95 protein-coding genes, 1 other RNA gene and 6 pseudogenes (2 of these 102 only partly in view) are annotated in these 115,343 nt (G+C 58.7%); 48 read left to right on the forward strand and 54 right to left on the reverse strand.

Going from position 1 to position 115,343, the window contains the following annotated elements; translation table 11 throughout:
* The 9 genes and pseudogenes from ccoS to ccoN all read right to left on the reverse strand — a co-directional run.
* On the reverse strand, positions 1 to 81 hold the 5' portion of the coding sequence (ccoS, locus tag N4R57_19385; protein UYV37100.1) for a cbb3-type cytochrome oxidase assembly protein CcoS. 78 nt of this gene lie to the left of the window's left edge; the window shows 81 of its 159 coding nt (coding positions 1–81); the start codon lies at positions 79 to 81; its stop codon lies beyond the left edge, outside the window.
* 5 nt (positions 82 to 86) lie between these two features.
* Positions 87 to 2,270, reverse strand: a pseudogene (locus N4R57_19390) (heavy metal translocating P-type ATPase).
* A gap of 3 nt (positions 2,271 to 2,273) precedes the next feature.
* The gene (locus tag N4R57_19395) at positions 2,274 to 2,744 is read right to left on the reverse strand and encodes a FixH family protein (protein UYV37101.1); all 471 of its coding nucleotides are present in this window, start codon (positions 2,742 to 2,744) and stop codon (positions 2,274 to 2,276) included.
* The gene (gene ccoG / locus N4R57_19400; protein ID UYV37102.1) at positions 2,744 to 4,249 is read right to left on the reverse strand and encodes a cytochrome c oxidase accessory protein CcoG; all 1,506 of its coding nucleotides are present in this window, start codon (positions 4,247 to 4,249) and stop codon (positions 2,744 to 2,746) included. Before ccoG ends, N4R57_19395 begins: the two co-directional genes overlap by 1 nt.
* Before the next feature lie 53 nt (positions 4,250 to 4,302).
* Positions 4,303 to 5,187, reverse strand: coding sequence for a LysR family transcriptional regulator (locus N4R57_19405; protein UYV39623.1), 885 nt, complete (start codon positions 5,185 to 5,187; stop codon positions 4,303 to 4,305).
* Positions 5,188 to 5,625: 438 nt separating this feature from the next.
* A complete protein-coding gene (gene ccoP, locus N4R57_19410) occupies positions 5,626 to 6,495 on the reverse strand; it encodes a cytochrome-c oxidase, cbb3-type subunit III (protein UYV37103.1) in 870 nt (289 codons plus the stop codon).
* A gap of 3 nt (positions 6,496 to 6,498) precedes the next feature.
* Positions 6,499 to 6,690, reverse strand: coding sequence for a cbb3-type cytochrome c oxidase subunit 3 (locus N4R57_19415; protein UYV37104.1), 192 nt, complete (start codon positions 6,688 to 6,690; stop codon positions 6,499 to 6,501).
* Positions 6,691 to 6,702: 12 nt separating this feature from the next.
* Positions 6,703 to 7,431: a cytochrome-c oxidase, cbb3-type subunit II gene (gene ccoO, locus N4R57_19420; protein UYV37105.1), complete on the reverse strand. Its 729-nt coding sequence runs from the start codon at positions 7,429 to 7,431 to the stop codon at positions 6,703 to 6,705.
* Positions 7,432 to 7,445: 14 nt separating this feature from the next.
* Complete coding sequence (gene ccoN, locus N4R57_19425) at positions 7,446 to 9,050, reverse strand: cytochrome-c oxidase, cbb3-type subunit I (GenBank protein ID UYV37106.1); 1,605 nt, start codon at positions 9,048 to 9,050, stop codon at positions 7,446 to 7,448.
* A gap of 203 nt (positions 9,051 to 9,253) precedes the next feature.
* Between ccoN and N4R57_19430 the strand changes: the two genes are divergently transcribed.
* Complete coding sequence (locus N4R57_19430; protein UYV37107.1) at positions 9,254 to 10,093, forward strand: universal stress protein; 840 nt, start codon at positions 9,254 to 9,256, stop codon at positions 10,091 to 10,093.
* 77 nt (positions 10,094 to 10,170) lie between these two features.
* On the opposite strand, the gene N4R57_19435 is transcribed toward N4R57_19430, so the two are convergent.
* On the reverse strand, positions 10,171 to 10,917 hold the full coding sequence (locus N4R57_19435; GenBank protein ID UYV37108.1) for a Crp/Fnr family transcriptional regulator: 747 nt from the start codon (positions 10,915 to 10,917) through the stop codon (positions 10,171 to 10,173).
* Between the two features lie 68 nt (positions 10,918 to 10,985).
* Between N4R57_19435 and hemN the strand changes: the two genes are divergently transcribed.
* Complete coding sequence (hemN, locus tag N4R57_19440) at positions 10,986 to 12,341, forward strand: oxygen-independent coproporphyrinogen III oxidase (protein UYV37109.1); 1,356 nt, start codon at positions 10,986 to 10,988, stop codon at positions 12,339 to 12,341.
* A gap of 100 nt (positions 12,342 to 12,441) precedes the next feature.
* Here the strand turns inward: hemN and N4R57_19445 are convergent, their stop codons facing one another.
* The 5 genes from N4R57_19445 to N4R57_19465 all read right to left on the reverse strand — a co-directional run bounded on the left by N4R57_19445 (position 12,442) and on the right by N4R57_19465 (position 18,889).
* The gene (locus tag N4R57_19445) at positions 12,442 to 14,034 is read right to left on the reverse strand and encodes an ABC transporter ATP-binding protein (protein ID UYV37110.1); all 1,593 of its coding nucleotides are present in this window, start codon (positions 14,032 to 14,034) and stop codon (positions 12,442 to 12,444) included.
* On the reverse strand, positions 14,031 to 15,137 hold the full coding sequence (locus N4R57_19450) for an ABC transporter permease (GenBank protein UYV37111.1): 1,107 nt from the start codon (positions 15,135 to 15,137) through the stop codon (positions 14,031 to 14,033). The genes N4R57_19445 and N4R57_19450 overlap by 4 nt, the downstream gene beginning before the upstream one ends.
* On the reverse strand, positions 15,137 to 16,249 hold the full coding sequence (locus tag N4R57_19455; protein ID UYV37112.1) for a microcin C ABC transporter permease YejB: 1,113 nt from the start codon (positions 16,247 to 16,249) through the stop codon (positions 15,137 to 15,139). The genes N4R57_19450 and N4R57_19455 overlap by 1 nt, the downstream gene beginning before the upstream one ends.
* 7 nt (positions 16,250 to 16,256) lie before the next feature.
* Positions 16,257 to 18,173 carry an extracellular solute-binding protein gene (locus N4R57_19460; protein ID UYV37113.1) on the reverse strand — a complete coding sequence of 639 codons (1,917 nt, stop codon included), beginning with the start codon at positions 18,171 to 18,173 and terminating at the stop codon, positions 16,257 to 16,259.
* A 197-nt stretch (positions 18,174 to 18,370) separates the two neighbouring features.
* Positions 18,371 to 18,889 carry a c-type cytochrome gene (locus N4R57_19465; protein UYV37114.1) on the reverse strand — a complete coding sequence of 173 codons (519 nt, stop codon included), beginning with the start codon at positions 18,887 to 18,889 and terminating at the stop codon, positions 18,371 to 18,373.
* A gap of 122 nt (positions 18,890 to 19,011) precedes the next feature.
* Between N4R57_19465 and N4R57_19470 the strand changes: the two genes are divergently transcribed.
* Entirely contained in the window at positions 19,012 to 19,842 is an 831-nt protein-coding gene (locus N4R57_19470) for a prephenate dehydratase (protein UYV37115.1), read from the forward strand.
* Between the two features lie 78 nt (positions 19,843 to 19,920).
* Here N4R57_19470 and N4R57_19475 read toward each other — a convergent pair whose 3' ends face one another.
* Together N4R57_19475 and nudC are read right to left on the reverse strand one after the other, a co-directional pair.
* Positions 19,921 to 20,388, reverse strand: a complete 468-nt coding sequence (locus N4R57_19475) for an SRPBCC family protein (protein UYV37116.1) — start codon at positions 20,386 to 20,388, stop codon at positions 19,921 to 19,923.
* A gap of 46 nt (positions 20,389 to 20,434) precedes the next feature.
* Positions 20,435 to 21,427 carry an NAD(+) diphosphatase gene (nudC, locus tag N4R57_19480; protein UYV37117.1) on the reverse strand — a complete coding sequence of 331 codons (993 nt, stop codon included), beginning with the start codon at positions 21,425 to 21,427 and terminating at the stop codon, positions 20,435 to 20,437.
* Between the two features lie 242 nt (positions 21,428 to 21,669).
* On the opposite strand from nudC, the gene N4R57_19485 reads away from it, so the two are divergent.
* Positions 21,670 to 23,550, forward strand: coding sequence for a bifunctional 2',3'-cyclic-nucleotide 2'-phosphodiesterase/3'-nucleotidase (locus tag N4R57_19485; GenBank protein UYV37118.1), 1,881 nt, complete (start codon positions 21,670 to 21,672; stop codon positions 23,548 to 23,550).
* 47 nt (positions 23,551 to 23,597) lie between these two features.
* Positions 23,598 to 23,696: signal recognition particle sRNA small type (gene ffs / locus N4R57_19490), an RNA gene on the forward strand.
* Between the two features lie 338 nt (positions 23,697 to 24,034).
* Here the strand turns inward: ffs and N4R57_19495 are convergent.
* The 4 genes and pseudogenes from N4R57_19495 to nth all read right to left on the reverse strand — a co-directional run bounded on the left by N4R57_19495 (position 24,035) and on the right by nth (position 27,806).
* A complete protein-coding gene (locus N4R57_19495) occupies positions 24,035 to 24,766 on the reverse strand; it encodes a hypothetical protein (GenBank protein UYV37119.1) in 732 nt (243 codons plus the stop codon).
* Positions 24,767 to 24,777: 11 nt separating this feature from the next.
* Positions 24,778 to 25,854, reverse strand: a complete 1,077-nt coding sequence (locus tag N4R57_19500; protein ID UYV37120.1) for a hypothetical protein — start codon at positions 25,852 to 25,854, stop codon at positions 24,778 to 24,780.
* Positions 25,855 to 26,180: 326 nt separating this feature from the next.
* Positions 26,181 to 27,165 (reverse strand): annotated as a pseudogene (locus N4R57_19505) (adenosine kinase).
* Positions 27,162 to 27,806, reverse strand: coding sequence for an endonuclease III (nth, locus tag N4R57_19510; protein ID UYV37121.1), 645 nt, complete (start codon positions 27,804 to 27,806; stop codon positions 27,162 to 27,164). The pseudogene N4R57_19505 and the gene nth overlap by 4 nt, the downstream one beginning before the upstream one ends.
* A gap of 143 nt (positions 27,807 to 27,949) precedes the next feature.
* Here nth and N4R57_19515 point away from each other — a divergent pair, with 143 nt between their 5' ends.
* Positions 27,950 to 28,786 (forward strand): bifunctional helix-turn-helix domain-containing protein/methylated-DNA--[protein]-cysteine S-methyltransferase, encoded by an 837-nt coding sequence (locus N4R57_19515; protein ID UYV37122.1) that lies wholly within the window; start codon positions 27,950 to 27,952, stop codon positions 28,784 to 28,786.
* Positions 28,787 to 28,918: 132 nt separating this feature from the next.
* A complete protein-coding gene (locus N4R57_19520; GenBank protein ID UYV37123.1) occupies positions 28,919 to 29,587 on the forward strand; it encodes an OmpA family protein in 669 nt (222 codons plus the stop codon).
* Positions 29,588 to 29,653: 66 nt separating this feature from the next.
* On the opposite strand, the gene N4R57_19525 is transcribed toward N4R57_19520, so the two are convergent.
* Positions 29,654 to 30,352, reverse strand: a complete 699-nt coding sequence (locus N4R57_19525; GenBank protein UYV37124.1) for a hypothetical protein — start codon at positions 30,350 to 30,352, stop codon at positions 29,654 to 29,656.
* Positions 30,324 to 30,614: a hypothetical protein gene (locus tag N4R57_19530; protein ID UYV39624.1), complete on the reverse strand. Its 291-nt coding sequence runs from the start codon at positions 30,612 to 30,614 to the stop codon at positions 30,324 to 30,326. The genes N4R57_19525 and N4R57_19530 overlap by 29 nt, the downstream gene beginning before the upstream one ends.
* Before the next feature lie 189 nt (positions 30,615 to 30,803).
* On the opposite strand from N4R57_19530, the gene N4R57_19535 reads away from it, so the two are divergent.
* The 3 genes from N4R57_19535 to N4R57_19545 all read left to right on the forward strand — a co-directional run bounded on the left by N4R57_19535 (position 30,804) and on the right by N4R57_19545 (position 33,343).
* Positions 30,804 to 31,382, forward strand: a complete 579-nt coding sequence (locus N4R57_19535; GenBank protein ID UYV37125.1) for a hypothetical protein — start codon at positions 30,804 to 30,806, stop codon at positions 31,380 to 31,382.
* A 132-nt stretch (positions 31,383 to 31,514) separates the two neighbouring features.
* Positions 31,515 to 32,147: a ribonuclease HII gene (locus N4R57_19540; GenBank protein ID UYV39625.1), complete on the forward strand. Its 633-nt coding sequence runs from the start codon at positions 31,515 to 31,517 to the stop codon at positions 32,145 to 32,147.
* 89 nt (positions 32,148 to 32,236) lie between these two features.
* Positions 32,237 to 33,343, forward strand: a complete 1,107-nt coding sequence (locus N4R57_19545; protein UYV37126.1) for a site-specific DNA-methyltransferase — start codon at positions 32,237 to 32,239, stop codon at positions 33,341 to 33,343.
* Between the two features lie 81 nt (positions 33,344 to 33,424).
* On the opposite strand, the gene lpxK is transcribed toward N4R57_19545, so the two are convergent.
* Both lpxK and N4R57_19555 read right to left on the reverse strand, forming a co-directional pair.
* Positions 33,425 to 34,423, reverse strand: coding sequence for a tetraacyldisaccharide 4'-kinase (gene lpxK, locus N4R57_19550; protein ID UYV37127.1), 999 nt, complete (start codon positions 34,421 to 34,423; stop codon positions 33,425 to 33,427).
* Positions 34,423 to 35,646 carry a 3-deoxy-D-manno-octulosonic acid transferase gene (locus tag N4R57_19555; protein ID UYV37128.1) on the reverse strand — a complete coding sequence of 408 codons (1,224 nt, stop codon included), beginning with the start codon at positions 35,644 to 35,646 and terminating at the stop codon, positions 34,423 to 34,425. Before N4R57_19555 ends, lpxK begins: the two co-directional genes overlap by 1 nt.
* 243 nt (positions 35,647 to 35,889) lie before the next feature.
* On the opposite strand from N4R57_19555, the gene N4R57_19560 reads away from it, so the two are divergent.
* Both N4R57_19560 and N4R57_19565 read left to right on the forward strand, forming a co-directional pair.
* A complete protein-coding gene (locus N4R57_19560; GenBank protein UYV37129.1) occupies positions 35,890 to 36,630 on the forward strand; it encodes a glutamine amidotransferase in 741 nt (246 codons plus the stop codon).
* Between the two features lie 89 nt (positions 36,631 to 36,719).
* A complete protein-coding gene (locus N4R57_19565) occupies positions 36,720 to 38,072 on the forward strand; it encodes an aminotransferase class III-fold pyridoxal phosphate-dependent enzyme (GenBank protein UYV37130.1) in 1,353 nt (450 codons plus the stop codon).
* Here N4R57_19565 and N4R57_19570 read toward each other — a convergent pair.
* From N4R57_19570 to N4R57_19590, 5 genes and pseudogenes are all read right to left on the reverse strand, one after another.
* The gene (locus N4R57_19570) at positions 38,069 to 39,400 is read right to left on the reverse strand and encodes an FAD-dependent oxidoreductase (GenBank protein UYV37131.1); all 1,332 of its coding nucleotides are present in this window, start codon (positions 39,398 to 39,400) and stop codon (positions 38,069 to 38,071) included. The genes N4R57_19565 and N4R57_19570 overlap by 4 nt on opposite strands.
* Positions 39,397 to 40,217 (reverse strand): annotated as a pseudogene (locus tag N4R57_19575) (ABC transporter permease subunit). Before N4R57_19575 ends, N4R57_19570 begins: the two are co-directional and overlap by 4 nt.
* Positions 40,214 to 41,104 (reverse strand): ABC transporter permease subunit, encoded by an 891-nt coding sequence (locus N4R57_19580; protein ID UYV37132.1) that lies wholly within the window; start codon positions 41,102 to 41,104, stop codon positions 40,214 to 40,216. Before N4R57_19580 ends, N4R57_19575 begins: the two are co-directional and overlap by 4 nt.
* A 2-nt stretch (positions 41,105 to 41,106) precedes the next feature.
* Positions 41,107 to 42,231 (reverse strand): ABC transporter ATP-binding protein, encoded by a 1,125-nt coding sequence (locus N4R57_19585; GenBank protein UYV39626.1) that lies wholly within the window; start codon positions 42,229 to 42,231, stop codon positions 41,107 to 41,109.
* A 59-nt stretch (positions 42,232 to 42,290) separates the two neighbouring features.
* Positions 42,291 to 43,376 (reverse strand): polyamine ABC transporter substrate-binding protein, encoded by a 1,086-nt coding sequence (locus N4R57_19590; GenBank protein UYV37133.1) that lies wholly within the window; start codon positions 43,374 to 43,376, stop codon positions 42,291 to 42,293.
* 143 nt (positions 43,377 to 43,519) lie between these two features.
* Here N4R57_19590 and N4R57_19595 point away from each other — a divergent pair, with 143 nt between their 5' ends.
* The 8 genes and pseudogenes from N4R57_19595 (at position 43,520) to N4R57_19630 (ending at position 51,758) form a co-directional block, all read left to right on the forward strand.
* Positions 43,520 to 44,203 carry a GntR family transcriptional regulator gene (locus N4R57_19595; protein UYV37134.1) on the forward strand — a complete coding sequence of 228 codons (684 nt, stop codon included), beginning with the start codon at positions 43,520 to 43,522 and terminating at the stop codon, positions 44,201 to 44,203.
* Positions 44,204 to 44,298: 95 nt separating this feature from the next.
* The gene (locus N4R57_19600; GenBank protein ID UYV37135.1) at positions 44,299 to 45,696 is read left to right on the forward strand and encodes an aspartate aminotransferase family protein; all 1,398 of its coding nucleotides are present in this window, start codon (positions 44,299 to 44,301) and stop codon (positions 45,694 to 45,696) included.
* 171 nt (positions 45,697 to 45,867) lie between these two features.
* Entirely contained in the window at positions 45,868 to 46,968 is a 1,101-nt protein-coding gene (locus tag N4R57_19605; protein UYV37136.1) for an ABC transporter ATP-binding protein, read from the forward strand.
* A gap of 106 nt (positions 46,969 to 47,074) precedes the next feature.
* Positions 47,075 to 48,149, forward strand: a pseudogene (locus N4R57_19610) (ABC transporter substrate-binding protein).
* A 77-nt stretch (positions 48,150 to 48,226) separates the two neighbouring features.
* On the forward strand, positions 48,227 to 48,784 hold the full coding sequence (locus N4R57_19615) for a hypothetical protein (protein ID UYV37137.1): 558 nt from the start codon (positions 48,227 to 48,229) through the stop codon (positions 48,782 to 48,784).
* 11 nt (positions 48,785 to 48,795) lie between these two features.
* Positions 48,796 to 49,626, forward strand: a pseudogene (locus N4R57_19620) (ABC transporter permease).
* Between the two features lie 4 nt (positions 49,627 to 49,630).
* Complete coding sequence (locus tag N4R57_19625; protein ID UYV37138.1) at positions 49,631 to 50,875, forward strand: ABC transporter permease; 1,245 nt, start codon at positions 49,631 to 49,633, stop codon at positions 50,873 to 50,875.
* Between the two features lie 91 nt (positions 50,876 to 50,966).
* Positions 50,967 to 51,758, forward strand: a complete 792-nt coding sequence (locus N4R57_19630; protein UYV37139.1) for an SDR family oxidoreductase — start codon at positions 50,967 to 50,969, stop codon at positions 51,756 to 51,758.
* A gap of 198 nt (positions 51,759 to 51,956) precedes the next feature.
* Here N4R57_19630 and N4R57_19635 read toward each other — a convergent pair whose 3' ends face one another.
* From N4R57_19635 to N4R57_19645, 3 genes are all read right to left on the reverse strand, one after another.
* A complete protein-coding gene (locus N4R57_19635; protein ID UYV37140.1) occupies positions 51,957 to 53,525 on the reverse strand; it encodes an alkaline phosphatase in 1,569 nt (522 codons plus the stop codon).
* A 116-nt stretch (positions 53,526 to 53,641) separates the two neighbouring features.
* Positions 53,642 to 53,848, reverse strand: coding sequence for a hypothetical protein (locus tag N4R57_19640; protein UYV37141.1), 207 nt, complete (start codon positions 53,846 to 53,848; stop codon positions 53,642 to 53,644).
* A gap of 73 nt (positions 53,849 to 53,921) precedes the next feature.
* Positions 53,922 to 54,788: a branched-chain amino acid aminotransferase gene (locus tag N4R57_19645; GenBank protein ID UYV37142.1), complete on the reverse strand. Its 867-nt coding sequence runs from the start codon at positions 54,786 to 54,788 to the stop codon at positions 53,922 to 53,924.
* A 170-nt stretch (positions 54,789 to 54,958) separates the two neighbouring features.
* Between N4R57_19645 and N4R57_19650 the strand changes: the two genes are divergently transcribed.
* The 7 genes from N4R57_19650 to N4R57_19680 all read left to right on the forward strand — a co-directional run bounded on the left by N4R57_19650 (position 54,959) and on the right by N4R57_19680 (position 61,925).
* Positions 54,959 to 55,456: a MarR family transcriptional regulator gene (locus tag N4R57_19650; GenBank protein UYV37143.1), complete on the forward strand. Its 498-nt coding sequence runs from the start codon at positions 54,959 to 54,961 to the stop codon at positions 55,454 to 55,456.
* The gene (locus tag N4R57_19655) at positions 55,453 to 56,154 is read left to right on the forward strand and encodes a response regulator (GenBank protein ID UYV37144.1); all 702 of its coding nucleotides are present in this window, start codon (positions 55,453 to 55,455) and stop codon (positions 56,152 to 56,154) included. Before N4R57_19650 ends, N4R57_19655 begins: the two co-directional genes overlap by 4 nt.
* A 235-nt stretch (positions 56,155 to 56,389) precedes the next feature.
* Positions 56,390 to 57,979 (forward strand): bifunctional phosphoribosylaminoimidazolecarboxamide formyltransferase/IMP cyclohydrolase, encoded by a 1,590-nt coding sequence (gene purH / locus N4R57_19660; protein ID UYV37145.1) that lies wholly within the window; start codon positions 56,390 to 56,392, stop codon positions 57,977 to 57,979.
* 63 nt (positions 57,980 to 58,042) lie between these two features.
* Positions 58,043 to 58,513 (forward strand): signal peptidase II, encoded by a 471-nt coding sequence (lspA, locus tag N4R57_19665; protein ID UYV37146.1) that lies wholly within the window; start codon positions 58,043 to 58,045, stop codon positions 58,511 to 58,513.
* A gap of 52 nt (positions 58,514 to 58,565) precedes the next feature.
* The gene (locus tag N4R57_19670; protein UYV37147.1) at positions 58,566 to 59,090 is read left to right on the forward strand and encodes a DUF3035 domain-containing protein; all 525 of its coding nucleotides are present in this window, start codon (positions 58,566 to 58,568) and stop codon (positions 59,088 to 59,090) included.
* 151 nt (positions 59,091 to 59,241) lie between these two features.
* A complete protein-coding gene (locus tag N4R57_19675; protein ID UYV37148.1) occupies positions 59,242 to 60,582 on the forward strand; it encodes an insulinase family protein in 1,341 nt (446 codons plus the stop codon).
* Complete coding sequence (locus N4R57_19680; GenBank protein ID UYV37149.1) at positions 60,579 to 61,925, forward strand: insulinase family protein; 1,347 nt, start codon at positions 60,579 to 60,581, stop codon at positions 61,923 to 61,925. The genes N4R57_19675 and N4R57_19680 overlap by 4 nt, the downstream gene beginning before the upstream one ends.
* A gap of 80 nt (positions 61,926 to 62,005) precedes the next feature.
* Here N4R57_19680 and N4R57_19685 read toward each other — a convergent pair whose 3' ends face one another.
* Complete coding sequence (locus N4R57_19685) at positions 62,006 to 64,351, reverse strand: aldehyde dehydrogenase family protein (protein ID UYV37150.1); 2,346 nt, start codon at positions 64,349 to 64,351, stop codon at positions 62,006 to 62,008.
* A gap of 5 nt (positions 64,352 to 64,356) precedes the next feature.
* Positions 64,357 to 65,346: a deoxyribose-phosphate aldolase gene (gene deoC / locus N4R57_19690; GenBank protein ID UYV37151.1), complete on the reverse strand. Its 990-nt coding sequence runs from the start codon at positions 65,344 to 65,346 to the stop codon at positions 64,357 to 64,359.
* Positions 65,347 to 65,512: 166 nt separating this feature from the next.
* Between deoC and N4R57_19695 the strand changes: the two genes are divergently transcribed.
* The 7 genes from N4R57_19695 to N4R57_19725 all read left to right on the forward strand — a co-directional run bounded on the left by N4R57_19695 (position 65,513) and on the right by N4R57_19725 (position 72,627).
* A complete protein-coding gene (locus N4R57_19695) occupies positions 65,513 to 67,000 on the forward strand; it encodes a DUF4173 domain-containing protein (protein ID UYV37152.1) in 1,488 nt (495 codons plus the stop codon).
* Entirely contained in the window at positions 66,985 to 67,671 is a 687-nt protein-coding gene (locus N4R57_19700) for a response regulator transcription factor (protein UYV37153.1), read from the forward strand. The genes N4R57_19695 and N4R57_19700 overlap by 16 nt, the downstream gene beginning before the upstream one ends.
* Positions 67,656 to 68,639, forward strand: a complete 984-nt coding sequence (locus N4R57_19705; protein ID UYV37154.1) for a HAMP domain-containing histidine kinase — start codon at positions 67,656 to 67,658, stop codon at positions 68,637 to 68,639. The genes N4R57_19700 and N4R57_19705 overlap by 16 nt, the downstream gene beginning before the upstream one ends.
* 98 nt (positions 68,640 to 68,737) lie before the next feature.
* Positions 68,738 to 69,703 (forward strand): zinc ABC transporter substrate-binding protein, encoded by a 966-nt coding sequence (locus tag N4R57_19710; GenBank protein UYV37155.1) that lies wholly within the window; start codon positions 68,738 to 68,740, stop codon positions 69,701 to 69,703.
* 12 nt (positions 69,704 to 69,715) lie between these two features.
* Complete coding sequence (locus N4R57_19715; protein UYV37156.1) at positions 69,716 to 70,513, forward strand: metal ABC transporter ATP-binding protein; 798 nt, start codon at positions 69,716 to 69,718, stop codon at positions 70,511 to 70,513.
* Positions 70,514 to 70,519: 6 nt separating this feature from the next.
* Complete coding sequence (locus N4R57_19720; protein UYV37157.1) at positions 70,520 to 71,701, forward strand: metal ABC transporter permease; 1,182 nt, start codon at positions 70,520 to 70,522, stop codon at positions 71,699 to 71,701.
* The gene (locus tag N4R57_19725) at positions 71,698 to 72,627 is read left to right on the forward strand and encodes a metal ABC transporter permease (protein ID UYV37158.1); all 930 of its coding nucleotides are present in this window, start codon (positions 71,698 to 71,700) and stop codon (positions 72,625 to 72,627) included. Before N4R57_19720 ends, N4R57_19725 begins: the two co-directional genes overlap by 4 nt.
* A gap of 1 nt (position 72,628) precedes the next feature.
* Here the strand turns inward: N4R57_19725 and N4R57_19730 are convergent, their stop codons facing one another.
* The gene (locus N4R57_19730) at positions 72,629 to 73,156 is read right to left on the reverse strand and encodes a 2-dehydro-3-deoxygalactonokinase (protein UYV37159.1); all 528 of its coding nucleotides are present in this window, start codon (positions 73,154 to 73,156) and stop codon (positions 72,629 to 72,631) included.
* Positions 73,157 to 73,173: 17 nt separating this feature from the next.
* Positions 73,174 to 74,097 (reverse strand): DMT family transporter, encoded by a 924-nt coding sequence (locus N4R57_19735; protein ID UYV37160.1) that lies wholly within the window; start codon positions 74,095 to 74,097, stop codon positions 73,174 to 73,176.
* Between the two features lie 119 nt (positions 74,098 to 74,216).
* On the opposite strand from N4R57_19735, the gene N4R57_19740 reads away from it, so the two are divergent.
* On the forward strand, positions 74,217 to 75,719 hold the full coding sequence (locus N4R57_19740) for a malonyl-CoA synthase (protein ID UYV37161.1): 1,503 nt from the start codon (positions 74,217 to 74,219) through the stop codon (positions 75,717 to 75,719).
* Positions 75,720 to 75,734: 15 nt separating this feature from the next.
* Here the strand turns inward: N4R57_19740 and N4R57_19745 are convergent, their stop codons facing one another.
* Positions 75,735 to 77,468, reverse strand: coding sequence for a heparinase II/III family protein (locus tag N4R57_19745; GenBank protein ID UYV37162.1), 1,734 nt, complete (start codon positions 77,466 to 77,468; stop codon positions 75,735 to 75,737).
* A 102-nt stretch (positions 77,469 to 77,570) separates the two neighbouring features.
* Positions 77,571 to 78,839 carry a methyltransferase domain-containing protein gene (locus N4R57_19750; GenBank protein ID UYV37163.1) on the reverse strand — a complete coding sequence of 423 codons (1,269 nt, stop codon included), beginning with the start codon at positions 78,837 to 78,839 and terminating at the stop codon, positions 77,571 to 77,573.
* 44 nt (positions 78,840 to 78,883) lie between these two features.
* Here N4R57_19750 and N4R57_19755 point away from each other — a divergent pair, with 44 nt between their 5' ends.
* Positions 78,884 to 79,063, forward strand: a complete 180-nt coding sequence (locus tag N4R57_19755) for a DUF1674 domain-containing protein (GenBank protein ID UYV37164.1) — start codon at positions 78,884 to 78,886, stop codon at positions 79,061 to 79,063.
* 32 nt (positions 79,064 to 79,095) lie between these two features.
* Here the strand turns inward: N4R57_19755 and dapB are convergent, their stop codons facing one another.
* The gene (gene dapB, locus N4R57_19760) at positions 79,096 to 79,905 is read right to left on the reverse strand and encodes a 4-hydroxy-tetrahydrodipicolinate reductase (GenBank protein ID UYV37165.1); all 810 of its coding nucleotides are present in this window, start codon (positions 79,903 to 79,905) and stop codon (positions 79,096 to 79,098) included.
* A gap of 88 nt (positions 79,906 to 79,993) precedes the next feature.
* Between dapB and rbfA the strand changes: the two genes are divergently transcribed.
* From rbfA to glmM, 4 genes and pseudogenes are all read left to right on the forward strand, one after another.
* Positions 79,994 to 80,389 carry a 30S ribosome-binding factor RbfA gene (gene rbfA, locus N4R57_19765; GenBank protein UYV37166.1) on the forward strand — a complete coding sequence of 132 codons (396 nt, stop codon included), beginning with the start codon at positions 79,994 to 79,996 and terminating at the stop codon, positions 80,387 to 80,389.
* Complete coding sequence (locus tag N4R57_19770; GenBank protein ID UYV37167.1) at positions 80,376 to 81,116, forward strand: phosphodiester glycosidase family protein; 741 nt, start codon at positions 80,376 to 80,378, stop codon at positions 81,114 to 81,116. The genes rbfA and N4R57_19770 overlap by 14 nt, the downstream gene beginning before the upstream one ends.
* Positions 81,117 to 81,227: 111 nt before the next feature.
* On the forward strand, positions 81,228 to 82,160 hold the full coding sequence (truB, locus tag N4R57_19775) for a tRNA pseudouridine(55) synthase TruB (GenBank protein ID UYV37168.1): 933 nt from the start codon (positions 81,228 to 81,230) through the stop codon (positions 82,158 to 82,160).
* Positions 82,161 to 82,342: 182 nt separating this feature from the next.
* Positions 82,343 to 83,679, forward strand: a pseudogene (gene glmM, locus N4R57_19780) (phosphoglucosamine mutase).
* Between the two features lie 108 nt (positions 83,680 to 83,787).
* On the opposite strand, the gene N4R57_19785 reads toward glmM, so the two are convergent.
* The 6 genes from N4R57_19785 to N4R57_19810 all read right to left on the reverse strand — a co-directional run bounded on the left by N4R57_19785 (position 83,788) and on the right by N4R57_19810 (position 91,660).
* Positions 83,788 to 85,251 carry a hypothetical protein gene (locus tag N4R57_19785; GenBank protein UYV37169.1) on the reverse strand — a complete coding sequence of 488 codons (1,464 nt, stop codon included), beginning with the start codon at positions 85,249 to 85,251 and terminating at the stop codon, positions 83,788 to 83,790.
* A 23-nt stretch (positions 85,252 to 85,274) separates the two neighbouring features.
* Positions 85,275 to 86,255, reverse strand: coding sequence for a hypothetical protein (locus N4R57_19790; protein UYV37170.1), 981 nt, complete (start codon positions 86,253 to 86,255; stop codon positions 85,275 to 85,277).
* Positions 86,256 to 86,629: 374 nt separating this feature from the next.
* On the reverse strand, positions 86,630 to 87,280 hold the full coding sequence (locus N4R57_19795) for a class I SAM-dependent methyltransferase (protein UYV37171.1): 651 nt from the start codon (positions 87,278 to 87,280) through the stop codon (positions 86,630 to 86,632).
* A 27-nt stretch (positions 87,281 to 87,307) separates the two neighbouring features.
* The gene (locus N4R57_19800; GenBank protein UYV37172.1) at positions 87,308 to 89,446 is read right to left on the reverse strand and encodes a hypothetical protein; all 2,139 of its coding nucleotides are present in this window, start codon (positions 89,444 to 89,446) and stop codon (positions 87,308 to 87,310) included.
* Complete coding sequence (locus N4R57_19805; protein UYV37173.1) at positions 89,443 to 91,149, reverse strand: glycosyltransferase; 1,707 nt, start codon at positions 91,147 to 91,149, stop codon at positions 89,443 to 89,445. Before N4R57_19805 ends, N4R57_19800 begins: the two co-directional genes overlap by 4 nt.
* Positions 91,150 to 91,210: 61 nt before the next feature.
* Positions 91,211 to 91,660: a hypothetical protein gene (locus N4R57_19810; GenBank protein UYV37174.1), complete on the reverse strand. Its 450-nt coding sequence runs from the start codon at positions 91,658 to 91,660 to the stop codon at positions 91,211 to 91,213.
* A 330-nt stretch (positions 91,661 to 91,990) separates the two neighbouring features.
* On the opposite strand from N4R57_19810, the gene N4R57_19815 reads away from it, so the two are divergent.
* From N4R57_19815 to N4R57_19835, 5 genes are all read left to right on the forward strand, one after another.
* Positions 91,991 to 94,696 (forward strand): glycosyltransferase, encoded by a 2,706-nt coding sequence (locus N4R57_19815; protein UYV37175.1) that lies wholly within the window; start codon positions 91,991 to 91,993, stop codon positions 94,694 to 94,696.
* A 115-nt stretch (positions 94,697 to 94,811) separates the two neighbouring features.
* Positions 94,812 to 95,930, forward strand: a complete 1,119-nt coding sequence (gene wecB, locus N4R57_19820; protein UYV37176.1) for a UDP-N-acetylglucosamine 2-epimerase (non-hydrolyzing) — start codon at positions 94,812 to 94,814, stop codon at positions 95,928 to 95,930.
* Positions 95,931 to 95,986: 56 nt separating this feature from the next.
* Positions 95,987 to 97,243: a UDP-N-acetyl-D-mannosamine dehydrogenase gene (wecC, locus tag N4R57_19825; protein ID UYV37177.1), complete on the forward strand. Its 1,257-nt coding sequence runs from the start codon at positions 95,987 to 95,989 to the stop codon at positions 97,241 to 97,243.
* Between the two features lie 31 nt (positions 97,244 to 97,274).
* Positions 97,275 to 98,027: a polysaccharide lyase gene (locus N4R57_19830; protein UYV37178.1), complete on the forward strand. Its 753-nt coding sequence runs from the start codon at positions 97,275 to 97,277 to the stop codon at positions 98,025 to 98,027.
* A gap of 743 nt (positions 98,028 to 98,770) precedes the next feature.
* Positions 98,771 to 100,882 (forward strand): hypothetical protein, encoded by a 2,112-nt coding sequence (locus N4R57_19835; protein UYV37179.1) that lies wholly within the window; start codon positions 98,771 to 98,773, stop codon positions 100,880 to 100,882.
* A 4-nt stretch (positions 100,883 to 100,886) separates the two neighbouring features.
* Here N4R57_19835 and N4R57_19840 read toward each other — a convergent pair whose 3' ends face one another.
* The 7 genes from N4R57_19840 to N4R57_19870 all read right to left on the reverse strand — a co-directional run bounded on the left by N4R57_19840 (position 100,887) and on the right by N4R57_19870 (position 109,535).
* The gene (locus N4R57_19840) at positions 100,887 to 102,401 is read right to left on the reverse strand and encodes a hypothetical protein (protein ID UYV37180.1); all 1,515 of its coding nucleotides are present in this window, start codon (positions 102,399 to 102,401) and stop codon (positions 100,887 to 100,889) included.
* Positions 102,402 to 102,484: 83 nt separating this feature from the next.
* On the reverse strand, positions 102,485 to 103,525 hold the full coding sequence (locus N4R57_19845; protein UYV37181.1) for a GSCFA domain-containing protein: 1,041 nt from the start codon (positions 103,523 to 103,525) through the stop codon (positions 102,485 to 102,487).
* 14 nt (positions 103,526 to 103,539) lie between these two features.
* The gene (locus tag N4R57_19850; protein UYV37182.1) at positions 103,540 to 104,478 is read right to left on the reverse strand and encodes a hypothetical protein; all 939 of its coding nucleotides are present in this window, start codon (positions 104,476 to 104,478) and stop codon (positions 103,540 to 103,542) included.
* Complete coding sequence (locus N4R57_19855) at positions 104,471 to 104,698, reverse strand: hypothetical protein (protein UYV37183.1); 228 nt, start codon at positions 104,696 to 104,698, stop codon at positions 104,471 to 104,473. Before N4R57_19855 ends, N4R57_19850 begins: the two co-directional genes overlap by 8 nt.
* Positions 104,699 to 104,823: 125 nt before the next feature.
* Positions 104,824 to 106,644: a glycosyltransferase gene (locus N4R57_19860; GenBank protein ID UYV37184.1), complete on the reverse strand. Its 1,821-nt coding sequence runs from the start codon at positions 106,642 to 106,644 to the stop codon at positions 104,824 to 104,826.
* A 534-nt stretch (positions 106,645 to 107,178) separates the two neighbouring features.
* Positions 107,179 to 108,237: a glycosyltransferase family 2 protein gene (locus N4R57_19865; GenBank protein UYV37185.1), complete on the reverse strand. Its 1,059-nt coding sequence runs from the start codon at positions 108,235 to 108,237 to the stop codon at positions 107,179 to 107,181.
* Positions 108,234 to 109,535, reverse strand: coding sequence for a nucleotide sugar dehydrogenase (locus N4R57_19870; protein UYV37186.1), 1,302 nt, complete (start codon positions 109,533 to 109,535; stop codon positions 108,234 to 108,236). The genes N4R57_19865 and N4R57_19870 overlap by 4 nt, the downstream gene beginning before the upstream one ends.
* A gap of 876 nt (positions 109,536 to 110,411) precedes the next feature.
* Between N4R57_19870 and N4R57_19875 the strand changes: the two genes are divergently transcribed.
* The 3 genes from N4R57_19875 (at position 110,412) to N4R57_19885 (ending at position 115,229) form a co-directional block, all read left to right on the forward strand.
* Complete coding sequence (locus N4R57_19875; protein UYV37187.1) at positions 110,412 to 111,680, forward strand: class I SAM-dependent methyltransferase; 1,269 nt, start codon at positions 110,412 to 110,414, stop codon at positions 111,678 to 111,680.
* A gap of 8 nt (positions 111,681 to 111,688) precedes the next feature.
* Entirely contained in the window at positions 111,689 to 114,481 is a 2,793-nt protein-coding gene (locus tag N4R57_19880) for a glycosyltransferase (GenBank protein UYV37188.1), read from the forward strand.
* Positions 114,482 to 114,575: 94 nt separating this feature from the next.
* A complete protein-coding gene (locus N4R57_19885) occupies positions 114,576 to 115,229 on the forward strand; it encodes a hypothetical protein (protein ID UYV37189.1) in 654 nt (217 codons plus the stop codon).
* A gap of 6 nt (positions 115,230 to 115,235) precedes the next feature.
* Here the strand turns inward: N4R57_19885 and N4R57_19890 are convergent, their stop codons facing one another.
* Positions 115,236 to 115,343, reverse strand: partial view of a hypothetical protein gene (locus N4R57_19890; GenBank protein UYV37190.1) — the 3' portion only. It continues 207 nt past the right edge of the window; only the last 108 of its 315 coding nucleotides appear in the window; its start codon lies off the right edge, out of view; its stop codon occupies positions 115,236 to 115,238.

Raw genomic sequence — 115,343 nt, forward strand, 5'->3', positions numbered from 1 at the left:
CCGCACCGTAAAGACGAAAAACGCAAGGCCAAGGCCACCTAGGATCAGGGAAATCGGGATCAGATAGGTCAGGATGTTCATGGGCGTTACCTCAGCCGCAGGGCGTTGAGCGACACTGTAATCGAACTGGCCGACATGGCCAACGCCGCGATCAAAGGCGTGGCCAAACCGGCGACGGCCAAAGGCACGGCAATCACGTTATAAAGCGTCGCAATGCGGAAATTCTCGCGAATGCGGCGGATCGCCGATCCGGCTGTGGTCAGCGCATCGGTGATCGGGCTCAGGTCTCCACCCAGCAGCACGATGTCGCTGGCGACCCTAGCGGCGTCAAGCGCGCTTGCCGGGGAAATCGACACATGCGCCGCCGCCAGCGCCGCGGTATCATTCAGCCCGTCTCCGACCATCAGCACCCGCTTGCCCTCGTCGGAGAGCGCTTGCACCCGTGAGGATTTGTCAGCGGGCAGCGCCTCGGCCAGCCAATGGGGAATGCCAAGCCGCTTGGCCATATCCTCGACCGCGGCTGTGCTATCGCCCGACATGAGGTAGACCTCCTTGCCCGCCGCGATCAAACCTGCCACCGCCGCTTCGGCGCCATCGCGCAGCCTGTCGGTGAACTCAAACGCCTGCGCCGGGGCATCCCCCACGCGCAGCCAGGCCGCCGTGCGCGCCAACGGCTGCGCCTCAAGCCAGCTTGCCCGGCCCAACCGGACCTCCTGCCCCTGCCACAGCCCCTTGGCGCCATAGCCCGGCACTTCGGTGATCTCGCTCACCTCGGCCGGGGTAAAGCCCGCGGCACGCGCCGCCGCCAAAAGCGAGACCGACAAAGGATGCGAGGAGCCCGCAGCCAGCGCCATTGCGATCCCGATATCGCGCGATGACATCTGGTCAAGGTTGATAACCTCCGGCGTGCCAGCGGTCAGCGTGCCCGTCTTGTCAAACACCACCGTATCGACCTGTGCCAAGCGCTCAAGCGCGGTGGAATGCTTGATCAACATCCCGCGCCGAAACAACCGCCCAGAGGCCGCCGTGGTGACCGCAGGCACCGCCAACCCCAACGCACAGGGGCAGGTGATGATCAGAACCGCCGCCGCGATGTTCAACGCGGTGCGCATATCCCATGAGTAAAGATACCACCCGACAAACGCCAAAGCCGACAGGATATGAACCCCCGGCGCATAAAGCTTGGCCGCGCTGTCAGCCAGCGAGGTATAGCGCGAGCGGCCGCTTTCGGCGACAGCAACCAGATCGGCCATCCGATGCAGCGAGGTTTCGCGCCCCACCGCCGTGGCGCGGATCACCAGCGGCCCGGTCAAATTGACCTCTCCCGCCGAGACAACGCCACCCGGCCCGCCAAACGCCGGCACGGTCTCTCCGGTCAGCAGCGAGCGGTCGATCTCCGACTGCCCCTCGACGATCTCACCATCCACCGGCATCCGCCCACCGGGCCGCACCAGCACCAGATCGCCGACCGCGACCTCGGCCACCGGCACCTGTTTTTCTTCGCCATCCACCATCAGCACCGCGCGCGGCACCTCCAGCGCGGCCAGCTCTTCGGCGGCTGAACGGGCAATCGCCCGCGTGCGATGATCCAGATAGCGCCCGGCCAAAAGGAAAAAGGTCAGCGCCAACGCTGCATCAAAATAGGCATGTTCACCCGATAGCGTCGTCTCCCAAAGGGACGTCGCCACCGCCAGCAGGATCGCCAAGGTGATCGGCACATCCATATTCAGCCGCCCTACCCGCAACGCAGCCCATGCATTGCGGAAAAACGGCTGCCCGGAAAAAGCAATCGTCGGCAGGGTGATCGCAGCAGAAATCCAATGGAACATGTCGCGCGTCGCATCCGCCGCACCGGACCAAACCGCCACGCTCAACAACATCACGTTCATCGAGGCGAAGCCAGCCACCGCCAGCCGCATCAACAATTCGCGCCCGGCCTTGTCGGTCTCGGTTGCGCTCAACGTGCCCGCGTCCAGCTCATGCGCCTCATAGCCGATCTCGTCCAACACTTTGACCAAATCGGCGGGCATTACCTCGGGGTCGGCTTCGACTGTGGCGCGCTTCAGAGTCAGGTTCACCCGCGCGCTCTCAACCCCGGCGCCGCGGCCGTGGCCTTCTCGACCGCAACGATGCACGCCGAGCAATGAATGCCCGGCACGCTCAACGCGATGCGCACGTCTTTCTGTACTGCTTGCGCCGCAGCCCTCTGCCGCCGGAGCAACAGAACAGGCCGGACAGGCCGCAAGACCCGGACGCACCGTCACCGTCATGGCTTACCTCTGCACATGCATTTTGACCCGCTGGCGAAACTCCGTGCCGTCCTGCGCGATCGCCACCATGCGGATATCCCAATTGCCATCGCCAAGCGTCATCGGCGCGACATAGGCGGTGCCGTTGAACTTGAACTCCGGCGTGCGGTCGTCCTTGACCTGCGTCGGGCGGCCCAGAATGGCATCCAGCTCTTTGACCTCAACCGGCCCGTCGCTATCGGTGATCGACAACACAAGCTCCTGCCCCTGCAACTCGGCACTCACGGTCCAGCCAAGAGCAACCTGCGCCGCCTTGCGCTTGTTGAAATTCTGGCTGGCCACATAAGAGTTCTTGGCCTCCAACCCCGGAAAGGTCTTTACCGCGCTTACGGCAAGAACGAGGTTCACACCGATAATCACACCAAAGGCGGCGATAAACCCGATCAGCACATGCTTGCCGGTGATTTCGCGTGGTGTCTTGGTGGTCTCACCCATCAATTCGCTCTCCCGTTAAAGATGGTGTCCTTATAGGCGCGCTCGCCACTGATAACATCTTCCACCCAAAAGCGGAAATCGACGCGCTCGCTTTCTGCCGGGGCCGACCCTTTCGGAGCCACCACATACACCCGCACCGGAAGCGCCGAATCCGGCGGCACCGTCACGCTGTCATAGATCTGTCCCTCAATCGACAGCTTCAGCGAAAGATCACCGGTGACGGACATGCGGAATGGCCGCTCTTCGCCATGCTTGTTGCGCAGCTTGACCTCATAGACGTTGCGGATCGATCCGTCCGACAGCGCGACAAACGTCGGGTTGCGTACCGGCGCGACGGTCATGTCAATTTCGGCACGGATGAACAACGCCACCACAAGACCGATCCCCACCAGCGACCACAAAGCCGTGTAAAGCATGGTGCGCGGGCGGAACACATGCTTCCAGATGTTCTTGGCTTTGCCGCCCTCGCGCTCGGCTTTTTCATCGGTGAAGGCCATGTAATCAATCAAGCCGCGCGGCTTGCCGATCTTGGCCATCGTGTCATCACAGGCGTCGATGCACAGCGCACAGGTGATACATTCCAACTGCTGCCCGTCGCGGATGTCGATCCCCACGGGGCAGACATTGACGCAGGCCATACAGTCGATGCAATCGCCCTGCTCGGGATCCAGCTGACCTTTCTTAAGCTTGCCGCGTGGCTCTCCGCGCCACTCGCGATAGGCCACCACAAGGGTGTCCTCATCCATCATCGCGGCCTGAATCCGCGGCCATGGGCAGGCATAAATGCAAATCTGCTCGCGCGCGATCCCACCAAAGAAGAACGTCGTCGCCGTCAGGATCGCAATGGTCGTATAGGCAACCGGATGCGCATTCAGCGTCACAAGATCCCGCGCCAGCGTCGGTGCATCGGCAAAGTAAAACACCCACGCCCCACCCGTGGCCAGCGCGATCAAAACCCACGCGCCCCATTTGGTCATCCGCAATCGGGCCTTGCGAAAATCCCATTTCTTTTGTCGGTGCAGGCGCAGCCGCGCGTTGCGGTCGCCTTCGATCCAACGCTCGACAAGGATGAACAGATCGGTCCACACCGTCTGCGGACAGGCATAGCCACACCACACCCGGCCTAGCGCCGATGTGAACAGGAAAAGCCCCAGCCCCGCCATCACCAACAACCCGGCGATGAAGTAAAACTCATGCGGCCAGATTTCGATCCAGAAGAAGTAAAACCTCCGGTTCGCAAGGTCGATCAACACCGCCTGATCCGGCAGGCTCGGCCCCCGGTCCCAACGGATGAATGGCGTCAGGTAATAAATCCCCAACGTCACGGCCATAATGACCCATTTCAGGTTTCGGAACTTGCCATAGACCTTCTTGGGAAAGACTGGCTCGTGCGCAGCGTAAAGCTGCTCTGGTTCGGCTTGGGACAAGGAATCACCCCGGCTATTTGCATTCGGTTTGTGTGCTTCGTTCTCACAGGTTGGCAGGCTGACGACATTGACCTGCATCAAATTCTATATCTTTGGCACATCAATTAATCTGGGTCGCCCGCCGGCAAATGTCACGCCCCGTGCGGCGCGGTCTTTTGTCGCCTCAGCCAGCGGATCACCGTCTTGACCGTCGCGCGCTGCACGCCGGGGCGCGTCACGATGAAGTAATGCTTGTCCAGAGGGTCTTGGAACAGCACCCGCAACCGCCCCGCGATGATCTCGTCCTCGACAAATGGCCGCGCGAGGATGGCCACCCCCTGCCCCGCCCGCGCCGCCTCCAGCATCAAATGACCGGGCAGCGCGGTCACCCCGCGCTCCAACGCCTTTTCCACCCCGTTCTGCGCCAGCCACCGGGTGGATTCGTTAAACCCCGTCTCATGCAGCCACGGAAACCGGGTCAGCTCCTCGGGCCCCGAAATCTCGCCATCCCCGACAAGCGAACGCGCCGCCGCCACCACGATCGGTGCCGCCATCAACGGCTCCACCTCCAGCCCGGCCCAATCGCCCAGCCCGTGACGAATGGCAATGTCCAGCGCGCCCGCTTGCAGCGACCTGACCTCGGGGCTTGCGTCAATCATCAGGTTGACCTCCGGGTGACGCGCCCGCAAATCCGCCAGCCGCGGCATCAGCCACGCCGACGCGAATGTAGGCGAGGCCGAAATCTGCACCGGCCGCGCCGCGTCTTCGCCGGTCAGCTCGCTGATCGCCTGCGCGATGGTGCCAAACCCCTGCTCCAGCGCCTGCGCCAGCCTGTGCCCCTCAGGCGTCAGCACATTGCGCCGCCCCGCACGATCGACCAGCGGTATGCCCAGCCGCTCCTCCAGCGCGCGCAACTGCTGGCTGACGGCCGCATGGGTCACATTCAACCGCCCGCCCGCCGTGGTCAGATTGCCCGCCTCGGCAAAGGCGGCAAAGGCGCGCAGCGCGGCCAGAGGGGGCAATCGGCTCCAATCAATCATTGTAAGTTAAGCTTACATATGGACATGCGGTTTGACTCACGGGTTTGGGCGTCTTGGCGCATGATAACAGGCATACCCTCAACCCGAAAGGTAAAGCCATGCTTTCAATTTTCGCCGACGCATTTCTGACCGCCACCCGCCAGTCTCCGCATGTCAAACCGCGTTGGGATGCACCCGCACACTGGCGTCGCCCCGAACCCGAACCCCGCACTGAAAGGAACCCCCGCCATGATTGATCCCGTCGTCTTCCACCCGAAACTCTGGCACCAATTGCAACGCCCCTTCCCCCTGACACGACAAAGCCCGCCAAAACGGCGGGCTTGACGGAACCTCTCGGTTCTAGGAGAAAGTTGGCACCGGCCTTCCAGGAAACGCGCGAACAGGACGGAAGAACCGGTGCCGTATCCGGGGGGCTCGCGCCCCCCGGAATTCGTTTTATTCACCACCTCCAAGCTGGTGAACATAAGTGGCCACGGCGCGGATCTCCGCTTCGGACAGGCGCGTGTTCCAGTTCGGCATCACGCCGTAACGGGAGTTCACAACCGTCTCTTTGATGGCGCCGTAATCACCACCATAAAGCCAGATCGCATCGGCAAGGTTGGGTGCACCCTGCTCGCGGTCGCCGGTGCCGTCTTCCATGTGGCACGACGCACAGTTCTCCTCGAACACCACCGCGCCTTCGGTCACCATGCCCGCATCCTGCGGCGTACCGCTCAGCGACATGACATAGTTAACGACCTGCTCGATCTGCTGCGGCTCCAAAAGCTCATCCCGCCCAAATGCAGGCATCTCAGAGTAGCGCGTATCGTCGTGATCCGGGCTGCGGATACCATAGGTCAGCGTCGTGTGGATCGCTTCCATGTCACCCCCCCAAAGCCAATCATCGTCTTGCAGGTTGGGATAGCCAACGGCCCCCGCCGCACCCGATCCGTGGCACTGTGCGCACCACGTCTTGAACACAGCAGCCCCCGCCGACACGGCATAGCCCTTAAGCTCGGCGTTGCCATTGATCGAGGCAAGCTCAACCGAGGCGAGCTTGTCGTTCATCGGAGCGTTCTTCTCTTCCGCAGTCTTGATCTCTGCGGCCACATCGGCCCGCGTGGACCAGCCCAGAACACCCGCCGTTGCGCCTTTGATCCCCGGCCATGCCGGATAGGCAACGGTATAGGCGATCGCCCAAATGATCGTGGCGTAAAAGGTCCACAACCACCACCGCGGCAGCGGGTTGTTGAACTCTTCGATCCCGTCCCAGCTGTGGCCCGTGGTATCCGGGTCTTGGGGAGTTTGTTTAGGTTTCTTTGCCATGTCTTAGGCCTCCTTCTCGCCCTTGGCGGGCGCGGGCTTGTCTTCGTTCCGAAACGGAATGTTTGCCACGTCGCGATAGGTCTTCGTGCTTCCCGGTCGGAACAGAACCCAAAGGACCATCACGACAAAAAAGGTGAAGAGAGCAAGCAACATCCAGCTGTCGGCGAACTCACGCAAAAGGGAATAGGTTTCCATCTCTATGCCCCCCTACCGGCTCGCGTCGGGGGTGAAGGTCGTGAAATCAACCAACGTGCCCAACATCTGAAGATAAGCGACCAGCGCATCCATTTCCGAGATCCCGGGCCGCCCGTCAAAGTTGCGCACCTGAACCTTTTCGCCATACCGCTCCAACAGCCCGTCATAGTCACTGTCCGGGTCGCTCTGAGCGCGGAAATCCGCCTTGGCATTCGCAATCATTTCCTCGCTGTAAGGCACACCAACAAACTTGTGGGTCGCCAAAAGCTCATCGACATAATTGCCTTCGATCAGCTTGTTTTCGAGGAACGCATACTTCGGCATCACCGATTCCGGCACCACCGATTGCGGATCGCGAAGGTGGTCCACATGCCACTCATCCGAATAGCGGCCACCAACGCGGGCCAAATCCGGCCCGGTCCGCTTGGATCCCCACTGGAACGGATGGTCATACTGTGACTCCGCCGCCAGCGAATAGTGGCCATAGCGCTCGACCTCGTCCCGCATGGGGCGGATCATCTGGCTGTGACAGACATAGCACCCTTCGCGGATATAGATGTCACGCCCGGTCAACTCGAGCGGGGTGTAGGGGCGCATGCCGTCCACATCCTCGATCGTGTTTTCCAACCAGAACAGCGGTGCGATCTGCACCATCCCACCAATCGTCACCACCAAAAGGGCAAAGACCGCGAGCAAGGTTACGTTTCTTTCAAGGACTGCGTGTTTGTCGAGAATAGACATGTCTCCGGCCCTCCTTATTCAGCCGGGACTGCGCTGTTGTCGGCCGCAACGGCCGGCGAACGCTTCACAGTCATCCAGAGGTTATAACACATGATGATCGCTCCACCGAGGAACAGAACACCGCCCAGGCCGCGCACGACATACATCGGGAACTTCGCAGCAACCGTGTCCGCGAACGAGTTCACAAGGAAACCGTTTGCATCCACTTCACGCCACATCAGGCCTTCCATGATCCCCGTGACCCACATCGAGGCCGCATAGAGAATGATGCCAATCGTGGCGAGCCAGAAGTGCCAGCTCACAAGCGAGAGACTATAGAGCCGCTCCTTGTTCCACAGTTTCGGCACAAGGAAGTAGAGCGCCCCAAAGGTGATCATACCGTTCCAGCCCAAAGCGCCGGAATGCACGTGACCAATGGTCCAGTCGGTATAGTGGCTCAGGCTGTTGACCGCGCGGATCGACATCATCGGCCCTTCAAAGGTGGACATGCCGTAAAAGCCGATCGAGATCACCATCATCCGAATGATCGGATCGGTGCGCAGCTTGTCCCATGCCCCACTCAGGGTCATCAGACCGTTGATCATCCCACCCCAGCTCGGCATCCACAGCACGATCGAGAACACCATGCCAAGGGTCGATGCCCAATCCGGCAGAGCGGTGTAATGCAAGTGGTGCGGACCGGCCCAGATATAAAGGAAGATCAGCGCCCAGAAGTGGATGATCGACAGTTTATAGCTGAACACAGGGCGCTCGGCCTGCTTGGGCACAAAGTAGTACATCATCCCAAGGAAACCAGCCGTCAGGAAGAAGCCCACGGCGTTGTGGCCATACCACCACTGCGTCATGGCATCCTGCACACCGCTGAACACCTGCACCGACTTGGATCCCCAAATCGACACGGGAATGCTCAGGTTGTTCACAATATGAAGCATCGCAACGGTCAGGATAAAGGACAGATAGAACCAGTTCGCGACATAGATATGCGGCTCCTTACGCTTCATCAGCGTCCCGGCAAAAACCAGCAGGTAAGCAACCCAGACGATGGTCAGCCACCAGTCAACATACCATTCCGGCTCCGCGTATTCTTTTGATTGGGTGGCCCCGAACAGGTAACCGGTCGCCGCCAGCAAAATGAAAAGCTGATAACCCCAGAACACGAACCAAACCAGGTCCCCGCCCCAAAGCCGTGCCGCGCTTGTCCGCTGCACCACATAAAGCGATGTGGTAATAAGCGCGGTGCCGCCGAACGCGAAAATCACGGCGCTGGTGTGCAGCGGCCGCAAACGCCCGAAGTTGGCAAATCCTTGCGCCCACTCAAAGTTGAGCCCCGGAAACGCCAGCTGAAACGCGATTGTCACGCCGACCAAAAAGCCGACAACGCCCCAGAACGCCGTAAGCGCCACGCCAAGACGGATTGGACCGTCCATATATTCGCCCGACACATCGACCACTTTCACCGGATCTCCGGTGCGGCGCAGCGTCCAGATGAAAAACACAAAGGCGACAAGCGCCACTTCCAGTGCATTCACCATGTAAGCCACGTCACGCGCATAAGAGGCCGCGATCAACGCCAAAAGCGTGATCAGGCCAAACACGATCAGCTTGATGTAGTTACCCATTTTTTGTCCCTTCGTCCTGACCCACGCGATTCGGTTTCCCGCGCAGGGTAATTTGACTGGCATTGTAATGGTCGCACTGACCGCGTGACCGCTTTGATCTGCATCAAGAAAAACGCACTGATTTTCTGATACGCATCAAAGTAACAGTTTGAATGCCCAGATTATCATCTGTTTGAAATAATCCAACGCCAGAGGGAAAAACAATGGCCTACAAGTCTCTGTTCACGGTCCTCACAGACCCCGCATTCGCCGAGAACGTGCTGACGCATGGCATTGCCATCGCCAACGCCGCCGATGCCCACCTCGAAGTCCTCTGCCTTGGCGTCGACCGAAGCCAGACCGGCTATTACTACGCCGGTGCCAACGCGATGGTGCTTCAGGAAACCATCAACCGTGCCCAGGAAGAAGCCGAAGCCGTTGAAGAGGCCTGCAAGAAAATCCTCACCGGCTCCAATATCCGCTGGAGCACCGACAGCGGTGTCGCACAGCTTGCCGATCTTGGGCGTCACGTTGCCGGACACGCACGGTTCTCCGATCTGGCCATTCTGCCTAAACCCTATGGCAAAAATCACGGCGCCGAACTCGAACCCGTGGTCGAATCGGCCATGTTCGAAGGTCAGACCCCCGTGCTCGTCGTCCCTGACGACGGCCCGCCCCGCCCGGCCCCTAAAACAGTCATGGTCGGCTGGAACGAAAGCTCCGAGGCGCTAAATGCCGTGCGTGCCGCGCTTCCGGTTCTGAAATCTGCGGAAAAGGTGCACGTCGTGGTCATTGATCCGCCGGTGCATGGCCCCAACCGCTCTGATCCGGGCGGGCTGTTGTCACAATATCTCTCGCGTCACGGCGTCCGGGCCGAGGTCGATGTGCTGTCCAAAACCCTGCCGCGTGTGTCCGATGTTCTCAAACGTCACGCCGCCGACATCGAAGCCGACCTGATCGTCATGGGCGCCTACGGCCATTCCCGCTTCCGCGAGGCGATCTTGGGCGGCGCCACCCGCTACATGCTCGAACAGGCCGAATTGCCGGTGTTCATGGCGCATTAAAACGACCAGACAGCGAAGCAATCATCGAAACAGGCGCCCCCTTCCGGGCGCCTGTTTTTTTGGCGTTTATTTCAGGCTCAGGCGAACATCCCGCCGTCGCTGTCGTCGCCCGCTTCTTCCATCAAACGGCTGAAATCCGGCACCGTCACGTGGCGTTTGCCTTCCAGCACAATCACCCCGTCCCGCTTTAACGCGCTGATCTGGCGGCTCACGGTTTCCAGCGTCAGCCCAAGGTAGTCCGCCATCGCTTCACGGGTCAGCGGCAATTCAAACGCCATTGGCCCGCGCATGGCGCTGCCCTTCAACGTCACCCCGCGCCGCGCGACGATACTCAACAGACTGGCGATCTTCTCGCGCGCCGTCTTGCGCCCCAGAACCAGCATCCATTCCCGCGCCGCGTCCAGCTCATCCAGCGTCATTTCCAACAGCCGATGCGCAATATGCGGCGTGCGCTCCATCATCTGCTCGAACGGTTTCTTGCGGAAACAGCACATCACCAGATCGGTCGTCGCCACCACGTCATAGGCCGCACCATCGCGCCCCGGACGCCCGACAAAATCGCTCGGCAACAACAGGCCCACCATCTGCGTGCGTCCGTCCTCCATAGTCTGCGTCAACGTGCCGATCCCGGTCACGACCGAGCCGACAAAATCCATCCGGTCGCCGGACCATACAACGGTCTGCCCGGCCTCAAAGGTCCGGTAATACTTGAACGATTCCAGCTCGGACAACTCATCCGTCTCACAGCGCGCGCAAACCGCCCGATGCCGGATCGGACAATCAGAGCAATCAGGCTCGATCGACTTGATTTTTTCTTTCAGCATAAAGTTTCGTTTCGCGCGGTTGATCTGGGTCAAAGATTAGCAAGGAATTCACCTATAACGGTAGCCGCATGATAAGCGAAACACAACTCTCCGAGATGGGTCTATTTGACGCGAAAGTCCCGCGTTACACGTCCTATCCAACGGCCCCGCACTTCAATACCGGCGTTGGCGCTGGTGAGTTCACCTCATGGATCGGTGCAATCGCACCGGGGAGCGAAATCTCGCTCTATATCCACGTGCCCTTCTGTCGTCGCCTGTGCTGGTTCTGCGCCTGTCGCACCCAAGGCACCCAAAGCGACGCGCCGGTGCAGGCCTATCTCGAAACCCTGCTGGCCGAGCTGAAAATGCTCAAGACGACCCTGCCCGCAGGCGTCAAACTCTCTCGCCTGCATTGGGGCGGCGGCACGCCCACGCTTCTGACCGCGCCGATGATGCGCGATCTCGCCGGAGCCATCGCCGATGTCGCGCCCTTTACCGACACCTATGAATTTTCCGTCGAAATCGACCCGAACGAAATCGACGGGGCCCGCCTTGATGCGCTCGCCGCTGCTGGCATGAACCGCGCCTCCATCGGGGTGCAGGACTTTGACGAGGCGATCCAGAAAACCATCGGTCGGCTGCAAAGCTTTGAAATCACCCGCGACGCGGTGCTCGAAATCCGCGCCCGTGGGGTGCATTCGCTCAACGCTGACATCCTGTTCGGCCTGCCCGACCAAACCACGGGCCGCATCACCGACAGCGTGCAAAAACTCCTCGCTCTCGGCCCTGATCGCGTGGCGCTCTATGGCTATGCCCACGTCCCGTGGATGGCCAAACGGCAACAGCTTATTCCCTCTGACAAGCTGCCAACCCCGCAAGAGCGGCTCGCGCTATTTGAAACCGCACGCCGGTTGTTCCTCTGGGACAATTACGCCGAAATCGGGATCGACCATTTCGCCGTGCATGGCGACGGGCTGGAAACCGCCCAGACGAACGGCACGCTCCGGCGCAATTTTCAGGGCTACACCGACGATCCCGCCGATGTTCTGATTGGCCTCGGTGCTTCGTCAATCTCGCGCTTCCCGCAAGGCTATGCGCAAAACGCACCGGCCACATCGGCCCACACGATGAAAATCCGCGAAGGGCGTTTTTCCACGTCACGCGGCCATGTCTTTACCGCCGATGACAAGCTGCGCTCGCGGTTGATCGAAATGCTGATGTGCGATTTTTCCATCGACAGCGCCGAAATCCTGCGCGACCACGCGATCACAAAGTCCGAGCTTTCGGCGATGTTCGAGCGGGTTCAAACCGAATTCCGCGGTGTGCTCAGCATCACTGACTCCGGCCTCGCTATCCCCGATGGCGCCCGCCCCCTGACCCGGATGATCGCCCGCGCGTTTGATGCCTTTGATCTGTCCAAAGCGGGCCACAGCTCGGCGATCTAACGCTGCTTTGGGGAAGGTGGGGTGAAACCCCACCCTACACCCCCGGCTCGGGGTGTTTTCTGCATCCGCGTAGGGTGGGGTTTCACCCCACCACCCCGCATCACCTGGCTTTCAGATCCAGCGCCGCCGCCAACAACGTGCGCGTATATTCGCCGCGGGGCCGCTCGAAAATATCCTCCGCGCTGCCCGCCTCGACGATGTCGCCCTGCTTCATCACGATCATCTTGTGGCTCATTGCGCGCACCACGTTCAAATCGTGGCTGATGAACAAATAGGCCAAGCCATATTTGCGCTGCAACTCGCGCAACAGGTCCACGATCTGCACCTGCACCGTCATGTCCAACGCGCTCGTCGGCTCGTCCAACACCACCAGCTTGGGGCGCAAGATCATTGCCCGTGCAATCGCGATCCGCTGGCGCTGGCCGCCGCTGAACTCATGCGGATACCGGTCCATCGTTGCCGGGTCCAACCCGGTCTCGACCATCACCTCGGCCACCAACTCACGCGCGTCGCGCCCGTCGGGGTTGCCATGCACGCCAAGACCCTCGGCAATGATCTGCTCGCAACTCATCCGCGGGCTCAGCGACCCGAACGGGTCCTGAAACACGATCTGCATTTCGCGGCGCAAATCACGCAGCTTTTTGGTCGACCAGTCCCGCACGTTCTCGCCATTGAAACTGATCCCCCCTTCCGAGGAAATCAGCCGCATGATCGCCAGCGCCAGCGTCGTTTTGCCCGACCCGCTTTCGCCCACAATCCCAAGCGTTTCACCGGCGCGCACGTCGATGCTCGCCTCGTTCACCGCCTTCACATGGCCAACCGTCTTGCGAAAGAACCCGGCCTGAATCGGGAACCAAACCCTAAGCTTGTCGGTCTGAACCAGACCCTTTGCACCCTCCGGCACCGGCCCCGGCGCGCCGGTCGCCCGCGCGCCCAAAAGCTTCTGGGTATAGGGGTGCTTGGGATCGGCGAACAACGCCGCCGTCTCGCCGGATTCGACGATCTCGCCATCCTTCATCACGCACACCCGGTCGGCAAACCGCTGCACAATCCCAAGGTCATGGGTGATGAACAAAAGCCCCATATTTTCCGAGCGTTTCAACTCGGCCAAAAGCTCAAGTATCTGCGCCTGAATGGTCACATCCAACGCCGTCGTCGGCTCGTCCGCGACCAGAATATCGGGCGTATTGGCCAGCGCCATCGCGATCATTACGCGTTGCCGCTGTCCACCGCTCAACTGATGCGGATAGGCCCCCAAACGGCTCTCGGCATCGCGAATCCCGACGCGCTCCAACAGGTCCAGAATGCGCGTGCGCACCGCGCTCCCGCTCAACCCCTGATGAAGCTCAAGCGATTCCGACAGTTGCTTCTCAATCGTGTGCAGCGGGTTCAGGCTGGTCATCGGCTCTTGGAAAATAAAGCTGATGTCGTTGCCCCGCACCTTGCGCAGCATCGCCTCATCCGCCCCGACCATCTCTTGCCCGTCATAAGTGACCGAGCCTTCGACCTCCGCACTCGTCGGCAGCAATGACACCGTCGACAAAGCCGTCACCGATTTTCCCGATCCGCTCTCGCCGACCAAGGCAACCGTCTCGCCGCGATCCACGGTGAACGACACGCCTTTCACGGCCTCATTCACCTTGCCGTCCTGCCGGAACGACACCTTCAACCCCTTAACTTCAAGCAAACTCATTGAAAGGTCTTCCTTGGGTCAAACGCGTCGCGCACGCCTTCAAATATGAACACCAGCAGCGACAGCATGATCACAAAGGTAAAGAACGCCGCAAAGCCCAGCCACGGCGCCTGAAGGTTCTCCTTGGCCTGCAACGTCAACTCGCCCAGCGACGGCGCCGAAGCCGGCAAACCAAAGCCGAGGAAATCAAGGCTCGCCAGCAAGGCAATCGTGCCCGTCACGATAAACGGCAGCATCGTCACCGTCGCCACCATCGCATTGGGCAACATGTGGCGGAACATAATCGTGGTGTTGCTCACGCCCAGCGCCTTGGCCGCGCGCACATACTCAAGGTTGCGCGCCCGCAAAAACTCGGCCCTGACGACCCCCACCAACGCGGTCCACCCGAACAGCACGGTGATAAACACCAACAGCCAGAAATTTCGCCCAAACACCGCGAACATGATGATGATCACATAGAGCTGCGGCGTCGCACCCCAAATCTCGATCAATCGCTGAAAGATAAGGTCGACCCAGCCGCCAAAATACCCCTGCACCGCCCCCGCGATAATGCCCAGCACACTGGCCATCGCGGTCACGATCAAGGTGAAAAACACCGACATTCGGAAGCCATAGATCACCTTGGCCAAAACGTCGCGCTTGGTGTCATCCGTGCCCAACAAGTTGCCCTCGCCCGGCGGCAAGGGGGCCGCGCCCAACCGATCCACCGGCGTATCGAACGAATAGGGGATAATCGGCCAGATCGCCCACCCCTTCTCGATCTTCTCGCCCTCGATCACACCGTCCTGCGCATCCGCAAAAATGGCGTCCGGCTCGTCAAAGCACAAATCCGACCCGCCACTTTCAATCAGACACTTCACCTCCGGGTCGGTATAGGTCGCCTCGGTCGGGAAATCCCCGCCAAACGCGGTCTCGGGGTAAAACTGGAAGATCGGCGCATAGAACTCACCGCGATACTTGATCAGGATCGGCTTGTCGTTGGCCACGAACTCCGCAAACAGCGTGATCGTAAACAACACGCTGAATATAATCAGCGACCAATACGCCCGCCCGTTGCGGCGGAAATTGCGCCACCGGCGCTGGTTGATCGGCGAAAGAGCCATCAGCCTTCCCTCCGCTCGAAATCAATCCGCGGATCGACAAACACATACATCGCGTCCGAAATGATCCCCACGACCAAACCGATCAGCCCGAAAATGAACAACGTGCCAAACATCACCGGATAATCCCGTTGCAACGCCGCCTCAAACCCAAGACGCCCCAAACCGTCCAAGGTGAAAATCGTCTCGATAATCAGGGACGATCCGAAAAACACGCCGATAAACACCGACGGGAAACCGGCAATCACGATCAACATCGCGTTGCGAAACACGTGCCCATAAAGCACCCGGTTCTCGCTCAACCCCTTGGCCCGCGCTGTCATCACGTAATGCTTCTTGATCTCGTCCAAGAAGCTGTTCTTGGTCAAAAGGGTCAGCGTCGCAAACCCCGAAATCGTCGAGGCCGTCACCGGCAACGCGATGTGCCACAGGTAATCAACCACCTTGCCGAACACGCTATAGCTTTCCCAATCATCACTGGTCAGCCCCCGCGACGGGAACCACTGCCAATATGAGCCGCCCGCGAACAGAACCAACAACATGATCGCAAACAGGAAGCCGGGAATGGCATAGCCCATGATGATCGCCGCGCTGGTCCATGTGTCAAACGACGATCCATCCCGCACCGCTTTGCGAATGCCCAGCGGGATCGAAATCAGATACGCCAAAAGCGTGCTCCACAAACCCAAGGTGATCGACACCGGCATCTTTTCCAGCACCAGATCAATCACGCTGATCGACCGGAAATAGCTCTCGCCAAAATCCAGCCGCATATAGTTCCACATCATCTGCCCAAAGCGTTCCAGCGGCGGCTTGTCAAAGCCGAACTCCTTTTCCAACTGGTCGATGAACTCCTTGGGCAATCCGCGCGCGCCGACATAGCGCTCATCGCCGGTCGAGCCTTGGAAAAACTCCTCGCGATCCAAGCCGGTATTGCCGGTATCACCGCCGCCCCCGGCAAAGCCCTCAAACACGTCGCCGCCGCCCTGAAGCTGTGCCAGAACCTGCTCAACCGGGCCGCCCGGCACGAATTGAACCAGAACAAAGTTAACCACCATAATCCCGATCAGCGTCGGAATAATAAGCAGCAATCGCCGTGCGAAATAGGCTCCCATGCGCGGCTTACCTCAACGCGCCCGACGCCTTAAGCGCCGCTTCCTTTTCAGGGTTCACCCACCAGAAATCGAGTATCCCAAGGTCAAGCGGAGGGATCTCTTCGGGGTGCTCATACATGTTCCAATATGCGACCCAATATTTGTCTTTGTACCACATCGGGATCATGAACCGCTCGTGGCGCAAAACCCGGTCCAAAGCCATCAACGCGGTCATCTCGTCCTCGCGGTTGGTGGTTTCCAGCGACCGTTTGATGATCTCGTCCACCAGAGGGCTGGCAAGCCCGGCAGGGTTGAACAGGCTGATCGCCGCCTCGTCCGACCCATACATCTGCATCAACCCCGTCCCCGAAGCGAGGAACGAGCGGTAGCCGTCATAGATCATGTCATAGTCGAAATCGCGCGTGCGCAGCGTGTATTGGGCGCTGTCGATCTGGTCAAAACTGGCGTTCACACCCATCCGCGTCAGGCTCTGGGCATAGGTCTCGACCGCCGCGCTCAACGTCGATGATACGCTCGCCGGCAACAGGATCGTCACGTCCAGCGTCTTGCCCTCGGCGTTGCGCAACCGGCCCTTGTCGTCCACGGTCCAGCCGGCGTCGCTCAGCATTTTCAACGCTTTGCGCAGGTTGCGCCGGTCCTGCGGGCGGGCCGGCTTTGACGTATGCGCCATCACCGCCGGTTCCGTCAGTATCTCCTGCGGCACCTCGGCCTTGAGCGATTTGAAAAACTCAAGCTCCGCCCCCTCGGGGGTGCCTTTGGCCATATGCGGCGCATTCTCGACAAACGAATGGCGCTGCGCAAACAACCCGTATTGAAGCGACGCATTGGTCCACTCAAAGTTAAAGGCAAGGCTCAACGCTTCGCGCACCCGCTTGTCCTTCATGTTGTCGCGCCGCATGTTGAACACCAACCCGCTCGGCGTGGGCGGCGTCCCGTCGGGAAGCTCAACAACCTTCACGTTGCCCTTCTGCACCGCCGGAAAATCATAGCTCGTCGCCCATTTCTTGGGGTCGCTTTCCGACCGCAAAAGGAATGTGCCGGTTTTGAAATTCTCGAACGCGGTGGAATCGTCGGCGAAATACTCAATACGGATTTTATCGAAATTGTGCCGCCCCACGTTGCGCGGCAAATCCTTGCCCCAATAGTCCGGGTTGCGCTTATAGGTCACGCGCCGCCCGACAACGACCTCATCCGCCACATAGGGCCCCGACCCCGGCGAATGCGTCAGCCGCGATTCATCCAGCCGCGCGCCGGTCTCCTCATACCACTTCTTCGAGAAAACAGGCGTGCCACCGACCTGATCAATCAGGCTGCGGCGTGAAATCCCCTCGGCAAAGGTGAACTTGACCGTGTGATCGTCCAACGCCTCGGCGCTCAGAATGCGTTTCTTCACCGCCAACGCATATGACGGCAGGCCTTGCTCGATGAACAGATTGTGCGAAAACACAACGTCATGCGCCGTCACCGGCGTCCCGTCCGAAAATTTCGCCTCGGGCCGCATGTGGAAAATCACCCATGTCTTGCCCTCGTCATACTCAAGGCTCTCGGCCAGCAACCCATAGGATTCGCCATAGGCATCCGCAGGCCCGTCGCCCAACAGGCTCTCATAGATCGTCCAGATCTGCGTGCCCGTCGCCTTGCCCTTGCGGGTATAGGGGTTCAACGAATTGAACGTGCCGCTCACGCTAATGGCCAACTCTCCGCCCTTGGGCGCATCCGGGTTCACATAGTTGAAATGCTTGAAATCGGCGGGGTATTTCAGCTCCCCGAAATAGCTATAGCCGTGGCTCTTGATGATCTTGTCGTCGCCGCGCACCGGCCCGGCAATCAACGCCAGCACCAGACCGGCCATCATCACCCCCTGAAGGATCACGCCCCACGGCGCGCTGTCCACACTCTGGGCTTTGCTCATCGCTCTGTGCATATCGCTCATCCTCCTGCCACTCCCGCCATTCAGCGGCGCGTTCTGGTTGGCCTCAAGCTAATGGTCCCGGCCCTCCATGTTCAAGTTGAGAATACGTGATATCCCCGTGATTGCGCCCCCTTAAGGCGATAAAAAAGCCGCCCCGCGATGCGCCGGGCGGCTTTTGTCGTCAATTTCCTGTGAGTGCCGCCTAAGGATCAGCCGCCCAGCGACTGAAGATAGGCAATCACATTGGCGCGGTCCTTGGCTTTCTTCAGCCCGGCAAAGCTCATCGACGTGCCCGGAGCCGCCGCTTTCGGGCTGGCCAGGAATGCGTCAAGCACTTCGGGTGTCCATGCCTCGCCCGCCTGTCCAAGGCTGCCGGAATAGCCACCGAAATCGGTGCTGCCAATCGCGCGCCCTACAACAGCATGAAGCGAAGGTCCGGTCGCATGCGCGCCCTCTTCCAGCTTGTGACATGCCTTGCACTTCGAAAAGACTTTCGAGCCTTTCTTTACATCGGCTGCGGCCAACAATTCTTCAAACGTCGGGCCCTCTTCCTTGGGTCCGTCATTGCTGTCGCCACCTTCCACTTCGATGACATAGGCCGCTGCATGATCGTCGCCATGGCCCCCGCCCATCGAATACAGGCCGTCCGCAGCCCATTTGCCCAGCATGAATACCAGCAACGCACCGCAAAATGCGCCGATGATCTTGGTGGAGGTCATAGTGTCCATTGGCTCGTTTCCAAATTGATCCCTTGCTGGCGCGTATCTATCCGCTTCCCCTTGCCCAAGGCAAGGTGTAGTTTCCGCGACCAATCGCCCCTTTTGGGGTTTTTCGACAGGATTATCAGGAAATGAGCAATCGAATCGCGTTTCAGGGGGAACCCGGCGCCTATTCGCACGAGGCCTGCCGCAAGGCCCGCCCCGATATGGAAGCCCTGCCCTGCAACACGTTTGAAGACGTGATCGCCGCTGTGCGCGATGGCGCGGCCGACCTCGCCATGCTGCCGGTCGAAAACACCACCTATGGCCGTGTTGCCGACATCCACCGCCTGTTGCCCGAAAGCGGCCTGCACATCGTCGATGAAGCCTTCGTGCGGGTGCAGATCTCCCTGCTTGGCATACCCGGCACGCCGCTCGACCAAATCCATACGGTGCGGGCGCATATGGTGCTGCTGCCGCAATCCGCCAGCTTCCTGCGCAGCCACGGAATCACCGCCCACGCCGCCGCCGACAGCGCCGGTGCCGCGGCCGATCTTGCCCGCCTGAAAACCGCAGGCGAAGGGGTGCTGGCCTCTGATCTTGCTGGCGAAATCTATGGTCTCGACGTGCTTGCCCGCGACATCGAAGACCACGGCCACAACACCACCCGCTTTGTCATCATGTCGCGCGAACCCGACACAACGCGCCGTGGCGATCTTGGCATGATGACCACCTTCGTTTTCGAAGTCCGCAACATTCCCGCCGCGCTTTACAAGGCGATGGGCGGTTTCGCCACCAATGGCGTCAACATGACCAAGCTGGAAAGCTACATGGTCGATGGCTCCTTCACCGCCACGCGATTCTATGCCGATATCGACGGCCACCCCGACGATGCCGATGTGAAGCGCGCCCTCGAAGAGCTCGAGTATTTCACGTCATATCTCGACATTCTCGGCGTCTATCCGGCAAACCGCGAACGCTAAACAACCTGCGCGCGCCCCGATGCTTCTGCACCGGGTGTGCCCGGATGCCTTTGCCCCGCGCATCACTGTCGCGCTGGCTCAAACCGTTTGCTGATACTTGTCTTCGGTGGTCTTGGCGAACTCGGCCACGCGCACCTTGAACCGCTTGTTCAGGCTCCCCTTGGCCAGCTTCATCGACTGCACCAAAAGCTTCGCAGACAAGCTCTGCGGTGCCAACTCAATGCTCAGATCAAGCCGTGTGCGCCCGCGTGACAGCGCCAACAGATCCACGGTCAACAGCCCGTTCAACCCGGTCAAACGGCTGTCGAACACCATATGGTGGCTCGGCGCATAGTCGACCATTTTCACAGCCATCTCGCGCCGTTTGCCGCGAAACGGAAAGGCGATGTCCCACGCCATGCCCTCGCCCGGCGCCTCAAGGCTATCGGTCCGCGCCACGTCCGCGCCGCGCCGCATGGCTTGCCGCTGGAATCCGTCGAAATCCGAAACAACGCCGAACACATACTCAATCGGCGCTTCGATATCTTCGCGTGTCGTGAATTTCATCGCATTATTTCCCCGTCAGGCCCGCACACCGGGGCAGAGTCTCGCCTCAATCCAATGTATCCGCAAGCCAGTTCCACAGAAGAAAATGCGCAATTGCACCTTTCCGCGCCGGTTTCAAAACCGGATGCCTGCCGGCGAACGCGTCGGTCATCTCTTCGCGCGTAAACCACGCGGCGTGCTCTATCTCAACTGGATCAATCTCGATCTCTTCGCTTATTGCCTCGCCCCAACAGCCGAACATCAACGAACTGGGATAGGGCCACGGTTGACTGGCAAGGTATCCGACCTCGCCAACCTTGACGTTGGTTTCCTCCAACACCTCGCGGCGCACGGCGGCCTCCATCGTCTCGCCCGGCTCCACAAATCCGGCCAATAGCGAATACATTCCTTCGGGCCAACCCGGCGAGCGGCCCATCAAAACCCTGTTGCCATGGGTGATCAACATGATGACCACCGGATCGGTGCGCGGAAAATGCGGCGTATTACAGGCCGGGCAAACCCGTTGCCACCCGGCTTGGCGCATCTCGCTCTGCTGGCCGCATTTGGCGCAAAAACGGTGGCTCCGGTGCCAGCTGAACATGGCCTTGGCGGTGACGATCAATTCGGCGTCGCGCGCGTTCACCCGCGTCATCACGGTGCGCAGCTCGACAAACGCCGACTCCTCCGGCGCATCGGGGTGTTGCTGCTCGCTCATGTCGATGAAATTGCCCAATTCCTCGCGGTCGAGCGCCTCTGGCGACCAGCCGGAAATGTCAAAGGCAAAGATCGGCCCACCGCCATTCTTCTCACCCTCCGGCGCCTCTTCCAGGCCCAGGAAAATCGGCGGCACCCGGCTTGATTTGATCACCGGATGATCCAGCTCAAGACGCACCAAAACGTCGCGCCCCTCGCCCGCCAAAAGCGGCTTGCCCCGCCAGATCACCAGCCCCCGCGCCCGCGTGTCGCTCATCGCTTCGGCAAGCTTGGCCTCGTCGCTTCTGATATGGCCCGCCCGGTCAAGGCCCGATCCACCGAATGTCACTGTCTCTGCAAATTTCATGCCCGTCTCCCTCGCCCTCCGTGTCGCATTTTTAGCGAAGCCTCACAATCCACCGCAACTCGGTTGCCTATTATTTAGCATCGCTGCGCAACTTAAAATTGATACCTGTGGATTTTTGCTCGCTTATATTGTTCTGCCTCTGCGCTTCCGCTACCGTCACCCCATGGCAGGCTCGGCTTTTATCCTGCCCCAAGGCGTTTTGTATAACGCAACATTGATAGTTTGTTTAACGAGTGACTCTGGTGGAAAAAGCGCAACCGCAACTTACGCTCAGGATACTACAAACCAGCGACCTCCACGGCGCTTTGCGCGGCCATGATTATCTCTCTGACAGCCCGAGCGAGGTGATCGGCCTCACCCGCACCGCAACCCTCATCCGCGAGGCGCGCGCCGGGGCCAGAAACACGCTTCTGTTTGATACCGGTGATTTCCTCCAAGGCAGCCCGATTTGCGATTTCGCCGCTGAAAACGATGCCGCCCCCGATGCGCTGCACCCGATGGTCACCGCCATGAACACGCTCAATTATGACGCGGTGACGCTGGGCAACCATGACTTCAACCATGGCGCCGATTTCCTCTTTGATGCGCTTGAACACGCCCGCTTTCCCGTCACCTCGGCCAATTTCGACATCGCCGGCCCGGCGACCAGACCGGGCTTTATCCCGCACCTCCTGCTAAAACGCCGGTTCTACGACGATACCGGCACGCCGGTGCGCTTCTGGATCGGAGTGACCGGCGCCTTGCCGCCGCAAACGCTCGACTGGGACCATCACCTCGCCGATGATTTCCGCACCGCCGATATGGTCACATCCATCCGCACCCAAGCGGCCAAACTGCGCGCCGCCGGGGCCAATCTCATCGTTGCGCTGGCACATACCGGGATCGACCCCGATGCCCCCGCCCAGAATGCAGAAAACGCGCTCATCGACATTGCCGCGATCGACGATGTTGACTTCGTGTTTGGCGGTCACACCCACACGGTGTTCCCCTCTGCCGATGCCCCATCTCACCCCGCCATCGACGCCACGCGCGGAACGATCCATGGCACCCCGGTCGTCATGCCCGGCTTTTGGGGCAATCACCTCGGTCAGCTGGACCTGACCCTCACCGGCACGGCCAACCACAATTGGACCATCACCTCGGCCACGCCCAACGTGCTGCCCCTGACCCGGCGTGACTGCCAAGGCAAGATCACCGCAACCACCCCCGAAGACCCCGCCCTTCTCGCCATAACCGAGCCGGATCACACTGCGGTGCTTGACTATATTCGCACCCCCATCGGCGAAACCACCACCCCGCTCCACAGCTTCTTTTCCCTGCTGGGCCATGACAGCGGACTCGACCTCGTCGCCACCGCCCAAACCAACGCGCTTGCCGCCGCCGTCGCCGGAACCGACCTCGCTGACCTGGCCATCCTGTCCTCCGCCGCCCCCCTCAAAACCGGGCGCCGCTCCGGCCCGGACCACTACACCCATATCCCGCCCGGCCCCCTCACCCGGCGCAGCCTCGCCGACCTGTATTACTACCCCAACACGCTCGTCGCCCTGCGTATCACCGGCGCCGGCCTGCGCGACTGGCTCGAACATAGCGCCAGCCTGTTCTCCACCCTGACCCCCGGCACGGCCCACGACACCCCCCTGCTCGATGACCACTTCCCCGGCTACAAATTCGAGGTCATCCACGGGCTGCGCTACCAGATCGACCCCTCCCAACCGCCCCGCTTTGACGCCCGCAACACCCGGATCAACCCGACCTCCCGCCGGATCACCCAACTGCTCGGGAACGATGCGCCGGTGAAGGATGACCAAACCTTCCTGCTCGCCACCAACACCTACCGCGCCCACGGCATCGGCCTCGACATGTTCCTGCCTGAGGCCCGCCCTGTGATCGCCTTCGACACCCGCCAACCCAACCGCGACATCCTGCGCCAGCATATCCAGAACCACAGCCCCCTCAGCCATACGCCTCAACCGACCTGGAGCTTCGCCCCCCTGTCCGGCACCACCGCTCTGTTCGAGACCTCACCAAACGCGCGCGCCCACCTCTCCGACCCCGCCCTCCCCCGGCTCAGCGACCTCGGAGACACCCCCCAAGGCTTCGCCCGCCTCCGCATCACCCTCTGACAATCCCAAGCTTGCAGAATCCGCGCCGCGCCCCCTATATCACCCCTCGAGAGGTTGGCGCGGGCGAGCGCCTCGCCAACCCGGCCAGATCCGGAAGGAAGCAACCGTAACGAGCCCCGCTTGGGTCGTTGTCCAGCCTCTCACCCAAGCGCTTTTGCAAAGCAAAAGCGCTTAGCCCCGAAAGCGTCTCCGAAGGAGGCGCGCAGAGGCACCCCCCAATCGCAACACCCCCCCGAACAAACCACCCCACATAAAGCAACACCCGACCGCCGGCGGTCATCGCACCTTAGTTGCGTACGCGAAGGTAGAATGTAGGCAATCAAGAAGCAGACATTCGGTAGCAGCGAGACTTAAAGCCGCAGCGACCGGCAACACCGAACGTAAGAGAGGTGTCGAACATGTAATTCATTGTGGATAGCTATTATACATTGACCGATTTTCAGGGGATATGCTTTATCAGAAGATAATTATGGGCCCATGGCGCTTACAGAACTACGTTCTCACGTATATATTTGTGCACTCGCGCGGGCACCAGTTGGTAAACTCTCTCCCAATTTTTTGACCTAATAAGGGAGCGCACTTTGGATGCACTGATCGCCTCGCCCTCTTCATCTGTTTTTCGCGGGATTATTGTCAGATCGATTTCATACTGTGGCATCGCAGCCTGCATATGAGCATTGTAAGCGGCTGTAACTTGGCAGATCGGCTCCTCTCCCAAGAATATTTTCTTTATTTTCAAAGAAGGACCAATATAGTTACCGAAGTAAAAGGATTCCAATCCGAAATTGATCGGCATTTCATTTGATTCATCCTTTACGAAGTATTCTGGTGCGATATATTCTGTGCAAACAAATTGACCGCCTCTAACAACATGAACATTGTCAAAATCGGCACAAGCAAGTCTTACCATCTCAAACCGGTCTTTGAACTTAACAGCACTTTTGTCCTCTTCGATGACGATGACATATAAGAAATCTACATTGCTGCGAGCATATTCGATCAAAGCGAGATGGCCGTTTGTTATTGGGTTACAATTCACAGCCACGCTGCCGATCACATCGCTCGCATCAAAATTATGCGCATCGTGCAACTCTTTCAGGTAATCGCAATAGGTTTGGATTGGTTGCGAGTGATATTCAGTCGCCTCAACACGGTGTAAGACGTTTTTGTATATCTCAAAAAAGGTCATTGCTTGATCGTAGCTGCGCTGGTCCATCAATGGCAGATCTAGCGAGGCTTCACTATCGTAGAGCGACGACGCGATTTTTTTGCGCCAGAGGGCTTCACGTGGGATTGGTCAAAGAAATCATATTCATCCAACACAATTTTTTCGTCAGAGAAGTCCGCCGCGCAAAAGGGAAGCGCAAGGAAAATGGTGTCGCCTGAAGCTACGTTTGCACTTAGCGCGCGCACAATAACGTCAATAAAATTAACCCCACCCATTCCATAGTTCAAAACTCTCGCATTGGCGCCAACAGCCAAAGTTGCGAAATTGGCCGGAATTGTCTCGGCATCAGAAAGATGCGTTCCAAATATCTCTGATGCACCAAAGAAATGGTAGGTGGTTTCATAGCCGTCGGTGACGTTGGGCGTTGTCTGCCGAATACCGTCTATCACATTCTGGCTTTCGGAAGACTGGTCACTGTTTTTAAGAACGCCCCGATATATAACCTTACCAGGTAACTTCGCGCGAGTTCGATCACAAGCAGCTCCTGCAGGAATGAACGATTTTTCATTGGTTCTGTTGACAACGTCTTTCATTTCTTCACGAAACCAACCACAATGTTCGGATGGAGTTTTATGAAAAAAAGTGAAAGTCGTGATTTTTATATTGCGCTGTTTGCAATAGAATTTTAGAAAATTCACCCAACCAATAAGTGGTAGCACATTTTGAATGCCTGCTCCAAGAACACGCAGGCTGCGATAATCCATTATTTGGCTTGATATCCCCAAATCGCTCATGTCGTTGGAAATTTTTTGCGTGACGCTTTCGGCATCATGCCAAGTATAGAGCCGCGACGTTCGGTTGGCCAAATCTATCCCATCACGATGCCCATTTCTTGCACCGTCTTCCCTATCTGACTGAAAGTCTCGGATGTGTTGACGTATCAGGTTTTCTATACCCGGCGAAAAATCATCCCTTTCCGCGTAGGGCATTGGTTCCGCAAAGTAGATGAAGTCCTGCATCAAACATAATTCTTCCCAAGACCCATATAGAAACACACGTTCCAAAATACTGGCTTCTGCTGTTTGCCCAAGAGGCCGCAATGCAGGTTGGATTGGGGTGAAAATTGTTGCTGCCATACCGTTCTGTCGCTTTATGCGTAAAGTATTTTGCTGAAGTATTACTGAATCTGTGCCACAGTCCAGTGATCATATCAGTTGACCACCGACTGCAGAAAATAAGCATGGCAAACGATGGGCAAGGGCCTCTTTAAGGAAGGCGCACTGCGGCAAATGATTGGTCTTTGAAATCCGCTCTGGCCCGTTTCCCACCAACCCCCTATTCCACCGAACACCCCGTTAATCTTAACGCAAATTAACCACCCGCGGGCGGGGGGCAGCCGGGAGTCAGCCGAATGTCAGCCGGGAGTCACCCCCTTTTCGGGGGTGAGTCGGGCGTTAACACATCACAAGAGTCCGGCGTCTTTGAACAGCACGAGCACATCTTTTTCCGGCCGCGCGCCGTAATGCCCGATCACTTCCGCCGCCGCGATACAGCCCATTTTCCCTGAAATTTCAAGAGTTTGCCCCGTCGCATAGCCATACAAGAACCCGGCGGCAAACTGATCGCCCGCGCCCGTCGCGTCAACAGGTGTGATTTCATCCACGTTTACAACGACTTGTTCGTCTCCACGGATCAAAACCACGTCCTCGCCCGAGCGGGTGCACACCACCATCCCCGCGTCCGCCGCCGCCTGTTCCAGCGCCGTGCTCAGGTCGGTCTGATAGAGCGATTCCCATTCGTGACTATTGCCGATGACATAGTCCAACTCTTTGACAAGCTTGCGAAAATCTTCCCGGTGACGGTCCACGCAGAACGGGTCCGAAAGGGCAATCCCCGCCCGTCCCCCGCCCGCCCGACACGCCCGCGCGGCCTTCAAAAACGCTTCCTTGCCCTTGTCCTTGTCAAATAAATATCCCTCAAGGAACAATATTTCCGCCTGCCCCGCCACAGCGTCATCAACGTCCTCAGCGACCCAATTCCGCCGAAATCCCCAGATAAGTATTCATCGACCGCTCCCCATCGGGGCTGACAAAAATCATCGAACGCGATGTCGGAAGCTCACCTAAAGCAACGGGATCATTGACGAAATTCGTGCCGTCCTCGGCCATCTCCGCGGCGTAAAACCGGCCCAACTCATCATCATGAACCCGCCCGATAAACGCCGTCGACAAGCCCAGAGAGCCAACCCCGGCAACCGAATTCGCCACCGATCCCCCCGCCGCCTGCGTTCTGTTTTCCATCCCCGCATAGAGCATTTCACCGCGCTCTTTTTCGACCAGTTGCATGACGCCTTTTTCAATCCCCATAAGGTCAAGAAATCCGTCGTCCGCTTGGGTAATCACGTCCACAACGGCATTACCAATGCCTACAACCTGGTATTTATTCATAGGTTTTTGTCCTCGAATTGACAGAGATCGCGGATCAAACACGCCGCGCATTTGGGTTTACGGGCCACGCAAGTGTAGCGCCCGTGCAGGATAAGCCAATGATGGGCATGGCGTTGAAAATCAACTGGAATATTGTCCTCAATGGCGCGCTCCACCGCCACAACATCCTTGCCGGGGCAGATACCGCTACGGTTTCCAACCCGGAAAATATGCGTGTCCACGGCCTGTGCCGGGTGGCCCCACCACATGTTTAACACAACATTCGCGGTCTTGCGCCCGACACCGGGAAGGCTCTCAAGCGCGGCGCGTGAATTGGGCACTTCACCGCCATATTCTTCGACCAGAATACGCGCCATCTTGATCACGTTTTTGGCCTTGTTCCGATACAGGCCAATGGTCTTGATATGCTCGGTCACACCCGCTTCGCCGAGCGCCAGCATTTTTGCAGGCGTGTCAGCAATCTTGAACAACTCGCGGGTGGCCTTGTTCACCCCCGCATCCGTCGCCTGAGCGCTCAGCGCCACCGCAACAACAAGCGTATACACATTCACATGGTCAAGCTCGCCTTTGGGCTCGGCTTCCGCCGCCTCAAAACGGGTAAAAATCTCGCGGATCGTATGATAATCAAGCTGTTTTGCCATATACTCCCTATGCCGCACCTCTCCCAAGCTGGCAACCGCCTGTTGGACCCTTGTCGCGCCATGGCACGCATTGCGCAAAATTCGGGTCGCAAGATTAAGAAGCCGTTCATATTCTTGGCTTAGAAACATAAGGAACACGAGAAATGAACGCCGAGCCGCAACAAAGTTACCATTTCCAAGTGATGCGTCGGGCACTCGACCTGATCGATGCCGCCGAAGCACCGCTTTCACTGGAAGACTTGTCTGCCTCGATGGGAATGAGCCCCGCCCATTTTCAGCGTGTATTTTCAGCTTGGGTTGGCGTTAGTCCCAAACGCTATCAACAGTATCTGCAACTGGGGCAGGCCAAGAAGATGCTGGCCGAAAACATGACGACACTTCAGGTGTCGCATTCGCTGGGCCTATCCGGGTCTGGCCGTTTGCACGACCTTTTCGTGCGATGGGAGGCGATGAGCCCCGGAGAGTTCGCCCGCAAGGGTAACGATTTGGAAATCTTTTGGGGCTGGTTTGATAGCCCCTTCGATCTCGCCCTCGTCATGGGAACGTCCAAGGGCATTTGCGGCCTCGCCTTCGCCTCGGAAACGGGGACCGAGGCCGCGATGGAAGACATGCTCTCGCGCTGGCCCAATGCCCGCTTTACCGAAGATCCCACTTTGCTCAAGCCGCTCGTGGATGCCGCCTTCGCGCAAAAGGGGGAAACCGCGCTTCACATGATCGGCGCTCCCTTTCAGATCAAGGTGTGGGAGGCTCTGCTCGAAATCCCGAGCGGCCACGTCACCACCTATTCCGAGATCGCAGGCGCTATTGGCCATCCAAAGGCCGTTCGCGCAGTAGGCACCGCCGTTGGGCGCAACCCCGTAAGCTGGCTTATTCCCTGCCACCGGGCCTTGCGAAAATCCGGTGCGCTTGGCGGATATCACTGGGGTTTGCCCGTCAAACGCGCGCTTCTGGCTTGGGAAAGCGCACGCGCCGAAGCCTGATATCGCGCGGTTTTGCGCGATTTGCCGCCTATTTCCCCCATTTCTTTGCTTGGGGCCATGCCGGCTCTGGCCTATATTGCGGCGTATAACCGCAACAAAGCGGCATCTTGAAAGAGGCTAACGGGTAGCAAAATGGCAATCACCACGAAATTCACACTGGCGCTGGCCGCCGGTTCTTTGGCCCTTACTACGGCTTGTACTGATCCCGGCATGATCGGCGATCCGAATGATCCAGACAAAAACACCAAGCAGGGCGCCCTTCTTGGAGCGGGTCTGGGCGCAGCTTTGGGTGCCATCACAGCTGGCAGCGGAAACAGGGCCAAAGGGGCAGCCCTAGGTGCCGTGGTCGGCGCGGCAGGCGGCGTTGTCGCCGGCTCCATCCTTGACCGTCAAGCAGCAGATCTGCGCAATTCGGTCGGTAACGATGTGCAGGTCACCAACACAGGTGACCGTTTGATCGTGACCCTGCCACAAGACATTCTTTTCGCCACAGACAGCGCGTCGCTGCGCCCCGATCTGGTGCGCGATATCCGCGCAGTTGCGGGAAATCTCAACAGTTATCCCAACAGCACGGTTCAGGTTCTCGGCCACACCGACAACGTCGGCGACGCCGCCTATAATCAGGACCTCAGCTTCCGTCGGGCCAATGCTGTCTCGACACTCTTGATCAACGAAGGCGTCGCATCTTCGCGCGTTCAGCCGATGGGCCGGGGTGAGAACCAACCCGTCTCATCCAACTTGACCCCAGAGGGGCGCCAGCAAAACCGCAGGGTCGAAATTGTAATTCTGCCTAACGCCTAATTACCTTGAAACATGAAAAGCCCCTGTCATCACGCCGGGGCTTTTTCTTTGTGTATCATGGCCTTGTTACAGAACCTCGATCACATCTTTGTCGATGGACAATATGTAACCACGGCGCGCGACATTCTTAACCAAAAGCTCGCTGACCAACTGGTTTCCCAAAGTATCGCGCAAGCGCTTGACCCGCGTTGCCCCGGCGGCTTCATCACAATCGGCTGCCGTGCGGCCCGAGATTACGGCCTCAATTTCGGCCCCTGACAAAATGTCATCATCCATCCGCGCTTCTGCCAGAACGCTTAGGGTTTCCATGGCCGCCCCGGTCAGCTTGAACCCGAGGCTGTTAAGATAAACAGTGTTTTCTTCCCGGCTGATAAGGAGCGAACTCACTTGAATGCCCGCGCGTTCAATCTGTGCCATTCGGCGGTTGATAACCAGCAGCATGACAAGGAACACCAACGCCGCGACCAACATCGCGGTGGCAAAGATCAACAGGACGAAAATCACCATTCGATAGCTCTGAAACGTCTCGGCAAAGGTGGTCCCCGATTGCGCCAATATTTCCAAAAGCTTGATTTCCGCAGCACTCGTCAGATCGTCATTTTCGACGAAAATCTGCTCGACCTTGGCGTTAAAGCTGTTGGCATCGGGCAGTGTAAAAAACAGAACCAACGCCGCCGCCAAAAGCAAAGCGACAATGGCAACGATTCCGATTTGAACAATCCGCCCCGGCCGCAGCTCAGTAGCGGAGGAAGTAGTTTCCCGCACTGTTTTTCCTCTGATTCAGCCCGCCTTCTTCAAACACCGAAAGCACGTTGAGCAATATCCATCCATTCGCATTCAGTCGCTGGCTTACTTCGCCACGCGCGGCTTGCTTAGAACATTGTCCGCGAAGCTGCATAACTCCGTAGTGCAGCTTCAGCGGGTTGTCGCGCTTGGCCTTGTAGTCGGCAAAACAGGCCGCATCAGCAGCGCTGGCAGCAAACCCGATTCCAAGGCAGGCGACAATTAAAAGGCATATGCGTTTCATACCAACCACGATGAGCGACATTTGAACGTTATTCAATATCCATAGGCCCTTAACCGCGATGATATTCGATAACAGGGCGGTGTTATTGCCTGTCTGGCGCGCTTGGCCCGATCTTGGTGCCACAGCACAAACGCGGAATTCTCGCAGCTGCCACACAAATGAAATTGGACCCGGAAAAGGACAATACATATGTCACGCAAGTTCATAACCCTCGTCGTTGCCGCATCTATCGCCGTTAGCGGCGTCACTGCATCGCAAGTAGAAGCAGGCAACAAGCGCACCCGTAATATCATCGCCGGGGCGGCGGCTCTCGCGATCATCGGCGCCGCGATTGCCGACAGCAATAGCCGCAAGAACCGCGCACATGTTAGCACGCAAAACCTCCGCCCGCGCGGGCACCACCAAGGGCACAAGAACAACCGCCACGCCCCAAAACACGGGCACCAAGGCCGCAACCACAAAAAACCGATTGCACAAGCGCCGCGCCACCAGAGCCCACGTACCAATGTTCGGCCTCGCCCGTTGCCGCCCCGCGTTCACATGGGCGCGCTTCCCAACCGCTGCTTGAATAATGTGCAAACCCGTCGCGGGCCGGTTCGTCTCTATGGTGCCAATTGCCTGAACCGTCACTATAGCTCGGCAAACAAGCTGCCGAACAATTGCCGCCAAGTCGTGCGTACACGTAACGGCAACATCATTGGCTATAACCCCACCTGCGTTCAGCAGTTCCGCCATCAGGCCTACGTCAACGGACTTAACCGTCGCTAAAGGTTGAGGAGGCGGCACTTGTCGGACTATGTCGCTCAGTCCGTCACAGGTAAACCGCCCCGAGCAGAGGCACCCTCTTTGGTAGCAAAGGGGGTGCTTTCTTTTGTGCGAGTGTTTATGTATCCCTGCCGCATGAACATGCCTGATTTTACCTTTGAACAATCCGCACTGGCGCGTGGCTTCGCCTGCGTTGCCGGCGTCGATGAAGTAGGGCGCGGCCCCCTTGCCGGTCCTGTAACGGCGGCGGCTGTGATTCTCGATCCCAATCGAATTCCCGATGGGCTAAATGACTCAAAGAAATTAAGCGCGAAACGACGCGAAGTTCTCTATGACGAAATTCTCAGTTCTGCCGCCGTGTCCATCGGCGAGGCAAGCGTTGAGGAAATTGACGAGATCAATATTCTGCGGGCCTCACACCTTGCAATGGAGCGAGCTGTGGCGGGTCTTGAAACTGCGCCAGATCATCTGCTCATTGATGGGAATATGATCCCCTCCGGTTTCTCGCAATCCGCCGAAGCAATTGTTAAAGGTGACGCACGTTCTGTGTCGATTTCAGCGGCCTCAATTGTGGCCAAAACATGGCGAGATCGAGGCATGTGGGCTTTGGCGCAACAGTTCCCCGGTTACGGTTGGGAGACCAACGCCGGATATGGATCAAAAAGCCACATGGACGCGCTTCGAAATCTTGGTCCGACCCCACATCATAGACGGTCTTTCAAACCGGTCCACAATATCTTGTATCAACAGAAAAATCTAAGTGGCTGATTCAAAAAGAATTTGACCGCGAATCGGCAATGACTCATCTTTGTCTCAACAACTGAGCGCACAAAACAGCGCCGGGACAGAGGCAGAAAATGACCAAGACCAAAACCCCCACGAGCGCTGCTGCGCTCCCCCTAAACACGATTCTGGAAGGCGATTGCATCGAAGCGATGAATGCGTTGCCCGCAAATTCCATCGATCTGATTTTTGCCGACCCGCCCTATAACTTACAACTCAAGGGCGATTTGCACCGCCCCGACAATTCCAAGGTTGATGCGGTTGATGACCATTGGGACCAATTCGACAGCTTCAAGGTTTATGACAAGTTTACCCATGAATGGCTCAAAGCTGCCCGTAGATTGCTGAAACCAAATGGCGCGCTATGGGTCATTGGGTCGTATCACAACGTTTTCCGCATGGGTTCGGAACTGCAAAACCAAGGGTTCTGGATTCTGAACGATGTGGTTTGGCGCAAGTCTAATCCGATGCCGAATTTTCGGGGCAAGCGTTTCACCAACGCCCATGAAACACTGATCTGGGCCAGCAAGTCAGAAGGTGCCAAATACACTTTCAACTACGAAGCGCTCAAATCCTTGAACGAGGGCATCCAGATGCGCTCGGATTGGGTTATCCCTATCTGCAACGGTGGTGAACGTCTCAAAGATGAAAACGGAGACAAGGCGCACCCGACACAAAAACCGGAAGCTTTGCTACACCGCGTTCTTGTTGGCACGACGAACCCGGGCGATGTCATCCTCGACCCTTTCTTTGGCACCGGCACCACCGGCGCTGTGGCCAAAATGCTTGGGCGTGATTTTATCGGGATCGAACGCGAGGAAGCGTACCGGAAAGTCGCCCTGAAGCGTCTGTCGAGAATCCGCAAATTTGACCGCGAAGCTTTGGAAGTGACGACATCCAAACGCGCCGAACCTCGTGTTCCCTTTGGTCAACTTGTCGAGCGCGGCATGTTGCGGCCGGGAGAAGAGCTTTATTCCCTCAATGGTCGCCACAAGGCCAAGGTCCGCGCAGACGGCACGCTTATCGGTGACGATATCAAGGGCTCGATCCATCAGGTCGGTGCTCACTGTGAAGGCGCGCCCTCCTGCAACGGCTGGACCTACTGGGGGATCAAACGCGACGGGAAAACCGTTCCAATCGACCTTTTCCGCCAACAAATCCGCTCAGAAATGCGCAACTAAATTTAGCGAACACCGCCGGTGCCTGTGGCCTGACGCCAGGCACTTTAACTGCCCCGTATCTTTCCGATACGGGGCGTTTTTTCATTCGTGCTTGGGAAGTGTGTTTTCCAACGCCATTTCCAACGGCGACCAGTCCTCGATCTCAAGTCTCACAGGCAAGCTCAGCACCTTGCTCCTGTGCTGCATCGGTAAGCGCACCGCATCTTTCTCGGTCGTAACCAACTGCGCGCCCAATGACTTGGCGCGCGCCTCAAGCCTGGCAAAGAGCGCAGGCGTCAACTCCTGATGATCTTCAAGTGACTGGGTCTCAACGAGATCTGCACCCAGATCGCGAAGTGTGAGGAAAAATTTTTCTGGGTGTCCAATTCCCGCAAACGCAAGGAACTTTTGCCCTGCCCAGTCCATTCCAGTTTGCAGCGGCACGAGCGCCCCTCGCATATGCGGAACACATATGCTTGCCCCCCATCGTCTGAAGAACTCTTGTTGCGCATCCGACGGGCCGATCGAGAGCAATAGGTCAGCGCGCTTGAGCCCTTCGGCAACGGGTTCGCGAAGCGGTCCGGCAGGAATGCACCGGCCATTGCCAAAGCCTTTCACGGCGTCCACGACAATGATCGAGATATCCTTGCGGACAGACGGATTTTGAAACCCGTCGTCCAGTAGAATGATATCAGCGCCCACAGCCGCGGCTTTTCTACATCCTTCCAACCGGTCCTTTGAAACCCACGTTGGCACGAACGCTGCCAGCAGCAGAGGCTCGTCGCCAGTCTGACCCGCGTTGTGGCTGCGTTCGTGCACCTCTTCTGGCCCGTCGAGTGTTCCACCGTAACCGCGCGAAACCGCATGTGGAGACAGTCCTTTACCTAAGAGATACTGCGCCACGGCAATGACTGTTGGAGTTTTGCCGGTGCCGCCAGCGTTCAAATTACCGACACAGATCACAGGGCAATCAATCGCTTTGCCCCTGCTTGCGACACGCCGCGCCGTGGCCCTTGCATAAAGGCCACCCAACGGCGAAAGCAGCCGCGCCAAAAGCGTGGGCTCGGACGGGGACGTAAACCAAAAGTCAGGTGCGCGCATTAAGACAGCTCCAACGCATCAAGGGTATCAAGCAAAAGGTCAACGACACGGTCCGTCACTTCAGCACCTTCAGACGCCAATTCCCATCCCGCCGACGCCATCTGTGCAGCTTGGTCTGGGGCCAGCAGGTTTTGCAACGCTGACGACAGACTATCCGCATCCTTTACGATCCGCGCCGCTCCTGCCTTGGCGAACCTAGAGTAGGTGGTCAAATAGCGGCTCACATGCGGCCCGTAAAGAACTGCTGAACCAAGAGCGGCGGGCTCATAAGGATCACCGCCCCCATGCCCCGGAGTTAACGAACTTGCCATAAACGTTACCGGGGAGAGGCGATACCAGAGCCCTAAATCGCCCCATGTGTCGCCAAGTAAGACCTGACAAGCCTCGTCAGGCACTTCTCCTTCTGACCAAACAGCGGTATTGAACCCTCTTTGCTTCAACACGTCTAAGAACTCTTCACCATCCGTTTCGTCGTCGGGCACAAGGATCAACAAAAGGCGCAGAGCGTATCGGCTGACTTTGCGATGGCAATCCAAGATCGCCTCAAGCTCACTCCGCTGAACCATCGCAGCAAGCCACACCGGACGCCCTGCCAATATCTGCCCCATTTCCTCACGCTCGTTCTCAGCGCATGACAAGGCGAGGCCGCCTTCCTGCATAGGTCCAGTCACCTCGACAATCTCTTGAGAAACGCCGAGCCTTTTCAACATTTGGCCGGCAGTGCCGGTGCGCGCCAAGACAGTGTCAAATGCGCGCAAATTCGCTCGCGTAAGCTCTGGCAGCCAACGTTGTCGCACCTCCTTTAATCCCTCTGCGTCAACATCGACGAGGAATAGCGGAATCCCGTTCTCTTCGGCCTTGTGGATCAATGCAGGCATAAAATGACCACCAGTCCAAACGCAGACATCAGGCTTCCAATGAGCCAAAAACGCTTCGCTGCTTTGGATGCTGTCTTCTGGGAAATCTTGCCAATAGACCCACTCATCTAACTTTTCAGGTTTCGAGATGCCTTTTGGAACGCTCAGGACTAGGCTCAATGCAGGCACCTGCATACGTAACCTCGCCGCGACCTGCATTATCGCGGACAGCCGCGTTGAAGACGTAACATGCACCCAGAGAACCGGCCCGTCAGGCCGGCTCACCCCAAGCTCTAATGGCAATTTAGGCTTGCGGCGCGCAAAAGCCAAATAGGCCGAAAGAGAGACAGATCGTCTTGCAGTCATAGTGTTCAGCCAGACGTCCGAAGTGACATGGTCGGCAACGTCACGATGACAGACAGCTCCGCTGTCTTCTCTTCAAGGACACCACGAAACCGGTTTGGCAAAATCAATGTCCCCCAAATGTTGCACAACATTCCCCAACCTAAGCGAATGCTACGGTCGGTCAAGGCGAGACAAAGCTGCCCTACTGCGACTTGACCTTCTTCGTCATGCGTCAGAAAAGCTTGTACAGCCGGAGGACACCCGATGAAACCTTTCCTCGTCTTGCAATTGCGCCCGGAAACAGAGGCGTCAGATGACGAATTCGAAGCGATCCTTCGCAAAGGACAGCTTTCAGAGCAAAATGCACATCGCATCAGGTTAGACCAAGACCGCCTCCCTCGGGATTTGTCGCTGGAGGATTATTCAGGCGTGATTGTCGGTGGCGGCCCCGGCTGTGTTAGCGACCGAGAAGACGATAAATCAGAGATCGAAGCTCGAATAGAACGTGCTGTCTTATCGTTAATGCCAGAAGTCACTACACGTGATTTTCCATATTTGGGCTGCTGCTACGGGATTGGGATTCTCGGACATCACCTTGAAGGCAATGTAAGCAAGACACGTTATGGCGAAGCCGTTGGCACAACGGACTGTGCCTTGACTGATGACGGTCGAAACGACCCGATTTGCAATGGGATGCCCGAACGGTTTCAAGCCTTTGTCGGACACAAAGAAGCACTACAATCTTTGCCCAACGGTTGTGTGCATCTGATTGCCTCCCCAACCTGCCCTTTCCAGATGATACGTTTTGGCAAAAACGTTTATGCCACTCAGTTCCATCCCGAAGCCGATCCTGACGGCTTTGAAACCCGGATTAAAATCTACAAGGATCGTGGTTACTTTCCGCCCGAGGCGGCTTCCGACTTGATCGAAACCTGTCGCGCCGCAGATGTCTTTGCACCTGAACTCATTCTAAAGAATTTCGTGACCCGATACGCGCAACACTAACTCCATGGCCTTTAGGCTCTTGGCATTTGCCAAAATTGGGCGCATTCTGGATTTGATCAAATTTTTGCCCAACCGGAGGTATGCTCGAAATGAAAGACGACAACTTTCTGAAAGAGAACAACGCAAAGCACATGTGGCACCCGATGGGTCACCCCAGCGACAGCCTTGAAAACCCGCCAACCATTATCAAGACAGCTCATGGCGTGAACATCACCGACCTTGACGGGCATCAGGTGGTCGATGCTGTTGGCGGGCTTTGGTGTGTCAATCTTGGCTACTCAAACGATGTCGTGAAAGACGCGATTGCCAAGCAACTCTATGACTTGCCATATTACTCTGCGTTTGCCGGGTCGACCAATCCAGCCGCGATCGAAGCCTCATATGCCGTGCGGGAGTTCTTTGCAGACGACGGCATGTCGCGCGTGTTCTTTACATCCGGCGGTTCGGATTCGGTCGAAACCGCGCTGCGCCTCGCAAGACAGTATCACCGGCTTAGAGGAGAGCCTACACGCACCAAATTCCTTTCGTTGAAAAAGGGCTATCACGGCACGCATTTCGGCGGCGCCTCGGTGAACGGAAACAACCGCTTTCGCATCAACTATGAACCGCTCTTGCCCGGCTGCTTTCACTTGCCGAGCCCCTATACCTATCATAACCCATTCAACGAAACCGACCCGGCAAGGCTCGCACAACTCATCGCGCAGGCAATGGAAGACGAAATCGCATTCCAAGGCGCCAACACCATTGCCGCTTTCATTATGGAACCGATCCAGGGTGCCGGCGGGGTCATCGTTCCAGACGCCAGCTTTATGAGGCTGATGCGCGAGATCTGTGACCGCCATGGCATTTTGCTTATCTCTGATGAAGTTATCACCGGGTTCGGTCGCACGGGCGATTGGTCCGGTGCGCGCCATTGGGGGGTAAAACCCGATATGATGACCACGGCCAAAGGTATCACTAGCGGCTATTTCCCCGTGGGTGCCGCCTTGATGAGCGACAAGGTGGCTGAAGTGTTTGAAAACGACAAGACAGGTGAAGGCGCAATCTTTCACGGTTATACCTACTCGGCCCATCCCGTGGGTGCGGCTGCAGTCACGGCATGTCTCTCTGAGACGCTGCGCCTAGATACCAAAACAAACGCTGCCGCACGCGGCACACAGCTTTTCGAAGGCGTAAAAAAGCTTGCCGAAAAGCATGATATCATCGGCGACATTCGTGGTGGCCATGGGCTGATGACTGGCGTTGAAATCGTTTCAGACAAATCAATGAAAACGCCCATGGATATGCCAACGATGAAACGTATCCACAAAACGGCATACAAGGCCGGCGCGATGGTGCGGCTTGGGGCGCATAACATCTTGATGTCTCCCCCGCTCACTATCTCCGAGACAGAAGTGCAAACGATCCTCAACGCGCTCGATGCGGGGTTCAGCGCCGTTTAACGATCGGCAATTCCAGCCATGGCATAAGCCGGCCAGAGCAACGCCTTCCGAAACCGCCCAAGTGGAAAACGCTTGGGCGGTTTTTTCAAAAATGCGGGCATCTGATGTTCAGAGTTACGCCCCAGAAGAATTTGCGCCACTTGCACGCCGCAATAGCTGCCCATCGCTACGCCATTGCCATGGTAACCGAACGCCGCAAAAACCCCTGGCATGTCCTCAACTGGCGCGCAAAACGGAGTCAGGGCCGGAGCCAGACAAACCATGCCGGACCAATAGTACGGCGTTTCCACATCCCGCCACGCTGGAAACATCTTTTCAAAGTCTCGTCGGATCGCGCGTTGGATCCCTTGGTCCGAGCGCGGGGTCGATCTCAGTCCCCCTCGCATACCAAACAAAAACCGATTGTCCGGCATCAAACGAAAATAGTGCAACAAATTTCGCGTGTCATAGGCCATTTGACGACTTGTCCAACCTGCGGCCTCACGCTCGTGTTTTTCCAAGGGGCGGGTCACGATCACACTCGATTGCGCCGGAAGGTATCGCCCGGCCATCCAATCAGGCAGATCGTCACTTGAGTATCCGTTCGTCGCAAGTATCACACGGTCGCATTCCACAGGGATCGTGCCACACTCAAGTTGATATCCACCTGCGATTTTTTGAAACCCTGTCACAGGTGCATCGCCCACGACCAACGCACCTTCGGATTCGGCGGCGCGCAGAAGCCCGAGAAGGTATTTTCGCGGGTGAAGCCCAAAGCCGCTTGGGATCGTCATCGCGCCGTGGAATGGGCCATCGAGGCCTTGGTGCCTCAACTCATCCTTGGCCATCACACGCGCTGCCAGGCCATAGTTTTCTTGCACTGACGCGGCTACATTCTTGAACCCAGCACGCGATGCTGTATGCGCCAGTATCGTTTCGCCAATTGAGTGCGTGTCTGCTTCTATCTCCTGACATTTTAGAAACTTGGCGACATGTTCAATCGCGCGTTTTTCAGTTTGACGCCACAACAACCGCTCGGGTTTTCCAAAGGCGCGATCCATCTGGGCATCATCCAATTTCGAGCCACCCAGACAACAAAAGCCACCGTTGCGTCCGGACGCGCCCCATCCCGGAAACTTGGAATCCAAAACTGTGACGCTGACACCATTTCGGGCTAATTCAAATGCCGCCGAAAGGCCGGTAAAGCCTGAGCCGATAATGGCAACTTCTGTTTTATGGGGGCCCGACAAAGGCGGGCGCCTAAGGAGCTTGTTAGGAACCTCCTCAGCCCAAAAACACCGCTCGATCCGGTCATCTGAATAAGCGTGTTCAGCGAACAGTCGCTTCATCCGTCCGCACGAATTGCTGCTTGCTCATCGGCTTGCTGTCTAACCGATGCGCGCTTGGAAATGAGCGACGCGGAGATCACGCCAACAGTAACGATGCAGATCATAATCGTAGAGAGCGCATTGATTTCTGGGCTGACCCCAAGGCGAACAGCCGAGAATATCTTGATCGGCAGGGTTGTCGCGGACGGACCAGAAGTAAAGGAAGCGATTACCAAGTCATCAAGCGACAATGTAAACGCCAAAAGCCAACCCGAAATCACCGCGGGAGCGATAATGGGGAGTGTAACCAAACGAAACGCTTCGAATGGAGAGCAACCCAGATCAAGTGCTGCTTCCTCAAGGGAACGATCAAAGCTAACCAGCCTGGAGGACACGACAACGGAAACGTAGCACATAGAGAAGGTCGTATGCGCAAGGATGATCGTAACAATCCCGCGGTCGAGCCCGATACCAATGAACAGAAGCAAAAGCGACAGCCCGGTAATCACCTCTGGCATAACCAACGGCGCATAGATCATGCCGGAGAAAAAGTGCGGCCCAAAAAGCGTCCCGATCGGACCAGAACATAAGCCGCCATAGTGCCAAGCACGGTCGCGAAGGTCGACGAAACCACAGCAACTTTAACCGTCACCCAGGCCGCGTTCAAAAAGGCCTCGTTCTGAAACAGTTCACCATACCATTTCGTGCTAAACCCGGCCCAAACCGTCACCAGCTTTGACGCGTTGAAGCTATAGATCACCAAGATGACCATGGGCAAATAAAGAAACGCAAACCCTAGCGTAAGCGAGGTTGCGTTGAACCAGGAGAACCGTCTCATCCGTCTGCCTCCCTGCTCTTTTGTTCGTTTCTCTGAAACAGGATAATCGGAATGATCAGGATCAAGAGGAGGATTACCGCAACCGCGCTCGCAACTGGCCAATCGCGGTTGTTGAAGAATTCTTCCCACAACACCTTGCCGATCATAAGTGTTTTCGAACCGCCCAGAAGCGACGGGATCACAAACTCGCCCAGCGCGGGAATAAAGACGAGGAAGCACCCCGCAATAATACCGTTTTTCGAAAGCGGGATCGTTATCAGCCAAAAGGCCTCTATTCGCGAACATCCGAGGTCTTCCGCGGCTTCAAGCAACGACCCATCAAGCTTTTCCAGCGCGGAATAGATCGGCAAGATCATGAAGGGCAAATAGGTATACACGATGCCAATATAGACCGCCGAGTTGGTATTCAGAATGGTAAGCGGCTCAGAGATCACACCGGTCCACATCAGAAACTGGTTCAAGACCCCTTCCTGACTCAGGATTCCCATCCACGAGTACACCCGGATCAGGAAACTGGTCCAGAACGGCAAGATCACCAGCATCATGAGGGTGGGACGCCATTCATCCGGCGCTTGCGCCATGGCATAGGCGATTGGATAGCCAACGATCAGGGTCAAGATCGTTGAAACGAGCGCGATTTTGAGGCTGGAAAGATAGGCTTTCCAATACAGATCATCGCTTGTCAGAAACCAGAAATTTTCTAGGTCTAACTCAGCAAAGAAGCTCTTTAACCCCGCCCAGCCTTGGGAAAGGTCCAAATACGGCGCGTAGGGTGGGCGGGCGATCGCTGCATCCGACAACGCAATTTTAAAAACGATCACGAAGGGGATCAGAAACAGCGCCAGAAGCCAGATATAAGGAACCGCAATCAGAAAAGCGCGCCGCATCTTTATCCCTCCAGCACGACAGCAGCAGTGTCAGTCCAGCTCAGCCAGACCTTGTCTTCCCACGTGAACTGCCGCCTAGAAAGACGTCTAGTATTGGCGGCCTGCGCTTTGATGATCTGACCATTGTGCAATCGGACGTGATATGTCGACCGGTTCCCAAGATAGGCGATGTCGTGAACTTCTCCTTCGACCACATTCGCTGCATCACTGGGCTTTTCAGCAGAAATTGAAACTTTCTCCGGCCGGATCGCAATGTGACACGTAGCATTTCCACCTAGTTCTTTAGTGGTCTTAGCGCGCAGTGTTGGCTGCCCTTCGGCAAAGCTGATTTCATATGCGTCACCTTCTTTTCGGGCGGTGCCGTTGATGATATTTACGTCTCCGATAAAGTCCGCGACATAAACCGAATTAGGGGCTTCGTAGATTTCTGCAGGCGTCGCTGCCTGAATGATCTGGCCATGGTCCATCACAGCAACACGGCTCGCAACGGTCATCGCTTCTTCCTGATCGTGGGTTACGATGACAAACGTGGTGCCGGTCTTCTCTTGAATATCCATAAGCTCAAACTGGGTTTCTTGCCTCAGCTTCTTGTCAAGCGCGCCCAGCGGCTCATCCAGGAGCAAGAGTTTAGGCGCCTTGGCAAGCGACCGCGCCAGTGCAACGCGTTGGCGTTGGCCACCGGAGATTTGGTGGGGCTTACGTCTGGCGAATTTTTCGAGCCGGGTCAGCTTGAGCATTTCGTCAACGCGCGCTGCGATTTCTGCCTTGTCCGAACTGCCGCGCTTGAGCCCGAAGGCGATATTGTCCCAGATCGACAGATGCGGAAACAGCGCATAGGACTGAAACATCATGTTAACCGCACGCTTATTTGGCGGGATTGGCGCAATGTCTTGCCCGGCAAGCAGAATTGATCCCTCAGTCGGAGTTTCAAACCCCGCGAGCATCCGCATCAGAGTCGTCTTGCCACAACCCGACGGCCCGAGCAGCGCAAAGAATTCCCGCTCGAAAATGTCGATCGTCAGGTCGTCGATCGCTGTGAAATCACCAAACCGCTTGGTCACATTTCTAAATTGGATCAACGGCTTTTCCGCAGGATCATTCCAAGGCGCAAATACTGATTGTGTCATCCTGCTCTCCTGATGAAAGGGGCTCACAACTGAAAGCCAGTGCGAGCCCCTTTGTGAGCTTATGTGCCCGATTTGATTTTCGTCCACATCCGGGTGACGACCCGCTGCACTTTTGGTGGGTAGGGCCTCGTCGTATAGAGCGTTTTCATCGCTGCCTCAGTTGGGTAGATCGCCGGATCACCAATCACCTCCTGCTCAAGATGTTGCTGGCTCGCTTTGTTGCCATTGGCGTAATAAACATAGTTCGAAGCCGCAGCCATGTTTTGAGCATTCATGATAAAGTCCAAAAACTTGTGTGCTGCATCGGGGTTTGGCGCATCCACCGGAATTGCCATCTGATCGAACCACATGAGCGAGCCTTCTCTGGCAGCGTTATATGCAAGCTTGACGCCGTTACCGGCCTCATCCGCGCGTTCGCGCGCCTGAAGAATGTCACCGGACCAACCGAACGACACGCAAATGTCGCCATTCGCCATTGCGTTGATGTATTCCGAACTGTGAAATTTTTGGACAAAGGGCGCCACGGCGGCCAGAACAGGCTCCGCTTTGGCAAGGACTTTGGGGTCATGGCTGTCGGGGTTTTCACCAAGATAGGCTAGCGCCGCTGGGATCATCTCAACCGGGGCATCAAGGAAATGAACGCCACAAGCGGCCAGTTTTTCCATGTTAGCCGGATCAAAAATCAGCGCGAGACTATCAATAGGTGCGTCATCGCCCAGCACCTCTTTGACCTTACCGACATTCACGCCAATGCCAGTCGTCCCCCACATATAGTTGATAGAGTATTCGTTGTTCGGGTCGTATTGCGCGGTACGCTGCTCAACAACGTCCCACATGTTTTTCAAGTTGGGCAGTTTTGATTTGTCGAGCTTTTGAAAGGCGCCCGCGGCGATCTGGCGTTGCAGGAACGTGCCCGAAGGGACCACAATGTCGTAACCGGATCCGCCAGCCAGCATCTTGGTTTCCAAAATTTCATTGCTGTCGAATACGTCATAGATCAGCTTGATCCCGGTATCTGCTTCAAATTTCTTCAGCAGATCTTCGTCGATGTAATCCGACCAGTTATAAACGCGTACTTCTTCGCCACTTACAGATCCGGCCGCCAAAGCCAGAGCCGCAGCAGCTGCGAACAGTTTCTTCTTCATGATGGTCTCCCTATTACGAGGTCATTCGCCTCTTGCGTAGAAATTTGATCAATTTTTTCGCCGCATGCAACATAGCATTCTTATCACACCCCGGCTAAACTCGACATCAGGCTACAAACAAGCAATCAGAACAGGCGCATATGATGAAAATTCAGGCAACCGAGAATGCGAGCGAGGCAACCCCTTCACGCGCGCCGGTTCCTGCGCATGTGATCGCATATCAAAAACTTCGCAAGTTGATTTTGTTTGGCGAAATCGCGCCAGGGCAGCCGGTAACGATTCAGGGCCTGGTCGACACACTCGGCGCTGGAATGACCCCCGTTCGCGAAGCCATCCGGCGGCTAACTGCCGAAGGCGCTTTGGAGTTTCAGGGCAACCGTCGAGTCTGCGTGCCACAGCTCACTCAAGGGAATATAGATGAGCTCATCTTTGCAAGGCAGGCAATTGAGCCTGAAATGGTGCGTCGCGCCGCAGAGCGCATCACCGCCAGCGATCTTGCCCGATTGAACGATATTGACCAGCGACTCGATGCGGCTATCGCAAAAGGCGATGTTGGGGCATATCTTGAGCTGAACTACAGGTTTCACTACGCGATTTACGAACTGGCCGAAGCTCCGATCCTGCAAGCGTTGGCCGACGGGCTCTGGCTTCGCTTTGGCCCTTCGTTGCGCGTTGTTTGTGGCCGCCTCGGAACGCAAAACCTGCCGGACCAACACAAAGAAGCGATCGAAGCGATGGCGCAAGGGCAAATTGAAGTCGCGGCCGAAGCAATGCGCCGGGACGCGGTTCAAGGCATGGAACAAGTCCGTCGCGCTTTTGCTGACTAAGAATTTTGCCGCGATTCGATTGACAGTAAAAAATTTGATCATATTCTGGCTGCAGATTCTTCGTTCTTTGTAAACGCATCAGAAAGGCCCTAAGAATGGCAACGATTACCAATCACATGCCCACAGCCGAACTTCAGGCTCTTGATGCAGCGCATCACATGCACCCTTTCACTATGGGTGATGACCTCTCGAAAAAGGGCGCACGCGTTATTACGAGGGCCGATGGAGTTACGCTAACAGATAGCGAAGGCAATCAAATTCTCGATGCAATGGCCGGGCTTTGGTGTGTGAATATCGGCTATGGTCGTAATGAGCTTGCCGACGCCGCTGCCCGCCAGATCCGCGAATTGCCTTACTATAACACCTTCTTCCAAACGACGCATGTGCCTGCCATTGCTCTTGGCGCGAAGCTTGCTGAACTGGCGCCTGGCGATTTGAACCATGTCTTCTTTGCAGGGTCAGGGTCCGAAGCCAACGACACCAATATCCGTATGGTGCGCACGTATTGGGCGCAAAAAGGTCAGCCGGAGAAGAAGATCATCATCTCTCGCAAGAACGCCTACCATGGATCATCAGTGGGCAGCGCATCGCTTGGCGGCATGCCCCCCATGCACGCGCAAGGCGGCCTTCCGATACCGGACATCCACCACATTGATCAGCCCAATTGGTGGGCCGAAGGGGGCGACAGCTCGCCCGAAGAGTTCGGCCTGCAACGCGCCCGCGCGCTGGAAGAGGCCATACACGAACTCGGAGAAGACAAGGTTGCGGCCTTTATTGCTGAGCCGATTCAAGGCGCGGGCGGTGTGATTGTCCCGCCTCAGACCTATTGGCCCGAAATCCAACGCATCTGTGACAAGTATGAGATTCTTCTGATTGCTGACGAAGTGATTTGTGGATTTGGACGCACGGGGCAATGGTTCGGCAGTCAAAGCCTGAATATCCGCCCCGATATCATGACAATCGCCAAAGGGCTAAGCTCGGGCTATGCGCCGATTGGCGGGTCGATGGTATCAGACGAAGTCGCTAGCGTGATCAATGCCTGCGAATTCAATCATGGCTACACCTATTCCGGCCATCCGGTTGCCGCGGCGGTCGCGCTTGAAAACCTGCGCCTGATGGAAGAGGAAAAAATTGTCGAAAAGGTTGGCGCGGAAACTGCCCCTTATCTCAAGGCAAAATGGGATGGTCTTGTCGAGCATCCGCTTGTAGGCGAAGCAAAAATCTTTGGCATGATGGGGTCGATTGCCTTGACACCGCACAAGGAAAGCCGCGCCGCTTTTGCTGCGGGCGCCGGAACCGCAGGGCTTGCTTGTCGCGAGCGTTGCTTTGCCAATAACCTGATCATGCGCCACGTTGGCGACCGGATGGTGATTTCGCCGCCGCTTGTCATCTCGAAAGATGAGATCGATTCTATGATTGAACGGGTCTGGACATCGCTGGATGAGTGTCATGCCCAGTTGAAAAATGACGGGTTAATGAAGGCGGCGAGCTAAGGAGCGTCAAATCGCACGCTTCCGGCCTCGGCTGCTGCCTTTTTCTTGGTCAATTGGTGGATTTTGCCCTCAAATGACGCAAATTGGTTGCATTGTGGTTTTGCACCCGTTTTAGTTGGTGACCAAGAAAAAGGGCAAAGCCCGTATAATTGAACCAACAGGGAGCCAGTTTTGGCCGCTTCGCAGAACTCAGATGCGTTCGTCGAATTCGAACGCGTGCAAAAAAGCTATGACGGGGAATCTCTCGTCGTCAAAGACCTTAACCTGACAATGCCAAAGGGCGAGTTTCTGACCATGCTGGGGCCATCCGGGTCTGGCAAGACAACTTGCCTTATGATGCTCGCCGGTTTCGAGACCGCAACCCATGGCGAGATCAAGCTTGACGGACAGCCGATCAATAACATCCCACCGCATAAGCGCGGTATCGGGATGGTGTTCCAGAATTACGCGCTGTTTCCGCACATGACGATCGAAGAGAACCTGTCTTTTCCTCTGGAAGTGCGCAACATCGGCAAATCCGACCGTGAGGCCAAGATCAAACGCGCGCTGGATATGGTGGAAATGGGCGCCTTTGGTGCGCGTCGACCAGCGCAGCTTTCTGGTGGTCAGCAACAGCGGATCGCCCTAGCCCGCGCATTGGTGTTTGAGCCTGAACTGGTTTTGATGGATGAACCACTTGGCGCGCTCGACAAGCAATTGCGCGAAAAGATGCAGTTCGAGATTACCCACCTTGCTCATAACCTCGGTATCACAGTGGTTTATGTGACCCACGACCAAACCGAAGCTCTGACCATGTCAGACCGTGTTGCCGTGTTCGAGGATGGCCGAATTCAACAACTCGATCCGCCAGATACGCTTTATGAAGAACCGAAGAATAGCTTCGTGGCCCAGTTCATAGGCGAAAACAACACGCTCGAAGGCGTCGTCAAGGAGATCAACGGCGAGGTTGCCCTTGTTCAGTTGGATGACGGGGGGCTTATTGATTGCAAGCCGATCAACGTCAGCAAACCCGGCGAGCGCACGCGTGTTTCGATCCGCCCGGAGCGGGTGGAATACAACAAGGACCGCCTTCAGGAAGGTGTGCACACGCTGAAGGCCGAAGTGCTTGAATTCATCTACATGGGCGACATTTTTCGCACGCGACTGCGCGTGGCGGGGAATGACGAATTTATCGTCAAAACCCGGAACGCTCCTGATCAGGAGCGCCTGAAACCCGGACAGCAAATCGAAATCGGTTGGCTGCCTCAGGACTGCCGGGCGCTTGACGCCTAAATAGCGGAATTGCCGGGCGCTTGATACGTCCCGGTTTAACCCAGGCGCGACCAATGCCCGGAAAGTTGTGCCATGTATCAGAAACCGGGAGACTAGGGAGTACCAAATGAAATTTACAAAAACTCTCCTTGCCAGCACCGCCTTTGCCTTTGTGGCAAACGTTGCAACGGCAGGTGAAATCACTGTGGTAAGCTGGGGCGGTTCCTATACCAAGTCTCAGGTTGAAGCCTATCACAAGCCTTGGATCGCCAAGACTGGCAATAGCATCGTGTCAGAAGACTACAACGGTGGTCTGGCCGAAGTGAAAGCCCAAGTTGAAGCAGGCAATGTGACCTGGGATCTTGTGGATGTGGAGCTGTCGGATGCTGTGCGCGGCTGTGACGAAGGGTTGCTGGAACCCATCGACAAGTCGATCTTGCCGCCCGCCCCCGATGGCACCCCTGCCGAGCAAGACTTCCTTGAAGGTGCGCTGCCTGAGTGTGCGGTTGCCAACATCGTTTGGTCGACCGTCTTCGCCTATGACAGCTCAAAAACCGAAGGCGTTGGCGGCATCGTGGACTTCTTTGACCTTGAGAAGTTCCCGGGCAAGCGCGGTCTTCGTAAATCGCCCAAGGCGACCCTTGAAATGGCTCTGATGGCCGATGGCGTTGCCCCCGGCGACGTTTACGAAGTGCTGAGCACTGCCGAAGGTGTTGACCGGGCGTTTGCCAAGCTCGACACCATCAAAGATTCGGTTGTCTGGTGGGAAGCGGGCGCACAGCCGCCGCAGCTTCTGGCTGATGGCGAAGTGGTTATGACCACGGCTTATAACGGCCGTATCTTCAACGCTGCGATTGCCGAAAACAAACCTTTCGTTGTGAACTGGGACGCGCAAATCCTTGACTTTGACCTCTGGGTCATCCCCAAAGGCGCGCCGAACAAGGGACCTCGCATTGGAATTCCTTGCCTACTCGACCGACACTCAGCGTCTGGCCGATCAGGCGGCTTGGATCTCGTATGGTCCGGCACGTAAATCTTCGGGTGCAATCGTTGGTAAGTTCAACGACGGCAAAACCGAAATGGCGCCCCACATGCCAACATCGGAAGCTGCGCTCAAAAAAGCGCTGGTCAACGATTTTGAATTCTGGGCCGACAATCAGGACGAGCTGAACGAGCGTTTCAACGCTTGGCTGGCAAGCTAATCCGACCCTAAAAATCGGGAAGAGGGCCTGTGTCCTCTTCCCACCTTGCAAAGACCAAACCCAAGGCGTTGCCAAACATGAGTGATACATCCGGCCCCATCATTGCCGCCGACGGAACCCCGCTTAAGAAAAAGCTGGCTCAGACCTTGTTTCGCTCTCGTGTGCGCGCCTTTGGTTTGGTTTTTCCCCTTCTTGCCTTCATCTTGATCGCCTTCATCGTTCCGATCATCAGCCTTTTGACCCAGGCCGTATATGACGGCGAATATGCCGATGCGATGCCGCTGACATCGCAAGCGGTCAGCACGTGGGATGGCACTTCGGAACCGACCGAGGAGATGTACAAGGCCGCGGTTCAGGACATTCTTGTTGCAATGTCGATCGAACGGCCGTTGCCGACCAAGGCTGCGGCTCGGTTGAACCGCGAGGTGTCGGGCGCGACCTCGATGACCAAGCGGCTGATCCGGGCGATTGGCAAATTCGAGCTGACCTATGACGGCAAGGAACAGCGCGTTTCTTCGATCGTCCGTGAGTTGGAAAAAGAGGACGAAAACGACAACCCGATCCTCTCGCCCGCGGAGCGCGGAAGATCGGTGAGGCGCTCGCTGCACAAGCCGTTGCGAAATATGCGCCGATGAAACCGCTGGCCGTGAAGGCCGACAAGAAATGGGGCGACATCGAGTATTGGCGGGGCATGAAGGTGGCTGCCAAGAAGCTGACCCCCTCGTTTGTCGCTACGGCGCTGGATTACAACTATCTCTATGATGGCAGCTTTGAGAAGGCCGACGAAAACCGTCGCATCCACATCACGCTGTTCCTGCGCACCTTCGAGATCAGCCTTGTCGTGACGATTGCAACGCTGCTGCTTGGCTATCCGGTTGCGTTCCTGCTCTCGACCTTGTCGGTGCGGACATCGAACCTGTTGCTCATACTCGTGCTGCTGCCGTTCTGGACATCGCTTTTGGTGCGGACGACCGCTTGGATCGCGATGTTGCAAGGCGAAGGTGTGATGAACGATCTCTTTGTTGTGTTCGGCCTTGCCACCGATGATGACCGTTTCTCGCTTATCTACAACAAGACCGGCACGCTTATCGCGATGACGCATATCCTGTTGCCGTTCATGATCCTGCCGCTCTATTCGGTGATGAAAACCATCCCGCCCACCTATGTTCGCGCTGCGCGCTCGATGGGGGCGACGCCTTGGACCGCGTTCTGGCGGGTGTATTTCCCACAGTCTGTGCCGGGTATCGGCGCGGGTGCGCTGCTCGTCTTTATTCTGGCGATTGGGTATTACATCACGCCGGCCCTTGTTGGCGGGCAGGATGGGCAGATGATCTCGAATATCATCGACGACCATATGCGGCGATCTCTTAACGATAACCTCGCGGCGGCGATCTCGCTTGTTTTGCTGGTCATCGTTCTCTTCTTCTTCTGGCTCTATGACCGATTCATCGGCATCGACAACATGAAACTCGGGTGAATACATGAGCACCGGCGAATACAGATATATCCCTCCGAAACCTCCCGTTTGGTTCAACTTCGCGTGGCTGGCCGGGTTCGGAGCCATTATCGGATTGTTAACGGCACAGGGGGATTTTTCGCGCTTTTTGCCCTATTTGCTGGCGGGAGCGGCCATTTTTGGAATTGTGGCGCTTGTTGCGCCCGCAGTGACCAAGAACAGCCTGCTTGCCGGGATATGCACCGCAGCGGTGTTTTTCGCGCTTGGCTGGGGCGTCTTTGCGTTCTCCTACGGGGTGTTGATGGCTGTTGTCGGGTTTTTCATGGGTCGAATGGCACTATGGCTGGCCAGCGGTAACTATCGGCTTAATCAGCCGCCCTATTCCACCAGCGGCGAGGTGCTTTGGTTCTATTCCTTCCGAACGATTTGCGGGATTATCTTTCTGTTTCTGATCACGCCGATCATCATTCTGATCCCCCTGTCGTTCAACCAAGAGCCCTATTTCAGCTTTACGCCGGGGATGCTTGCGCTCGACAGCGAGGCTTATAGCCTGCGGTGGTATTGGGATATTCTCAAGAACGGCATGGCCGCGCCCAACGCGACCGAGGGCTGGTGGGCTGACATGTGGAACAATGCCCAATGGGTGCGGTCGATCAAGAACAGCTTCTACTACGGGATCGCCTCGACCTTGCTGGCGACAACGCTTGGGACGCTGGCGGCGATCGGGCTTAGCCGGTCGGAAATGCCGTGGCGCCGGACGGTCATGGCTGTGTTGATTTCGCCGATGATCGTGCCGCTGGTGATCACCGCGTCGGGCCTGTTCTATTTCTTCTCTGGTGTCGGGCTGGCCAAGACGGACCTCGGAATTATCTTTTCACACGCGGCACTTGGCACGCCTTTCGTAATTATCACCGTGACTGCGACGCTGGTTGGCTTCGATCAGAGCCTGATCCGGGCGGCGGCGAATATGGGCGCCGGGCCGCTCAAGACTTTCTTCAAGGTGCAGATGCCGCTGATCCTTCCTGGTGTGATCTCTGGCGGGCTGTTTGCCTTTATCACCTCGTTCGATGAGGTGGTTGTCATGTTGCAGATGTCAGACGTGAAACAGCGCACGATCCCGCGGCAGATGTTCTCGGGTATCCGCGAACAGATCAGCCCGACGATCCTGGCTGTGGCGACGATTTTGGTCATTATTTCCATAGGCTTGCTGACGGCTGTCGAGCTGCTGCGTCGCCGGTCCGAACGGATGCGGGGCATTAGCCCGAGCTAGGGACGTAGCGGAACGCTTGAACGCTTTGAACGCTTCGCCTTTGATCACAGGGCGGAGCGTTTTGCGTTGCGGATCAGGGAGGAGAGAACTCATGGAAATTGAAGGTAAAATTGCCGTTGTCACCGGTGCGGCGCAGGGCATCGGGCGCGCGCTTTGTGAGGCGCTGCATGCGGCGGGGGCCAAGCACGTTGTGGCGGTGGACCTGAAGCGCGAAGGTGTTGAAGAGACAGCAAAAATCACCGGCGGGACGGCGATGGAATGCGACGTGTCGGACCAAGCCCAGATTGAGGCGATGATCGACCGGATTGAAGCCGAGATCGGGCCGATCGACCTGTTTTGCTCGAACGCCGGCATCCTGACCGGGTTGGATAAATCGTTTGAAAACATTGCCTTTGCCAGCACTGACGACTGGAACCGGGCGTGGGCTGTGAATGTGATGGCGCATGTCCATGCGGCGCGGCATCTGGTGCCGAAAATGGTGGCGCGCGGGGGTGGGTATTTCATGCACACGGCAAGCGCGGCAGGGCTGTTAAATCAAGTAGGATCAGCGGTTTACGGGGTGACCAAGCATGCCGCCGTCGGCTTTGCCGAGGCGTTGGCCTTTGGCCATAAGGACGACAACATCCGTGTCACGGTGCTTTGCCCGCAAGGGGTGGATACGGAGATGGTGCGCGGCAGCGGTGAGAACCCGGCCACGGCGGATGGAATCCTGTCTACTCAAGAGGTTGCGGAGAAAACGCTGCAAGCGATCCGGGACGAGAAGTTCCTTGTTCTGCCGCATGAATTGGTCGGAAAATACATGCACAACAAGGTCAATGATTACGACCGCTGGATCGGCGGAATGGCCAAGTTGCAGGCCGTCTATAAGAACGCCAACGGGTAAAGGTTAACGCCGCAAAATCGGGCCAAAGCCGGGGGGTGACTCCCGGCTGACTTTCGGCTGCAATGCGTATGACATCGTGTTCTTGAATATGTTTACGCGAAATTAAGTTAATCGACCGCACGGCGCCCCCCTGCCCCGCACGAGATCATTGGAAACCGGCCCCGGAAAGACTCCGGGGCCGGTTTGTTTGTGCGTCCTTTAGAGCGACAGCCCTTGGGGGTCGAGCGTGACCGAGTAAAGCTCGGTATCGGCGCGGTCCATCAGGCGGACTTTCATCTGCTGGGTGTTGGCGTCGATGTCGACGAGGCCGAAGAATTGCAGCCCGGCGGAGGGCGGCAGGTTGACCTCTCCCTTGGCCGGAGCTTTGACGTATTTCAGCTCAGGTCCGAAGGTTGCGTCGAGCGCGTTGGGGCCGAAGGTGCCGGCGTGGAGCGGGCCGGAGACGAACTCCCAAAACGGGTCGAAGTCCTGAAACGCGGCCTTGTCCGGGTTGTAGTAATGCGCGGCGGTGTAGTGGACATCGGCGGTGAACCAGACCGTGTTCTTGATCCCCGCCGTTTTGATGAAGCGCAGAAGGTCGGAGAATTCAAGCTCGCGGCCCTTGGGTGCGCCGCCATCACCATTGGCGACGGCTTCGACGCGCTTGGCCTCTTTGTGATAGTCCCAGACGACGAGGCCGATGGGCATGTCACAGGCGATCACCTTCCATGTGGCGCGCGAATTGGTCAGCTCGCGCTTGAGCCATGCGAGTTGCTCGGCCCCCAGAACGCGGCTCTCGGGCGTCATCTCTTCCTGCATACCGTCGCTGTTGGCACCGCGATAGGAGCGCAGGTCGAGGAAGAACACATCGAGCATCGGGCCGTAGTTGATCTTGCGATAGACGCGGCCCGGTTCGGCGGGCGCATAGGAAATCGGCGTCATCTCGTGAAAGGCGCGACCGGCGCGGGCGGCCAGAAGCGGCACCGATTTCTCGCTATAGCGGTCATCTTCGGTGAGATCCTTGGAGCCGGACCAGTTGTTAACGACCTCGTGGTCATCCCATTGGTAGAAGGTCGGACAGATGGCGTTCATCGCCTGCACGTGGTCGTCCATCATGTTGTATTTCCACTGGCCGCGGAATTCGGCGAGCGTTTCGGCGACCTTGGTTTTCTCGGGGATGAGGACCGTGTTTTTCCAAGTGCTGCCGTCTTTGAGGTCGACCTCATCCTTGATCGGGCCATCGGCATAGATGGTATCGCCGGAATGGATGAAGAAATCGGGCGTGTGTTTGGCCATGGTCGAATAGGTCGCCATGCCGGTATCGTCGATGCCCCAGCCCTGACCGGCGGTGTCGCCGGACCACGCAAAGCGGATGTCGCGCCGCGCGCTGGGCGCGGTGCGGAAGCGGCCGATGACCGGGTCGGACATGGCGTTGCTGTCGCTGAGGCCCTGCGCGGTGAAGCGGTAGAAGATGTCCTGATCCGCGGGCAGGCCCGAGACCATGCGTTTGACCGCAAAATCGCTTTGGGGGAGCGCATCAAGCGGGGGGAGCTTGGTCGCGTCCTTGAAGCTTTCGGTGGTGGAGACTTCCATCATCACCTTGGCGGGGCGGTCTGTGCGGGTCCAGATCATGCCGGAGTCTATGCCGACATCGCCCGATTGCACGCCATGGGTAAAGGCGGGGCGGGCCGAGGCACGAGACAGGCTTGGCATGGCGAGGGTTGTTGCGGCAAACGCTGTGCCGGAGGCGAGAAAACCGCGACGCGAGGTCTTGGGCAGCTTGAGCATGGGGTCAATCCTTTGCTGATCCACTGGGATGATTTGCAAGGATTGGTTTAAGGCGCCTTCTGTGACGCCCAGATGTTGGCTTGGTAAAGGTTTGTGAACAGTTTTGTTAAGGGCGGTTATTCACCGATTTCCGACACCAGAACCAGCGGTGGCGCAATGGTTGCGAGGGTCAGATCCGGGCTGGCGGGATCGCGGGCGGCCACGAAATAGCCGAGCCCAGCGCAGATAGCCCCCACCGCCACCGACCGCATCAGCGGGGCGCGGGCGTTTGACGGTGCCGCAGCAATGCGCGGCGTTACACATTCGTCGCCAATGCAGTGCATCAGGACCCTCCGAACCAATTAACTGGCCCGGAAGGTAGCCCTTAATCCTGACGAAACCGTGCCGAAGACAAGGTTACGTGCGGACAAGTTTATCATAACCTTCCGCGATTTCGCGGGTCAGTGCGCCGACTTCGAAGTTCCAATCGCCAATTTCACCCACGGGGGTGACTTCGGCGGCGGAGCCGGTGAGCCAGCATTGTTCCATGCCTGCGAGTTCGCCCGGTTCGATGTGTCGTTCATGCACTTTGATCTGACGATCGTTGAGCATGCCGATCACCGTCTGGCGGGTGAGGCCGTTGAGGATGGAGTCGGGCAGCGGGGTGTGGACCTCGCCGTCTTTGACGAAGAAGATGTTCGCGCCTGTCGCCTCGGCCACGTAGCCGCGATAATCGAGGAACATGGCGTCGGAACAGCCTTTGGCCTCGGCTGCGTGTTTCGACATGGTGCAGATCATATAGAGGCCCGCCGCCTTGGCGTGAACCGGGATGGTTTCGGGGCTGGGGCGTTTCCATTTGGCGACGTCAAGCTTGGCGCCTTTGAATTTCGCATCGCCATAGTAATTGCCCCATTCCCACGCGGCGACGGCCATGCGCACCGGGTTGCGCGCCGAGCTGACGCCCATGTCTTCGCCCGCGCCGCGCCATGCCACCGCACGCACGTAGGCGTTGGTCAGGCCGTTGGCCTTGAGCACCGCTTGTTTGGCGGTTTCGATTTCATCGACCGAATAGGGGATCGGCATGTCGATGAGGTTGCCGGAGTTCAGGAGCCGCTCGGAGTGTTTCCGGCTGAGGAAGATATTGCCGTCATAGCACCGCTCGCCTTCGAACACAGAGGAGGCATAATGCATGGCGTGGGATAGAATATGGACGTTGGCCGAGCGCCAATCCACCAGCTTGCCATCCATCCAGATCATTCCGTCGCGATCACTATAGCCCGTCATGTTCTCTCTCCTTCACGGGTTAATTTTTGCATTTGTTGCGCGTTTTCCGTCCGGTTCGGACATATAATTACGCAAAAGCTGCGATTCGCTAACAGTTGCGTCTTGGAATGTCAACAAAGCTGACTTATTGTGACGTCAGAAAAGGCGATTTGTGAACGCGGGGGAGAGGCATGAGCGAGAGCATCAGCGGCGAAAATCTGTTGTTCCTGACCGATGAGCAATTGCGGCAGGGGATTGAGGCGATGTTCTTTGCCTATCGCGGTTTTACCGCCGATCCCGACCGGATATTGGCGGGGATGGCCTATGGCCGGGCGCATCACCGGGCGGTGCATTTCATTGCGCGCGCGCCGGGTACAACCGTGAACAACCTTCTGGAAATTCTGGGCGTGACGAAACAATCGCTTAACCGTGTGTTGCGCACTTTGGTGGAAGATGGCCTTGTGGAGAGCAAGGTTGGCACAGCGGACCGGAGGGAGAGGCATTTGTTCCTGACAGAGGCGGGTGAAGCGCTTGAGCGCAGATTGTCGGACGCACAGCGGGCGCGGATGCGCACGGCGTTCCGCAACGCAGGACCAGAGGCCGTGGCCGGGTTTCGCACCGTATTGGAAGCCATGATGGATCCGGAGATGCGCCGCAAATACGCCGCTTTAAAGGAGCGCAGCATATGAGCGATTTTGAACCGCATCTTTTGATCGTTGATGATGACGAGCGCATCCGGCTGTTGTTGCAAAAGTTTCTCAAGCGGAACGGGTTCCTTGTGACGGGCGCGCGGGATGCGGCCCATGCGCGGCGGATTTTGAGCGGGCTTGATTTCGATCTGATCGTGATGGACGTGATGATGCCGGGTGAGGACGGGATCAGCCTGACCCGTGCGTTGCGCGAAACGATGGCGACGCCGATCCTGTTGCTGACGGCCAAGGGCGAGACGGAGGACCGGATCACCGGGTTGGAAGCGGGGGCGGATGATTACCTTGCCAAGCCGTTCGAGCCCAAGGAGCTTTTGCTCAGGATCAACGCGATCCTGCGGCGGATGCCGGAGGCGCAGGCCGAGACGCTGAAGCCCAAGGTGCTGCATTTGGGCGCGATCCGGTATGATATTGAACGCGGCGAGATGTGGCGCGGGGATGAGCTTGTGCGGCTGACGGCGACCGAAGGGCAGTTGATGCGGATTTTCGCAGACACGCCGGGGGAAGCGGTGAGCCGGGCGAAGCTGGTTGAAGACCTAGGGCGCGATGGCGGACAGGCGCAGGAGCGCGCGGTGGATGTGCAGATCACCCGGCTGCGGCGCAAGATCGAGTCCGACCCGAAACAGCCAAGATACCTTCAGACGGTGCGCGGCGCGGGGTATATGCTGGCGCCGGATTGAGGCGGCAAGATATTTCATTGCGCAATTTTTAAGAGATGTTCCGCCCGGCGCTTGCGCCGGGCAGCGCCAACCCGCCCCCCCTGGGGCGGCGCTGCCCTAAGTGCCAAGCTCAATGGCCCTCCCTGCACAAAAACCACCCTTTTCCCCCATCTGCGGCAACTCGGCGGTTCAATCTCCGCAAAAGATGGCGTATGCGACCCCCAAATGCTGCCTTTAAGCCTTTCGGAGACACCAGATGAGTGATCAAACCCCCATCCGCCGCGCCCTTTTGTCTGTTTCGGACAAGACCGGGCTTGTTGATCTGGGCCGTGCCCTCTCTGATCGGGGTGTTGAGCTTCTCTCGACCGGCGGCACCGCCAAGGCGCTTCGCGAGGCGGGGCTGGACGTGATGGACGTGGCCGAGGTGACGGGCTTTCCCGAGATGATGGACGGGCGGGTCAAGACGCTGCACCCGATGGTGCATGGTGGATTGCTCGCGCTGCGTGACAATGACGCGCATGCCTCGGCGATGGAGACCCATGGGATCAAAGCGATCGACCTGTTGGTCGTCAATCTTTATCCGTTCGAGGAAACCGTGGCCAAGGGCGCGGAGTGGGACGATTGCATTGAAAACATCGACATTGGCGGCCCGGCGATGATCCGTGCGGCGGCCAAGAACCACGCCTTTGTTAACGTGGTGGTGGATGTCGAGGATTACGCCGCTTTGTTGGCGGAGATGGACGCGCATAGCGGCGCGACCTCGGCCGGGTTCCGGCGCACTCTGGCGCAGCGCGCCTATGCCCGCACCGGTGCCTATGACGCGGCTGTCAGCACATGGATGGCGGATGCGATCGCAGAACCGACCCCGCGCCGCCGTGCCTTTGCCGGGACGCTGGCGCAGAGCCTGCGCTATGGCGAGAACCCGCATCAGGCGGCGAGTTTTTACACCGATGGCAGCAACCGCCCCGGCGTGGCCAGCGCGACCCAGCATCAGGGTAAAGAGCTGAGCTATAACAACATCAACGACACGGATGCCGCGTTCGAGCTGGTGAGTGAATTCGGTGCAGACGGCGGTGCGGCCTGTGCCATCATCAAACACGCCAACCCCTGTGGTGTGGCGCGCGGTGCAAGCCTGAAAGAGGCCTATGCGAAGGCGTTTGATTGCGACCGGACCAGTGCATTTGGGGGAATCGTTGCGCTCAACCAGCCCTTGGATGGGGAAACTGCCGAAGAAATCGCACAAATTTTTACCGAGGTCGTGATTGCCCCCGACGCCAGCGCAGAGGCGCGTGAGGTGTTCGCGACCAAGAAGAACCTGCGGCTTTTGACCACCGGCGGCATGGCCGATCCGATGGCGGCGGGGCTGACCTATCGTCAGGTTTCGGGCGGGTTTCTGGTGCAAGGCAAAGACAACGGGCATATCACATTGGATGATCTGAAGGTGGTGACGAAACGCGCGCCAAGCGAGCAGGAGCTGGCCGATTTGCTGTTTGCGTGGAAAGTCGCCAAACATGTGAAATCAAACGCGATTGTTTACGTCAAAGACCTTGCAACCGTAGGTGTAGGCGCCGGTCAGATGAGCCGGGTCGACAGTGCCAATATCGCCGCGATCAAAGCCGCCCGCATGGGTGAGGTATTGGGTCTGGCCGAGAGCCCGGCCAAGGGATCGGTCGTGGCATCGGACGCGTTTTTCCCATTTGCCGACGGGTTGATGGAAGCCGCCGCAGCGGGCGCGAGCGCCGTCATTCAGCCCGGCGGCTCGATGCGCGACGATGAAGTAATCGCCGCCGCGGACGAGGCCGGGTTGGCTATGGTCTTGACCGGGATGCGACATTTCCGGCACTAAGGGTTAGAGGCAAATCGCATCGAGGCCGGACAAACCGACCCGATCGAGGCAGGAGAAGCAGTAATGCGCGCGGTATTCTGGGTAGGGTTTTGGACCTTCCTGGCCGATCAGGCCAGCAAATACCTTGTGGTGCATTGGATGAACCTGCGCGAATTGGGCGAGATCATCGTGATCCCCGGCATGTTCAACCTGCGTATGGCATGGAATTACGGCGTGAACTTTGGGCTGTTCGCCGAGGATAACAACCTGACCCGGTGGGTTCTGGTGGTTGTTGCCCTGATTATTGCGGGGGCCGTGGTGTGGTGGACCCATCACGAGGAGAACGGCCCCGCCGCCCATATCTCGGCCGGGTTGTTGGTTGGTGGAGCGCTGGGAAATGTGGTGGACCGGCTGCTTTACGGCGCGGTTGCGGATTTTCTGAACGTGACGTGTTGCGGGTTTCAGAACCCCTATTCGTTCAACCTTGCCGATATTGCCGTGTTCGCCGGGGCACTTGGAATGGTGGTTTTTTCAGGGACGAAAAAGCCCGCGTGACGTTTGACCGGCAATGGGGTAAAACCCAGCCCAAATGGTGGTGGAGTTGACCATGCACAAGCGGATTATGATCCTGATACTGGTGGCGAGCGGCCTTGCGGGCTGTGCGGGGTATGAGCGCGACATCACGCTGCGCGATGTTCGCCCATCGGGGAACGGGCCGGACGAGTTTTTGATCCTGCCCGGCAAGCCGTTGCAGCAACCGGCGAATTTCACCGAATTGCCCACGCCGACACCGGGCTCTGCGAACCTGACCGATCAGAACCCGAAGGCTGATGGTGTTGCAGCGCTTGGCGGGAACCCGGCGCAGCTTCAGCCCGGTGGCATTCCGGGATCGGATTCGGCGCTTGTGCGGCAGGCGGGGCGGCATGGGGTCGACCCAACCATTCGCGAAACTTTGGCCAAGCAGGACGAAGATTTCCGCCGCCGCAAGTCACGCTTTACCAAGCTGCGCATCGCGCGGCAGGATCTGTATAACAAGGTCTACAAGCGCGAGACGTTGAACGCGCGGGGCGAAATGAACCGGTATCGCCGCTCGACCGGGGTGCGCACGCCCACAGCTCCGCCTGCGAATTGAGTCGCTTCTGCGGGTCGCTGCGGTCTTGGCGGCGCGAGGATTTCCAAATGCCGGACGCTCACGTCTGCGTCACTCTCGGTGTGCGGCCCTTGAAGCCGGCACACATGCCCCTATTGTTTTAAGCAATGACCAAACTATGAGGATTTGCCCCATGATGAAGCCGCTTCTTGCTTGGTTCTCCGCTTTGCTTGTCCTGTCCCTGCCCGCATCGGCGGATGATCAGGTTCGCAGCTTCACCCTTGATAACGGCATGGAGGTTGTGGTCATCGAAGACCATCGCGCCCCTGTGGTGGTGCAGATGGTGTGGTATCGCGCCGGATCAGCGGATGAGACGCCGGGCGTGTCCGGGGTGGCGCATTTTCTGGAGCATCTGCTGTTCAAGGCGACTGATACGCTTAAATCCGGTGAATTGTCGGCCACTGTGGCGCGCAATGGCGGGCGCGATAACGCCTTTACCAGCTTTGACTACACCGCCTATTTCCAACGTGTCGCCGCCGACCGGCTTGAGCTTATGATGAAGATGGAAAGCGACCGGATGGTGAATATCCGCCTGACCGAGTCCGATATCATCACCGAACGTGCCGTGATTATCGAAGAGCGCAACCAGCGCACCGAGAACAGCCCGAACGCGTTGTTCCGCGAGCAAAAGCGTGCGGCGCAATATCTGAACCATCGCTATGGCGTGCCGGTGATTGGCTGGCGTCATGAGATGGAGAAGCTCGACCTTGATGCGGCGATGGATTTCTACAAGCGCTATTATGCGCCCAACAATGCGGTTTTGGTTGTGGCAGGCGATGTGAAGCCCGACGAGGTGCTTGCGCTGGCCAAGAAATATTATGGCGTTCTGCCGCCCAACCCCGATCTTAAGCCGCGGGTGCGCCCGTCAGAGCCGCCGCAGACGTCGGAGCGGCGGATGACGTTTCATGATCCGCGCGTGGCGCAGCCCTATGTCAGCCGCACGTACATCGCGCCCGAGCGCGATAGCGGCGCGCAGGAGAAGGCCGCCGCGCTTGTCATGCTGAGCGAGCTTTTGGGAGGCGGGACGACATCTTGGCTGTCCGAAAAGCTTCAGTTCGAGACGCAGAAGGCGGTCTATACCGGTGCCTATTATGACGGGTCGTCGTTGGATGATACGACGTTCAGCCTGATCGTGGTGCCGTCGGACGGGGTGACGCTTCAGCAGGCCGAAGATGCGATGGACGCCGCGATTGCCGAGTTTCTGGCAAAGGGCGTGGACAAAGAGGCGCTGGCGCGGATCAAGATGCAGCTTAAGGCCTCGCAGATTTATTCGCGCGACAGTGTTGAGCGGCTTGCCAATCGCTATGGCGAGGCGTTGACCACCGGGTTGACCATCAAGGATGTGCAGGACTGGCCCGAGATCCTTCAGGCGGTCACCGAGGATGACATCCTTGCCGTTGCGCGAGAGGTTTTGGTACGCGAGCGTTCGGTCACCGGCTGGTTGATGGGCGCGAAGAAGGAGATCACCCAATGAGCATTCGCCCGTTGATGAACCCGTTGAGCCTGTCGTTGAAACAGATCGGGGCCGCGCTTTTTGCAGCTCTGGTCATTGCGCTGCCGGTGCGGGCCGATGTGCAGATCAAAGAGATGACCTCTCCCGCGGGGATCGACGCGTGGCTGGTCGAGGAGCATCAGATTCCGTTTACCGCGCTTGAGTTGCGGTTCAAGGGTGGTGCGTCGCTGGATGCGCCGGGCAAGCGCGGGGCGATCAACCTTATGACCGCTTTGTTGGAAGAGGGGGCGGGCGACATGGATGCACGCACCTTTGCCCGCGCGAGCGAGAGCCTTGCTGCGTCGTTCAGCTTTCGGGTCAGCGACGATATGGTTTCGGTTTCGGCCAAGTTTTTGACCGCGAACCGGGACGAGGCGATTGCCCTGTTGAAACAGGCGCTGGTGGCGCCACGGTTTGACGCCGACGCCATCGAGCGGGTGCGCGCACAGGTGTTGTCGAACCTGCGCTCGGACGAGAAAGACCCCAACACAATCGCGCGTCGGGCGTTTGATGCGCAGGTGTTTGGCGACCACCCCTATGGGTCGTCGCGCGATGGCACCGTTGCGAGCGTGTCGGCGCTCAGCCGTGAGGATATGATTGCGGCGCATCGGGCGGTTTTCGCCCGTGACCGGCTGTTTGTGAGCGCGGTTGGCGATATCACCGCCGACGAGCTTGGGCAGGTGATCGACACGTTGTTGGGCGAGTTGCCGGCTGATGGTCCGGCGCTTCCCAAAGAGGCTGATCCGCAGTTTGCCGGGGGCATCAAGGTGATTGATTTCAACACACCGCAATCGGTTGTGGTGTTCGGCCAGCCGGGAATGTCGATTGATCATCCCGATTTCTTTGCCGCTTACCTTGTTGATATCATTCTGGGAGGTGGCGGGTTTGAATCCCGTCTGATGACCGAAGTGCGCGAGAAACGCGGGCTGACCTATGGGGTCTATTCCTATTTGGTCGACAAGGAATATGCCGACATCTGGATGGGGTCGGTTGCATCGGCCAACGACCGCGTTGCCGAGGCGATCAAGGTGATCCGAGATGAGTGGAAGAAAGCCCACGAGCAAGGTGTCACCGCCGAGGAGCTTGAGGATGCCAAGACCTATCTTACGGGCTCCTATCCGCTGCGGTTTGATGGCAATGGGCCGATAGCGAACATCATGGTTAATATGCAGCTGTCGGGGATGCCGGCGAGCTATATCACCACGCGCAACGAGCGGGTGAATGCGGTGACCTTGGAACAGGCGAACCGGGTTTCGAAAGAACTGCTTGATCCGGCGCGGTTGAGTTTTGTCGTGGTGGGACAGCCACAAGGCCTATCAAACTGAGCCTGTCGAACTGAGTCTGTCGAGCTAAGCCTAGCGAACTGATAACCCGGCCCCGGGTGTGATCCCGGGGCTTTTGGCGCCTATTCGCCGTAGGGTATCCAGATATTCTTGACCTCGGTCGCGGCGTTCAGGAAGGCGCGCCCCTGCCCTTCGTCCCCGGACCAGTCGCGGGTTTTGGCGTTGTTCACCCATGTCCGCTTGAGATTTGCGGCGCTTTCACGCTCGATCAGCTGGGAAAGTTCGCTGGAAGAGAACGACCAGACCGCATCGACATCCATGTGACCGGCCATCGTCGGGGCCAGCTCTGCATGGGTGCCGGTCAGGATGTTGACCACGCCGCCGGGAACGTCAGACGTGTCGAGCACCTGATAGAAATCGGTGGCGGAGAGCGGGTAAGGTTCGCTTGCAACAAGCACCACGCGGTTGCCCATGGCGATGGCCGGAGCCATGGCCGACACAAGGCCGAGCAAAGGGGCTTCGTCGGCACAAAACGCGCCGATCACGCCGAGAGGTTCGCGCATCGCCAGAGCCACGCCGCGGATCGGCACGCCATGGGCCTGCCCATCAAATTTGTCGGCCCAAGCGGCATAGGTGAAGAGGCGTTTGACGCTGGCTTCGACCTCTTTCGCACCTTGGCGGCCGCCCTTCATGGCGTCGATACGGGCGGCGAATTCCTTGGCGCGGGCATCGAGGTTTTCGGCGATGTAATAGAGGATCTGGGCGCGCAGGTGGCCGGTGGTTTTGCTCCAGCCAGAGGCGTTGCGGGCGGCCTCGACCGCGTTGCGGACGTCTTTGCGGTTGGCGATGGGCGCCTGACCCAGCAGCTTGCCGTTTTTGCCCCAGACATTGGCAGAATAGCCGCCATCGGGGCGCGATTGCTTGCCACCGACATACAGCTTGGCCGTGCGGTCGACGCCGTCAATTTCGCCATCTTTGGCTGGATTAGGCTCGATTTTGGCCAATGTTTTGGTGCGGCGTTTGGGGCGGGTATAAGCTTGGAGACCTTCCCAGCCGCCTTCGCGACCAAAGCCGCTTTCGCGCACACCGCCAAAGCCGGCGGCGGCGTCAAACAGGTTGGTCGCATTGATCCAGACCACACCAGCGGCAAGTTTCGGCGCGATGTCGAGGGCGAGGTTCACGTTCTCGCTCCAGAGGCTGGCGGCGAGACCGTAGCGGGTGTTGTTGGCCATCGCGACCGCCTCGTCCGGGGTGCGGAAGGTGGCGGCGACAAGAACGGGGCCGAATATTTCTTCCTGCATCAGGCGATGCGCGGGAGAGAGGCCGGTGATCAGGGTCGGAGGATAAAAGCAACCTTCGACCGGCTCGGCCATGGGGGTTGAGAATTTCTCGCCCTCGTCACAGGCGTTAACCATGTCGGTGATGGTTTTAAGCTGTGCAGGGTCGATCACAGCCCCCACATCAATGCATTTGTCGAGCGGGTTGCCGATGCGCAGCTTGGTCATACGCTCGCGCAATTTGGCATAGAAGCTGTCGGCGATGCTCTCTTGCACCAAGAGGCGGGAGCCGGCGCAGCAGACCTGCCCCTGATTGAACCAGATCGCATCGACCAGCCCTTCGATCGCGCTATCTATGTCGGCATCATCGAACACGATGTAGGGCGATTTGCCGCCCAGTTCGAGGGTGAGCGCCTTGCCACTGCCAGCCGTAGCGGTGCGGATGCGGCGGCCGACGTCGGTGCTGCCGGTGAAGGCGATTTTGTCGATGTCGTCGTGGTCGACGATCATTTCGCCGGTCGCGCCATCGCCGGTGACGATGTTGACCACGCCCTTGGGCAGGCCGATCTGACGGCAGATATCGGCAAAGAGCAGCGCCGTGAGGGAGGTGTATTCGGCGGGTTTGAGCACCACGGTGTTGCCCATAGCGAGCGCCGGAGCGACCTTCCACGCGAGCATCAGCAGGGGGAAGTTCCACGGGATGATCTGACCACAGACGCCGAGCGGTTCGGCATCGGGGAGTTCGCTCTCCATCAGTTGGGCCATGCCGGCGTGATAATAGAAATGACGCTGCACCAGAGGCACGTCGATATCGCGGCTTTCGCGGATAGGTTTGCCGTTATCAAGCGTTTCTAACACGGCGAAAAGGCGGCTGTGTTTCTGCAAGGCGCGGGCCAGCGCATAGAGGTGTTTGGCACGGCCATGGCCACCGAGGCGCGCCCATTTGGGCTGGGCCTTGCGGGCGGCGGCGACGGCGGCATCAACATCCGCTTGGGTGCCTTGGGTCAGGGTTGCGAGCGTTTCGCCGTTGGCGGGGTTTTTCGAAAGAAACCCGGCGCTCGGATCGGTGAAGGCACCGTCAATGAAATGGCCGAACTTGTCGCCTTGATCGACCAGCCAAGCGAAGGCTTCGGCGGCGCCTTCGGGGGCGGGGCCATAGTCCATGGTTTCGAAGATCTCTTTAACGGTCATGCCCATCACCCCATTGCGTGCCGATATGAGGCCGAATAGCGGCCTGTTACGTGATGTTCCAACTGGCGCTCGATATCGCCCAGAAGCGAGGACGCGCCAAAGCGGAACAAATGCGGGTCAAGCCACGCATCGCCCAGCTCTTCCTTGATCAGGGCGAGGTAGGTGAGCGCGTCCTTGGCCTTGGAGATGCCACCGGCCGGTTTATAGCCGACTTTCACGCCTGTTCGGCTGTAATAGTCTCGAATCGCGCGGATCATGACGAGGCTGACCGGCAGGGTCGCGTTGACGCTTTCCTTGCCTGTCGAGGTCTTGATGAAGTCGGCCCCCGCCATCATGCAGACCAGAGACGCACGGGCGACATTGCGCAGGGTTCCCAGCTCGCCCGTGGCGAGGATCGCTTTGACATGCGCCTCGCCGCAGGCCTCGCGGAAGCTGCGCATTTCGTCATAGAGCGCCTGCCAGTTGCCTTGGAGGACGTGGCGGCGGGAGATTACGATGTCGATCTCGCGCGCGCCGGCTTTGACGCTTTCTTCGATTTCGGCCACGCGGAGGTGGAACGGAGAGAGGCCCGCCGGAAAGCCGGTGGAGACCGCAGCGACCGGAATGCCGGTGCCGTCAAGCGCGCCCACCGCGGGGGCAATCATGTCGTGATAGACACAGACCGCGCCAACGGTCAGCCCTTGCATGCCCAGCGCATCGAGCAGTTCGGCGCGCACCGGTTGTTTCGCCTTGGCGCAGAGCCGCGCCACGCGTCCCGCCGTATCATCGCCCGCGAGCGTGGTGAGGTCGATGCAGCTTATCGCCTTGCACAGCCACGCCGCCTGATAGTCTTTTTTGACACTGCGCCGACCGGGGAGCGTGCTGGCACGGCGTTCGATCGCGGATGTGTTCGCCTGTACCCGACGGACCCAGCCGAGATCGAGCGGGAGCCCGTCGTTACGCTGTTCCATCGCCTGCGGCAGCAGCCGCTCGCGGTCTTTCACCTCGCCTGGCATCTTTTCCTCCTGAGCTTGGGGTAAGCGTGTCACGGGGCATCGGCGGACGCAAGCCATGGCGCGGGCGGGTCTGCACGAAAACTGCGCAAATGCCCCGGTGGTTCTGCACATTGCGGCGCTAGGGTTGGAGGCATCAAAACCATAGAAATGGGACAGGCAGATGAAGATGTTTTTGCTCCGCGGCGTGCCGCAATCGGTTCAAACAGATGGCTGGTGGTTGAGCAGCGCCCCGCCATCGCCGCCGCGCCCGCCAATCGGCGCGAAGGATGGCCCCAAAAGCACCGATTCATGGGCACTGCGCGCCGGAGCGCTGGTGGGGCTTTTGGCCTTGGCGGATGGATTGATCTGGCAAGTGGTGCCGGGGGTGTCGTTGGCGGTGTTTGGCTTGGCCGTGTTGGGGATCGGCTGGATCTGTGCCGGGTTCAGAGGCGGCAAGGGCGTGATTTTGGCGGCGCTTTTGTTTCTGCCGGTGTTGGAGCGGGCTCAGGCGCTGTCGCTTGGGTTTTGGGTGCTTGGTCTTGTGCTTGGCGCCGGGTGGATCGCGTTGGCGCGGTTTCCGGGGTTGAGCGGCGCGCTTAGGTTTTTGCTGCACGCGCCCGAAACCGTAAGCGAAGGGTTGAGCGCCATGTACCGGCGCGGCGCGGGCAGTTGGCGCGGGGGTCTGCATGCGGGCGTGTTGGGATGGCTTTTGCCGCTTGGACTTGGGGCGTTGTTTCTGGTGCTTTTGAGCAATGCGAACCCTTTGCTTTACAGGTGGCTTAGCGGGGCGCTCTGGGTTGATGGGCCGGGGATTGCGCCCGACCGTGTGATGTTCTGGGCGCTTATGGCATTGCTGCTTTGGCCGTTTGTGTCGCTGGGGCGGATGAGGCAGCGGCTTGATCTTGGCTTTGCGCCACCTAGAGCGCGGAGGGTGCCGCGTGTTTTCAACGAAGGGTCGGTGCGCCGCTCGTTGGTGATGTTCAACGTGGTGTTTGCGGTGCAGAGTTTGACCGATCTTGCAATTCTGTCGGGCGGTGCGACCCTGCCTGCGGGGATGAGCTATGCCGAGTATGCGCATCGGGGGGCCTATCCGCTTTTGGTGACGGCGCTTTTGGCGGGGGCTTTTGCGCTTGTGGCGCGCCCGTTCACGACCCAGAGCCGGGTGCTTCGCCTCGCGCTTTTGGGCTGGTTGGGGCAGACCTTTTTTCTAGTGATTTCGTCACTGTTCCGGCTTGAAAGCTATGTTTTTGCTTATGGGCTGACGCATCTTCGGCTTGCGGCGCTGGTTTGGATGGGGCTGGTAGCGGTGGGGGTTTTGCTGGTGATGTGGCAGGTGCTGCGGCATCACGGTGCGCTTTGGATGCTTAAACGCTGTGGTCTGCTTGGGATTGGGACGCTTTATCTGTGCAGTTTCCTGTCGTTTGCGGATGTGATTGCGCGGTTCAACCTGTCGCATGATGTTCCGGTTGATGCGCGGTATCTGTGCCAGCTTGACCGCGCGGCGGTGCCGGCCATTCGCGATTTTGAGCTGCGAAGCGGGCGCACGCTTTGTGGAGGTGGGCCTTTGGAATGGTCTGCTGACTGGCGAGAATGGGGCTTTCGCGATTGGCGGACTGCGCGTAGCCTCGCTGCACTTGAAACTGCGGGAGCCGTTCGCGCATGGCCGACATTCTGATCATCGACGATGACCCGCAGATTAGAGAGGTCTTGCGGATCGCGCTTAAACAAGCCGGGTTTGCCACACGCGAGGCCGGAGACGGGGCGGAGGGGCTTGCCAAAGCGCTTAACGGGCGGGACGATCTGATCATCCTTGATATTGGGATGCCGTCGATGGACGGGTTCGAGCTTTGCCGCAAGCTTCGCCACGAGAAAGAGACGCCGGTGCTGTTTTTGACGGCGCGCGATGATGAGATTGACCGGGTTCTGGGGCTTGAGCTTGGCGGGGATGATTATGTCACCAAGCCGTTTTCAGCGCGTGAATTGGTGGCGCGGGTGCGCAGTATCCTGAAACGCTCGCAAGGTGTTGGTGGTGCCAATGGCAGCCTGCGCAGAGGCGTGTTGGAGATTGATCCGGCGCGGCATTTGTGCCGCGTTGGCGGGGTTGATCAGGCTCTAACACAGCGGGAAATGTCGATTTTGGCCTGTCTTATGGCGCGGCCAGAGAATGTGTTTTCCAAGGCGCAGCTTTCGGATGCGGTTTATGGGCCGAGCATTCATGTGTCTGAGCGCACGCTGGACAGCCACCTGCGCAACCTTCGCGGCAAGCTTAAAGGGGCGGGTGTGGTGGATGCGATCGAAACGGTGCATGGGGTCGGGATCAGGATGGGGCCATGTCTGAGCGGGTAAGGGCAGAGCAGATGCGGGCCGAGAGGATACGGCAAAAGTGGCGCCCGCCCTTGGCGTTGGTGATTGGCGGCACATTGGCGAGCGTGCTGGTGCTGCCGCTGATTGGGATCGGGTACTTCAAGCTGGCCGGGAATATCCTCGGGTGGCTTGAGACCGCGCAATTGTTCGGGGTGATGGCGTTTGTCGCGACAGTGATCCTTGGGTTTTTGCTGTGGCGGCTTGTTTTGCGGCCGGTTTATGCGTTGACCGCCCACGCCAAGGCGGTGCGGGATGGGCGCAGCGATGCGCCGCTGCCGACCCATTTTGGCACGCCAGAGTTTTCGGCGCTTGGGCTGGCGGTGGATGAGATGGCAACCACGCTGCAAAATCGCGAGGCCGGGTTGCGGGCATTTGCCGATCATGTGGTGCATGAGATGAAGTCGCCGCTGACCAGTATCGCGGCGGCGGCGGAACTGCTTTCGGACGATGTGGCAGAGGAGGATCGTGCGGCGCTTTTGGCATCGATTCGCACGTCATCGGCGCGGATGGAGCAGCTTTTGAATGCGTTGCGCCGCTTGACCATTGCGCGCACCCCTCTTGGCGCGGGTCCAGCGGATTTGGAACGCTTGGCCGAGGATCTGAGAAAGCGGATATCGCTGGAGATACTGGTGACAGGGTCCGGGGCGATACCGCTTGATCATGATGGGGCGATGGCGGTGTTGGAGCAAATGGCGCAGAATAGCGCCGCGCATGGTGCTTCGACCCTAACATTGGGTTTTTCGGGCAAAACCTTGGACATTTGCGATGATGGGCCGGGCATTGCGGACGGAGACAAAAGCCGGATTTTTGACCCGTTCTTTACCACGCGGCGTGATGCAGGTGGCACGGGGATGGGCCTTGCGATTGCGCGCGCCATGCTTGAGTCGTCTGGTGCCAGTATTTGTTTGGTCGACAGCCCCCACGGAGCGCGATTTGAGATTACTTTTTAGGCGGTCACGGGCTCTTCTTGCGAATAATTCGCATTTTCATTGACTTCTTGCGAATGACTCGCATATTCAGTTGGTAACGCAATTGGAGATAATAGAAGATGACCCTGTCTCGTCGGTTTTTTCTGAGCATTACAACGGGCGCAGCGCTCGCCCCTCTGGCGACTGCTGCGCGGGCGGCTGGCCCTTTGAGCGCGGTTGCGACCACGGGGATGATCGCGGATGCCGCGATGCGCGTTGGTGGAGAGAATGTAACGGTGCAGGCGCTTATGGGGGCCGGTGTTGACCCGCATTCCTATCGCCAGACGCGCAGCGATATTGTGGCGCTTACGCGGGCCGATCTGATCCTGCGCCACGGGCTCTATCTTGAGGCGCAAATGGAGGATGTGTTCGAAAAGCTGGCCAAGCGCGGCACTCTGGCCGTTATCGGGGACGCCTTTGAGCGCGATCAACTGCTTGCGCATGCGGATTACGAGAACAAATTCGACCCGCATTTGTGGATGGTTCCGGGCCTGTGGCGCGTGGCGGTCGAAGCCGTGCGTGACGCGTTGATCGACGCGCGACCCGAAGCGAAAGCGAGCTTTACCGCCAATGCCGCGGCCTATCTGGATGAGATTGAGGCGCTGAGCGGTTATGCCACGACAGTGTTGGCGACTGTGCCGGAAGAAAGCCGGGTGCTTGTTACGGCGCATGACGCTTTTGGCTATTTCGGGCGGGCCTTTGGGTATGAGGTGATCGGCATTCAGGGCATTTCGACAGAGTCCGAAGCCGGGTTGAGCCGCATTGCCGAGCTGGTTGATTTGTTGGTTTCGCGCAAGATTAGTGCCGCATTTGTTGAAAGCTCTGTCTCGGATCGTAATATCCGCGCGTTGATCGAAGGGGCCGGTGCCAAGGGGCATAAGGTTGCCATCGGTGGCGAGCTGTTTTCGGACGCGATGGGACAGCCGGGGAGCTATGAGGGCACCTATATCGGCATGATTGATCATAACGTCACCACCATCGCCCGCGCGTTGGGTGGGGACACGCCGGAGCGGGGCATGAGTGGCCGCCTCGCCATGGCGAGCTAAAGGAATGAACGCATGAGTCTCTCCCTTGCTGCCAAAGACGGCGCCCCTCTTGCCGAGGAGCGTCTTGCAGATAGTCCGCTGGCCATTCGCGGGCTGACGGTGACCTATGGCGAGAAACCTGCGATTTTTTCGATTGATGCGACGTTCGCGCCGGGCAAGATGACCGCGATTATCGGCCCGAACGGGGCGGGTAAATCGACCCTGCTCAAGGCCGCGTTGGGCATTGTGAAGCCGATTTCGGGCAAGGTTAGTGTCTTTTCGCACCCGTTGAAGGGCGAGCTGGCGCGGATTGCATATGTTCCACAGCGCGCATCGGTTGATTGGGATTTTCCGACGCGGGTGATTGATGTGGTGCTGATGGGCTTGTCGCGTGAGTTGGGCCTGTTGGGGCGCACACGCAAGGCGCATTTCGACAAGGCGCGCGTCTGTTTGGAGCGGGTCGGAATGGAGGCCTTTGCCGACCGCCAGATTGGTCAGCTTTCGGGAGGGCAGCAGCAGCGGGTTTTCCTTGCTCGGGCATTGGCGCAGGGGGCGGAGGTCTATTTGCTGGACGAGCCGTTCGCAGGCGTTGATGCGGCGACCGAAAAGGCGATTATCGGCGTTCTGAAATCCCTGCGCGATGCGGGCAAAACCGTGATTGTGGTGCATCATGACCTATCCACGGTGACCGATTATTTCGACAACGTGTTTCTGATCAACACAACAGCGATTGCCGAAGGCACGGTCGAAGAGGCCTTTACCTCAGAAACGCTTCAGGCCGCTTATGGCGGGCGCCTTGCGACGGCCCAGATCGACCAGTTGGCGGTGTAGGCGCGCATGCTTGGACTTGGGTATAATGCTCTTTTGGTGGCGACCGGCGCGGCCCTTTTGGGGATCGCGGCGGGGGTGACGGGGACGTTTTTGTTCCTGCGCAAGCGGTCGCTCGTCAGCGACGCGATTTCACATGCGACCTTGCCCGGTGTCGCGCTCGGGTTTTTGGTGATGGTGGCCTTTGGTGGAGACGGGCGGGCGTTACCGGGGTTGCTGTTGGGTTCGGCCGTGACGGCATGGGCCGGGTTGCTGTGCGTAAGCTGGTTAACGCGGCGGACGCGGTTGGCCGAAGATGCAGCGATCGGCGCGGTGCTGTCGGTCTTCTTTGGCTTGGGAATTGTGCTGCTTACGGTGATTCAGTCTCTGAATGTGGGGCGGCAAGCGGGGCTTGAAAGCTTCCTTTTGGGATCGACCGCGGGGATGTTGTTTTCCGATGCGGTGGTGATTGCCGTGGGCGGTGCATTGACGTTGGCATTGGTGGTTCTGTTGCGCCGCCCGATGTTGATGGTGGCGTTTGATCCCGAATACGCCGCGGCATCAGGGCGCGATGTGCGGCGGATCGACCTTGCTATGATGGGGTTGGTCATGGCGGTGACGGTCGTGGGATTGAAGATCGTCGGGCTGATCCTGATTGTGGCGTTGTTGATCATTCCGCCGGTTGCGGCGCGGTTCTGGACCGACCGGGCGGATCGGGTTGTTTTGTTGGCCGGGTTGTTTGGCGGTGTGTCGGGATTTGCCGGCGCGGTCGTTTCGGCTTCGGCGCCGAACCTGCCGACAGGGCCGATCATTGTGCTGGCGTCATTTGTGTTTTTTGCTCTGTCGCTTTTTCTGTCACCCAAGCGCGGGGTTTTGGCGACCTATTTGAACCATCGGCATTATCAACGGCGCGTGCATATCCGGCAGGGTTTGTTGGCATTGGCGCAGGGGCAACCGATTTACGAGCGGCTGACCGTGCGATTGTTGCAAGGCGCGGGCTATGCGCGCCCTGACGGGGTGGCGACCGAAGCGGGCAAGGTGGCGGCGGCAAAATCGCTGCTGGACGAGCGGCGCTGGCAGTTGCTTAGAGCCGATGCGGATTTTGAGGCGACGGCGGCGCTTTATGACGGATTGCGCCCGTTAGAGACTGTTTTGACGCCTGATCAGATTGCAGAAATAGATCGTGGATTAGGCCCGGAGGCATCGGCATGAGCGGCGCAGAGTTTGTTCCCTTGTCGCTTCCTGCGATATTGATCGGCGTGTTGGCGGCGATTGCCTGTGCCTTGCCGGGCAATTTCCTTGTGCTGCGGCGGCAGGCGCTTATCGGCGATGCGATTTCGCATGTTGTGTTGCCCGGGATCGTGGTCGGCTTTTTGATTACCGGCACGGTGAGCACATGGCCGATGATGCTGGGCGCCGGGGGCGCGGCGGTTCTGGCTGTTGTTTTGATCGAGGGGATCCGGCGGTTGGGGCGGATCGAACCGGGGGCGGCGATGGGGGTCGTGTTTACCACCATGTTCGCGGCGGGCGTGCTGTTGTTGGAGCAATCGGACACGTCTTCGGTGCATCTTGATGTGCAGCACGCGCTTTATGGCAATCTGGAGAGCCTGATCTGGCTCGATGCCATTGGCTGGAGCTCGCTGTTTGATCCCGAGGCGCTTGCCGGTTTGCCGCCGGAGTTGATCCGCATGGCGTTTGTGGCGGCGGTGGTGTCCTTGGCGACATGGCTGTTCTGGCGGCCGCTGAAGCTGAGCACGTTTGACGAGGGGTTTGCGCGCACCATCGGGTTGCCGGTCACGGCGATTGGCATGGGGTTGGTGATTGTCGCCGCGATTGCCGCTGTGGCGTCGTTTGACGCGGTCGGCTCGATCATTGTGATCGCGATGTTCATTTGCCCACCGGCGGCGGCGCGGTTGATGACCAACCGGCTTGAGCATCAGGTCGCGTGGAGCGTTGTGTTTGCAAGCCTATCGGCGGTTTTGGGCTATGTTCTGGCCGGGTATGGGCCGCTGTGGCTTGGCTTTGCCAATTCGGTGAGCGCGGCGGGGATGATCGCGACTATTTCGGGGATCATCCTTGGGCTGGCGGCGTTTTTCGGCCCCTGCCGGGACCGCATCGGCGCGCCGGTCGAAGGGTGAGTTAGAGCGCCGCCTGCCCCGCTGCTTCGCTGGCGGCGCGATCGCCACGGGTGACGGGCACGCCTTGGGCTTCGAGAACCTGCGTATAGGCGTCAGCGATGCCCCCCTCGCCCAGAATAATCACCTGTTGGCCCAGCCAATAGGCGCGTGCGGCGGCCAGTTCGGCGCCGATGAGGTGACCAAGGATTTCGTCACTGTTCCCGCCCAACTCTGCCGAGTTTAGCTGCATTGCCAGCCGTTCGGGGCGCGCCATTGTGTCATGCAGAGCGGTCAGGTCCGCCGCCCTGCCCGCGCCCAGCGCGGTGGCCAGCCGCAGGGTGAGAAAAGATTGAAAGCTTATCACCTCTCCGGCGCTGAGGTGGACCCAGTGACCGGGATCGCCGGGAAGCAGGATCACCCCGTCCCAGTTGGGCTGAGCAACAGCCACCCCCGCCACCGCAAGGCGCGCCGCACCATCCAGCAAGCCGGGCGGCGAGAGTTGTTGCAACGGCCCGTGGCCGAGCGCCTTGGCGGGGGTGTGTTCTGTCATGTGCGACCCATCTTTCGTTAGCCTTGCGGCGTGACGTTCTTGCGCGAGCGGCCGCGTTCAAGGCCAAGCCAGCTTTCGCGCAGGATGATGATCAGACCGGCGGCGATGACCAGGCTGGCGCCCAGAAGCATGGTGACTGTCGGCGGTTCGGAGAAGATGAAATAGCCGATTGCCAGCGCCAAAAGCATGGCCGCATAGTCAAACGGGGCAACCACGCTGGCGTCAGCATAGCGATAGGCCGAGGTGAGGCAGATTTGTGCCAAGCCGCCGATCAGCCCGGCCAGCACCAGCAGCGAGGTTTCGTAAGGCGACGGCATGACCCAGCCAAACGGCAGGGTCAGCAGCGACAAGACCGTTGAGGTGATCGAGAAATAGAACACAATGGCCGAGGTCTGCTCGGTCGCGACCAGTTTGCGGATGTAGATTTGAGCCAGCGCGGCGAAGACTGCGCCCATCAGGACGATCACCGCGCCTGCCGCCTGTGCCGTTTCCACCACTTCGCCGGAAAAAGCGGTCATCCGCGGCGACAGGACGATCAGAACGCCGACGAGGCCCAGCGCCACCGCGCCAAGCCGGAAAATCCCGACCCGTTCGTTGAGGAACATCGCGGCAAAGATCACCACCATGATTGGCGTGGCAAACCCGATGGCCGTTACCTCGGGCAGAGGCAGAAGACCCAAGCCGGTGAACATCATGCCCATGGCCGCCGTGCCGACAAAGCCGCGCCAGAAATGGCCCATTTTCGATTCGACCTTGAGCCCGGTATCGAGGTCGCCGCGCAGCCAGAGCCATGCCACGATCACCCAGAGCGCAAAGAAAGAGCGGAAAAACACCGCCTCGCCCGGGGGGACGTGATCGGCGGAAACCTTGATCAGTGATGACATGATGACGAATAGCGTCACTGCCGCCAGTTTGAGGGCAATGCCTTTGATCGGATTCATGTCGCGCGGTCCTTTTCGTTACCTTAGGCCTATTGTCGTGCGAGGCGCGGGTCAATCTTTGCTTGAAAATATCCGCCATGCGCATGATGAAAGGCTATTGCCCGAGGAGGAGCCGCCAAATGTATGATGACAACCATCTAGCCCAACACCTTGCACAGCATCTTGCCGCGCAGCGCGAAAAGGTTTTTGCCACCCGACCGGGGATGAGCGACATCAGCTATCAGGCTCTTTTTGAAGGGGCAGAGGCGATGGCGGCGCGGTTGCTTTCTCTGGGTCTTGAACCCGGTGACAGGGTCGCGGTGCAGGTCGAGAAATGCATCGAAGCGGTGCAGCTTTATATCGGCACGGTGCTGGCGGGGGGCGTATTCCTGCCGCTGAACACGGCATACACCGGGGCGGAGGTCGAATATTTCCTATCGGATGCGACGCCTGCGGTGGTGGTTTGCGATCCGGCACGTGATGGAGAGATTGCACCGCTCGCCGGGGCGGCAAAGGTTTTGACGCTGGGCGCGGGTGGTGAGGGCACGCTGGTTGAGGGCCTGTCGCCGGTGGCGGCGTTTGTGCCGGTGCCGCGTGGGGCCGATGATCTTGCTGCGATCCTCTACACCTCGGGGACGACCGGACGCTCAAAAGGGGCGATGCTGAGCCATGACAATCTGGTCTCGAACTCGGCCACATTGCGCGATTACTGGCGGTTTACGGCGGAGGACGTGTTGATCCACGCGCTGCCGATCTTTCACACGCATGGGCTTTTTGTGGCGACGAATGTGGCGCTTTTGTCGGGTGCGTCGACAGTGTTTTTGCCGAAATTCGATGCCAATGCGATCCTTGAGGCGATGCCGGGGGCGACCTCCCTTATGGGGGTACCGACGTTTTACACGCGGCTGTTGGATGACGCGCGGTTGAACCGCGAAACAGTCTCTAACATGCGGCTTTTCATCTCCGGCTCGGCGCCATTGCTGGTCGATACCCATGAGAAATGGGAGGCGCGCACGGGGCATCGCATTCTTGAACGCTATGGCATGACGGAAACCAATATGAACACCTCGAACCCCTATGATGGCGAGCGACGCGCCGGGACCGTGGGCTTTGCCCTTCCCGGTGTGGAGTTGCGGATCATGGAGGGTGACAAAGAGGTGGCGCAGGGCGAGATCGGCACCATCGAAGTGCGCGGGCCGAATGTGTTTCAGGGCTATTGGCAGATGCCGGAGAAAACCGCCGAAGAGTTGCGCGCAGACGGGTGGTTTATCACCGGCGATCTGGGGCAGATGGATGCGGATGGCTATGTTTCGATTGTCGGGCGCGGCAAGGATTTGATCATCACCGGGGGCTTCAATGTCTATCCCAAAGAGATCGAAAGTCTGATTGACGACATTCCCGGCGTGTTGGAATCCGCCGTGATCGGCGTACCGCACCCCGATTTTGGCGAGGCCGTGATGGCCGTGGTGGTCAAGGAAGATGACGGGCTGACGTTGGAGGACATTGCCGCGGTGGTGGGGCAAAAACTGGCCAAGTTCAAACAGCCGAAACAGACACTGTTCCTGCCTGAATTGCCCAGAAATACCATGGGGAAGGTTCAGAAAAAAGCGCTTCGCGAGGCCTATGCCGGGGCGTTCCAATAGGGGCGGACGCGGGCGCTAGACCTCAAGCTCGTCCTGCGCGAGATCGCGAATGCTGACCGGGGTGTCCTGTGCCTTGGACAGGGACCAGCGCACGCGTGTCGCGGGTTCGGTGGCGCGACCGGAGAGGACGATTTGCTGAGCGGCGCGCGGTTTGAGGCGGCCTTTTTCAAGGTAAACCGACGGCTCGACCGTCAGGTCGACATCGCCATCGGTGCGCAGCACCCAAAGTTCGCCGCTTTTGAGACCGAGAGAGACCGCGACACCGCCCATATCAATCTCGGCGTCGACATCGGGGTGTAGGTGGAAGCGGATCTGGAACAGGATTCCGGGCTCTAGCATATCCTGAAGCTTGGCATGGAACCGCTTTTCGTCGGCGTCTTCCAGACAGACAAGAAGATCCTCGCCCACCATCCCGCGACCGTCGAATGTGAGTTCGAGCGTGCGTGCGTGGGTCAACCCGTGGGTTTTGACCCAACCGTCATGGCCGCCTTGGAAGCGGATGCCATCGGGGGCTTGGCTCATCTCGACCGGGACATGGGTGGGGGCGTCGCTCATCATGTCGGCGGATTTGCCGGTGCCGCCGGTGAGGCGCGCGCTGGAATAGCCTTCGATGCAGAGCGTGGAATGGGACGGGGTTGCGCGCCCGGCGCGGCGCCAATCCTCGCCAAAGCTTGCGCCGGATCCACAATTCACGATCAGGGGTCGGCGCCCCGAGGTCAGCTCCAAGGCAAGGGTGCTGGCGTGGGCGTCTTTGCTGGCGCGGCCTTTGGGCGGGGGTGATGCGTCGACGATCACCGAGGTGCGCCACGCGGAGAGCCGCGCGTAGCCCATCGACAGCCCGTCGGGCGCGCGGCCTTTCACGCCAGACTGTGCCAAGGCGTTATCAAGCCGCCCTTCCAACCCCTTGCCGCCGCCATGGAACCGCGCGAGCGAACCGTCGGCGTGACGCAGAGTGCGCAGGGTCGGGGCGATCCGCTCGATCGCTTCGAGTTGGGCGTTGGGCACGGGACGGCCGCTATCGGCCAGAGCGGAGGCCGCCCAGCAGAGCAGCGTGAACACTTCGAGCAGCTCTTCGGGGTTGCGGGTGGGAATGCCGCCTTCGGCGTCGACCTGTGATTTGCATTCCTGCGCCAGAGCCTTGATCGCCGGGCCGGTGTGTTTTTCCATCCCTTCGAGGGAGAGACCGGCGTAGATCAGCCCGGTTAGAGCCTCAAACCGGGGCAGGCCCGGATCGGTTGCCTGCCAACGGCGGCCAAGGAAAATGGTCTGCTGCGCGAGGGAACGATAGAAGGCGTCCGAGGCGATTTTTTCCGAGCCGTGCAGCAGAAAGATCGCGTGGTTGATCCAGCGGATCAGCCGCCTGCCGGTGAGTTCGGGCGTCCAGCCAGGGCCGCGCCCGGTGCCGTAGCGGTCGACCCATTCCCATGTCCAGGCCTGCGCCCTTTGGCGCGCGGCGGCATCACCGACGGCGGCGAGATCATCAAGCCAGGCAAACCCGTGGATTTCGTTCAGAAAGCCGGTGGATTTGACGCCGAGATCCCAAATGCTCGATTGGCTGTCTTCGATCAGGCGACCGGAGAACAGGAAATTTCCGGCGGTGAGCTGCCGACCGCGGGCGAAAATGCCGATGGTGCGCGGTTCGGGTTGCGAGACGAAAGCGGTCGCGGATTTGGCCATAGCGCTTGACCGCGCATGGGCACGGTTCAAAAGGCGCGTCAGCCACGCGCTGAAAGACTCTCGGTCGGACATATGCTCTGCCTCTTGCGCCTCTTTTGGGGCGTCGTTGCCGCGTATGATAGCCCGCCAATTGTAACAGGTCATCAGGGAAAAGCGGGAGGGCGCGGTTTTCGGCTATTTCCGGCGCAGCATGGCGATGTAGAACCCGTCCATGCCGCCATGTTCAGGCCAGTAATCGGGGCGCAGCCGCAGGCCGCCTTCTTGGGTGATCCACGCGGGGTCGATGCCGGGAAGCGACAGCGCATCGCGGTCAATTTCGAGCGTTTCGTGGCGTGTTAGAGCCTCTTCCACTTGCACTTCGCCCTCGTCAGGGAGGAGGCTACAGGTGCAGAACACAAGCCGCCCGCCGGGTTTGAGAAGGCTGACGGCGTGGTCAAGCATCGCCGATTGAAGCGCGATCAGGTCGCCGAAGTCCGAACCGTCTTTGGCATAGGGCAAATCCGGGTGGCGGCGCATTGTGCCGGTGGCCGAACAGGGCGCATCAAGGAGAATCGCATCATATTCACCTTGGTGAGTCAGGGCGTCGCCTTCGACCACATTGGCGCTCAGCCCGGTGCGGGCGAGGTTCTCGGTTACACGGGCCAAGCGCCCGGCAGAGATGTCGAGCGCGGTGACATTGGCGCCGGTGGTCGCGAGTTGCAGAGTTTTACCGCCCGGAGCGGCGCACATATCCAGCACCGCCTCGTCAGGTTGAGCCGCCAGAAACCGGGCCGGAAGAGCCGCAGCCGCGTCTTGGACCCACCAGTCGCCCAAAGCGAATCCGGCAAGGTTAGAGACTTGTGGAGAGCCATCAAGGCGCACGGAGCCGGTGGGCAGCAGCGCGCCGCCGGTTGCTTCGGCCACTGCCTTTGGGTCGGATTTCGCGGTGAGGTCGATCGGCGCGCCGGCGTATTGCGCGGCCTCGATAGCGGCCATTGCTTTGCTGCCCCATGCCTCTCCCAATGGGCCACGCAGCCATTTCGGCAGGCGCGGAATGCGCAGGCTCTCCCATTTCTCGGGCGCGTCGACGGTCATCTTGCGAAGCACCGCGTTCACCAGCCCTTTGATCCGGTTGTGGCGCTTGTGCGAGGCGACGATGTTGACCGCTTCGTTCACCACGCCATGCGCATCGCCGCCATGGGCGAGTTCGACCGTAGCGAGGCGCATCACGTTGCGCACATGCATGGGGGGCTGTTTGCGCAGGTGTTTTTGCAACAGACGGTCGGCGCGTTCCATACCGCGCAGCGTTTGCGTGGCGAGGCGTTGGGCGCGGGCACGGTCCGCCGGATCAAGCCGCGACAGCGCGCCGCTGGCCAGCGCCTCGCTCAGCAAGTGCTGTTCGTCGAGCACCTGATCGAGGAGGTAAACCGCCGAGCGGCGGGCGGACATGGGGGCATGCGACATGAGGGTTCCTTGGCAACCGGTTAAGAGCGGCGTATATCAATGCCATGAGCGATAAGAAAGACCTTCCCCCCGCCGCGATCCGTGCTTTGCAAGAAGCCGAGGAGCGCCGCATGCTGGCCAAAGCAGAGGCCGAGGCGCAGCCCAAGGAATTGGGCGGGCGCGACGGGCTGGACCCGGCGCGCTATGGCGACTGGGAAAAGAAGGGCATCGCGATAGATTTCTGAAGCTGTCCCGGTCTTGATCCGGGGCGCAGTTTTCAGAGCCCCAAGACGTCAAACATATCGTATTGGCCGGGCGATTTGCCCTGTCCCCAGAGGGCGGCCTTGAGCGCGCCGCGCACGAATACCGAGCGGTCGGTGGCGATGTGGCGCAGGATAATCCGCTCGCCTGCTGCGGCGAACATCACGTCATGTTCACCGACAATGTCGCCCCCGCGAATCGCGGTAAAGCCGATGTCGCCCTTTTTGCGCGCACCGGTGATGCCGTCGCGGCCCCGGTCACCCACATCATTCAGCGCCACGCCGCGCCCATCTGCTGCGGCTTGGCCCAGCATCAGGGCGGTGCCTGAGGGGGCGTCGACCTTTTGGTTATGGTGCGCCTCGATCACTTCGATGTCGTAGTCGTCATCTAGGGCTTCGGCCACTTTAGCGGTGAGACGGGTCAGCAGGTTGACCCCGAGGCTCATGTTGCCAGCCCGCACGATCACCGCATGACGCGACGCGGGTTCAAGTGCCGCGATTTCATCATCGCTCATGCCTGTGGTGCCGATAACATGCACGATCCGCGCCTGTGCCGCCAACGCCGCAAAGTCGAGCGTGGCCTTGGGCGCGGTGAAATCAATCACCGCATGGGCGCGTGCAAAGCTTTCCAACGGGTCGGAATCGACAGTGACGCCGATGCTGTCGCGCCCCATGGCTTTGCCGACGTCGCGACCGATCCAGTCATGGCCCTCGCGTTCAATCGCGCCGACAAGGCGGACCTTGTCCGAGGCCAGAACGCCTTTGACCAGCATTTGCCCCATGCGCCCTGAGACGCCTGTGACCACGATTCCCGGCAGGTCGGACATGTCATTCCCTCGTATTCGCTGTTTCCCGCCCTCATTATCGCAGCAACCCGTGCTTGGCAAAGGGGCGCCGAGGCCTTAAGTGCAGGGCATGGCAAAGAACAAGTTTCATGACGGGCCCGGCCCCTCACAACGACAGCTTCGCGTGGGCGAGTTGATCCGGCGCAGGTTGGCAGAGGTGCTGGCGCGTGGCGACGTGCATGACCCCGAGCTGAACCGCATGTCGATCACCGTGGGCGAGGTGCGCACGTCGCCCGATCTCAAGATCGCGACGGCCTATGTCTTGCCTTTGGGGGGCGAGGGCAAAGAGGATGTGCTCAAGCTTTTGTCGCGTAACCGCGGAGAGCTGCGCCGGATGATGGGCAAGTCGCTGGGGCTGAAATACACGCCCGACCTTCGCTTTCGGCTGGATGAGACGTATGATCAGATGGACGAAACCCGCCGGTTGTTTGGGCAGGACGATGTGCGTCGTGATGTCGAAGATTAGGCTTGCGCTGTTCGGGATTGCCCTGCTTTGGGCCAGTGGTGCCGGCGCCGTGGAGTGCCGCAATCTGAGCCATGAGGGCAACCGGTATTCCATTTGCACCGTTGATATGGCGCAGGATGATCTGCGGTTGTTTCTCAAGGACAAAAGCGGCTCTAACTATGGGCATTTTGGCACGATTGACAGCACATTGAAGGCCGAGGGCAAGCGGCTTGCTTTTGCGATGAATGCCGGGATGTATCACAAGGACCGTGCGCCGGTCGGCCATTACAGCGAGAATGGCGTGGTTGAGCAGAGGTTGATCACCTCAGATGGGCCGGGGAATTTCGGGCTGCTTCCCAATGGGGTGTTTTGTATCCGCGATGGCCGTGTCGATGTGATCGAAACCAAACGGTTCAAGCGGCAGAGCCCCAATTGCCGTTTCGCCACACAGTCCGGGCCGATGCTGGTGATTGATGACAAGCTGCATCCGCGTTTCTTGCCCGACAGCACCAGCCGTTATGTGCGTAACGGGGTTGGCACCACATCGGACGGGACGCTGGCGATTTTCGCGATTTCGTCGAACGCGGTGACGTTTCACGAATTCGGGCGGCTGTTTCGTGATGTGCTGAAACTGCCGCAGGCGCTTTATTTTGATGGCAATGTTTCGCGGCTTTATGCGCCAACGCTTGGCCGTTCGGATGCGGGGTTTGCGTTGGGACCGATTGTCGGCGTTGTTGCGCCGAAATAGAGACTGATTTGGGTGGGATCGACCGGTTGGATTGACTGGTTGGATTGACCGGTAGGATTGACGGGCAAACCCACCTGCGATACTTCGCCGTTTTCACGAAAAGGCTACGTCATGGCACGCAAGAAAAAGGGTCGCGATATTTCCGGTTGGCTGGTGGTGGACAAACCTGCCGGGCTGACCTCGACCGCGGTGGTGAACAAGGTGCGTTGGGCGTTTGACGCCAAGAAAGCGGGCCATGCAGGGACGCTTGACCCCGAAGCGACCGGCGTTCTGGCCGTCGCTCTTGGCGAGGCGACAAAGACCGTGCCGTTTATCACCGATGCGCTCAAGGCCTATAAATTTGCGGTGCGTTTGGGCGCGGCGACCAATACCGACGATGCCGACGGCGAAGTGATCGCGCAATCCGACGCGCGCCCCAGTGATGATGAGATCAAAGCCGTTCTGGGTGATTTTCTGGGTGATATCATGCAGGTGCCGCCGAAGTTTTCAGCCGTGAAAATCGACGGTGAGCGGGCCTATAAGCTGGCCCGTGCCGGTGAAGATGTCGAGATCGCGGCGCGCCCGCTTTGGGTTGAGGAAATCCTGCTGGCGGATCGGCCAGATGCAGACACCGTTATTCTGGAAATGACCTGTGGCAAGGGTGGCTATGTGCGATCGGTTGCACGTGATCTGGGGGAGAAGCTGGGCTGTTATGCGCATGTGAGCTGGCTCCGCCGGGAATGGTCAGGGCCGTTTGATGCCGAGGACGGGGTGACGCTTGATCAGATCGACGCATTGGCAAAAAAGCCTGAGTTAGACACGTTTTTGCGCCCGTTGGAGGAAGGTCTTGTCGATCTGCCAGAAGTGGCGACGACCCCGGCAGCGGCGGTGAAGCTGCGCAACGGCAACCCCGGTATGGTGATCGCGAATGACGTTGAATACGGCGATGAGTGCTGGGCCTCGCTTGCGGGTCAGGCGGTCGCTGTTGGGGTGTTCAAGGCCGGTGAATTGCACCCAAGCCGGGTTTTCAATCTGCCAGTGACAAGCGACACGCCGCACGTTTAAGCAACATTGGCGCGGCGCGGGTGGCGTGGCGTATCGGGTTTGGAGCGGCATTTCACCCACAGTTTTAGGGGGAGGCAGCGTAATGCTGTCAAGTCAGGGTCTCACGGTTGAAATTTTAGGCGCTCACAAGTATGCGGCTAGGGTATAAGCAGTTATAATATCAATTTGTTAAGGGGGGTGTCATGACACGCAAGTACTTTGGAACCGATGGCATTCGTGGCCGCGTTAATACTGGCGCGATGACCGCCAATTTCATGGTGAATTTCGGCGCCGCGCTTGGGACTTATTTCAATGCCACAGCCGAGACTCGCCGCGTTGTTATCGGCAAGGACACCCGCCGCTCGTGTTACATGCTTGAGAACGCGCTGACTGCGGGGCTGACGTCGGCCGGAATGGATGTGTTTGCCTTGGGGCCGCTGCCGACGCCAGCGGTGGGGCTGTTGACGCATTCGATGCGGGCCGATCTGGGGGTTATGATTTCGGCCAGCCACAATCCGTTCCACGACAATGGCATCAAGTTTTTCGGACCCGAAGGCTTCAAGCTTTCTGATGAGGTCGAGCTGGCGCTTGAGGCGCTCTATGACAGTGGCGATTACATCGACGCGCAGGATCATGTGGGGCGGGTGACCCGCCTGAATGATTCAGCGGCGCGCTATGTTGAATATGCTAAAACGACCGTGCCGGACCGTATTCGGTTGAACGGTTTGAAGGTCGTGCTTGATTGCGCGAATGGTGCTGCTTACAAGGCCGCGCCCGAGGTGCTTTGGGAGCTTGGCGCCGAGGTTCTGACCCTTGGCGTGTCGCCCAACGGCTATAACATCAACGACAAATGCGGCTCGACCCAGCCTCATGCCGCCGCCGAGATGGTACGCGAAACCGGGGCCGATATCGGGATTTGTCTGGACGGGGATGCGGACCGGATCATCATGTTGGACGAGACAGGGTCGATCATTGATGGCGATCAGATCATGGCGCTTTTGGCGTCGAATTGGGCCAAGAGCGGGCGGCTGAACAAGAACACTCTGGTGGCGACCGCGATGTCCAACCTTGGGCTTGAGACCCATCTGGCGGGACAGGGTATCACCCTTAAGCGGACCGATATTGGCGACCGCTATGTCGTGCGCGAGATGCGCGACCACGGCTATAACCTTGGGGGGAGCAGTCGGGTCATATCGTGATGACGGATCATGCGACCACGGGTGACGGGCTTGTTGCCGGGCTTCAGGTTCTGGCGATGCTGAAGGACAGCGGTGACAAGGCGAGCAAGCTGACGCAGGTGTTCGAGCCGGTGCCGCAGATCCTTGAGAATGTGCGGTTCGAAGCGGGCAAGACGCCGCTTGAGAGCGAAGCGGTTCAGGCGGCGATTGCCAAGGGCAAGGATGAGCTGGGCGATAGCGGCCGGTTGCTGGTGCGCAAGTCCGGCACCGAGCCGTTGATCCGGGTTATGGGCGAAGCCTATGACGAGGCGCAATTGCGCCAGATCATCAAGTCGATCTGTGACGTGGTTGCCGAAGCCTGAGCCGTAGGGACGCACGTTGAGCCGCGGCCTTGGGCGAAAACATCGCCTTGTCGCCTTGGGCTGACAGCCCGTCACGCGGCGACAGGTGCCGCCGCGTGAGAGACCCCGTTAGACGATGTCACCGAGCATCATGTCGCCATCGGTGAAGCGCAGCACTTCGGCGTTGTCGATGATGTCATGGCCATCCACGCCGTCGGCCAGATGTGTCACCTCGGTGCGGGTGCCATCCTGAACCACATTGTAGTCGGCGCGGTTGCCCGTGAAGATGATCGTGTCGTGGCCCTCTCCCGCGAGGATGACATCATCGCCGCCGTTGCCGACGATCGTATCGTCGCCGAGGCCGCCTTCGAGACGGTTGTCGCTATTGTCGCCCCAGATGAAGTCATCATGGGCCGTGCCGATCAGATTCTCGATGTCGGAGATCACGTCCTTGCGGGCGTCGCCCATCCAGCCGGTGCCTTTCAGGAGTGAGACGCTAACGGCGGCGTGCGAAGACTCATAGCTGAGCGTGTCGCTGCCGTCGCCGCCCTGATAGACATCAGCACCACCGTCGGAGCCGTAGAACAGGTCATCCCCACCTAGGCCGCGGAAGATCTCGGCCCGGTCGGAGCCGAGGAAGATATCGGCATAGCCCGTGCCGGTTGCGTCCTCAATCGAGACAAGGTCAATTGTGCGGGAGGCGGCAAAGAGCGTGGCGGTGTTGGCGTCGAGATCAACGCCGACCCCGTGCCCCTGAGCGCCCGGCAGGTTGACGAAAGACAGCATGTCACGACCGGTGCCGCCGTCGACGCTGATCAGGTCGGCCCCCTCTGGCACGGTGAGCCAATCGGCGCCTTCGCTGCCGCGCAGTGTCAGCGCCTGGTTGAGTTCGATCGCATAGGTGCCGCGATGGTGCAGGTGACCGCCCGCGGCGAAGTGGAACACGCCGCTTTCGGTCGCGGTATAGAGCCAATCGGTGTTGAGCCCCTCACCGGTGGCGGCCTGCACCGTATAGGGCACGAGATCCCCATCGGGTTCAAAAATCCCCGCCAGCATGGGCCGCGCGAGGGTGCCGTCTTCGCTTTCGCTTCCCAGCACCTTGACGCGGTAGGTTTCGCCCGCTTCGAGCGTGGCGGCGAACCAATCGGTGTCGGTGAGCGTGTCGATCGAGCCGGTCGCACGACCGCCAACGGCGAGGGCGGCGGCGCTTGAGGCATCAGAGCCGATGTCGTCGGTCATTTCGGTCACGCGCAGATTATAGGTCGAGCCGCTGTTATAGGTGGCGCGCGCGTCGATATAGTGGGTGCCCGTTTCGGTTGCGGTGAACCACGTTTCGGCAGTGCCATTGAGGCCGCCCGCGTTGGAAGAGCCGGCGATATGCGCACCATCACTGTCGCGGATCGAGTGGATCAGCGCGTAAGCAAGGGATCCTGTGCCGCTCGTCCCGTCCATGGTGATGCGGTAGGTCGCGCCGGCAACAAAATCGACGGCCACCCAATCGGCATCGCCGTCATAGTCGATGCTGCTGCGCAGGGTGCCGCCAACATCAATCTGGCCCTTGATGGTGAGATCACCGGCCAGATCGTTAGCCACGGCTTTGATCGTATAGTCGCGTTTTATCCCAGAATATTTGTAGGTGGCGTTAACATCGAGGAAATAGGTGCCGTCTTCGGGGCGGTAAAATCGACAATGGCGCCCTTGTCCCCAAGAGAGGTCGCAACAGAGGTATTGGCAAAGCGCGCGCCCGAGGCATCGCGGACCGAGTGGATGCCGGGCCAGAGCCCATACCAACTGTCAGACGTCATAACAAAGGTGTAATCGACACCGGCTTCGAGATCGATTGCGAACCAGTCTCTGTCAGTATCGTGAAGGAAGGTGCCTCCGGCGGTGCCGCCGACGGTCAGCCTGCCGGTGGTTTCGGTGTTCTGGGTATAGTCGTCTTCGAAGATTGCCACCTGATAGCCTGTTGTTTCAGTGCTATCGGGCGCGAGGCCGGCGGCGACGTAATAGGTGCCTGCGGTGGTCGCGGTGAATTCCGTCCAAGCGCCAACACCTGTGCCGCTATCGTCGTCGCGCGTGCCTGGAAGATACGCACCCGTCGAATCATAGATGCCGTAGATATAGCCATCGGCATTGTCATAACCCGACCCATTATAGACCGAATCACCATTCACCAGAACGGAATAGGTCTGCCCCGCCTCGAGCGTGATCGCGAACCAATCACGGTCGCCTTGCCAGTCGCTTTGGCCAGCGCCGGAGTAGGCGTCGTAGCGGAAGCTCGAACTGACGATCATTCCCGTCGTTGATGTATCGTCGGCGTAATCGTCCCAGTTGTCGGTAATGCGGACGCTATAGCCGTTTTGAGAATAGCGATCGTTTACTCCTGACGCAACGCCAGCCGAGACATAATATGTTCCATCAAGAGTTGGGGTGAAATAGGTGCGCGCGTCATTCCCCTCTCCCCCGTGGTAGTTTGTCGTACCGGCGATCAACGTGCCCGCGCTATCGTAGATCCCGCCGAGATGCGGATCATCATGCGTCCGCCACGAATAGCTTTCGACATCAACTCGATAGGTGGTTCCGGCGGTCAGAGTCACGGCGAACCAATCCTGATCGCCCGGTGAATCAATGTTGGCGTAGGTGTACTCTCCTACGTTTAAGACACCTGTGGTAGACAAATTGTTTGAAAAATCATCGGGCATAGTAAAATCCTTTTTTAAACATCAAACACAGAAAGCACCTCGATTTAAAATGATTAGATATAAGTTGGAAAAAGTCAAAAAATCAGAGGTGGTTTAGCATCGCTCTTTAATCGTTAAACTTTTTTGACAAGTATTCTAATGGTTTATTTTTTGGGTCAGCCACGGGTTTTTCCACGCGGACAGGGCGCCGGTTCATTGACGCCAGGATATATGCCCTGACCGAATCATCGGTCAGGGACGCAAGGGAATGGGTGATGCTGTAAGGGGGGTTATTCCTTCACCAGCATCACATCGTTATACATCATCGACTGAAGCGCGAGATAACGGAACTTCCACGGGTGGTTCAGGCAGAATTCATGCACAGCGCGCGCGACGCCACAGTGGAACATGCTGGTAGCGGACCAGACGTTGTAGTCGTTGAAAATGATCGCGCCGCCGGGCTTCATTTTGGGAAGGGTGGCTTCGATATCTTTGACAACGCCTTCGTATTCGTGGTCGCCATCAATATAGACCATATCGAAATAATTGTCGGGCATGCGCGACATATGGCTGGAGCTGTCGCCAATATGTGTTTTGAGACGTTCGGAATCCGAGGCCAGTTCGGCGCGGACTTCGGGATTAACCAGTCGCGAAATGTCGATGTCAAACAAATGCAGTTTTTCGGGTTTGCAGCGGGTCATAATTTCGAGCGAGAAATCACCACGATCGACGCCGATTTCGGCCATAACACCACCTTTGGCGACCTTATCGAGCAGCACATAGCGATTGGCCAGAACCTCGCAACCTTCGACCTTGGCTTGCGGAAGGTCCGGCGCCCGGTGGTGATAGCGACCCTTGGCGGCGTGAAACTCCCGCAAGGCGACGGAGAATGCTTGGCGTTTCCGCTCGACCTCTTGATAGGTAATTTTGGTTTCTGACATGGTAAGTCCTTCTCAAAGGTCCGTGGTTCAAAGGTCCAGGAATTTACGGGTAAAATCTTCGACGTCGTGGCGGCGCACGCTTTTGGTGAGGGCGCACCGCAGCTCTTCCAGATCGGGCGCTTCGGCAAAGCCGATCACCGACGGGATGGCGTCGGTCATTTCCTCGAAAACATAAGGAGAGAACAGCGACTGCGCGCCGGGCCAGTCATAGACCACCGGCAACGCGCCCGAGGCCATGCCCTCGATCACCGAGGTGTGGCAGCCTTCGCTGTCCGAGCTGGACAGGATCGTGCCGATGCCGCGATACCATTCTTCCATGTCGATACCGGCGGGATCGAAGCGGATCGCGTCAGACAGGTCCGGGTCGTCAAAGATGCGGGCAAAAAGGGCTTCGAATTTTGCGCGGCTTTCGTCGCCGCGGTTCCAGACCCATTCGATTTCCCACGGCATCGCGCTACGCACAGCCAGTTGAAAGCGAGGGTCTTTGTTGCGCAGGGCTTTGAAGAAATCAATCGCGCGGTCGAAGCGTTTATGCTCGAAGGGATTGATCCCGACGAGACCGAGGGTGAATTGTGCTTCGGGCAATTTGGGGCGTTGCAGCGCGTGCCAGTCGATATATTGCGGGATAACATGGATGCGGTCCGGATCGACGCCGTGCTTGTCAATCATCAGGTCGCGGAACCAGTTTGATACGACGATCAGCGCATCAACGGCATCCCAGTTTACCCGCGTTGGAAAGTCCTGAAACGCCTCGAAACGGTGCAGCCGGACGATCAGCGTGGTGTCATCGCGTTTGTTATTGCTGTGCCAGACCGCATTTTCGCAGCACCATTCACAGAACACCGTATCGGCATCGGCCGGAACATTCGGGTGGCCTTCGGGTTTGACGGTGCTTTTCCAACGCTCCCAGCTGAGCCCGATCTGGCTGTCGGCGGTGAGCCGGTCAATGAACTGACGCAGGAATTTGCGTTCATGGGTGGCGATGTGGATACGCCGTGGCGTTTGGGTCAGGGCGGGGGCCGATGCGGACCAGCCGCGGATTGCGCGGCCCAGCGCGTCAGCCAACCGATCCGCAGAAAATCGCTGGGCGATTTCAGCAATGCGGGTGAGCGCGGCTTGATAGACCGGCCCGTCACGGCCACGCATGAAACCGATCACAGCGTCGCCGACATCCTCTTGATTTACGTCCACAAGATAGGGGTAATCATCGCCAAACAAGCTTTGGTTGAGCGCATTGTCGTTCAGGATGGGCGGCACGCCGAGGGTGCAAAACTCGACGATCTTGGTCGAAATTTCGATCACATCGTCATAGCGGTCGTGACGCAGGCAATAGGCGAAATCAGCTTGCGCCATTGCGGCCTTGGCCTCGGCATGAGGCAGGTTCTGTTGTAGGGAAATCCCCTCCAATGCACCAGCGCGCACCGAATTGCGGAACCCGTCCATCCGCTTGAAAAACTCAGGGTGGCGCGGGCGGTAGGTGTCTTTACCCGCCAGCATAATCGCGCCGAGGCCCGGCTCTTGGGCGATTTGACCACAGATATCAATCAGCCAGTCGAGCCCGTAGTGCAGATCAACCTTGCCAGAATAGCACAATGCCACATTGTCGGATTTTTCCGGGAGCTTGGCGTCGGGATCGGCGAAAACGATAGGCGGCACGATATGCACCAGATTGGCGGGGTAGTCGTAGAGCGATTCCAGAGCGTGTTTGGCGGTTTCGCTCTGAATAACCACGGGGCGCGACGCGGCGCGGGCAAGCGTCAGCCATTCGGGGTCAGGGGTGGCCAGATCGGGTATCGCGCTTGGAGCATAGACCACCACGCGGTCCCGAAACGCCGGCAGCGCCAGAAGGGCCGCCAGATAATCAGCGCCACGCACGAAAATACGGTCATAGCGCCCCGTAGAGCGCTCCCAAGCGCCGAGCGTGTCTTCCAACGTATCGGCGCGCAATTGGGTGTCGGGCAGCGTCGCGTTTTCAAGCAGGGCATCAGCCCCAACCACGCGCACCCGGTCGGGCAATTCCTGTGCCAGAACCCGGTCTTCGAGCGTATGGGTGAGCAGCAGGTCGAGGTCGTCCTGTTTGGCCAACAGCTTGCACACGTTCAACAGCCAGATCGTCGACCCGTCGATCAGGTTGAAATTCTGTTCGGCAAGGATTGCAACCTTCATGCGTCTGGCACCCCGGCGGTTTCGGTGGTCTGCTCTGATGATGCGCTGGCTTCGATTTCTTCGACGAGCCCTGCCACCGTTCTAAAGAGCGGCGCGCGCGAGCGTGCGACCGGTCCCAAGACCTCGATCTTCCAGCCGCGATCACGGGCGATCCGGCAGGCATCCATGATCTGACGGTTAAGCCGCATGGTGTTGATGGACCAGAGGCCAGCCCATTCTTGCGGATCGGTCTGAAGGCCGGCCCAGTCGATGACGAACCGTCCCGGCGCACCAACGGCAAGATTTGCCAGCAAGCTGGAGCGGGTTGCGCGGATCACATTGGCACCGGTTTCATGCGTGGCAGGGCCGATCGCGACGACCTGTTCATTTGCCCGCCCGGAATGCATGGCAACCTGCGGCAGGATGCGAACATCAAAGCCCGTCGCCGCTGCTTCTGTTCCGACGGAGGGGCCAACCGCCGCCCCCATATCAAGCATCTCTGCGATTGGGGGATGTTCCTGCATTGCCGCCGTTAGAAGCCGCGACATCGGGGCCACGCGGCGAGTCCAGTGGATCGACGATTTCAACGAATTCATCGTCGACGGGTGGCCGCCGTGAAGCAAGGTATCGGCAACCATATCAGCCAGACCGTCAAGGTCACCCTGGGTGAACAAGCTGGCGTGGATATCGCGCGCGATTTCATCCAGCGGGGGCATGTCGGTCATGAAAACCGGCACGCCAAAGCTGGCGGCTGTATAGGGTTTCAACGGCGCGACCAGTTCGGTCACGATGCTGCGGTGGCGGGGCATGATCATCGCGTCGAGCAGCCCGTAGTAAGCCCCGATTTTGTCTTGCGAGACCTGCGGCACGAAATGCACATGGCTCTCAAGCCCTTCGGCCTTGGCCTCGGTGTGCAGGCGCGTTTCGGTTGGCGTTTCATAAGCCGAACCGATCAGCCCCTTGGGCGCGCTTGACCCGATAATGGCGAGATCGACGTCGATATCTTTGCTCCGCAGGCGCTTTAACAGCGGGATCAGGTCCGAGCTGCCTTCGTAGCCGCTGAGCGAGCCGATGTAGCCGAGAAGGAAGCGCGAAGAGCAGCCGATGTCCGCGCGGCTGACGCCCTTGGGGATGGGCCCCGGTGTGGAGACGCCATTGGGGACGAGGTGTATCTTGTCAGCGGGCAGGCCGCGGCGCACCAGTTCGTCGCGCATGGACTGGTTGAGGGTAAAGACCGCGCGCGCCGCCTTGGCGATGCGCAGGTCGTTATCGCGGTTACGGTTATAATCTTCGCTGTCTTCATAGCCCGGTTCAAGCGCGGCGCGGCTCATCTCCCAAAAGCCACGTTGCTCGTAAAAGAACGGCACGCCCCAGCGGCGCGCAGCGTATTGAACCGGCTCGGCGTTTTCCCAGTTGGACACGCCCAGCACGATGCCGGGGCGATAAGTTTCAAACGCCTCGACCAGTACGTTTTCAGCAATCCGGATGCGCGCGCGCGGGGTCACGCCGGGTTGGTAGCGCCCCGGCAGGAAAACATAGCGCACGCCGTCGATCACCTGTTCGGTTTTGACTTTGACAGTCGGGTCGAACCCTTCGATGTCCCACGGGCGTCCGGGGCGGTTGAACACGATAATGTCGTGGCCTGCGGATTTGAGCGCGCGGGCGATTTCATGGGTGCGCACTGCATAGCCATCGCTTGAGTAGGGCAAACTGTGATCGACCACATAAGCGATCCGACGTGGCAGACACCAATCTTTGGGGCTTCTTTGCGATACCATATTCGGTCTAACCACCGAGATGCGGCATTTCGGGGCGAATAGAGCGCCCTTCTGCGTTGCCTGCCATCACGTAGTGCACCAGTGGATTGATGTCATTCTGTTCAATGTCCGGATAGAGGTGCAAATAATGCGCCGTGTCAAAATGGGGGCCGGGGTTGCGCCGCTCGCGAATTGCGAAGGTCGTGAAATGCTCGGCGGGGTCAGCCCCACCGCTGGCAACATCGGGATAGGTTTTGAGATACCAGTCGGCATCAAACAACGCGCATTCGCGCACCACTTTCAGGTCGCGCCGGCGGCGCAGGCGCGGCACAAGACGCATGGCCAGACGCACAAGCGCATTCGCCCGTGGCGGGCGCATCATAACCAGCGGCGGCTGTGCGCGCAGTTGCTGAAGCTCCTGTTCGAGCGTGGTTTTATCGGTGTAAAGCGTCTCAATACGGGATTGTAGTTTTGCCATCGTTTCCGGCAAATCAGCGCTTAAAGCGAAACGTGGGCTGGTGGCACGGGTCATGAACTGTAACAGACTTTAAGGATGCGCTTTTAGAAAGGGAATCATTTGAGATTAACTGGCATTATTAGGTTTGGAAGTAAAGGAGACTGGCGCTCTCGACTTTCTCGACTCGGCGCGGAGTTTAGGGCGGTTGTTTTTCGCGACCTGCCTGTTGCGCGATGCCATTTTGACCCCGATTGGTATCTTGCCGCCTATCCCGATGTTGCCCTGTCCGGGCGTGATCCGTGGCAGCATTATCGACGGCATGGGTGGCGCGAGGGGCGGCTTCCTACGTTGATGCCGGCGGTTTGGCGTGAACGGGATCTGCGCCGTGGTTTGCTGGAAGATGGCGGTGCGGAACTGCAAGAGATGGCACGCGGCGGGACCGGGGCGAATGCCATTCACGCCGCGATTGCCTGTGCCCGGATCGCGGCACGCGAAGGCGATTGGCAGACGGCGCATGGCTGGCTTGAGGGGCTTGATCCAAGTCGCGATCTGATCGGGCTTGGCGGTCAGGCCGATCCGGTACTGCTTGGCATTGAGGCGGCGATAGAGGCCCGTGTTTTTATGCGCGCTCAGGCCTGTCTGGTTGCGGCGCGGCGTGCGTTTGGGGCGTTGCCGGATATTGCGCTCGCCGAGGCCAACATGATTGCGGCGCGTGGTGGGACAGAGACAGAATGGGGCAAGCCGCTTGCGCGGGTGTTCAGACGTGGCGGGTTGGTCGGTGTCGCATTGGCCGGTTCTGAGCATAAGCCGAAACCGGAGCCTGCGTTTGATCGGTTGCGCCCTATAAAGGCACCGCGCCCCTGTGGACAGGGTGGCCCGTTGGTCAGCGTGATTGTCCCGGCCCGCGATGCCGCCGCCACCATTGCCACGGCTCTGAACAGTCTGACGGCGCAAAGCTGGCAGTCGCTGGAAATTCTTGTCGTTGACAATGGCTCGCGGGATGACACCGCCAATGTGGTGGCCTCCTGTGCCGCCCGCGACCCGCGCATTCGGCTTTTGGATGGCGCGGCAGAGCCGGGTGCCTATGCGGCACGCAATATCGGCATGCAAAACGCGAGCGGTGCGTTTCTGAGCGTTCTGGACGCCGACGATTGGGCGCACCCCCAACGCATCGCAGAGCAGGTCGGGCTGTTGCTGACGCAGCCCGACGCTGTGGCCTGCATTGCGGATTGGGTGCGCACGACGCCCGACATGCGCTTTGCCCGCTGGTGGCAGGATGACGGGTATGTCCACCCGGATCTGTCCTCGCTTATGATCCGCGCCGAGGTGCTGACGCGGTTGGGCTTTTGGGATCGGGTCCGTGCCGGGGCCGATAGCGAGTATTTTGACAGGATCGAGGCGATGTTCGGCGCCGCAGCGATCTTGCGCTGTCAGCCGAGAAGGCCGCTGGGCTTTGGACGGCTACATCCCGCGTCATTGACGCAGAGCACAGAGACGCGGATCGACAGCCTTATCCACGGGGCGCGGCGCAGTTATGTGCAGCAGGCCCGCCGATGGCACCGGAGCGTGACGGAGGGGGCTGAAAGGAAAGAGAGCACAGGGACCGCGGCATTGCCGCTTCCTGCCCGGCCCGAACGGCGGCCCTTTCCCGTGCCTGCCGCGCTGGCGCTTGATCCGAGCGATCCCGATGCCGCCATCGGCGATGATCTGGCAAGCGCCGGGATTTACGACGACGACTGGTATCTGCGCAGCTATCCCGATTTGCGTGAACATGACACCGACGGGCTTGAGCATTACCTAACCAAAGGGGCCGCTGAGGGCCGTGATCCGGGGCCGTATTTCAGCACTTCGGGCTATGCCATGGCGCAGGGTATCGCGCCGCAAGAGGCGGCGCAGCATTACCTGTCCCTTGGGCGTGCGGCAGGGTTGCCCCCCCTGCCCGTCTGGACCGGCGCGCGGCCAGCGGCGAAACCGGGGCGGCATGTCATGGTCTTTGGCCATCAAGCAGGCCCTGCCCTGTTTGGTGCCGAGCGCTGCCTTTTGAGCACGCTTGATCGCGCCCTTGAGGCCGGGTTGACCCCCACGGTCGTGCTGCCGCGCCTGCTGGATGAGGGCTATCTCGCGGCGCTTTTGGAGCGCAGCGCGGCGGTGCATGTGCTGCCCTATGGCTGGCGCTTTGGCGGGGTTGCGCCGGACGCGCGCACGCTGAACAGGCTGAGCCGGTTGATTCGTGACAGCGGCGCGGTCGAGGTGCATCAAAACACCTGCGTCTTGGACGCGCCCTTGCGCGCTGCGCGTCTGGCCGGGGTGCCGTCTGTTTTGCATGTGCATGAGCTACCGCAGACCGATCCGCGTCTTTGTGCCGATCTGGGTCAGAGTGCGGCCTCCCTGCGCGACACGCTTTTGGCAGAAGCCGACCGCTTCGTCGTGCCATCCGAGGCGGTCAAGGACTGGCTCGGCGCGCCGCAAGAGCGGTGTCTGATCCTGCCCAATCGCGCCGATCTGGGGTTGTTCGACCTGCCAATTGCGCCCGATAACCCGCCGCGCGTCGCCCTGATCGGAAGCATGACGCGCCGCAAGGGGGTGCAGGACATGCTGGCGGTTGCACGGCGCCTTGCCCAGAACGGCCCCGCCGCCGAATTCCGCTTTATCGGGCCGGAAAGCTCCGATCTCAACCGGCTCGGCCCGCTTCCGGCGAACCTGCGGCATATGGGGTATGCGCCCTCGCCGCGCGACGCCCTGCTGCAGGCCGACATCGTGCTGAGCCTAAGCCATGTGGCCGAAAGTTTCGGCATGAGCGTGCTTGAAGCGCTGAGCGCCGGGCGGCCCGTTGTCTGTTACGATCACGGTCATCCTCCGAAACTGCTTGGCGCGCCCGGACCCGATGGGCAGCGGCCCGGCGGTATCGTAGTGTCGCGCGGTGCGCCCGAGGCCGTGGCCGATGCGCTGCGCGCTTGGCTGTCAGATCCGGCGGCACTGCGCGCGGCCTCCGTCCGGGCCCGCGACCATGCGAAAGCCATGGCCCGAGATGAGCCGCAAGGGGTGTTTCGCGCCTAAAAATGAGCCGCTCCCGCCCTCGAACCCGCTTTGCACACAGGGTTTTGGGTTGCAAAATACCCAATATACCGGCAGGACGCAGACATATTCAGAAAGACTTAGGCGAGATTTCGTTGTGAAATTCCTGATAGTATTCGGCACGCGTCCAGAGGCGATCAAGATGGCTCCGGTTGTGAAGCGTTTGCAGGGTATTGCGGGGCTTGAGGTTGATGTCTGTGTGACGGCACAGCACCGCGAGATGCTGGATCAGGTCTTGCGGTTGTTCGACATCACGCCGGAGTTTGATCTCAACATCATGAAGCCGGGGCAGGACCTGACGGATATCACCGCCAGCATCCTTGTGGCGCTGCGCGATATTCTGGCCGAGGGCGGCTATGACCGGCTGTTGGTGCATGGCGACACGACCACCACGATGGCCGCGGCTTTGGCCGGGTTTTACGCGCAGGTGCCGGTGGGCCATGTCGAGGCCGGGCTGCGCACCGGCGACATCTATGCGCCCTGGCCCGAAGAGATGAACCGCTCGCTTGTCGGGCGCATCGCGGCCCAGCATTTCGCCCCGACCGAGACCGCCCGCGCCGCCCTTCTGGCCGAGAATGTCGCCGACGAGACGATCGTCGTCACCGGCAACACCGTGATCGACGCGCTGCAGGACGTGGTGGCGCGGTTCGATGCCGATGACGCGCTGGATGCAGAGATGCGCGCGCGCTTTCCGTTTCTGGATGACGCCCGCCGCATGGTGCTGGTCACCGGCCACCGCCGCGAGAACTTTGGCCAGGGGTTCGAGAACATCTGCAACGCGCTCAAAGCGGTCAGCCAAGAGGCCAATGTCCAGATCGTTTACCCCGTGCATCTGAACCCCAATGTGCAGGCGCCGGTGAAGCGCATTCTGGGCGATGCTGGCGATGTGCATCTGATCGAGCCGCAGGATTACCTGCCGTTTGTCTGGCTGATGCGGCGGGCGCATATCATCGTCACCGACAGCGGCGGCGTGCAGGAAGAGGCCCCCAGCCTCGGCAAGCCCGTGCTGGTGATGCGCAACACCACCGAGCGCCCCGAGGCGGTGGCCGCCGGCACCGTGCGCCTTGTCGGCACCGACCCCGAGACAATCCGCGCCGAGGCGCTGCGGCTGTTGCGGGACGACGCCGCCCATGCCGAGATGGCCCGTGCGCTCAACCCCTATGGCGATGGCCGCGCCGCCGAGCGGATCGCCGCCGCGCTGACTGCTGACATGTGATTTACACGCTTCTTTAACCCAGCCCGTTTACTTATCCCCGAAAGGACCTTTTCCAGATGTTCGAGCGTATTTCGATGATCGGATTGGGCTATATCGGCCTGCCCACTGCTGCGCTGTTTGCGGCCTATGGCCACCGGGTGATCGGTGTGGATGTGTCGCCGCATGTGGTCGACACGATCAACGCCGGCAAGATCCACATCGTCGAGCCCGAGCTTGACGGTCTGGTCCACAAGGCGGTGCGCGAAGGCATGCTATCCGCCAGCCTGACGCCGGAACCGGCGGATGCGTTTATCATCGCCGTGCCGACCCCGTTCAAGGCGGGTTATGAGCCCGATCTCAGCTATATTGAATCCGCCGCCGCGATGATCGCCCCGGTGCTGGCGCCCGGCAACATTGTGATCCTCGAAAGCACCTCGCCGATTGGCGCGACCCAGCAGATGGCCGAATGGCTGGCCGAGGCGCGTCCCGACCTCAGCTTTCCGCAGACCGCGGGCGATGCGGCGGATGTGCAGGTGGCGCATTGCCCAGAGCGGGTGCTGCCCGGCCATGTGGTGCGCGAGCTGGTCGAGAACGACCGCATCATTGGCGGCATGAGCGCCCGCGCGACCGAGATGGCGACCGCCATGTACAAGCTGGTGGTCAAGGGCGATTGCATTGCCACCGACGCCAAAACCGCCGAGATGTGCAAGCTGGTCGAGAACTCCTCGCGCGATGTGCAGATCGCCTTTGCCAACGAGCTCAGCATCATTTGCGACAAGTTCGACATCGATGTCTGGGAGCTGATCAGCCTCGCCAACCGCCACCCGAGGGTCAATATCCTGCAACCGGGGGCCGGTGTGGGCGGGCACTGCATTGCGGTCGATCCGTGGTTCATCGTCGCCTCCGCCCCGGAGGAGGCCAAGCTGATCCATGCCGCGCGGCTGGGCAATGATGCCAAGCCCGATTGGGTGCTGGCCAAGGGCAAATCGGCGGTGATGGATGTGCTGTCAGCCAACCCGTCGCGCGCGATGGGCGATATCAAGGTGGCCTGCCTTGGCCTCGCCTTCAAACCCGACATCGACGACCTGCGCGAGAGCCCCGCGCTCGACATCACCCGCCGCTTTGGCGAGATCGGCTGTCAGGTGCTCGCGGTCGAACCACATATCGACACGCTGCCCGCAACCCTCGACGGGCTGCCCATCACCCTGACCCCACTGGACGACGCCATCAACGCCGCCGATGTGATCTGCGTCCTCGTCAAACACTCCGCGTTCGAAACCCTCAAAGACGCAATCCCAAACACCAAACCAATCGTCGATGTCGTCGGAATTTAAGACGGGGAAAGGCGCTGGAGCGCGGGCTAGGGTGAGCCGTTTTCCCGGCGCGATCCGCGCTTTTGCATCGGTGTTGCTGTTGTTGTGCCTTGCGCTCCCCCTTGGGGCGGATGTCACCTATTACCATATGACATTTGATCAGCTGCGCCCGGTTGCGGGCGGGTTTGAAGAGCGCGGCAAACGCTATCCTTTTCGCCGTGATGGCGGGGGCGCGGCGCTGGCCACCCGGCGCGACGCGCGCATTGGCTCGACGGTTCTGGTGCTGAAAACCGACCCGACCCCGCCCGGCGCAGACCGGGACCGTGCCGAAGTTCAGATCCATAGTGGTATCTCATGGCGGCGCGACTGGGTTGCCTCGCTTCGGTTTCGTATTCCCGATCACACCTCTGTCGTGGCCGACTGGCAGACATTGATGCAATGTCCGCAAGTGGGCAACGATCTGCCGCCGCCGATCTCGGTCGATTTGGAGCCGGATGGGCGGATTTCGCTGGTGGTGCGCTCGGAACGCGATGTGCATGAGATTATCTGGTCCGCGCCCCTGCCCCGCGGACGCTGGAGCACTCTGGCGCTTGGGTTTCGCATGGGTGCCGATGGTCGCGCGCGGCTCTGGCTGGATGGACGGAAAATGGTTGATGTTCGCTTGCCACTGGGATGGGTTGAGGCTGAAGAGCTCTGTGTTTTGAAAACCGGCATCTATCGTGCGCCGTCGCCCAATCCGTTCGAGCTTCACCTTGACGATGTGACACTTGGCGACAGTTATACCGGCACGCGCCTCCCAAAGTGAATTCAGGGACCGCCGAGCCAGTCGGAGCGAAAGCGGCGTTGAATAGGTCGAAACTTTGGCCTTGGCCGCTAGTGAATTGCCAAGAGTGTCCGGTGCGATGTGACCCGACACAAAGCGCCCGGAATTTGGAACGCGCCCAGCCGGTAGAATGAGTAAAACAGCACCTGACAGTTGCCCTAAAGTGGTCTAAAAGTCGGAAAATCCCTTTGAGTTTGTTTGGTAACATGTCCAAGAATATCGACAGAAGAGACGATTTCACAGCGCCCGCCACATTGGATAGCGGGCTTGCCCCGCTGGCTGCGCGCGCGGCGTTCTGGCGCTCAAGATACCTCAAGAAATCTGCTTTCCTGCATCACCTGCCGCTCGCCTTTTGGCTGGCCGAGGTTTGTCGCCCGCGGCTTGTTGTTCAGGTCGGCATGGATGATCCGCAATGCTATTTTGCGTTTTGCCAGGCCGTGGACAAACTTAACCTATCGGGGCGGCTTTTGGGCTTTGGCACCTGGGGCGAAGGCGAAGGCCCGCCCAAGCCAATGCGCGATTACAACGAAGCAAACTATCCCGAAATTTCGACAATTGCGGCGGCACCGGCGAGCAGCGTGAAGCAGCGGCTTGGGCGGCGGCGGGTTGATTTGTTGATTGCGGATTTGTCTGCGAAAACGGCCGAGATCGAGGTCCTTGAGGATTTATGTTCAAACCGCATGTCTGTGCGCGGCTGTGCCATGTTTTATGGCGTTAACGCCGCGTTGAATGACGACAAGAAGGCCGCGATGCTTGACCGCTTGCGCGACACCTACAAGACGGTTTGGTTTGACGACAATGCCGGAGTGGTTCTGGTGTTGGCGGGCGACAAGCAAGACAACCGTCTGTTGCAGTTGACCGAGATCGACGGGGAAAGCCCCGGATATTATGACATTCAGTCGGTCTTTAGCCGGTTGGGCGCGGGCCACTATTATGAATGGCTCAGCAAGGATCGGCAGGCACAGCTTCAAACCGCTCGCAAAACAGCGACGCAGACCGATCAGCAACTCGGCAAGCTGACTGACGAGCTTGCGGCGCTGAAAAAGTCTTATGCCGAGCGTGACTCAGCCGCCGCCGAGGCGCAGATCGCTCTGTTTGAATTGAATCAGGAGATTGAGACGCGCGAGCAGCAAGCCGAAGCGGCGCAGGCCGAGTTGGCGCAGGAGTTGGAAAAGGCGACCAAGGAGCTTGCCAAGCAGAAGGCCGCCCTTGAACAAGCCGAAGCTGCGCTTGAAACCTCGAAAAGCGAAGCGGGGGAGACGGCCAAGACCATTTCCCAAATGCAGAGCGCCCTCGACGAGTTGCGTGCTCAAAAAGAACGCTCTTCCGAGAAAATCGAAGATCGCGATGCAGCGCTGGCAACATTGCAACAAGAGCTCGAGACGATGCAAAAGGCGCGGGAGAAAGACCAAGCCGCTCTCAAAACGCAGCGCGCGGAGTTCGAGAGCCTGCAGAAGCTCGAAGAGGAAAGCCGCGCTGAGTTGGCGGCCGCGCACCAAAAGATCAAGGCATTGAAAAATGCCCGCGCAGAGGAGAACGCTGCGTTAGAAACTCTGCATGCTGAGCATGAGACCTTGCAAAAATCCGCCAAGGAAACCCGGGCGGAGCTGGATGCAGCACAACAGGCGATGCAGGCTCTTCAAAAGGAGCATGAAGACGAAAAAGCTGCTCTTAAGGCAGCGGAAGAACGCTATATGGCTTCCGAGCTTGCGCTCGCCCGGGCTCGCAAAGAACGCGACTTGGCACAAGACGCTTGGCAGGCCGAACATGACAGCGCGTCGAAAGCACAGCAGGAACTGATCGACTTGCGTGACACGCAAATGGTTAAGTTGGAACAAGAACTTGAATCTGCGCAAGCTGCCGTCGCGCAAGCATCGGATCGACAAGCCTCTGCAAACGCCGAAAAAGACCGCCTGGAAAACGAGCTCGAGCCTCGTTTCCGCGAAATTGCGGCGTTGACCCGCCAATGCACGGACTTGGAAGAAACAGCCCGAAACGCGTCAGCCGGAGCAGAGCAGTCAGCCGTTGCCGAGCAACAGATTGCCGAATTGCAAGCTGCCCTCGTCCAAGCCAAGGCAGAAGTCGCACAGCAGACAGATGAAAGGTTCCGCGAAACCGCGGCGTTGACCCGAGCTCTTCTCGACACCGAGAAAGCCCTGGAAGCAACATCAGATGAGACCGAAGGCGTATTGAAAGAAAAAGACGGCGCCTACCGCGCGCTCTTTGAACGCTATTCTGCGCTGTGCTCGCGACATCAGCTGCTTGAACTCGAAGCCGGGCCAAAACAGGTTCAAGAAGCGAAAGAAAATTGGTTTCGTGAGACCGCAGTTTTGACGTCTGAAATCGAAAAGCTGACCTCGGAGCAAGAGTCGCTTAAGCGCTCTGCAGAGGCCGAAAAGAAGGCTTTGCGCGAACAGTTAGAGCAGCAAAAGACACATGCCGATCAGACAATATCAAAGCTTCAGACCGATCTTAAATGGCGCACCCAGTCCGCTGAGCAAAACAAGGCCCGGTTTGCGGTGTTGCATAAGCTGAGAGATTGGCAAATCTCTGAAATTCAAGAGACGACAGGTCGCCGCAATCCGTTAATGAAGAAAGACCGCACAGCGAAGATTGCGGAGATCGACGCGGCAAGGCATTTTGATGCAAAGTGGTATGTCGCCGAGTATCCAGACGTGGCAGATTTTCCGGGATCACCGGCCGAGCATTTTTTGCGGTATGGCCTGTTTGAGGGGCGCAACCCCGGCCCGGAATTTGACACGCTCGCTTACTATACGGCCCATCCGGAAGCATTAGAGCAACGGGTCAACGCCGTTGTTCACGCGTCGAAAAAATAACCTCTCAATTGGTTTGGCGTATCAACGACGCGGCGGTTGCCTCGCGCTTGGATTTCGTATGCTCTCCTGCGCGATATATTCGCAAGCCGCCGACGCGGGCGCAGAGCTGGGCGTTCCATGCTTTGGGCAGGGGCGCTACGGGCTGACCCGCTGTTACGCGCAGAATCACCAGACCCGGCTTGAGCTGTGACAGCGCTCCCGAGTCGGATAATGCCTCGCCGAGAACAACCAGATCAACCGCCGTCAGTGTGGCGGGAAGGGTCGAATAGTTGCGGACCAAAACAGGTGAAGCAGCTTGCAGAGAGTCAAACATTGCCTGTAACGGAATGACTTGCTCGGTGGTGGGGCAAAGCCCGAGGACCATGCGCCCCGGCGCTCCCGCGGCCACAGCCAAGGCAGTTGCGTCGCCATGGACACAGATGCTGGACGCCTTGGTCAGCTCTTTCATCAACAGGCGAAGTTCATCGACAGACCACAGTTTGGCCCCCTCGACATCGTTCAGATTCTTATTCGCCAGCTGCAGTCCGCCAGAACGCAGAGCGATGGTATCAAGGCCCTTTTCAAGGATCGACACCATTGCCGCGCTTTCGGATTTTGCAGGTCGGTAGGTGGCGCTGTTTCTTGGAGGCAGGTTGGAAACGGTTGCGGGATCATTCGTGCCGATGGCCTGCTTCAGGTTAGCGCCCTCGCGGGTTCCCAATAGGGGAATACTTCTTAAGTCGCTGTCCGCAAGCAGGAGATCGTTATAGAAGGCTTTCATATCTTGCGAAAACCTTAGGCTTTCTTCCCGCGACATTGATCCAAGGAACAGGTTCAGCCAGCGGTGTGTTTCGACCACTGGGCGCGTTGTAAACGAAACATTGACCCGTCTACGCGACAGCGTGGTCGCTTCTGGCAGATCCAGTCCCGCCGCTTCGAGAAACCGTTCTAGCAGGGTCGTCCCGTCATCGCTTGCAAAAGGGAGGATGGTCACCGAAGTTGCATTGAAGACCTTTGCCAATTCCTGAATGCGCTCGCTGAAGTCCAGAACATCGGAATTCGTGACATCGGCCAAATGCGATGCGACAGGTTCGACGGTGTTACGAATACCGCCGACGACGCATTCATAATAGTAGGCTTGGTACCATTCATAGGCATCCCGGTGGACCGCAATTATCTTGACGTTTGACCCAGTCAACCGAGAGGCTAACGCAGACACTTTAGGGTCATGCGCACCCAACAAAGTGATGTTTTCAACTGATAGAACAAGCTTATTTGTCCGAGCGGCATGCTTCTTGAGCTCGACCTCAAAACTATCAGCATTTTTCTTGGCCAGTTGCCCGAGCAGGTCGAGGTGCCCCGGCGTTCGGCTGGGATCCGCAGGATTACTGCGCCGCAAAACGGAGCGCGGGAAAAGTACGCCCTGCTCAAGCAAAGCATCACGGTTGGCGTCCAGCGCATTCTGGATAGCCGTGCTGCCTGCCTTGGGTTGGCCAACATGCAATATGATATTGTCTGGCAGCGTCGCGTCCGGTTCCAAGTGCCCTCCTAAGGCAGTTACCAAAGGCGGGCACGTTTGTTCCCGCTTGATGCGGGACATGTTGGCAGACTATGACGCAAGGCTCAATCCAATGTTTTTTCGAGCTTTTCCTCGTCACAGATAAGCTCGATCTCTTCGTCGTCCTGTTTTGACAGATCAGGCGATCCGAATTCCTCGGCAAGTGGACCGGAGAAGAAGTGCGTCATGACATAGTTCACGCCGAATATGTTCACGTTCCGCTGATCCGGTTCAAAGAACATACCGCGTGCGGGTGGGGCGGAAATGATCTCGTAAGACGGGAAATAGGCGACGTCTTCGTGATCTTCCGCCATGTCACCGGCCACCGCACGTAGCACGGATTTGGAATAGACGGTCGCAGGCAATACATGATTGTCGGTCGCCGTGGCGATCAGCGGGACCGGCGACACCGTGAGCAGCATCCGCGCGCCAGGGTTGACCTTCTTCAGGCGGGCCCAGAAGTCTTCCATGTCTTGGTGAATGGCCCCGTAGCGCATGTTGTGAAAGCGATAACGCTTGGGGTCATAGTCACCCGCGACGGTGCCGGGGGCCATGGGGAACATGGTGCCGTCTTCGGTGCTTTCCCAGCCCTCGGTCAAGCCGAGCGTAAAGACGAAGAGGTCCAGCGTTTCAAACATCTCGCGCACTTTGGCCAGATGTCGTTCGCGCAGGGCCAGAACCTTCTCGGCGCTGCTTTGTCCGACCGGATCAATGCCCGGGCGCAGGGCGTCAAAGAAGCGATCGCCTTTTTGCCAGACGATCTCGGAGGGGGTGCGTTCGCCAAAGGCTTCGTCGAAAAGCTGTACCAATTGGCGGGTGGTGTAGATGTTGCCATAGCGGCAGGAGAAGACGCCAAAGCCGAATTTCCGCGCCTCTGTTTCCGTATCGAACACGGGCGGGGCGGGCTCCATATCCATGAAATTTGCACCGCGAATGGCAAGGTTGTTGCCGATATGTTGGGCAAAGCAGCTGCCTGCTGTGGCGACTTTGTCGGCGCGCTTGAGGTGAAACGGCTCCCACAGGTCTTTTAGATCGGCAAAATGGCGTTCGGCGATTGATTGGCGCCAAAAAGATTTTTGCGGTTGAGATTTATACGGATTAGTCATGTTTCGGCACCCCTTCAGGACAAAAGGAAATCGTTGATAAGATCGTTTTTTGAAACTTCGCCGTCTTTCGTTTTTCCAGGTTTCTTTGTGCTGTTTTCAGTTACCGTTGGAATGTCCGAACCCAAAAGCGAATGCTGCAACAGCTCATCTGATGTTGCCTCAGGATATTGGGAAACCAAATCTACAACTTTCGAAATATAGCTGTAGGGAATGGAGTTACTGTGCCCTAACTTGCCCCAGAAACCGACCTTGACGGTCATCGACGGCCATCGGCGATGGTGAACCGCGCTCATTATACTTCCCATTTGAGTGTGGAGATGTTTGCGATCCGCACCGTTCTGAAGGTAAATTACCCTGTTTGATCCAGGCCGGCTGTAAGGGACAGCCAAATCCAAACAAATTTTGCTTGCCAAAGCTTCAACATCGTCTGTTTCTGTCCAGCATCCCTGCAAGCATTTTTCCACGCCTGTCCCAAGTTTGGTCGAATAGGTGTAGAGGTTCGTTTGCGGGTTTGCGACCACTGCAGTACTATTTTTATGCAAATTTGAGTAAAATAGCGCGGCATAACCGCCAGATGACCCACCCACGAAGATTGGAGGATTTTGGCTCTCGAACGCCTCGGAAAATGCCGCGAACATTTTGGGTAAAAGCTCGATCAATGGCAACGTTTCATGCCCTTGGTACCATCCAATCGGAGTGCTGAGGGTATGGAACAAGCTGTCGTCGAAGACTGATATTTGTGTCAAGCTTGAACTATCAGGCAAAAATGCCTGAAAAAATGGGATCTCTCGCTGGTCTCGCGCGACGGCTCCGTGAAACAAGAAAGCAATGTCATTGGAGGTGCCTTTACGCACCCGCACATTAATTGCATGACCATCGACGAGAACCTTCCCTTGGCCTCCTTTTTCAAGGAGCGCTGATGGAATGCTCACACTGTCATTTATTTTAGTCATTCAAGCGATCCTTTACATTTTCCATAACCGTTCGCCGGAAGGACTTGCTGGCGATCGAAAGTGTGGGCGCTGCTGTAGCGGCATTTCCACTTCGTTCGGGTTGCCACTCGGGAAACCGCGTTTCGATGGCTGAGGTTGAAAACCGTGCGTTCACAATATCCTGCACCTCGTTCAAGAAAGAAATGCGTTGTTTGTCATGCCGCCCCAATTCGCGGATCAAAGGCGCCACGCTTTCGGGCGTGCAATAGAACGCGAGGTCAGAAAAGACGTCTTCGAACTTTGGCGGCAATATGCAAGGTACCCCGGCAATCATCGCTTCTGCGATAGTACGCCCGAAGCCTTCGTTTAGTGATGAGTTGGGATAATAGACGAAGACGTCCAGATTTTCGAGGTAGTCCTTGGGCGTGATGCTGCCGAAGTCATAAACGGTCCAGTTGTCGGGCAAACCGCCCAAAATACTCGCGGCATTGGAGGCGCCGCCCAGACCTTGATACGAAAATCGATATGGTCAGGGAAAGCCTGGCTTAGCAACGCCGGGTCTTCAAGCCACTTTTCCGCGCCATCGCGGCCATGCCGGCCAATGGTAAAGGGCGCGATGAGCGTTGATCGCGGGGCGTGCTGATAACTTTCCAGATCGAAAGTCGGGGTCCAGTCTTGCTCAGAGAGCACAGTTTCGGGCAAAGCTTCGCGGAGTTCGCTTCGCATAAGCGGGCTGATCGGGCAGATTCGGAATCGCTTCGCTCGAGTTTGCTTGGCGGTCTCCAAGAGCTCTTCCATCGAATAAACTAACTCTCCTGACGTCCTTTTGTGGGAGTTGTTTATGACAAAATAGGCAGACTCTGCATCCAGTTTGTTCATATTCTTCTGAAACAGGCTCGAAGCAACAACCGCCGGATGTCTTACAATCAGCGTTTTGCACTTCAAGTGGGCGAAATCGCTAAAGAGAGAGACCAGGTCTCCGTGCTCGTAAAAACGCTCGGATATCGGTTTTCCCAAGTTGCTATCAATCGGGCAGTGCACCACTTTGACGGTCAAACCCTTGTTTCGAAAGTGACGCAGTTCATCTAAAGAGGATGACGCGTTGCCACCAGGAAACCGCAAATTTGTGACGAGACACAAGTCGACGGTTTCGATTTTTTCACTCACGGGTGGCGCTTTATCGGTTTGCGACTTGTATGTTTCGGCCACCACACCGGGCGGGTTAAGTGCAGTTGTGGGCGCTGAAAACCGCCGTTTGCTTTGCGGGAATTCGAGATAACTATCCGCTTGGCCCAATGTGCTGTGCCATTTGACAAAGCTGGCTTTGTATTCTTGGCGTTCCGGGGCGATCTTGACACCCGGTTTGTGACCGAATTGAGGGTGATTGGTCAGCCCGTCCGGGTTGTCGAGACAGATCATACCAACCGAGTTGAAACGCTTCATGGTCTTTTTCGTGACGTTTTCTATTCGGCGTATGACTTCTGAATCGCCACCAAAACGCATTTCATCCCAGTGGCCGATCTTCTCATTGAAGAAGGTTCGTTCGCACATCATAGAAATGAAACCTGCCACGCAAGCACCATCCTGCGTATTTGGGCCAAGGGGCGAAAGTCGAGTGAATGCACCGCGACCGGACATTCGCAACATTCCCATCAGAGAGGCGGCCTGATTATTCGCCGTCAGATATCCAACGTGCTTTTCCACCCTTTGAGGATGCGCCCAATCATCTGCGTCATGTCCAGTAACCCAAAGCCCCGTCGCATAGTTCAGCGCAATGTTTTTGGAAACGTAAGGGCCAACGTTCTGTGCATTACGCAGCGGCTGCAATCGAGAATCTTCTTGCGCCAGGCGAGAGATGATCTGCCATGTATCATCTGTGCTGGCATCGTCGACCACAATCAACTGGATTGGTTTCCAGGTTTGGTTCAGGATCGAGCGAACGGCATACTCAATGGTCTTCGACGCGTTCCAGGCTGGCATGATGACCGTAACAACCGGACCCTGATGGATTTCTGGCAATTTTTCAGTGGTCAAACGTTCGAATAGCGAAACGCCAGGTCTTGCGGGTTGCAATGCAATGCCGGCGACTCCGAAGTGGTCAAAGAAACTGTTGACCTCGCCCAACCACGCTTCGGTGTCATAACGGCGTACAGCGTCGTTCGCTCGCAACAAAGCGACGGCATGCATGTGGTTTTTGGGCAAATGCTCTTCGGCGAGCCGAATGGCGCGTTCGGTATTACCGGCAATAGAATCTATGCCTGCCGCCCAAAGGGACCTGCTTGATGTCAGGGTTTGCGTGCGGTCGAGGCTTGCGAGACAAGTAATGGAGCAGCGGGTTCAGGTTGTTTTTTTGTACATTGCGATGCGTGTTGACGTAAAACCCTGCAGAGAAATCACTGCTCGGGTCGCGCCGCAGCAATGCACCAAATCGCTGGTAATGCTCCGCGGGCTCCAAGCCGGTAAGAGCAACATCAGGATATTGACTCACATACCAGTCGGCATCGAACAGTTCGGAATCACTAATTTTCTGTATATACTTAGGGTCTCTAGGGTGGATGCCAGACATAAAAGGCGGTCTCCGAAAATAGGCTGTGACAAGCAATAGCGACGGTAGAAAAAATGGGTTGTTTCAGAAGCTTGGGCGATAGGGGCATAGATACACATGACCCCAAAAACTTCAAGAACCCAGACGCCGCAGAAGGCGACTTAGACTAGCGGCCCTCAACCCACGCCGGGAAACCGAGTGCGGAACCAGGTGGCGTCCTTGGCCGGATCGGCAAATCGGGCGCGGAAAGTGTCGACATAGGCGCGGCGCGCGGGGGATGGGATTTGATCCAGCGTACCGTCGGGGCGGGTTAGCAGCATGTCTGTGGCCAGCGAATCTGTGCGCAATTCGGCAAGGTAGAGAACCGTGTTGATGTTGAGAATGCTCTCTGCGCCGGAGAAATGCGTCAGGCGCTGGAACCACTCGTCATCGCCGGCGCGGCGCACCGGCTCGAAGTAGCCGATCTCGTCGAAGATGCGGCGACGCACGGCGAGGGTGATCAGCCCGATCCGCGAGACCTTGCCGCCGAGCGCGATGGTCTTGCCGGTTTCGGGGTTGTAGCGGGCATAGGCGCTGCGGGTGGCGATCAGGGCGGGCTGCTCGAGCAGTGGCAGCACCTGAATCATAACGCGGTCGGGGTGCGAACGGTCGTCGGAGTCCTGAAACAGCACCACATCGCCCGTGGCGAGGCTGAGGGCGCGATTTTTGGCGGCGTAGGTGCCGAGGTTTTCGGGATTGCGCGTAATGATGATGCGGTCAGGATCTTGGGTCTGGACCTCTTGCAGCTTGGCCCAAGTGCCGTCGGTGCTGACATCGTCACAGATGACGATTTCGACATCTCGATAACTCTGGGCCTGCAGCGACGCGATGGCGGCGGTGATGGTGTCTTCGGCGTTATAAGCCGTCATGATGACCGACACGCGCGGCAGCTTTTGTCCGGGGGCGGGGCGATCCGGACCTTGGTAACTGTTGCGACTGCGGGTCCATAGGGCGGTTGCGTCCTCGCCATCGGAGGGCAGGGTCAGCGGGCGGGCGCGCGCGGCGCGCACCTGCTCTGCGGTCGTGTCCGGTCCCGGCTTCCTGTCGAGCAACAGGCCGATGCGGATGTAGTGCTCGGACGGGGACATCTGCGCGTGCAGAACGTCGCCGTAGGTGGTTGTATACCACGCCTCATCAAACAGGCCCGTGCCGAGCAGCCAGCGGGCCTGTTCTGCGAGAGACGCTGACGCGATCAAAGGCGCAGGTCGCTTTCGTCGCGCGCAAAGGCCGCCTTCATATCGAAGAAAACGCCATCGTCGCTTAACCGTGCGCGCAGGGCTTCGGCGCCTGCCTCAAGGAATTCGGCATGCGGCACGGCAAGGACCACAGCATCGTAATTCGCGCCCGCGGCGGGGAGTTCTGTCAACGCGTCTTCGCCAAGCTCCTGTTTGGCTTCTTCGGCGTCGATCCAAGTGTCGCAGAAATCGACGGTCATCCCGAATTCACGCAGCGCTTCGGCCAGATCCACAACCTTGGTGTTGCGGATGTCGGGGCAGTTTTCCTTGAAGGTGAGACCCAGCATCAGCACACGAGCACCTTTGAGCCGAGCGCCGTTGTCGATCATCGCCTTCAGCAGGCGGTTGGCCGCAACCTGTGCCATGCTGTCGTTGATTTCACGACTGGTACGAATGATGTCGGGGATATGGCCCGCCGCCATCGACTTGTGAACCAGATAATAGGGATCAACACCGATACAATGCCCGCCCACAAGGCCGGGGCTAAGCCGGGTGAAATTCCATTTGGTCGCCGCTGCGTCGAGCACATCGGATGTGTCGATGTCGAGGTGCGAAAAGATGATCGACAGTTCGTTAACCAGCGCGATCGAAACGTCACGCTGCGTGTTCTCGATGATCTTCGAGGCTTCGGCGACTTTCATGCTGGCAGCCTTGAATGTGCCGGCGGTGATGATCGTGCCGTAAAGCGCATCAATCACGTCGGCCACTTCGGGGGTCGAACCGGAGGTCACTTTGACAATCTTGGGCAACGGGCGTTCCTTGTCGCCGGGATTGATCCGCTCGGGGCTGTAGCCGGCATAGAAATCGCGGTTAAAGGTCAGACCCGAGACCTCTTCGACCACTGGCAGGCAGTCTTCTTCGGTGGCGCCGGGATAGACGGTCGATTCGTAGATCACGATATCACCCTTGCTGATAACTTCGCCCACTGTGCGCGAGGCCGAAATCAGCGGTTTGAGGTTGGGCTGCCGGTGCTGGTCAATCGGGGTCGGCACGGCGATGATAAAGACGTTGCAGTCTTTCAGGTCGGCAAGATCGGACGACAGGGTCATTTGCCCCGCAGCCTGCAATTGCTCGCTTGTGACCTCTTCGGTGACGTCAATGCCATCGCGCAGTTGCTGGATGCGTTGCGGGTCGATGTCGAAGCCCACGGTCGCGCGGGCTTTGCCAAATTCAACAGCCAGCGGCAGGCCCACATAGCCCAAGCCGATAACAGCGAGACGAACTTCATTCAGTGACGGAAAAGACGCTTGGGAAGTCATGAGTTTTTAACTTTCGTGCAATTGGTTGGCAGTCAATATCTTGGCGCCCTCATAAAGCGGCGATGGAAAGGACGCAAGACGGTGCTGGTCATGGAGAGAGGCGTTTACGGCCTAGGGCAGACGTTCTTCAATTGGTGGCGGCGGTTTGAGAAAATTCACGCTCAAAGGCTGACGGAAAGCAATGTTTGAAACCTGTGTCGGCCAAAATTCCTGAACTCGATTCTGTCAGAGTGAAGGGAGCGAAGACCCCTCACCTTTCAGAGGTGGATGCACCTGTGGGGTTTTGGAGAAGTCTGCGAGATCAGGGTGCACCAAAAAGGAAGGTTCTGGCAAAATCTCACCATCGCCTTTGTTGAGCAGATTGCTGCTATGAACCACGATGCACCACATTGAAGTGTCCTCGTTCAGAAACTGCGTCGGGGTGGCTTTTACATTTTTGGAGGTGCCAAAAGCATGCTCAAGAACGGCCCCGGTGTAGATTTGTTAAGAACTAAGATAGTCTTGAAAGGTTTGATTGCGCAACGAGGCCAATGCGGTGAGTTTTGCCAGTCGGAACCGATATTCAAGCCATGCGTCATCGTTGTTATCAAGATGAAGGTAGCTCAATTAGTCCACATTGCACCTAATAGTAACATATCTGGCGGCGCGGCAGTTTAAATTCTACGACCGCTAAACACATAAATTTCGATCTTGCTGCTTTCTTTTGCGACCGTTGATATGTCAGCCCACCACACCCCCAGCGCCGGAACCCCGGCGCAGTGGCGGTGAAGGATCGAGGCGACGCCTTGGTCGCGCTGCGAAGGCCAAGGTTTCTTGTGCCAAAGAGCGGTTTAGACTAGGGAAAAAGAGTGCAGAGTCAAAGTGGTGAGCCCTTCAATGGCATCAGATGAACAGCAAAGCAAAGTTGCGTTAAGAGGGTGGCTCAAGGCGCAAGTGGCAGGGCGCACTATCCTGTTTGTCGGGCTTGATTGTATTGACCATGCCACGGCGCTTGCAGGTGCTGGGAATCTGGTGGTGGGCATCGATGCAGATGCCGCGCGGGTGACCTCTGCTGAGGACCGGCTGGGCGATGAGCCGGAAGAGACGCGCGCACGCTTGCAGTTTCGCACCGGGGCATTCGATACGCAGGTTGGCGTGCTTCCAAATGCGCCGGAGCGGCGGTTTGACACAGTCATCCTTGGGCCAAGGGGGATTGGGGAGCAGGACGTCGCGGATGTGCTGGATGTGGCGTTCGAGCGACTCAATCCCGGTGGGCGGGTGCTGATGACCCTGCCGTTCGCGGGCGCGGCGGAGCAGGCCGGAATAAGCTGGCGGGTGCAGCCCTCTCTTTTGACGCGTTGGGTGGCCAAGGAGGGTGTGTTGCAGTCGCTCCAGTGTGAGGGAGAATGGCTCTGTCTTGCCGCTAACAAGCTGACGCCCGACAACGCGGCACACCAAGAAACCGGTCCAGATGCGGCCAGTCTTCTTGAGGTGGCGGAAACGATATGGGCTGCCGACCGCCAAGCGGCAGCGCGGCAATCAAAGGTGCAATCCGAACTGTTGCACACCGCCGAGGCCTTAGGTCGCAAGCGTGCGGACGAAGCTGCCGCGGCCAAGGTGGCACTGCGCCGGTTGGCCCTTGCCCCGGATGAGCCCGCAGATAGCGACACCGGCGAAAGCCGCGATGAGGCCACATTGGCCGCCCGGAAATGCGACTGGCTTGCGCATGCGCTACTCCGTGAACAGTCCCCGGATGCGGAGAGCTCAGAGGAGTGTCTTGCTTTGGTGCGGCTCGCGTTTGAACTCGATCCGACACCTCCGCGCCAAGCACGGCTTGGGCGCCTGTTGCTTGACAGCGGCGCGCATGATGAGGCGCTGACCCTGTTGTCAGCGCCAGAGATCGCCACGGCGCTGTCTTCGGGGCTGTTGCGCCGGTGCGGGCAAACTGTAGCCGATATAATTCCCCCGGCGCTGCCTGATCTGCGGTTGGCCGCGCGGGGGCGGGCGCATTCGGCGATGATCTGGCGCTGGATTGTGACTTTCTTGCGCTGCCTGATGAGGGGTGGTCCGAGGCGCTTGTTTGCTTCGATCCCGATCTCGTTCTGGTCACAAGCGACGACCCCGAACGCATTGTCGCTGGCTTGGCCGAACATTGTCAGCGCCTGAAGGTGCCTATGGTTTTGTGGCTGACCGGTGCTGGTGCTGCCGGAGCACTGCCGCCTCTGGCGCAGAAGGCTGATGTCGTGCTGCTGGACGATGCCGAGCGCATTGCCAACTGCCGCGCACAGCTTGGTCATGATCGCGTGCATTTTCTGGCCCCTGCATGTCAGCCGCGACACAACAATCCGCTGAACACCCCTCGCAACGACGACACCGGCGCTGCCGACCTGTTGCCCGATCTAACATCTGAAGAGATTGCAGACGCGGGGCTTTTCGCCGTGAATTCGACCCTAACACAGGGCAATTCAACCACAATTGCCACGGCGTTGCCGGGGGCCATGGCCGCGGGGCGCATCGCGGTTGGTTGCTATTCCCGGGGGCATCGCCTGTTGTTTGGCGATCTGCTGATTTCCAGCGATAGCGCGCAGGAGCGCGTCCGTCGCTGGCAACAAGACATTGCGCCAAGAGCAGGCCATATTCGTCAAGCAATGCTGCGTAAAGTGCTGGAGCAGCATTGCTGGAAGCATCGCTTGGCCCGGATTGCGGCCTTGGCCGGGGTGCCGTGCGAGCGCGCCGACCCGCCGGTCGTGCGGGTGCTGGCCCACGCCGAGACCGAGGAAGAGGCCGCCACCATCCAAGCCCATTTCACACGGCAAATCGCGCACGGAGCGACAATGACCATTGTCCTGACACCGGCCGCCCAAAGCGCAGCGCCTGCGCTTGATTTAGCCGGGATCAAATGGCTCACCCAAGAGGCTGCGGCAGCGCGTGATCTCGCGGAATTTGTATCAGCCCGAGAGTGGCTCGCCGTGTTCCGGCCTCAGGATTACTACGGCCCGAACTATCTGCGCGATCTGGCATTGGCCACAGAGTTCGCGCCAGCCTCGGCGCTTGGTAAGGGCGCGCCCTTTCGGGTTGAAGCGGATGGTCTGCACGCCCCCAGCGACAATACCGCGTGGGCGCCGGTGCAGTCGTTGCCGCCCTCTGCTGCAGTTATCCGCGGTGATGCGCTGCCACGCACCCTTAGCATTGCCAAAGCCGCCCACGGGGATTGGACAATGGCTGAAACCGGCGAAAAAGCGGCTCTAACGCTGGACCCTTACAGTTTTTGCCACAATGGCAGCGATGCCATGGGACAGGCAAAACCCGGTGTCGCCGAAGCGGTCGATACCCCTGATGAGGTGCAGTGCGGTCTTGACATGGGAGAGTTGGAACGCTGGTCGGATCAAGCCGTTGCAGAGCCTGATCGCCCCCTTCCCGAGCAATTGGACGGGGCGGCGTTGGCCCGTGGCGTTACCCCGCCAGCCGATGGCAAACTTGCGCTCAACACCATCGGCACCGCTTGGGAGATCACCTCGACACTGGAACCCGGCGTTCACCGGTATCTGTTCGAGGACAGCCCCCGCCCGCTGCCGTCAAACATCCACAGTAAACCGCTCGCCTTTCACCTTGAATCCGAGGGCGATGCGCCTCTGCTCTGGGCGGTGCTCTTTTTTGACGCCAATGGCGCGCGGATTGGCGATGCGGTGATCGCCGCCAATACAAACGGCGAAGCGAAGGTGCCCGAAGGCGCGGTTTCGATCCAGTATGGTATCCGTCTGCGTGGCCCCGGGATTGTTCGGATCGAGCGCGTTTATCTGGGTCAACGCAGGCCACGGGTGGCTGCCCCCCTGCCGAGCGCGAACGAGACGCTGTTGATCAGCAATCAATACCCCTCTTATGGGGCGTTCTATCGCAACGGGTTCGTGCATCGACGCGTGCGCGGGTATCAGGCGCACGCGCGGAATGTGGATGTGTTCCGCCTGTTGCGCGATCAGGATCTGGCCCAAGCAGAGTTTGAAAACGTCGATTATACCACAGGATCGGGCGCACAGCTTGGACGGCTGCTGGACAGTAAACAGCATCAACGCGTGTTGGTGCATTTCCTGACGCCCGAGATTTGGGACCGCCTGCAACCGGCGATGAGCAGGTTTGATCGCGTCACCGTCTGGGTCCATGGCGCGGATATTCAGGCATGGTGGCATCGCCCCCACGACCATCCGACCGAGGCCGAGCGCGCGCGCGCCATGACCGCCAGCGACGCGCGCCAGTCGTTCTGGCGCGGCATTCTTGGCGATATGCCAGACAACCTGCATCTGGTTTTCGTCTCGGACTATCTGGCTCAGCAGAGCATGGAGGACTTGGGTATTACGCTGTCGCCACAGCAATATTCGGTCATTCACAATCCGATCGACACCGCGCTTTTTGCCTATCACCCCAAGCCGGTGGAGCAACGGCGACGCATCTTGTCGATACGGCCCTATACCGCACCGACCTATGCCAATGACCTGTCGGTCAGGGCGATACTAGCGCTGCGCGACCATCCGGCTTTTGACCAATTGTCATTTCACATCATTGGTGATGGTCCGCTGTTTGACAAAACGGTCGAACCGCTGCGAGAGCTGGCGAACGTGCAATTGGAAAAACGCTTTGTTGCACAGACCGAGATCGCCCGCCTGCACCGTGAAGCCGGTATTTTCCTGTGCCCGTCGCGAATGGATACCCAAGGTGTCTCGCGCGATGAAGCGATGAGTTCGGGCCTTGTTCCTGTAACCAACCGGGTTGCGGCGATCCCCGAATTTGTCGACGACACATGTGGATGCCTCGCGCCGCCGGACGATGCCGACGCATTAGCCAAGTCGATTGCGGCGCTTCAGGACGATCCCGACCTGTTTTCGCGGCTCTCGCGCGAGGCTGCAGCGCGGGTACGACGTCAAAGCGCAATGGAGCAGGTCATCACGCGTGAATTGAGCTTTGTAGACCCTTGAGGGTTGCGAGGGTGGTTTGCAATTCCCTCGCTCTCGGCTAAACCGGAAAGCGGCACATACGCGAGTTACAAAGTTTCAGACAGTCGAGGGGCCGATGGCGACCAAACCAAAGAAAAAGATCACCTTTCAAGACGTCGAACGCCGCCGCCGGGAGTTTTCCGGCGCGCTGAGGGATTATGCCCAATCTGGTCAGCGTTATCATAATCCGGCGATGCCGATGCCGGCCAAATATTACGCGTCAGCGCAGGTTCTGCCCAATCGGCTCGCCATGTTTGACAAGCTGCCCAAGGGCAAGGTCATCGGTGAAACCGGTGTAGGAGCCGATAACATCGCGGCCGAAATCCTCAACCGTGCCAAACCGGCAAAGCTGCACATGTTTGGAACGCTGGAAAGCTCTCTGACGGACGAGGCCCTGCGCGACGGGTTACGCTCGGGCTGCGTGGTGCCGCATGGTGAGCCCTATGGGCTGGAGCTCGCCGATGTGCCGGATGGCTTTTTCGACGCGCTCTACCTTTCGGGCGAAACTGCGGTGGATGATGTGCGCGCGCTGCTCAATCTTGCCGCGCGCAAGACAACGGCTGATGGCACCATCATGGTAAACAGCTATGCCGTTTGGTCGACGGCTTCGATGTACCACTGTGGCACGGCAAAAGCGGTCAACGAGTTCTGCACGCAAAACGGCTGGAAGATGACCTATCTCGCGCTTGACCCGATGGGCTATTACAATGTCGCTTTGAACCCGCTCTGACCTGCGTCAGAACTCCGCCGCAAGCGCTGTCACCTCGGGCGGGACCTCTGGCCAGTCAGGCGCATCGCCCGACACGCTCGCCACGCGGCAAGCGCTTTGGTTGGCTGCGACCCA

The organism is Rhodobacteraceae bacterium D3-12, assembly GCA_025916135.1.
Classification (GTDB): Bacteria; Pseudomonadota; Alphaproteobacteria; order Rhodobacterales; family Rhodobacteraceae; genus JAKGBX01.

What these genes read in the sequence shown, in the direction of transcription:
- N4R57_19395 (UYV37101.1), bottom strand. Translation starts at nt 2,744, where the DNA reads ATGGGTGAGACCACCAAGACACCACGCGAAATCACCGGCAAGCATGTG.
- ccoG (UYV37102.1), bottom strand. Translation starts at nt 4,249, where the DNA reads ATGCAGGTCAATGTCGTCAGCCTGCCAACCTGTGAGAACGAAGCACAC.
- ccoP (UYV37103.1), bottom strand. Translation starts at nt 6,495, where the DNA reads ATGGCAAAGAAACCTAAACAAACTCCCCAAGACCCGGATACCACGGGC.
- N4R57_19415 (UYV37104.1), bottom strand. Translation starts at nt 6,690, where the DNA reads ATGGAAACCTATTCCCTTTTGCGTGAGTTCGCCGACAGCTGGATGTTG.
- ccoO (UYV37105.1), bottom strand. Translation starts at nt 7,431, where the DNA reads ATGTCTATTCTCGACAAACACGCAGTCCTTGAAAGAAACGTAACCTTG.
- ccoN (UYV37106.1), bottom strand. Translation starts at nt 9,050, where the DNA reads ATGGGTAACTACATCAAGCTGATCGTGTTTGGCCTGATCACGCTTTTG.
- N4R57_19430 (UYV37107.1), top strand. Translation starts at nt 9,254, where the DNA reads ATGGCCTACAAGTCTCTGTTCACGGTCCTCACAGACCCCGCATTCGCC.
- N4R57_19435 (UYV37108.1), bottom strand. Translation starts at nt 10,917, where the DNA reads ATGCTGAAAGAAAAAATCAAGTCGATCGAGCCTGATTGCTCTGATTGT.
- hemN (UYV37109.1), top strand. Translation starts at nt 10,986, where the DNA reads ATGATAAGCGAAACACAACTCTCCGAGATGGGTCTATTTGACGCGAAA.
- N4R57_19445 (UYV37110.1), bottom strand. Translation starts at nt 14,034, where the DNA reads ATGAGTTTGCTTGAAGTTAAGGGGTTGAAGGTGTCGTTCCGGCAGGAC.
- N4R57_19450 (UYV37111.1), bottom strand. Translation starts at nt 15,137, where the DNA reads ATGGCTCTTTCGCCGATCAACCAGCGCCGGTGGCGCAATTTCCGCCGC.
- N4R57_19455 (UYV37112.1), bottom strand. Translation starts at nt 16,249, where the DNA reads ATGGGAGCCTATTTCGCACGGCGATTGCTGCTTATTATTCCGACGCTG.
- N4R57_19460 (UYV37113.1), bottom strand. Translation starts at nt 18,173, where the DNA reads ATGCACAGAGCGATGAGCAAAGCCCAGAGTGTGGACAGCGCGCCGTGG.
- N4R57_19465 (UYV37114.1), bottom strand. Translation starts at nt 18,889, where the DNA reads ATGGACACTATGACCTCCACCAAGATCATCGGCGCATTTTGCGGTGCG.
- N4R57_19470 (UYV37115.1), top strand. Translation starts at nt 19,012, where the DNA reads ATGAGCAATCGAATCGCGTTTCAGGGGGAACCCGGCGCCTATTCGCAC.
- N4R57_19475 (UYV37116.1), bottom strand. Translation starts at nt 20,388, where the DNA reads ATGAAATTCACGACACGCGAAGATATCGAAGCGCCGATTGAGTATGTG.
- nudC (UYV37117.1), bottom strand. Translation starts at nt 21,427, where the DNA reads ATGAAATTTGCAGAGACAGTGACATTCGGTGGATCGGGCCTTGACCGG.
- N4R57_19495 (UYV37119.1), bottom strand. Translation starts at nt 24,766, where the DNA reads ATGGACCAGCGCAGCTACGATCAAGCAATGACCTTTTTTGAGATATAC.
- N4R57_19500 (UYV37120.1), bottom strand. Translation starts at nt 25,854, where the DNA reads ATGGCAGCAACAATTTTCACCCCAATCCAACCTGCATTGCGGCCTCTT.
- nth (UYV37121.1), bottom strand. Translation starts at nt 27,806, where the DNA reads ATGGCAAAACAGCTTGATTATCATACGATCCGCGAGATTTTTACCCGT.
- N4R57_19515 (UYV37122.1), top strand. Translation starts at nt 27,950, where the DNA reads ATGAACGCCGAGCCGCAACAAAGTTACCATTTCCAAGTGATGCGTCGG.
- N4R57_19520 (UYV37123.1), top strand. Translation starts at nt 28,919, where the DNA reads ATGGCAATCACCACGAAATTCACACTGGCGCTGGCCGCCGGTTCTTTG.
- N4R57_19530 (UYV39624.1), bottom strand. Translation starts at nt 30,614, where the DNA reads ATGAAACGCATATGCCTTTTAATTGTCGCCTGCCTTGGAATCGGGTTT.
- N4R57_19535 (UYV37125.1), top strand. Translation starts at nt 30,804, where the DNA reads ATGTCACGCAAGTTCATAACCCTCGTCGTTGCCGCATCTATCGCCGTT.
- N4R57_19540 (UYV39625.1), top strand. Translation starts at nt 31,515, where the DNA reads ATGAACATGCCTGATTTTACCTTTGAACAATCCGCACTGGCGCGTGGC.
- N4R57_19545 (UYV37126.1), top strand. Translation starts at nt 32,237, where the DNA reads ATGACCAAGACCAAAACCCCCACGAGCGCTGCTGCGCTCCCCCTAAAC.
- lpxK (UYV37127.1), bottom strand. Translation starts at nt 34,423, where the DNA reads ATGCGCGCACCTGACTTTTGGTTTACGTCCCCGTCCGAGCCCACGCTT.
- N4R57_19555 (UYV37128.1), bottom strand. Translation starts at nt 35,646, where the DNA reads ATGACTGCAAGACGATCTGTCTCTCTTTCGGCCTATTTGGCTTTTGCG.
- N4R57_19560 (UYV37129.1), top strand. Translation starts at nt 35,890, where the DNA reads ATGAAACCTTTCCTCGTCTTGCAATTGCGCCCGGAAACAGAGGCGTCA.
- N4R57_19565 (UYV37130.1), top strand. Translation starts at nt 36,720, where the DNA reads ATGAAAGACGACAACTTTCTGAAAGAGAACAACGCAAAGCACATGTGG.
- N4R57_19570 (UYV37131.1), bottom strand. Translation starts at nt 39,400, where the DNA reads ATGAAGCGACTGTTCGCTGAACACGCTTATTCAGATGACCGGATCGAG.
- N4R57_19580 (UYV37132.1), bottom strand. Translation starts at nt 41,104, where the DNA reads ATGCGGCGCGCTTTTCTGATTGCGGTTCCTTATATCTGGCTTCTGGCG.
- N4R57_19585 (UYV39626.1), bottom strand. Translation starts at nt 42,231, where the DNA reads ATGACACAATCAGTATTTGCGCCTTGGAATGATCCTGCGGAAAAGCCG.
- N4R57_19590 (UYV37133.1), bottom strand. Translation starts at nt 43,376, where the DNA reads ATGAAGAAGAAACTGTTCGCAGCTGCTGCGGCTCTGGCTTTGGCGGCC.
- N4R57_19595 (UYV37134.1), top strand. Translation starts at nt 43,520, where the DNA reads ATGAAAATTCAGGCAACCGAGAATGCGAGCGAGGCAACCCCTTCACGC.
- N4R57_19600 (UYV37135.1), top strand. Translation starts at nt 44,299, where the DNA reads ATGGCAACGATTACCAATCACATGCCCACAGCCGAACTTCAGGCTCTT.
- N4R57_19615 (UYV37137.1), top strand. Translation starts at nt 48,227, where the DNA reads ATGAGTGATACATCCGGCCCCATCATTGCCGCCGACGGAACCCCGCTT.
- N4R57_19625 (UYV37138.1), top strand. Translation starts at nt 49,631, where the DNA reads ATGAGCACCGGCGAATACAGATATATCCCTCCGAAACCTCCCGTTTGG.
- N4R57_19630 (UYV37139.1), top strand. Translation starts at nt 50,967, where the DNA reads ATGGAAATTGAAGGTAAAATTGCCGTTGTCACCGGTGCGGCGCAGGGC.
- N4R57_19635 (UYV37140.1), bottom strand. Translation starts at nt 53,525, where the DNA reads ATGCTCAAGCTGCCCAAGACCTCGCGTCGCGGTTTTCTCGCCTCCGGC.
- N4R57_19640 (UYV37141.1), bottom strand. Translation starts at nt 53,848, where the DNA reads ATGCACTGCATTGGCGACGAATGTGTAACGCCGCGCATTGCTGCGGCA.
- N4R57_19645 (UYV37142.1), bottom strand. Translation starts at nt 54,788, where the DNA reads ATGACGGGCTATAGTGATCGCGACGGAATGATCTGGATGGATGGCAAG.
- N4R57_19650 (UYV37143.1), top strand. Translation starts at nt 54,959, where the DNA reads ATGAGCGAGAGCATCAGCGGCGAAAATCTGTTGTTCCTGACCGATGAG.
- N4R57_19655 (UYV37144.1), top strand. Translation starts at nt 55,453, where the DNA reads ATGAGCGATTTTGAACCGCATCTTTTGATCGTTGATGATGACGAGCGC.
- purH (UYV37145.1), top strand. Translation starts at nt 56,390, where the DNA reads ATGAGTGATCAAACCCCCATCCGCCGCGCCCTTTTGTCTGTTTCGGAC.
- lspA (UYV37146.1), top strand. Translation starts at nt 58,043, where the DNA reads ATGCGCGCGGTATTCTGGGTAGGGTTTTGGACCTTCCTGGCCGATCAG.
- N4R57_19670 (UYV37147.1), top strand. Translation starts at nt 58,566, where the DNA reads ATGCACAAGCGGATTATGATCCTGATACTGGTGGCGAGCGGCCTTGCG.
- N4R57_19675 (UYV37148.1), top strand. Translation starts at nt 59,242, where the DNA reads ATGATGAAGCCGCTTCTTGCTTGGTTCTCCGCTTTGCTTGTCCTGTCC.
- N4R57_19680 (UYV37149.1), top strand. Translation starts at nt 60,579, where the DNA reads ATGAGCATTCGCCCGTTGATGAACCCGTTGAGCCTGTCGTTGAAACAG.
- N4R57_19685 (UYV37150.1), bottom strand. Translation starts at nt 64,351, where the DNA reads ATGACCGTTAAAGAGATCTTCGAAACCATGGACTATGGCCCCGCCCCC.
- deoC (UYV37151.1), bottom strand. Translation starts at nt 65,346, where the DNA reads ATGCCAGGCGAGGTGAAAGACCGCGAGCGGCTGCTGCCGCAGGCGATG.
- N4R57_19695 (UYV37152.1), top strand. Translation starts at nt 65,513, where the DNA reads ATGTTTTTGCTCCGCGGCGTGCCGCAATCGGTTCAAACAGATGGCTGG.
- N4R57_19700 (UYV37153.1), top strand. Translation starts at nt 66,985, where the DNA reads ATGGCCGACATTCTGATCATCGACGATGACCCGCAGATTAGAGAGGTC.
- N4R57_19705 (UYV37154.1), top strand. Translation starts at nt 67,656, where the DNA reads ATGTCTGAGCGGGTAAGGGCAGAGCAGATGCGGGCCGAGAGGATACGG.
- N4R57_19710 (UYV37155.1), top strand. Translation starts at nt 68,738, where the DNA reads ATGACCCTGTCTCGTCGGTTTTTTCTGAGCATTACAACGGGCGCAGCG.
- N4R57_19715 (UYV37156.1), top strand. Translation starts at nt 69,716, where the DNA reads ATGAGTCTCTCCCTTGCTGCCAAAGACGGCGCCCCTCTTGCCGAGGAG.
- N4R57_19720 (UYV37157.1), top strand. Translation starts at nt 70,520, where the DNA reads ATGCTTGGACTTGGGTATAATGCTCTTTTGGTGGCGACCGGCGCGGCC.
- N4R57_19725 (UYV37158.1), top strand. Translation starts at nt 71,698, where the DNA reads ATGAGCGGCGCAGAGTTTGTTCCCTTGTCGCTTCCTGCGATATTGATC.
- N4R57_19730 (UYV37159.1), bottom strand. Translation starts at nt 73,156, where the DNA reads ATGACAGAACACACCCCCGCCAAGGCGCTCGGCCACGGGCCGTTGCAA.
- N4R57_19735 (UYV37160.1), bottom strand. Translation starts at nt 74,097, where the DNA reads ATGAATCCGATCAAAGGCATTGCCCTCAAACTGGCGGCAGTGACGCTA.
- N4R57_19740 (UYV37161.1), top strand. Translation starts at nt 74,217, where the DNA reads ATGTATGATGACAACCATCTAGCCCAACACCTTGCACAGCATCTTGCC.
- N4R57_19745 (UYV37162.1), bottom strand. Translation starts at nt 77,468, where the DNA reads ATGTCCGACCGAGAGTCTTTCAGCGCGTGGCTGACGCGCCTTTTGAAC.
- N4R57_19750 (UYV37163.1), bottom strand. Translation starts at nt 78,839, where the DNA reads ATGTCGCATGCCCCCATGTCCGCCCGCCGCTCGGCGGTTTACCTCCTC.
- N4R57_19755 (UYV37164.1), top strand. Translation starts at nt 78,884, where the DNA reads ATGAGCGATAAGAAAGACCTTCCCCCCGCCGCGATCCGTGCTTTGCAA.
- dapB (UYV37165.1), bottom strand. Translation starts at nt 79,905, where the DNA reads ATGTCCGACCTGCCGGGAATCGTGGTCACAGGCGTCTCAGGGCGCATG.
- rbfA (UYV37166.1), top strand. Translation starts at nt 79,994, where the DNA reads ATGGCAAAGAACAAGTTTCATGACGGGCCCGGCCCCTCACAACGACAG.
- N4R57_19770 (UYV37167.1), top strand. Translation starts at nt 80,376, where the DNA reads ATGTCGAAGATTAGGCTTGCGCTGTTCGGGATTGCCCTGCTTTGGGCC.
- truB (UYV37168.1), top strand. Translation starts at nt 81,228, where the DNA reads ATGGCACGCAAGAAAAAGGGTCGCGATATTTCCGGTTGGCTGGTGGTG.
- N4R57_19795 (UYV37171.1), bottom strand. Translation starts at nt 87,280, where the DNA reads ATGTCAGAAACCAAAATTACCTATCAAGAGGTCGAGCGGAAACGCCAA.
- N4R57_19800 (UYV37172.1), bottom strand. Translation starts at nt 89,446, where the DNA reads ATGAAGGTTGCAATCCTTGCCGAACAGAATTTCAACCTGATCGACGGG.
- N4R57_19810 (UYV37174.1), bottom strand. Translation starts at nt 91,660, where the DNA reads ATGGCAAAACTACAATCCCGTATTGAGACGCTTTACACCGATAAAACC.
- N4R57_19815 (UYV37175.1), top strand. Translation starts at nt 91,991, where the DNA reads ATGCCGGCGGTTTGGCGTGAACGGGATCTGCGCCGTGGTTTGCTGGAA.
- wecC (UYV37177.1), top strand. Translation starts at nt 95,987, where the DNA reads ATGTTCGAGCGTATTTCGATGATCGGATTGGGCTATATCGGCCTGCCC.
- N4R57_19845 (UYV37181.1), bottom strand. Translation starts at nt 103,525, where the DNA reads ATGACTAATCCGTATAAATCTCAACCGCAAAAATCTTTTTGGCGCCAA.
- N4R57_19850 (UYV37182.1), bottom strand. Translation starts at nt 104,478, where the DNA reads ATGACTAAAATAAATGACAGTGTGAGCATTCCATCAGCGCTCCTTGAA.
- N4R57_19860 (UYV37184.1), bottom strand. Translation starts at nt 106,644, where the DNA reads ATGCATGCCGTCGCTTTGTTGCGAGCGAACGACGCTGTACGCCGTTAT.
- N4R57_19870 (UYV37186.1), bottom strand. Translation starts at nt 109,535, where the DNA reads ATGACTTCCCAAGCGTCTTTTCCGTCACTGAATGAAGTTCGTCTCGCT.
- N4R57_19875 (UYV37187.1), top strand. Translation starts at nt 110,412, where the DNA reads ATGGCATCAGATGAACAGCAAAGCAAAGTTGCGTTAAGAGGGTGGCTC.
- N4R57_19880 (UYV37188.1), top strand. Translation starts at nt 111,689, where the DNA reads ATGGTTTTGTGGCTGACCGGTGCTGGTGCTGCCGGAGCACTGCCGCCT.
- N4R57_19885 (UYV37189.1), top strand. Translation starts at nt 114,576, where the DNA reads ATGGCGACCAAACCAAAGAAAAAGATCACCTTTCAAGACGTCGAACGC.